This is a genomic window from Rhodopirellula sp. UH5, assembly GCF_056839225.1.
This window is the reverse complement of the sequence record NZ_CM166390.1, coordinates 1,095,760-1,211,102: the sequence shown is the minus strand read 5'-3', so window position 1 is coordinate 1,211,102 and position 115,343 is coordinate 1,095,760. Positions and strand designations below refer to the sequence as shown.

The 115,343-nt window shown below is 56.1% G+C and carries 87 protein-coding genes and 1 pseudogene (1 of these 88 running past the window's edge); 55 read left to right on the top strand and 33 right to left on the bottom strand.

What is annotated here, in order from left to right:
* Both UH5x_RS04400 and UH5x_RS04395 read right to left on the bottom strand, forming a co-directional pair.
* Positions 1-1,664: the 5' portion of an FG-GAP-like repeat-containing protein gene (locus UH5x_RS04400; protein ID WP_482634847.1), read on the bottom strand. The gene continues 1,432 nt to the left of window position 1, outside the view; the window shows 1,664 of its 3,096 coding nt (coding positions 1-1,664); its start codon is at positions 1,662-1,664; its stop codon lies off the left edge, out of view.
* Positions 1,654-4,743 carry a CRTAC1 family protein gene (locus UH5x_RS04395; RefSeq protein ID WP_482634846.1) on the bottom strand — a complete coding sequence of 1,030 codons (3,090 nt, stop codon included), beginning with the start codon at positions 4,741-4,743 and terminating at the stop codon, positions 1,654-1,656. Before UH5x_RS04395 ends, UH5x_RS04400 begins: the two co-directional genes overlap by 11 nt.
* A gap of 421 nt (positions 4,744-5,164) precedes the next feature.
* Here UH5x_RS04395 and UH5x_RS04390 point away from each other — a divergent pair, with 421 nt between their 5' ends.
* From UH5x_RS04390 to UH5x_RS04370, 5 genes are all read left to right on the top strand, one after another.
* Complete coding sequence (locus UH5x_RS04390) at positions 5,165-7,894, top strand: CRTAC1 family protein (RefSeq protein WP_482634845.1); 2,730 nt, start codon at positions 5,165-5,167, stop codon at positions 7,892-7,894.
* Positions 7,895-8,032: 138 nt separating this feature from the next.
* Positions 8,033-8,206, top strand: a complete 174-nt coding sequence (locus UH5x_RS04385) for a hypothetical protein (RefSeq protein WP_236696664.1) — start codon at positions 8,033-8,035, stop codon at positions 8,204-8,206.
* A gap of 218 nt (positions 8,207-8,424) precedes the next feature.
* Entirely contained in the window at positions 8,425-9,621 is a 1,197-nt protein-coding gene (locus tag UH5x_RS04380) for a DUF1559 domain-containing protein (protein ID WP_047816980.1), read from the top strand.
* 449 nt (positions 9,622-10,070) lie between these two features.
* Positions 10,071-11,312, top strand: coding sequence for a DUF1559 domain-containing protein (locus UH5x_RS04375; protein ID WP_047816979.1), 1,242 nt, complete (start codon positions 10,071-10,073; stop codon positions 11,310-11,312).
* 125 nt (positions 11,313-11,437) lie between these two features.
* A complete protein-coding gene (locus tag UH5x_RS04370) occupies positions 11,438-11,635 on the top strand; it encodes a hypothetical protein (RefSeq protein ID WP_047816978.1) in 198 nt (65 codons plus the stop codon).
* Between the two features lie 73 nt (positions 11,636-11,708).
* Here UH5x_RS04370 and UH5x_RS04365 read toward each other — a convergent pair whose 3' ends face one another.
* Both UH5x_RS04365 and UH5x_RS04360 read right to left on the bottom strand, forming a co-directional pair.
* A complete protein-coding gene (locus UH5x_RS04365) occupies positions 11,709-13,181 on the bottom strand; it encodes a sulfatase-like hydrolase/transferase (RefSeq protein ID WP_482634844.1) in 1,473 nt (490 codons plus the stop codon).
* Positions 13,182-13,521: 340 nt separating this feature from the next.
* Positions 13,522-15,843 carry a glycoside hydrolase family 2 protein gene (locus tag UH5x_RS04360; protein ID WP_482634843.1) on the bottom strand — a complete coding sequence of 774 codons (2,322 nt, stop codon included), beginning with the start codon at positions 15,841-15,843 and terminating at the stop codon, positions 13,522-13,524.
* Between the two features lie 557 nt (positions 15,844-16,400).
* Here UH5x_RS04360 and UH5x_RS04355 point away from each other — a divergent pair.
* Positions 16,401-17,402: a DUF1853 family protein gene (locus UH5x_RS04355; RefSeq protein ID WP_482634842.1), complete on the top strand. Its 1,002-nt coding sequence runs from the start codon at positions 16,401-16,403 to the stop codon at positions 17,400-17,402.
* Positions 17,403-17,417: 15 nt separating this feature from the next.
* Here the strand turns inward: UH5x_RS04355 and UH5x_RS04350 are convergent, their stop codons facing one another.
* The 8 genes from UH5x_RS04350 to UH5x_RS04315 form a co-directional block, all read right to left on the bottom strand.
* Entirely contained in the window at positions 17,418-18,533 is a 1,116-nt protein-coding gene (locus UH5x_RS04350; RefSeq protein ID WP_482634841.1) for an alpha/beta hydrolase fold domain-containing protein, read from the bottom strand.
* Positions 18,534-18,664: 131 nt separating this feature from the next.
* Positions 18,665-18,796, bottom strand: coding sequence for a pectate lyase (locus UH5x_RS04345; RefSeq protein ID WP_482636123.1), 132 nt, complete (start codon positions 18,794-18,796; stop codon positions 18,665-18,667).
* A 13-nt stretch (positions 18,797-18,809) separates the two neighbouring features.
* Entirely contained in the window at positions 18,810-19,676 is an 867-nt protein-coding gene (gene pelA / locus UH5x_RS04340; protein WP_482634840.1) for a pectate lyase, read from the bottom strand.
* Positions 19,677-19,733: 57 nt separating this feature from the next.
* Entirely contained in the window at positions 19,734-20,273 is a 540-nt protein-coding gene (locus tag UH5x_RS04335) for a DUF1697 domain-containing protein (RefSeq protein WP_482634839.1), read from the bottom strand.
* Positions 20,274-20,343: 70 nt separating this feature from the next.
* Complete coding sequence (locus UH5x_RS04330) at positions 20,344-22,731, bottom strand: beta-agarase (RefSeq protein ID WP_482634838.1); 2,388 nt, start codon at positions 22,729-22,731, stop codon at positions 20,344-20,346.
* A 191-nt stretch (positions 22,732-22,922) separates the two neighbouring features.
* Positions 22,923-24,323: a 2-oxo acid dehydrogenase subunit E2 gene (locus UH5x_RS04325; RefSeq protein WP_047816972.1), complete on the bottom strand. Its 1,401-nt coding sequence runs from the start codon at positions 24,321-24,323 to the stop codon at positions 22,923-22,925.
* A 133-nt stretch (positions 24,324-24,456) separates the two neighbouring features.
* Positions 24,457-27,189 (bottom strand): pyruvate dehydrogenase (acetyl-transferring), homodimeric type, encoded by a 2,733-nt coding sequence (aceE, locus tag UH5x_RS04320; protein WP_482634837.1) that lies wholly within the window; start codon positions 27,187-27,189, stop codon positions 24,457-24,459.
* A gap of 616 nt (positions 27,190-27,805) precedes the next feature.
* Positions 27,806-28,384 (bottom strand): dCTP deaminase, encoded by a 579-nt coding sequence (locus UH5x_RS04315; RefSeq protein WP_047816969.1) that lies wholly within the window; start codon positions 28,382-28,384, stop codon positions 27,806-27,808.
* A 530-nt stretch (positions 28,385-28,914) separates the two neighbouring features.
* Here UH5x_RS04315 and UH5x_RS04310 point away from each other — a divergent pair.
* From UH5x_RS04310 to UH5x_RS04300, 3 genes are all read left to right on the top strand, one after another.
* Complete coding sequence (locus UH5x_RS04310; RefSeq protein WP_236696662.1) at positions 28,915-29,652, top strand: Bax inhibitor-1/YccA family protein; 738 nt, start codon at positions 28,915-28,917, stop codon at positions 29,650-29,652.
* A gap of 3 nt (positions 29,653-29,655) precedes the next feature.
* Positions 29,656-30,438 carry an LON peptidase substrate-binding domain-containing protein gene (locus tag UH5x_RS04305; RefSeq protein ID WP_482634836.1) on the top strand — a complete coding sequence of 261 codons (783 nt, stop codon included), beginning with the start codon at positions 29,656-29,658 and terminating at the stop codon, positions 30,436-30,438.
* A 573-nt stretch (positions 30,439-31,011) separates the two neighbouring features.
* Positions 31,012-31,392: an MGMT family protein gene (locus tag UH5x_RS04300; RefSeq protein ID WP_482634835.1), complete on the top strand. Its 381-nt coding sequence runs from the start codon at positions 31,012-31,014 to the stop codon at positions 31,390-31,392.
* Between the two features lie 73 nt (positions 31,393-31,465).
* On the opposite strand, the gene UH5x_RS04295 is transcribed toward UH5x_RS04300, so the two are convergent.
* Genes UH5x_RS04295 through UH5x_RS04285 form a run of 3 tightly spaced genes read right to left on the bottom strand, consistent with a single transcriptional unit; the run spans position 31,466 to position 35,171 of the window.
* The gene (locus UH5x_RS04295; RefSeq protein ID WP_482634834.1) at positions 31,466-33,178 is read right to left on the bottom strand and encodes a SidA/IucD/PvdA family monooxygenase; all 1,713 of its coding nucleotides are present in this window, start codon (positions 33,176-33,178) and stop codon (positions 31,466-31,468) included.
* Positions 33,175-34,305 carry a hypothetical protein gene (locus tag UH5x_RS04290; RefSeq protein ID WP_482634833.1) on the bottom strand — a complete coding sequence of 377 codons (1,131 nt, stop codon included), beginning with the start codon at positions 34,303-34,305 and terminating at the stop codon, positions 33,175-33,177. The genes UH5x_RS04295 and UH5x_RS04290 overlap by 4 nt, the downstream gene beginning before the upstream one ends.
* On the bottom strand, positions 34,302-35,171 hold the full coding sequence (locus tag UH5x_RS04285; RefSeq protein WP_482634832.1) for a DUF6999 family protein: 870 nt from the start codon (positions 35,169-35,171) through the stop codon (positions 34,302-34,304). Before UH5x_RS04285 ends, UH5x_RS04290 begins: the two co-directional genes overlap by 4 nt.
* Positions 35,172-35,763: 592 nt before the next feature.
* Between UH5x_RS04285 and UH5x_RS04280 the strand changes: the two genes are divergently transcribed.
* The 3 genes from UH5x_RS04280 to UH5x_RS04270 all read left to right on the top strand — a co-directional run bounded on the left by UH5x_RS04280 (position 35,764) and on the right by UH5x_RS04270 (position 42,652).
* Positions 35,764-39,033 (top strand): PSD1 and planctomycete cytochrome C domain-containing protein, encoded by a 3,270-nt coding sequence (locus UH5x_RS04280; protein ID WP_482634831.1) that lies wholly within the window; start codon positions 35,764-35,766, stop codon positions 39,031-39,033.
* A gap of 60 nt (positions 39,034-39,093) precedes the next feature.
* Complete coding sequence (locus tag UH5x_RS04275) at positions 39,094-40,554, top strand: DUF1501 domain-containing protein (protein ID WP_482634830.1); 1,461 nt, start codon at positions 39,094-39,096, stop codon at positions 40,552-40,554.
* A gap of 574 nt (positions 40,555-41,128) precedes the next feature.
* Entirely contained in the window at positions 41,129-42,652 is a 1,524-nt protein-coding gene (locus UH5x_RS04270; protein ID WP_482634829.1) for a hypothetical protein, read from the top strand.
* A 216-nt stretch (positions 42,653-42,868) separates the two neighbouring features.
* Here the strand turns inward: UH5x_RS04270 and UH5x_RS04265 are convergent, their stop codons facing one another.
* Positions 42,869-43,780 carry a DUF4349 domain-containing protein gene (locus UH5x_RS04265; protein WP_482634828.1) on the bottom strand — a complete coding sequence of 304 codons (912 nt, stop codon included), beginning with the start codon at positions 43,778-43,780 and terminating at the stop codon, positions 42,869-42,871.
* A gap of 329 nt (positions 43,781-44,109) precedes the next feature.
* A complete protein-coding gene (locus tag UH5x_RS04260; RefSeq protein ID WP_482634827.1) occupies positions 44,110-45,441 on the bottom strand; it encodes a hypothetical protein in 1,332 nt (443 codons plus the stop codon).
* 142 nt (positions 45,442-45,583) lie between these two features.
* On the opposite strand from UH5x_RS04260, the gene UH5x_RS04255 reads away from it, so the two are divergent.
* Entirely contained in the window at positions 45,584-46,897 is a 1,314-nt protein-coding gene (locus UH5x_RS04255) for a DUF1570 domain-containing protein (protein WP_482634826.1), read from the top strand.
* 246 nt (positions 46,898-47,143) lie between these two features.
* On the opposite strand, the gene UH5x_RS04250 is transcribed toward UH5x_RS04255, so the two are convergent.
* Together UH5x_RS04250 and UH5x_RS04245 are read right to left on the bottom strand one after the other, a co-directional pair.
* Positions 47,144-48,568 (bottom strand): Gfo/Idh/MocA family protein, encoded by a 1,425-nt coding sequence (locus UH5x_RS04250; RefSeq protein WP_482634825.1) that lies wholly within the window; start codon positions 48,566-48,568, stop codon positions 47,144-47,146.
* Positions 48,569-48,708: 140 nt separating this feature from the next.
* Positions 48,709-50,037 carry a peptidylprolyl isomerase gene (locus tag UH5x_RS04245; protein WP_482634824.1) on the bottom strand — a complete coding sequence of 443 codons (1,329 nt, stop codon included), beginning with the start codon at positions 50,035-50,037 and terminating at the stop codon, positions 48,709-48,711.
* A gap of 1,101 nt (positions 50,038-51,138) precedes the next feature.
* Between UH5x_RS04245 and ispF the strand changes: the two genes are divergently transcribed.
* The gene (gene ispF / locus UH5x_RS04240) at positions 51,139-51,636 is read left to right on the top strand and encodes a 2-C-methyl-D-erythritol 2,4-cyclodiphosphate synthase (protein ID WP_047816957.1); all 498 of its coding nucleotides are present in this window, start codon (positions 51,139-51,141) and stop codon (positions 51,634-51,636) included.
* A 44-nt stretch (positions 51,637-51,680) separates the two neighbouring features.
* Here ispF and fliD read toward each other — a convergent pair whose 3' ends face one another.
* The 3 genes from fliD to UH5x_RS04225 all read right to left on the bottom strand — a co-directional run bounded on the left by fliD (position 51,681) and on the right by UH5x_RS04225 (position 55,630).
* The gene (gene fliD / locus UH5x_RS04235; RefSeq protein WP_047816956.1) at positions 51,681-54,062 is read right to left on the bottom strand and encodes a flagellar filament capping protein FliD; all 2,382 of its coding nucleotides are present in this window, start codon (positions 54,060-54,062) and stop codon (positions 51,681-51,683) included.
* Between the two features lie 519 nt (positions 54,063-54,581).
* Positions 54,582-54,962 carry a hypothetical protein gene (locus tag UH5x_RS04230; protein ID WP_482634823.1) on the bottom strand — a complete coding sequence of 127 codons (381 nt, stop codon included), beginning with the start codon at positions 54,960-54,962 and terminating at the stop codon, positions 54,582-54,584.
* Positions 54,963-55,066: 104 nt separating this feature from the next.
* Positions 55,067-55,630, bottom strand: a complete 564-nt coding sequence (locus UH5x_RS04225; protein WP_482634822.1) for a hypothetical protein — start codon at positions 55,628-55,630, stop codon at positions 55,067-55,069.
* 316 nt (positions 55,631-55,946) lie between these two features.
* Between UH5x_RS04225 and UH5x_RS04220 the strand changes: the two genes are divergently transcribed.
* Together UH5x_RS04220 and UH5x_RS04215 are read left to right on the top strand one after the other, a co-directional pair.
* On the top strand, positions 55,947-58,448 hold the full coding sequence (locus UH5x_RS04220; protein WP_047816955.1) for a DNA gyrase/topoisomerase IV subunit A: 2,502 nt from the start codon (positions 55,947-55,949) through the stop codon (positions 58,446-58,448).
* Between the two features lie 90 nt (positions 58,449-58,538).
* Positions 58,539-60,452: a DNA gyrase/topoisomerase IV subunit B gene (locus UH5x_RS04215; protein ID WP_047816954.1), complete on the top strand. Its 1,914-nt coding sequence runs from the start codon at positions 58,539-58,541 to the stop codon at positions 60,450-60,452.
* 434 nt (positions 60,453-60,886) lie between these two features.
* Here the strand turns inward: UH5x_RS04215 and UH5x_RS04210 are convergent, their stop codons facing one another.
* Positions 60,887-61,450, bottom strand: coding sequence for a shikimate kinase (locus tag UH5x_RS04210; RefSeq protein ID WP_482634821.1), 564 nt, complete (start codon positions 61,448-61,450; stop codon positions 60,887-60,889).
* A gap of 53 nt (positions 61,451-61,503) precedes the next feature.
* On the opposite strand from UH5x_RS04210, the gene UH5x_RS04205 reads away from it, so the two are divergent.
* Together UH5x_RS04205 and UH5x_RS04200 are read left to right on the top strand one after the other, a co-directional pair.
* Positions 61,504-62,793, top strand: a complete 1,290-nt coding sequence (locus UH5x_RS04205; protein ID WP_482634820.1) for a hypothetical protein — start codon at positions 61,504-61,506, stop codon at positions 62,791-62,793.
* Positions 62,794-62,978: 185 nt separating this feature from the next.
* A complete protein-coding gene (locus UH5x_RS04200; RefSeq protein WP_047812869.1) occupies positions 62,979-63,926 on the top strand; it encodes a DNA integrity scanning protein DisA nucleotide-binding domain protein in 948 nt (315 codons plus the stop codon).
* A 221-nt stretch (positions 63,927-64,147) separates the two neighbouring features.
* Here the strand turns inward: UH5x_RS04200 and map are convergent, their stop codons facing one another.
* On the bottom strand, positions 64,148-64,945 hold the full coding sequence (gene map, locus UH5x_RS04195; RefSeq protein WP_047812868.1) for a type I methionyl aminopeptidase: 798 nt from the start codon (positions 64,943-64,945) through the stop codon (positions 64,148-64,150).
* A gap of 322 nt (positions 64,946-65,267) precedes the next feature.
* On the opposite strand from map, the gene UH5x_RS04190 reads away from it, so the two are divergent.
* The 10 genes from UH5x_RS04190 (at position 65,268) to UH5x_RS04145 (ending at position 79,405) form a co-directional block, all read left to right on the top strand.
* Positions 65,268-68,237 carry a secretin N-terminal domain-containing protein gene (locus UH5x_RS04190; RefSeq protein WP_482634819.1) on the top strand — a complete coding sequence of 990 codons (2,970 nt, stop codon included), beginning with the start codon at positions 65,268-65,270 and terminating at the stop codon, positions 68,235-68,237.
* The gene (locus UH5x_RS04185) at positions 68,234-69,925 is read left to right on the top strand and encodes a GspE/PulE family protein (protein ID WP_047812866.1); all 1,692 of its coding nucleotides are present in this window, start codon (positions 68,234-68,236) and stop codon (positions 69,923-69,925) included. The genes UH5x_RS04190 and UH5x_RS04185 overlap by 4 nt, the downstream gene beginning before the upstream one ends.
* 105 nt (positions 69,926-70,030) lie before the next feature.
* Entirely contained in the window at positions 70,031-71,245 is a 1,215-nt protein-coding gene (locus tag UH5x_RS04180) for a type II secretion system F family protein (protein ID WP_482634818.1), read from the top strand.
* Between the two features lie 572 nt (positions 71,246-71,817).
* Complete coding sequence (rbsK, locus tag UH5x_RS04175; protein ID WP_482634817.1) at positions 71,818-72,765, top strand: ribokinase; 948 nt, start codon at positions 71,818-71,820, stop codon at positions 72,763-72,765.
* Entirely contained in the window at positions 72,762-72,941 is a 180-nt protein-coding gene (locus UH5x_RS04170; protein ID WP_482634816.1) for a hypothetical protein, read from the top strand. Before rbsK ends, UH5x_RS04170 begins: the two co-directional genes overlap by 4 nt.
* 1 nt (position 72,942) lies before the next feature.
* The gene (locus UH5x_RS04165) at positions 72,943-73,824 is read left to right on the top strand and encodes an NAD-dependent epimerase/dehydratase family protein (RefSeq protein WP_482634815.1); all 882 of its coding nucleotides are present in this window, start codon (positions 72,943-72,945) and stop codon (positions 73,822-73,824) included.
* A 171-nt stretch (positions 73,825-73,995) separates the two neighbouring features.
* On the top strand, positions 73,996-75,360 hold the full coding sequence (locus UH5x_RS04160; RefSeq protein WP_482634814.1) for a putative sensor domain DACNV-containing protein: 1,365 nt from the start codon (positions 73,996-73,998) through the stop codon (positions 75,358-75,360).
* A gap of 186 nt (positions 75,361-75,546) precedes the next feature.
* Complete coding sequence (locus UH5x_RS04155) at positions 75,547-75,831, top strand: ArsR/SmtB family transcription factor (RefSeq protein ID WP_482636122.1); 285 nt, start codon at positions 75,547-75,549, stop codon at positions 75,829-75,831.
* A 198-nt stretch (positions 75,832-76,029) separates the two neighbouring features.
* A complete protein-coding gene (locus tag UH5x_RS04150) occupies positions 76,030-77,577 on the top strand; it encodes a hypothetical protein (RefSeq protein WP_482634813.1) in 1,548 nt (515 codons plus the stop codon).
* 931 nt (positions 77,578-78,508) lie between these two features.
* Positions 78,509-79,405, top strand: coding sequence for a metallophosphoesterase family protein (locus UH5x_RS04145; protein WP_482634812.1), 897 nt, complete (start codon positions 78,509-78,511; stop codon positions 79,403-79,405).
* 296 nt (positions 79,406-79,701) lie between these two features.
* On the opposite strand, the gene UH5x_RS04140 is transcribed toward UH5x_RS04145, so the two are convergent.
* Positions 79,702-79,902, bottom strand: coding sequence for a hypothetical protein (locus UH5x_RS04140; protein WP_047812858.1), 201 nt, complete (start codon positions 79,900-79,902; stop codon positions 79,702-79,704).
* A 111-nt stretch (positions 79,903-80,013) separates the two neighbouring features.
* On the bottom strand, positions 80,014-81,246 hold the full coding sequence (locus tag UH5x_RS04135) for a DUF1559 domain-containing protein (protein ID WP_047812857.1): 1,233 nt from the start codon (positions 81,244-81,246) through the stop codon (positions 80,014-80,016).
* A 949-nt stretch (positions 81,247-82,195) separates the two neighbouring features.
* On the opposite strand from UH5x_RS04135, the gene UH5x_RS04130 reads away from it, so the two are divergent.
* Entirely contained in the window at positions 82,196-83,059 is an 864-nt protein-coding gene (locus tag UH5x_RS04130; RefSeq protein WP_047812855.1) for an AraC family transcriptional regulator, read from the top strand.
* 186 nt (positions 83,060-83,245) lie between these two features.
* Here UH5x_RS04130 and UH5x_RS04125 read toward each other — a convergent pair whose 3' ends face one another.
* Positions 83,246-84,133 carry an alpha/beta hydrolase gene (locus UH5x_RS04125; RefSeq protein WP_482634811.1) on the bottom strand — a complete coding sequence of 296 codons (888 nt, stop codon included), beginning with the start codon at positions 84,131-84,133 and terminating at the stop codon, positions 83,246-83,248.
* A 435-nt stretch (positions 84,134-84,568) separates the two neighbouring features.
* Here UH5x_RS04125 and UH5x_RS04120 point away from each other — a divergent pair, with 435 nt between their 5' ends.
* Positions 84,569-85,612 carry an ROK family protein gene (locus UH5x_RS04120; protein WP_482634810.1) on the top strand — a complete coding sequence of 348 codons (1,044 nt, stop codon included), beginning with the start codon at positions 84,569-84,571 and terminating at the stop codon, positions 85,610-85,612.
* Between the two features lie 291 nt (positions 85,613-85,903).
* Positions 85,904-87,814, top strand: a complete 1,911-nt coding sequence (nagB, locus tag UH5x_RS04115) for a glucosamine-6-phosphate deaminase (RefSeq protein WP_482634809.1) — start codon at positions 85,904-85,906, stop codon at positions 87,812-87,814.
* Positions 87,815-88,177: 363 nt separating this feature from the next.
* Here nagB and UH5x_RS04110 read toward each other — a convergent pair whose 3' ends face one another.
* The 3 genes from UH5x_RS04110 to UH5x_RS04100 all read right to left on the bottom strand — a co-directional run bounded on the left by UH5x_RS04110 (position 88,178) and on the right by UH5x_RS04100 (position 89,601).
* Positions 88,178-88,420 carry a hypothetical protein gene (locus tag UH5x_RS04110; protein WP_482634808.1) on the bottom strand — a complete coding sequence of 81 codons (243 nt, stop codon included), beginning with the start codon at positions 88,418-88,420 and terminating at the stop codon, positions 88,178-88,180.
* A 306-nt stretch (positions 88,421-88,726) separates the two neighbouring features.
* Positions 88,727-88,954: a hypothetical protein gene (locus UH5x_RS04105; RefSeq protein ID WP_482634807.1), complete on the bottom strand. Its 228-nt coding sequence runs from the start codon at positions 88,952-88,954 to the stop codon at positions 88,727-88,729.
* A 212-nt stretch (positions 88,955-89,166) separates the two neighbouring features.
* Positions 89,167-89,601, bottom strand: coding sequence for a hypothetical protein (locus UH5x_RS04100; RefSeq protein WP_482634806.1), 435 nt, complete (start codon positions 89,599-89,601; stop codon positions 89,167-89,169).
* 471 nt (positions 89,602-90,072) lie between these two features.
* Here UH5x_RS04100 and UH5x_RS04095 point away from each other — a divergent pair, with 471 nt between their 5' ends.
* The 13 genes from UH5x_RS04095 (at position 90,073) to UH5x_RS04035 (ending at position 100,981) form a co-directional block, all read left to right on the top strand.
* Positions 90,073-90,579, top strand: coding sequence for a hypothetical protein (locus tag UH5x_RS04095; protein WP_482634805.1), 507 nt, complete (start codon positions 90,073-90,075; stop codon positions 90,577-90,579).
* Between the two features lie 68 nt (positions 90,580-90,647).
* Positions 90,648-90,974, top strand: coding sequence for a hypothetical protein (locus tag UH5x_RS04090; RefSeq protein ID WP_482634804.1), 327 nt, complete (start codon positions 90,648-90,650; stop codon positions 90,972-90,974).
* Between the two features lie 91 nt (positions 90,975-91,065).
* Positions 91,066-91,593, top strand: coding sequence for a hypothetical protein (locus UH5x_RS04085; protein WP_044257190.1), 528 nt, complete (start codon positions 91,066-91,068; stop codon positions 91,591-91,593).
* Positions 91,594-92,240: 647 nt separating this feature from the next.
* Positions 92,241-93,266, top strand: coding sequence for a DUF1963 domain-containing protein (locus UH5x_RS04080; protein WP_482634803.1), 1,026 nt, complete (start codon positions 92,241-92,243; stop codon positions 93,264-93,266).
* Between the two features lie 519 nt (positions 93,267-93,785).
* Positions 93,786-95,201: a group II intron reverse transcriptase/maturase gene (ltrA, locus tag UH5x_RS04075; protein ID WP_482634802.1), complete on the top strand. Its 1,416-nt coding sequence runs from the start codon at positions 93,786-93,788 to the stop codon at positions 95,199-95,201.
* A gap of 246 nt (positions 95,202-95,447) precedes the next feature.
* Positions 95,448-95,915: a hypothetical protein gene (locus UH5x_RS04070; RefSeq protein WP_482634801.1), complete on the top strand. Its 468-nt coding sequence runs from the start codon at positions 95,448-95,450 to the stop codon at positions 95,913-95,915.
* A gap of 102 nt (positions 95,916-96,017) precedes the next feature.
* Entirely contained in the window at positions 96,018-96,611 is a 594-nt protein-coding gene (locus tag UH5x_RS04065) for a nuclear transport factor 2 family protein (protein ID WP_482634800.1), read from the top strand.
* 478 nt (positions 96,612-97,089) lie between these two features.
* The gene (locus UH5x_RS04060) at positions 97,090-97,713 is read left to right on the top strand and encodes a reverse transcriptase domain-containing protein (protein ID WP_482634799.1); all 624 of its coding nucleotides are present in this window, start codon (positions 97,090-97,092) and stop codon (positions 97,711-97,713) included.
* A gap of 372 nt (positions 97,714-98,085) precedes the next feature.
* Positions 98,086-98,430 carry a hypothetical protein gene (locus UH5x_RS04055; protein WP_482634798.1) on the top strand — a complete coding sequence of 115 codons (345 nt, stop codon included), beginning with the start codon at positions 98,086-98,088 and terminating at the stop codon, positions 98,428-98,430.
* A gap of 109 nt (positions 98,431-98,539) precedes the next feature.
* Entirely contained in the window at positions 98,540-98,971 is a 432-nt protein-coding gene (locus tag UH5x_RS04050) for a hypothetical protein (protein WP_482634797.1), read from the top strand.
* 116 nt (positions 98,972-99,087) lie between these two features.
* Positions 99,088-99,819 (top strand): hypothetical protein, encoded by a 732-nt coding sequence (locus UH5x_RS04045; protein ID WP_482634796.1) that lies wholly within the window; start codon positions 99,088-99,090, stop codon positions 99,817-99,819.
* A gap of 136 nt (positions 99,820-99,955) precedes the next feature.
* Entirely contained in the window at positions 99,956-100,474 is a 519-nt protein-coding gene (locus UH5x_RS04040) for a hypothetical protein (protein ID WP_482634795.1), read from the top strand.
* A 42-nt stretch (positions 100,475-100,516) separates the two neighbouring features.
* Positions 100,517-100,981 (top strand): DUF5958 family protein, encoded by a 465-nt coding sequence (locus UH5x_RS04035; RefSeq protein ID WP_482634794.1) that lies wholly within the window; start codon positions 100,517-100,519, stop codon positions 100,979-100,981.
* Between the two features lie 123 nt (positions 100,982-101,104).
* On the opposite strand, the gene UH5x_RS04030 is transcribed toward UH5x_RS04035, so the two are convergent.
* On the bottom strand, positions 101,105-101,293 hold the full coding sequence (locus UH5x_RS04030) for a hypothetical protein (RefSeq protein ID WP_482634793.1): 189 nt from the start codon (positions 101,291-101,293) through the stop codon (positions 101,105-101,107).
* 20 nt (positions 101,294-101,313) lie between these two features.
* Positions 101,314-101,952 carry a reverse transcriptase domain-containing protein gene (locus UH5x_RS04025; RefSeq protein WP_482634792.1) on the bottom strand — a complete coding sequence of 213 codons (639 nt, stop codon included), beginning with the start codon at positions 101,950-101,952 and terminating at the stop codon, positions 101,314-101,316.
* Positions 101,953-102,540: 588 nt separating this feature from the next.
* On the opposite strand from UH5x_RS04025, the gene UH5x_RS04020 reads away from it, so the two are divergent.
* The 3 genes from UH5x_RS04020 to UH5x_RS04010 all read left to right on the top strand — a co-directional run bounded on the left by UH5x_RS04020 (position 102,541) and on the right by UH5x_RS04010 (position 104,342).
* Entirely contained in the window at positions 102,541-103,008 is a 468-nt protein-coding gene (locus UH5x_RS04020; RefSeq protein ID WP_482634791.1) for a hypothetical protein, read from the top strand.
* A 92-nt stretch (positions 103,009-103,100) separates the two neighbouring features.
* Complete coding sequence (locus tag UH5x_RS04015; RefSeq protein WP_482634790.1) at positions 103,101-103,697, top strand: hypothetical protein; 597 nt, start codon at positions 103,101-103,103, stop codon at positions 103,695-103,697.
* A 147-nt stretch (positions 103,698-103,844) separates the two neighbouring features.
* On the top strand, positions 103,845-104,342 hold the full coding sequence (locus UH5x_RS04010; protein ID WP_482634789.1) for a PIN domain-containing protein: 498 nt from the start codon (positions 103,845-103,847) through the stop codon (positions 104,340-104,342).
* A gap of 2,211 nt (positions 104,343-106,553) precedes the next feature.
* Here the strand turns inward: UH5x_RS04010 and UH5x_RS04005 are convergent.
* Positions 106,554-107,381, bottom strand: a pseudogene (locus tag UH5x_RS04005) (IS91 family transposase); the annotation flags it as partial.
* A gap of 418 nt (positions 107,382-107,799) precedes the next feature.
* Between UH5x_RS04005 and UH5x_RS04000 the strand changes: the two are divergent.
* From UH5x_RS04000 to UH5x_RS03965, 8 genes are all read left to right on the top strand, one after another.
* Positions 107,800-108,264 carry a hypothetical protein gene (locus tag UH5x_RS04000; RefSeq protein ID WP_482634788.1) on the top strand — a complete coding sequence of 155 codons (465 nt, stop codon included), beginning with the start codon at positions 107,800-107,802 and terminating at the stop codon, positions 108,262-108,264.
* Positions 108,265-108,367: 103 nt separating this feature from the next.
* Positions 108,368-108,928, top strand: a complete 561-nt coding sequence (locus UH5x_RS03995) for a DUF6891 domain-containing protein (RefSeq protein WP_482634787.1) — start codon at positions 108,368-108,370, stop codon at positions 108,926-108,928.
* A 446-nt stretch (positions 108,929-109,374) separates the two neighbouring features.
* Positions 109,375-109,617 carry a phage integrase N-terminal SAM-like domain-containing protein gene (locus UH5x_RS03990; RefSeq protein WP_482634786.1) on the top strand — a complete coding sequence of 81 codons (243 nt, stop codon included), beginning with the start codon at positions 109,375-109,377 and terminating at the stop codon, positions 109,615-109,617.
* A gap of 405 nt (positions 109,618-110,022) precedes the next feature.
* The gene (locus UH5x_RS03985; RefSeq protein WP_482634785.1) at positions 110,023-110,325 is read left to right on the top strand and encodes a phage integrase N-terminal SAM-like domain-containing protein; all 303 of its coding nucleotides are present in this window, start codon (positions 110,023-110,025) and stop codon (positions 110,323-110,325) included.
* A 300-nt stretch (positions 110,326-110,625) separates the two neighbouring features.
* Positions 110,626-111,012, top strand: a complete 387-nt coding sequence (locus UH5x_RS03980) for a hypothetical protein (protein WP_482636137.1) — start codon at positions 110,626-110,628, stop codon at positions 111,010-111,012.
* A 762-nt stretch (positions 111,013-111,774) separates the two neighbouring features.
* The gene (locus tag UH5x_RS03975) at positions 111,775-112,206 is read left to right on the top strand and encodes a hypothetical protein (RefSeq protein WP_482634784.1); all 432 of its coding nucleotides are present in this window, start codon (positions 111,775-111,777) and stop codon (positions 112,204-112,206) included.
* Between the two features lie 1,851 nt (positions 112,207-114,057).
* The gene (locus UH5x_RS03970; RefSeq protein ID WP_482634783.1) at positions 114,058-114,384 is read left to right on the top strand and encodes a hypothetical protein; all 327 of its coding nucleotides are present in this window, start codon (positions 114,058-114,060) and stop codon (positions 114,382-114,384) included.
* Between the two features lie 98 nt (positions 114,385-114,482).
* Positions 114,483-115,004, top strand: coding sequence for a hypothetical protein (locus UH5x_RS03965; RefSeq protein ID WP_482634782.1), 522 nt, complete (start codon positions 114,483-114,485; stop codon positions 115,002-115,004).
* The last annotated feature ends 339 nt before the right edge of the window (positions 115,005-115,343 follow it).

Genomic DNA, 115,343 nt, shown 5'->3' with positions numbered 1-115,343 from the left:
AACGTGACGTCTTGAACAGAGTTCGCAGAGAGGTTGCGAAACAGTTGATTGGGGGTGGGGGATTGCGAGTCAAGGGCGTCGACGCCAGCTTGAGAGCAGTAGAGATCAACCCAGCCGTCACGGTCAAAATCCAGGACGCCCAATCCACCGCCTGTTTGTTGATGCAGATAAAACTTTTCGTCGGTCTGATCATCCCCGTTGTCGTACTGGAAACGGAGGTTCAGCAATGGGGCTACGTTGCGAAACCGAATGGGGGCGGGGACGGAGTTGAGTTGGGAGGAACCCTGAGGCTGGGATGAATGATCGCGGTCGAGCGTGGCTGAATCGAGTGCTGCCGGCAGCGGCCATTGGGATAGATTCTCGCGTGACCAGGGAACCGATGGAGCAAGTTGCAGAGCGGGGTTTGAGGCTTCTAGCTCCACCAGTTGCTTGCGTTTCTGGCTCAACGCGGTCTGATCGAGTGGTTGACTTCCCGTCATGGCAACCGCAATGCGTTCCCACGCAAGTGATTCCCACGGGCGTCCGAGTTCCGACAGCAGATCTGCCATTTCGCGATACTCGGCTGGGGTTCCCGACGCCAAACCAAAGATCTTCGCCAGTTCGGCGGTCCGTTCGAGCAGTTCGAATTGCCGCATGGCTTGCCCGGCCTCCTCGTTGAGACCGACTTGCCGCAACGCCCGAGCAACGAGAACAAGAGAGTTGCGGTCCGTTGGGTCGCGTTGAATGGCCTCCCCAAAACAGCGAATTGCCACCTCGTGATCGTTGCGGTGAGAAGCGAGTTTTCCTAAGGCGTGCCAGTACTCCGGTTCTTCCTGAATGTTCGAGGGAAGCGAGTGACGCCACGCTTGGAGTGACTCGAAATCCTGCAGATCCGCTAGCACGCGGCCTTGGAAGGCGGCGATTGCCGTCGATTCCGGGTATTTCTGACGGAGATCACTGAGCAGTTCATTGGACTCGCTCAATTTGGCTTCGTCGTGTTGTCGACGTGCCAGCGACAACGAAGCCAGGCTCAGTTTTGAAAAGTCGGGGGCCGAAAGCGATTCGTCAATGAACGCTTCTCCCCGAGTGATCACTGAGAAAAGGTCACGTTCACTGGCCTTGCCTTTGCGGATCAATGGTTGCAAAACACGACATGCCACGACGCGTTGCCCCGTCTGATTGAGGACTTCGGCCAACCGATGGCGGACGCGATCCTGATCGGTGGTCGTTTCCGTCGCATTCTTCAAGAGGTCGATGGCCGGTTCATAGGCGTTGGCCTGCAAGTACCAATCGACGGCCTTCAGTTTTGCCGCAGAAGATCGCTCGGGGTTGCTGTAGGGGATGGACGCAAGCAAGTCAGCGGCGGCGACCGGACTGCCGGATCTGTGTTGCACCTCGGCCATCAAACGCATGACATCCGTCCGGTCGGGATGGCTCATCAAGATTGGTTCGAGCATTGCTTCGGCACGCTCAACTGAGCCCAGTTTCAGTTCTTGCTTTGCCAATACGATTTGTTCGTCCACGTCCTGTTTGGAAGTGGCTTGGTTGGTTTCGTTGTGCTGCTGTTGCTTGCGCAGCTTTTCGAAATCGGATGGTTCAGCGGAGCACCCAACGATCCACCCCAGCCAAGAGAGCGTGAGCAGCATTGTGCCAACATTCAAACGTTTCGTTGAATCACCGAACATGCTTTTTCGTTGGAATCGGTTTTTCGATTCCCTCCACCAAGAGGTAGTCTTGCCCAGCGTCTAAACCTCGGAACAACTGGCTGAGTCCCGACGGCCAGTGAACCTGGATGTCGCTGGATGTGTTGCCGCTAGGAATTGGCAGGTTCAGCTTGCGTTCCTGGCTGCTCATGTAGCCGTCACCGGCAGTCAGCTGAAGTGTGCGTTGATCGTCGGGGTTTCGAACTTCCACGGTGGTGCCGATTGCATCGCGGTGTCCGGTCGTTGCTTTGAATTCCAAGCCGATGGACTCGCAGGCAGGCATGGACTCATTGATGAGCAAGGCAACGGGTTCGTAGAGGTGTGTGATGAGCGCGTCCGTTCGGCCATCGTTGTTCGCATCCAGAGTGACCAATGCGCGTCCAAGATGCGATTGCTCAAAGTAGGACCCGAGGGAGTCATTGGGAATCTCTTCCCAACGGCCTGACCCCAAACGTGTGAACAGTTGAGGTGGCATTTGATACCCGATGTCGGTGCGTCCGGTGTCGCTGACATGCCCATTGGTGATCAGCAGTTCGGTTGCACCATCCAGGTTGAAGTCGGTCCACGTGGCGCCGAAACCGAGTTGATCCAGCGAGGGTTCGTAGAGTCCCACCGCATGAGTCCGGTCTTCCCAAAGACCAGGGGCGACTTGTTCGTAGTAAGTGTTGTGTTCTTCTGCGAAGTGGGTGAGAAAAAAATCCAGGTCTCCATCACCGTCGGGGTCACCAACTGCCATTCCCATGGACGCCTGGGAATTGGATTGCCCGCTCATCGCCAATCCCCTCACCGTACCAATGTCGGTCAGCCGTGTTGTCTGCTCAGGCGAGCTTCTCTCGTTGGTGTGGGCGGAATGAGAGGAGGACCAGAGATGATTGACGGACATGTCGTTGGCGATGAAAAGATCGAGTCCTGGGAGTTCGTCGAGCTGTCCAGCAATGATTCCCAACCCACGGCCGATGCTGGTCGGTTGCATCCACTGCCGGCTGGCGTTTTGAAAGCCGCCCTTGCCGTCGCCACTCCAGATGTGATCGGGACTGGCTTCGAATTTCAAAGGAGGGCAGCTCGAAAGCTTGCCGTTTGCTTCGCTTCGGCACGGGGTTTCGTAGGGGGCCATCCCACCGCAGTAGTTGACTTCGAACAGGTCTGCATTCCCGTCTCCGTTGACATCGGCGATGACAGCGGAGGTGGTCCACTCGCTGCCCACCAATCCCACGTCATCCGTTGCATCGGAGAAGGTTCCATCTCCGTTGTTGCGATACAGGCGGTTGCGACCGACATTCGCGTCAAACAGATCCGGAAATCCATCGTCGTTGAAATCGCCTGATGTGATGCCTTGAGCGAATCCGGTGTCCAGGTATTTGCTTGGGGCAGTTGCGTTCTGAAAATGCCCCTCCAAATTTCGGAACAGTTGATTGGGCGACGAATTTTTGAGCAGCGGTTTGCCATCGAGATTGGCGAGCGCGACGTCGGGCCAACCATTCAGATCGAAGTCGAGCACGGCGGCGCCGCCTCCCGTGCTTTGATAGATCCAGTGGCCTTCGGATTCTGCTTCGGGGGCCAATGAGACCGTGTGCTTCAACCCCAGTACAGCGGCTTGTTCGAGAAATTGAAGGGGTGCGACATCGATTTGATTGGCGATTTCGCGAACGCGATTGCTGGATGCGTTCCACGACACGGTTGGCAGATCGCTGACCTGGATGGAATCCGCTACCAAGCTGGATTGGGACTGCCAGGGCGTGTCGGCGCGCAGACGAGATCGGATTGCCAGATGCGCTTGTTCGATGCTCGGAACGGGATCCTGTGTGAGGGATTTGGCAAGCTGGGTCCAGGCCTCGGCTTCCCAAATCCGACCTAAATCGACCATGCGATAGGCAACTTTGAGTGCTGCAAGCTGGGACTGGGAGTTTCGTTCCAGAAACGTTTTGACGGCATCGTTCAAGCCAGCGATGTGATCGAATCGTCGTGCGACTTGCTCGGCTTCTGCTTCCCGGCCGAATTGTCGCAAGCTGGCTTGCAGATCTGCCAGGGAGGGCCCGTGATTGGATTGATGCAGGCGTGCTGCTTCGGTGAATGAGCGGACTGCTGAAGCGTTGTCGCCCGTGAACTTCGCCCACATGCCCGCGGCATTCCAGTATTCCGGAAGAGTTTCCAATCCGGGCGGTTTTGTCTGACTCCATTGAAGCAAATTCGAACGGCTTTCGGCAACATCAGGATTCGCCACCGCAAGTGAAACCAACGCTTGACCCTGCAAGGCCCACGCAGGAAGGAAGTCCGGATGCTGCTGGAGGACGGGGGTGAGTTGTTGCGTGACTGCCAGCCAGTCTTGTTTAACGGCATCCAATTTTGCGAGTGCGAAATGCGGTCGGAGGTCCTCGGGGGCGCGGCTCAACAGTTTGTGACAGAACTCTGGGTCGGGTTGGACGCGATCGGGATTGGAAAGCACGACCAGGCTCTCTTCGTCGCTCAGGTTGTGCTGGATCAGCCACTGCAGCGGACCAATCGCCTCGCGATTGAGTCCAAGCACGGTGACCAGTCCGGCCAGGTCATACCGTGGACGTTCCAATTCGGGGTACGTGGAGATCATTTGCTTCAAAACCTCCACTGAGTCATAGGCCAGTCCATTGGCCATCAGATGCTTCGCCAATTTGTTCAGCAAAGCATCGCTGGGAACGGCTGTTTGCTCCACTGCATCACGGTACCACTGAATTGACTGAGCAATGTCGCCGGTCCGAGCAGAGACATCACCCGCCAATTCCATCGCCAGCTCATCGGTGGGATTGGCCAGCAAGTGGTCACGAAGAGCTCGCTCAGCGGATCGGAAATCGCCACGACGCACCGACTGAATCGCTTCCTGGTAGTGAGTGTTGGAGGCCTGGGGCGAGTCAACCGAAGCGGCATGGTTCTCGGCTGGCGGGCTGGGTGCGTCCTTGGGCGATGCATCATCTGAGCCGTTGCATCCCGAGAGCAGGCAGCACAAGAGGCAACTGCCCACGGCGTCGATGACGATCCGGGTTCGGGGCACGGGGGGCTCAGGAATGTCCGAGTGGATAGGGTGTGTCAAAGCAATTGCAGAGTTGTTTCGTAACGGCGTCGAGACCGTTTGGGGATGTCATTGAATCGAAAGAAACAGGCATCGAATGAAAACGTCTCTCTGCATTCAGTCCTGCGTTCGAGCCGCGATACCATCTAAGATAACGGATTGCCCGTTAACGACGCGTCGAGTCGCCCTCTCATTCGCAAAGCCAAAATTGATGACGTCTTCTTTGCTTCGATTCGAATGCTACTCGCTCTGCCGAGAATGGTTCGTTCTTGTTTTGTTCGGCGTGAGCTGTGTGAGCGGGTGTGGTCGATCGGGATCCGAACCAGCGGCTTCGACGGACCAGCCGTCCGGATCCACTCCCAGGGAAGTGGCGAAACGAGCTGCGACAACGGATCGCAACGCCGCTCCGATCGTAAAGGATACGGCGAAAGCGTTCGATGAGTTGCTCCGTTCGTCAAAGTTTTCTGAGGCGGAAACGCTGCTCAAGAGTGCGGTGGAGCGGGATTCGGACGATGTCACGTCCCGCCGCCTGCTAGCACAATTGCTGAGTGCCCAAGGGCGTCGGTATGAGGCAAGCCAGCACGTGCGTCAGCTGATCCGAATGCGGGTGATTGAACATCACGAATTGCTCAGTCTCATTGACCTGAGTGGGCCGTTTTCTTTGGTGCACTATGGTGGGATGCCCGGAATGGGGCCCGAAACGATGTTCGGGTTGGGAGATGCCCGCATTGCCTATTTCTCGCCGCGGGCTGAAGCGGACGTCGTCCTGCCCATGCTAATGAAGGTTCGTCGCAGTCATCCCGACCATTCAACGGTCGTGGCGTTGACCGGTCGCGTGCTGGCTGAAAACGCACGATGGGACGAACTCCAAGAATGGATTTCTGAACTGCCGGACGATGTCAAAGAAGTCAAAACGTCGAGGTCAGTCGCTGACGGTGTGGCAGGGATGGATCGACCGATGACATTGCCGGATGAACCTGAATTCTGGTTGGCGATCGGAATTTGGTTGGCACACGGAAATCAGCACGTGAAGGCCGTGGACGCATGGGCGGAAACGCTTCGTCGCGATCCAACCAACCGCGCTGCGCTCCGATTGATCGTCTCGACGACGGAGAAGCAGTTGCCGGAATCTTCGAAATGGCACAAGCAACTTCCACGACTGCGACAGTGGATGGGCGATCTCGACAAGGTTTTTCGGCTCGCTCGGGACGCCGATGCAGAGCAAGCGGAGTGGATCGCAGAGCGAATGCAAAGCTGGTTTCGTCCTTGGGAGTCAGCGGCATGGACGAGACGGGCCGGGCAAATGACGGGCAAGCTTCCCGGTCTGCTTCCGGAGCTTGAGCAACGTAGGCAAGCCTTGTTGGTTTGGGAGGCAAAAGCATCAGAGTCGCAGATCCAGCAGGCGCGACTTCTACGGACCGTGGGATTTGCCCCGGAACCGTTTCGAATGCCAACGTTGAACGACTCCATTGAGATCGCTGGCGCGACCGAGAGATCCTTGCAAACACCGCTGGTCTTCCACGATGTGGCCGCAGAATTGGGGATCAACACGGCTTTCACAAACGGGTATCCAGCCGATGGGAAGGAGTTCTATTTGCATGAAGCCAACGGCGTTGGACTGGCTGCTTTGGACTACGACTTGGACGGTCGCTGTGACACCTATTTCGCTCGAGCTGGGGGCGATCCGAACAAGATGAATTCACGACCGAATCAACTCTATCGCCAGTTGCCCAACGGGCATTTTCAAGAAGTGACCGACGTCTGCCAGGCCGGCGACCGCGGGTATGGACAAGGGATCTGCGTGGGTGACGTGAACCAGGATGGTTTCCCCGACATTCTTGTGGCGAACATCGGACGAAACAGCGTCTATGTCAATCAAGGTGACGGTACCTTTCGGCTCGATCCCAATCGGATCGTCGGCAACGAAAATCGGTGGACATCCAGTTTGGGGCTCGCTGACTTGAATGGCGATGCGTTGCCCGAATTGGTCGAGATCAACTACATCGACGATCCGTCCGCCTTCCAAGTGAAGTGCTCACCTCCATTCGACAACTGCCAACCACAAAGCTATCGCGTTGCCCAAGACTATGCCTATGAAATGCAACCCGATGGGACCTTGATCCCATGGGAAGCAGTGTGCGATGCGATGGCTGCACGTCCAAAGCTTGGGTTTGGACTGATCATTGGAAACTTTGACAGCCGCTGTGGAAACGATTTTTTTGTTTCCAATGACGGTGACCTCAATCACTTTTGGGTCTCGGAGTGTTCCAGTCCCCCCGCCGATGGAGAAGGCTTGGGGGGGAGAGATGGAAAGAGTGTTCAATCAATTGCCGGGATGATTGAGAATGCCGGGTTGGCAGGTTGTGCGGTGGGCCGCAGTGGTATTGGAGAAGCCTGCATGGGGATCGCCGCTGGGGACTTCAACCGAGACGGTCGGTTGGACCTTCATGTGACCAACTTCCATAAGGAGTCTGTGAATCTGTTTGTGCAGACAGCCGGAGGATTCTTCGCCGATGAATCGCTGGCGTATGGGTTGGACACGCCCTCGCGGTCCACCACAGGCTTTGGAACCCAAGCAGCTGACTTCGACAACGATGGCTGGCTGGACCTGGCTGTTTTGAACGGTCACCTGTTTAACAAAAATTCTCAGGGTGTCCCGTTCAAAATGCTGCCGCAGTTATTTCGCGGCGGGGAGCGTGGGTTTGTATCAGAGCACACCCAGATGAGCGGTTCATATTTCGCAGGTGAACAAATTGGACGCACACTCGCGCTATTGGACTACAACGGCGACGGGCGGATGGACCTCTTGGCAAACCATCTTGATCGACCGGTCGCATTGCTGAGGAATGACACCCCTTCGGAAGACTCCGTTCAGCTCGAATTCATTGGAAAACACGGCGAAAAAGCGGCTGTGGGTGCCATCGTTGGGCTGTCCTACAACACCGAAACCGGCGGTCAGAATATGACTGGTTTTGTCCTTTCCGGAGGGGGTTATATGAGCACCGGTCAGGGTTTGATGCACGTTGGCTTGGGCGAATCAACGGGAACTGTCACTCTGAAGATTGCGTGGCCTTCCGGTTTGAAAGAGACAGTCGTAACGCTGCCGGTCAACCAACGGTATCAAATCTTAGAAGGCTCTGGCGTGATCAACGCCACTCGCTATGATAGATAGTGTCGGTGAGGTTGCCTTACCATTCGATTAGCGATCGCTTCCACTCCCGTTCCTCCTTCTCGGCGGGCGGTTTGTCTTGTCTTTTCGGCGATCGATTTCTCCCCCACTTTTAGGTCTGACGATATGTACCGAAGCGTTGTGTTCTCATTGTTCTTGTCTCTTGGATGCATTGCGTTGGGAGGGTGCGGGCCAAGTGGGGATGCCGAGTACGACCCATCCGAGGTGCCTGCCATGACGGAAGACGAGAAGCAGGCCCAAGAGGACTACGACGCTCAGATGGAGAAGGACTTCAAGGAACAGTACGGCAACTGAAATCTTGATTGAGGGTTGCCTTTCGTGGAGACTTCCTCGGGAGCGTGAATTGGATTCGATCAAATCGAACGATTCTTAAGAGACGTGGATGGACGATAGGTGTTGATAGAAGGGGCATTGTTCCCCTTGGGGCACATTCAAGGTGGCATCAGCGGATCTTCATTGATGGTCACCAACAAAGACTTTCTTTTCTTTTCTATTTTTGGATTTTGAATTTTATGAGAAGCAATCAAACCCGACAGGGTTTCACTCTTGTCGAACTCCTGGTCGTCATTGCGATCATTGGGGTTCTCGTGGGGCTCTTGCTGCCGGCTGTACAAGCTGCACGAGAAGCCGCGCGTCGAATGAGTTGCAGCAACAACTTCAAGCAAATGGGGCTGGGACTGCACAACTACCATGCTGCTTACAACAAGCTGCCAAAGCACAAAAGCGGCACGCACATCGATGGGGGAAACAACTACACCCACAACCGTGGTTATCTTTCCTTCTTGGTTGGCATCTTGCCTTTCGTTGAACAACAGGGCATGTGGGAAACCATTTCCAATCCGTTCAACTTTGATCGGAACGGGAACGCTTTGACCGCTCCCAACACCTACGCCGCGATGGGCGGAACACCCTGGAATGAGGACTACCAACCTTGGTTGACTCAGGTGCCGATGTATCGCTGCCCGAGCGATCCTGTCGTTCCCGCGCCGACACAGGTTGCGTTCACGAACTACGCTGCCTGCACGGGTGACGCATTCTTTGAACAACATCACAATGGTTATCAGGACGGGAACGGTCAGCCCAGCGGTGACGGGACCTGGGGATCCACTGCAGGGAATCGTTGGGCTCGTGGAACATTCCACGGACGAAACTTCACCGGATTCCGTGATGTCCTGGATGGTCTGTCCAACACGATCATGTGTGGAGAGATTGTCGTGGGCAATGGCAACCGTGAAATCTTCAACTCGATTCACCGGGACGGGAACGTCGCCAATCTTCCGCCGAGCCATTGGACGACTGCGGGCGTGATTGATCCGGCACGTCCTCAGTTCTGGTCCGACAGCGCCAACTGGGACAGCAATCCCAACCACCAACGTGGTCGTCGTTGGGCGGACGGGCGTCCAACCTACACCTCGTTCATGACTATCGCGCCACCGAATAGTTTCAACGTCTGTCGTGGCGAAGGCAACTTCGGTATCTACTCCGCTGCCAGTCGCCACCAGGGTGGTGTGCACATCTTGATGGGAGACGGTGCCGTGAAGTTTGTCACCTCGTCGATCGATGCTGGGAACCAGGATCATGTGGCTTACGGCCGTGACAATGGCGACGGTCGTGGTGCCAACGGCGGTGCGGGACGCGAAAGTCCCTATGGCCTCTGGGGTGCTCTGGGCACCAAGGGCATGAAAGAAGTCATCGACACTGAATTCTGAGGCTCGTTCCTCTGATTTGAGATCACGACCGCGTGGTGCTTCAAGCACCACGCGGTTTTTTTATGCGCGTGCAGGTGAAGTCGATCCGATCGCAGACAGAAACGGACGGGTGCATATGTACAGTGGAAAGGGTGGCTGGATTGCTTTTCGGGCTTCAGTTTGTTGCTGATCTACCAAAGGCGGTCCCGTTGGACACGTGTGATTTTGCTGATTGCCCAAACCCGGTGCTTCGCCGAAACACCAAGGGTTGAGAGGGTGGGAGCGGACTACTTCCATAACAGAGGTGCAGATTGGCACTCTGGAGCTTGACACGGGGGCCGCGAGGCGCGAAATTTAAGTAGCGGGGACTCGTAATGAAGTGTCTAAATGGCTTTCTGAGCATTTGGATCGTGCTGCGTGTGTTCCTGTCTGCCTTGTCTTATTCTTTCTCAGATTTGAAGGATTGATCAATGATCAAAACGGAACAGAGGAGTGGTCGCGATGCGTTTACGCTGGTTGAGCTGCTCGTGGTGATTGCCATCATTGGAGTGTTGGTCGGGTTACTTTTGCCGGCCGTTCAAGCAGCTCGTGAAGCTGCGCGGAGAATGAGTTGCGGAAACAACATGAAGCAACTTGGACTTTCAATTCACAACTACCACAGTGCGTTCAACGGCCTGCCACCCAATGGGGGAGGCACCGACAACACTGCCGGAAGTCAGACGACTCAAAATGGCAACGCGGGAAATGGTCGACGAATCAGTTGGTTGATCCCAATCTTGCCCTACGTTGAGCAACAAGCGTTGTGGGAACAGATCAGCAATCCAATGGATTCCGATGGTGACGGCACAGTGAACTATCCCGCGATGGGACCGCGGGCTTGGGATCGCAACTACACGCCTTGGATGACTGACATCGGAACCTTCCGTTGCCCCAGTGACCCAGGGGTTGGTTCGCCCGCCATGGGACGAAGCAATTACGCTTGCAGCTACGGCGATGGATTGCACTACGGGGATGTTGGTCCGCTCAATGCATCGGGTGGTTTCTACTACGAAGACAGTGGCCGTGCGAACCAAGTCAACCAGTCGTTGCGTGGATTTTTCATCTTCCGCAACACGGTCAACGGTATCAAAGGATTGGGCCAAGCCCGCACACGTCCTTTGATGCGTTTCCGTGACGTCACGGACGGGCTCAGCAACACGATCATGTTGGGCGAAATGGCAACCCACGTGAACCCGCGTGCGATCAACACTGATGCGGCAGTTGGTCCAGGTTTTACTCAACTTGGTTCGGACCCAGGCTGGGCTGACACGACGGCTGCCAAAGATCCTGCTCGACCACAATTCTGGTTGGACACCACGGACTCGATCGTTCGTAACCTCAACTCAGGTTATGGCCGCGGTTTTCGTTGGGCAGATGGTGCCACGATCTATTCTGCATTCAACACGATTCTTCCTCCGAACCGTGAGATGGTGATGCCAAACCGTTCGGATTCCGCCTGGGCGATCGCTCCGCCAAGCAGTCAGCACCAGGGCGGCGTTCATGTCGTGCTCGGCGATGGCGCGGTGAAGTTCATCACCGACAGCATTGACGCAGGGAACATCCACGCCGAAGTGATCTGGGCCAACAACAGCCCTGGGGCGGAATCGCCCTATGGCGTTTGGGGTGCACTTGGCACTCGGAACGGCAAGGAGACGATCGAAGGGGCGTTCTGATCCCTTCCTCGTCTGATGGGATGATGCCTTGTCCGCTTGAAAGCTGCCCGCTGGGTAGCTGAACGCCGTCGCGGCACCATCCTTTGATTTCTATTTCAAACCCTTTTTAGAATCGAGCGAACTCAATGAATGATACCTCTTGGATGAAACGGCTGTGCTTGGTTGCCCTCGTTGCTGGCATGCCGCTCACCTTCACCGGATGTGGACCAGGTGGGAACACCGTTGTCGAATCCGAAGATGGTCCGATGACCGAACAAGAACTTCAAGACTACGAAGAGCAGGCTCAGCAACAAACTGAGAACTACGAAGACAACTATCGCTGAGCCAGGGCACTTGAACTCATCGTGAGATGAGTTCAGGTGAGCCTGCTTCAAGACGCATGAAAGGTCGCCCTCCTCAACGGGGGCGGCCTTTCTTCTTTGGCTTTTCGCGGTAGGTGGCGCCGTTGTCGTTGGGGAGCGAACGGTGCCAGGCAACCACCGCGGCGGACATTTCTTGGACCACGTTGGGGTGCGCTGCAGCGACGTCAGTGGTTTCTCCGCGGTCTTCTTCGAGGTTGTAAAGCTCGGCGGAAGAACCGTCGTATTCACACAGCAGTTTCCATTTTCCCTTTCGCATCGCCAGGTCGGGTAGGTCGCTCACGCCGTAGTAGGCATCGCGATCAGGAGGCCTGCGAAAGAACAACGGGGAGGTTCGTGATCCACCGTCACCGGTGATCGCAGACAATACCGACTCACCGTCGAATTGGGCTCCGGCAGGGTGATCGCTGCTCGTCAGGTCCAACAGGGTCGGAACCAAATCGATTGCCGAGAAGACCGACGTGCGGTCCACCTCGCCAGAGCGTTTGACGAGGCCAGGGCCCCAGGCAATCAGTGACGAACGAAGACCACCTTCGTAGAGATGGGTTTTGTAGCCGCGGAAGGGACCTGCCGAACCGGCGTCCTTTTCGGGCCCGTTGTCCGAGCAAATCAATACCAGCGTGTTGTTGCGAAGTTCTTCGTCGTTCCGAATCACGTCGAATAGTTTGCCGAGTTGGCGATTCATTTCTTCCAACACGGAAAGGTACAAACCGCGTTTGCCGTCCGCCCATTGATCCACCGGTGGCCAGAAGGGCGAGTGGACATCGTCGGGCCACAGGTTGATGTAGAACGGCTGCTGCTTGGCTTTCGCACGCTGAATGAAGGGAATCGCAGCGTCGACGAATCCGCCAGTGATTTCCGAACGCTGCATCCAACGGTAACCATCGCCGAGTCGTTCAGCATCGGCCCAGATTCGTCCGGGTTCTTCATCGCCCGGTTTCAGCGTCAGAGGCAGCAGCTTTGGGCCCATGCCTTCAAAGTTCGTGAGCGACTCATCGAAGCCGTACTCGGTGATGTATGGTGCGTCATCGACATTCCGCTGCCCGCCCATGTGCCACTTGCCAAAGTGACCGGTAGCGTACCCGGATTGTTTCAGCGAACGGGCCAGCATCGGAGCCTTGGGATCGAGCCACTGAGCGATTCCGCGTTGTTCGTTGTGGTCGCGATTGCTGAGGTAGGAGCCAATTCGCCAACGTTGTGGGTAGTGGCCGGTTGAGATGGCCGTTCTTGATGGCGAGCAAATCGGCGAGTTCACATAGAATTGTTCGAAACGAACGCCCTCACTCGCCATCTCGTCGATGTGCGGTGTTTGGGCGTCGTGGTTTCCAAAGCATGAGAAGTCTTCCCAGCCCATGTCGTCAATGAACACAAGTAGCACATTGGGACGCTTGTCATCGACGGTTGCTGCCGCGGTGTCCGTTGCGAAGGGATTCAGAAAAAGCAGCAGGCAGGTGGCCAGCGAACGAATCGGAGTTCGTTGTCGCAGAAATTTCAGGTGGGGGCGAATCATCAGGGTGATTTCCTCATTGTGGTGGGAAGGAATTGGGGGGAGTCTGGGATCGAATGATGGCTTGGTTTGAGACGGAAGGGGCGTGATAAGCAGGTCGGCTGGAATGATCGGGCACAACCATGTGAGCCGTTTGGGCGTTCGCCCCGGTTGCGCGTGAAAACCGTGGCCAACGCCAACGGCTCACATACCCGATGACACCTGCGTACCTGCTTAGCGAGAGCCACGGATTGTCGCGTTGCCGATGGAGCGATGCAACAAGTTGATCCTGCAAAAGAAAACGCTCGGACCGAAAACGATCCGAGCGACAAGATACTTTTGATTCACTTCAGTTGTTAGAAGTTCACTCGTTGGAGTTGGCTGAAGCGGTTGGTTCGAGAAGCGGTGCATGAAGTTCGACCAACTCCTCGGCTGGGATTTTGATCACCTCGCGGTCATAGGTCATCAGCCCGTTGATTTCTCCTTCAACATCCGTCGTTTGTGTGTAGACGCCAGCGGCGATGCCTTGTCGTTTGAGCTCTTGGAGCTTCTCAATCGACGTTCTGTAGCGGTCTTTGTATTCCGCTTCGTTTTTTGGGAGCGTGCCGTATCCCCAGTTGCGACGATTGGCGTCCCAAAGGTGTCCTTGGACGGGATAGCCGTGGCCACCGAATTCGCCGATGACCTTGATGAAATCATCGAAGCGTCCATTCTGATTCAATTGGAACGGGAATCCCGGGTGCGGGTATCGGTGTTCATCGACGATGTCGCCCACCGGCCAGAAGTTGCCTCCACTGGCGATGTTGACGAGACGCGAAGGATCTCGTTCGACGGTCCACTGGCCCACGTCCATCGTCAAATGCTGGCCCCAAGCTTCGTTGAAGGGGACCCAGCACACGATCGATGGATGGTTCTCGAGCGAATCAATCATCCACTCCAGTTCACGCATGAACTGGGCGTGTGGTTCGGCAGGCCAAGCGGCGTCAGCCGGATTGGCCGCCAGTCGTGTCCACTTGGGCCATGCTTGCTCGCGAACGCCACCGCTGACCTGGTCCTGCCAAACCATCATCCCCAGGCGGTCGCAGTGATAGTAGTACCGGCGTGGTTCCACCTTGATGTGCTTGCGAATCATGTTGAAGCCAGCGGACCTCAGCCACTCGATGTCAAAAAGCATCGCCTCGTCGGACGGTGGCGTGAGCAATCCGTCCGGCCACCAACCCTGGTCGAGTGGCCCCCAGTGAAAGATGGTTTCGCCATTGAGGGTGAAACGCCAGTTTCCGTCGGCGTCTTGGACTTTCCCGACATCCCGAATTCCTGCGTAGGACTGGATCTGATCCTGGCCGTTGCCACTGCTGTCCAGCAAGTTCGCATGGATTGTGTAAAGGTGCGGAGAATTCGGTGACCACAACTTTGCGCTGGGAATGGTCAGGGTCAGGGGCTCGGATTGGGCCGTCCCGCTGGCAACGACTTGGTCACCGTCTTGGATTTGAATTTCAACGGGGCCGCTGCCGGTCCGCTCGACTGCGATGGAGATCGACCCAGTTTGGGCGTCTGTTTGGATCTTGAGATCTTGGATGTGCTCCGAAGCGACTTCTTCCAACCAAACGGTTTGCCAGATCCCCGAGACTTGGGTGTACCAAATCCCGTGAGCGTTCAAGGTTTGCTTGCCACGCAATTGCCACTCTTCGGTTGCATCTTCCACGCGGACAATCAGCTCATTTGGTCCAGCTTGGACAGCGTCGGTGATATCAAACGTGAACGGCGTGTTGCCTCCCGTGTGAGCGCCGACTGGTTGTCCGTTGACGAACGCTTCACATCGATAGTCGACCGCTTCGAAGTTCAGCAGCGTACGCTTGCCTGCTGCTTGGTTGCATTCAAAGTTCCGTCGATACCACAGTGCTTCTTCTGAATCGAGCAGACGCTGGACGCCACTCAGTTTGGATTCCAGTGGAAACGGGACCAGAATCTCGCCAGCCCATTGAGTTGGCGTTTGCGATTGCTTCGGCGTGATTGCGTAGTCCCAGTTGCCGTTCAGGTTGGTCCAATTGGATCGTTGCAGTTGAGGTCGCGGGTATTCGGTCCACGCGTTGTCTGCCGTCAGTGCAGCTCCCCACTTGGTGATGAGTTCCGAGTGGAACGGTTTCGTGCTCAGTTCTGGTTTGGGAAGTTGGGGGATGTTCTGCGAATCGACCACGTGAACATCGATGAACTGGCCCCCCGCTTTTTGCACGCAATGCACCGCCATCAGGTTCGTTCCGATGCGAAGTGCCGCCGCTTGGGCTGGTTCGAGAGGAAGCGTGTGGTACTGGGTGCTGTAGCCGCTCAACTTGGCAACCAATTCCCCATTCAAGTACACGTCGGTGTCTTCATCGTGGTGGACCAACAACGCTGGATTCGCGGGAACCGATTCCAGCTCAAACGACTTTCGCAACCAAATCGAGTCGGTGTCCCAAACGTGTCCAATTCGTGCAGCGGGGGTTTCATGCGTCCCAAAACCTCCGGCCGCGTCCGACCAGTCAGAATCGTCAAAACCGGGTTGTTGCCAGCCTTCAGCGGGTGCTTTTAGCTGGAACTTCCACGCATCGTTGATCTCTTGCGCGGTGACAGCATGGCAGAAGAGCAAAAGGAACCATCCGCTCAACAGCAGTGAATGCTTCGAAATGGACTTGAAGCCAGCATTTGTCATGGGGGAACTCATCAAATGGGGATGGGGAGATGAACGGTCAATAGTGTGACGGAGAAACTGAGTGGTTGCGAGCGTTCGAAGGGTGCGGGAGCGCAGGTGTGAGACGTTGATTGCCTACTTGTTAACTTGAACGAGCATCAAAGGCGACGTTTACTGGGGTTGTGGGGCCGTTCGCCCCTTGCGATGATGGCTAGGTTAGCATGACAACGGGTCGTAGTAAAGCGTTCGGTGGCGATTGAGGAGAACGGTCGACCCCAGGAACCCACGACCCCAGACGTGGGGCCATTTCAAATGCTCGATGGACAGACTTTCCAAATCGCAAGAATTGACGGCTGATTTGTCCCTGCCCAATGGTCATGTCCGTCACCGCGAGGGAAGCTAAGCAGGTCGGCAGGAATGATCGGGCATCACCATGTGAGCCGTTTGGGCGTTGGCCCCGGTTTTAGGTGGGAGCAACAACGTCTACCCAAACGGTTCAAATACCGAGAGATTCCTGCCGACCTGCTTAGCGATGCCACGTCGCTTTCAACGTATAAGGCTGATGCAAGGTAAATCAAATGTCAGAGAAAGACGCAGCGCCCAAAGACGTGAAAGAGGTGCTTGCGGAGATCAACGCGTTTGAGTCCGCCTTTGGATACAACGCGGACGACATGAAGGATTTGTTCGCACGGTCGCCCGAATCGTTCCGACGATTCGCCGCCGCACGTCCCATGACAATGCACTACGACGATAGGTTGAATCAATACGCCAAAGACTTGCTTTGGGTGGTGAACAGCCCATCCCTCCTTTCGCCAGCAGCGGATGGCTCGTCGCTTGCGCTTAGCCAAATTGATGAGCAGCACCTCTGGGCTTTCATGGAGGAGCAGGTGTCGAACAAGGTCGGGCCGTACTTTGAACGATTGATCTTGTATTGGCTCCAACACATTCGCGGCTTGGAAATCATCGCACACGCATTGCCCATTCGCGACCAAGGCAAGACGCTCGGCGAGATTGATTTTCTTTTCGTTGATGAGCGAGGCAGGCTCACTCACTGGGAAGTCGCGGTGAAATTTTACCTGTACCTGACCGGGCAACCCTGTCGCGGAAGTCACTTTGTGGGACCGAACTCAAGCGACACGTTCGAGCGGAAGACGCAACGGATGCATGAACATCAGTTGTTGTTGAGCGAACGCATTCGAAAGGACATTGAAGTTCGCGAAGCGATCGTGAAAGGTTGCTTGTTCTACCCGCCCGGGGTCGACAGCGTGCCAGAGCAGCCAAGATGGATGTCAGCCAATCACGACCGAGGATTGTGGGTGCATCATCGCGAACTGCAGAAGGTTACGGACCCGGAGTGTGAATTTCGAATACTGAAAAAGCCTCACTGGTTGTCGGTGAATTCAAGCGGTGATGCGTCAGCACCATGGATGGATATCGAGAAGTTTCTCACCGCCGTCGACCAGCAATCCGCGCAGTTTGACCGCCCCATTTTCGCGGCTCGTCGTTGTCTGTCCCGTGTCGCCTCGACGGACCTCATCGAGCGTTTCTTCATTGTTCCCAATCAGTGGCCCGACAACTGAGTCGGGGCAACGTCTTCACTCAGACGGTTGAAGGTGCTTCTTCAAAAACGTCGTGATCAGGTCGCGAATTTCGGGATCTGCAAATTCGCGGCCACCATGCTTTGCGCCTCGAATCAGTTTGAGAGTTGTTTCGACCCCGGCTGATTCGAGAGCTTCATGGATCAGTTGGCTCTGGTTCGCCGGAACGACGGGATCACTCGTTCCGTGAATGATCAGAAAGGGCGGATCCTTGTCGTCGATGTAGGTGATTGGATTGACGCGACGGATTCCTTCGTCGTTCCCAAGGACATCACCTCCGCCGAGCAATTTCGACTCCGGCGAACCATCGCGATCGTGGGACTCAAAGCCCTTTGTGGTGACGAACTTCGAAAAGTCAGTTGGCCCATAAAGGTCGACCACTGCCTGCACACGACTGGATCGTTCAGGCCAACCGCCGGAGCCTTCGAGTTCATCGACGTCGCCGCTGGTTCCGAGCAATGCAACCAAGTGGCCGCCCGCTGAACTGCCACCGACAGCGATGCGATCTGGATCGATGCCGTATTCCTTGGCGTGTTCACGAAGATAGCGAATGGCGCATTTGCAGTCTTCGATTTGTGCCGGAAATGGGGCTTCACCGGTCAGGCGATATTCGATCGTCGCGCCAACAAAGCCCTCCGCCACGATTCTCGCGACTTGGTTGACGCCGCCTTCTTTGGAACCCGCCTGCCATCCACCGCCGTGAATCCAAACGTAAGCCGGCAATGGTTTGCTCGGTTTTGACTCGGGCAAAACGATGTGCATTTTCAGGTCGCGGTCGCCGCCTTTACCGAAGACGACATCGCGTTTGACTTCGACACCGTGCAGGGAGCGAGAAGGTGAGTTTCGAGCGTTTGTGGGCCGTCTCACAGACGCGTTCCCCACGACTTCCTCGATGTCGATTTGACCGTCGCCGTCACGGTCAAGACGCTCGAATAGTTTCGGGGGACCACTGAATTCATCCTTGGTGACTTTCCCGTCGTCGTTTGCATCGTCGTCTTCCAAGCGATCCTTGATGGTCGGGCGTTCACGCTGCGCAAACGCGTCCGAAGTCCAGCAACATGTGGCGGTCAGCGTCAGCGTTAACAGGACTGATAGGCGGAAAGAATGATTCATCTTCAACTCGGCTTCGTTCGGCAGGTGGAGGCAGTCGTAGCGAGCGATTCATGATAGCCCCAGTGCGCGACCGAATCATGTATGCCGGCATTTGATACAGTTCACCGTGATCGAATGGGCATTGCGTCGGGCTACTTCATCCATTTTGCGTGAGCTTTGGCGACCTTTGATCCCCAGTTTCCATACCACGTGTAGCCACTTCTTCTTTCTTCACCAACCAGGTCCAAATCGTGAACGATTGTCCCATCGCGATCGCTGAACATCGGACGGTTGGTTTCAAGTTTCATAAAACCGAGCCCAGATTGGCGGGGCGTCTTGATCCGCGATCAACGATGGCAATCCCTTCCCTTTTCGGTAGCGGTAACCGTTCACCTTAGCCGAGTCGAACCACTTCACGCCGGATTCCACTGCCTGAATCACTCGTGGTGATGGTTCATTCAATTCCATCAGGTAGAGGAGTATTCCTGCACTCTCAGCACCACTGAGCGATGGATGCTCGTAGCTTCTGGCCAGGACCGGGGCGAGCGTTTCGGCATGATGCTGAGCACACCAAACGGTCCGTTCACCGTTAACGATTACCTGGCAATCCAAAATGCACTCGATCCCGCGAGTCAATGCGGTTCGCGTCCGAACCAAGCGTTGCTCGTCCAAGAACTCGTAGGTTGGGATTTCAGCCACCTCTTCAAGGAACTGCATGATGTTGATCATCGTGCCGTCATTGAAGGTGATGTGGCGGTGGTACTTTTTGCTGAGCGGAAAGTATTGTGGCCAACCACCATTGGGATACTGGGCGGCCAAGAGATGATCAAAACCTTTCAAAAAGGCTGACTTGTATTCGTCTTGGCTCGTCGCTTTGAACGCTCTCGCCAAGGCTTGCAGTTCACCAATGGTGGCACCATTGTCGAAGGTGCCGTTCGGCTTGTCATCGCCAGCGGTGAACAGTTTGGACGTCGTGTCAGTGTTCTTTGGCCAGTCGCCATGATCGGTTTGCCAAGACAGAATGCAACGCATCTCGCGTTGTCCTTCGGCACCGCGGAACCATTCGTCGGTTTGCTTGGCGACTGTTTCGGCGTGCGTCGCCGCTGACAGGAGTGAAGCGTTGGCGGTCAGAACCGCCAAGATTACGATTGATATCCGTTGCATGTTGAATCTCTGAAAGTAACCAAAAGTCGTTGTGTCTCCAGCAGCGAACATTATGGACTATTCAGGATTCAGAAGGCCTGCGAGTTTTTCAACGGTTGAGTGGTTGCGAGCAGTCATGCCCACGCCCAGTTTTCGTTCAACGCTGTTGGCCAATTTGGACGTTCCAAACCCGTCGGGAGCGTGGAGATAGAACACGTTTTCAATCAAATCGAAGCGTTCGGTAGCGGTCGCGAGTTCGGCGAGTGTCGCAAGATCTCGATGAACCGGTGGGGTCGAGAGAAAAAAGTAGTGGAGCGTCTTGGGAGCGGCAACAGCATCGGCGAACGGATTGTTCGCGACGGTGGATTGAAATTCATCTTTCGTCAGAAGCATCACTTGAGGCCTGAACCCGAAGTTCTCGTCCACCGCGTCGGCAATTCGTTCGGCAATTGCTTCTTTCGAGCTAGGCTCGCACGAGAACACGACGTTCCCACTATGAATGTAAGTGAGAACCGACTGACATCCGATGGATTCCAAAGTTGATCGCAGGGCAGCCATTGGCAACTTGTTCTTGCCACCAACGTTGATGCCGCGGAAAAGAGCGATCCAGGTTGTCATGGTTTTCCAATATGGAATGGAACGTAGGTGCCGCTGTGACAAAGCACAGTGCAATTGAAACCGCGGGAGCTCATTGACTGCGTTTGCTATCGACGGCCTCACTGATGCTGTCGCGAATCAAGTGGACTGAGGTGATCGTCAGACCGGGTTGGGGTTCGATTTGGATTTGGTTGTTGTTCTGCAGCCAGGTTTTGGGAATTGAAATCTCCAACGGAGCCATTAGTTGGTCAAACTGGTGGGCCCACTCTGGGTGAGACTCAAAAGACTGTCCATTGAAGGTTCCGGCAACGGCTTGTTCCAGTCCGCTGTTGCGATGAACACCGATGATCAGCTTCGCCGAATGGATTTTTGATGCGTCATCAATTTCGATTTGGAACGCACGCGTTTGATCGGCAGTCACGGCGGTGCCGGGAGCGTAAGTAAATTCACGGTGAAGCGTTTTGGTCGGTTGGATCTGTTTGTCAAACCAGAACGTCACAACGGTTGTCTCCTCCGCGTCGACCGGAACCGCCTTCGAATCGGACAACGAGTTTGCGTCTTCGTAGAGGACTTGGCCGTCGTTGTATCGCAGACGTCGTTGCTGAATGGACGATGCGTTCAGTGTGTCGCCTGCGAAATTGGACAGGTCAACGCTGAGTTGACGACTGGTCATGTTGGTCAGTGCGATTTGCAGACGATTGCCTTGATAGACAGCCGTCGCATTCAGACCCACAGTAGCCAGGCCGCTGATTTGGACGGGAAGTCGGCGGCCATCGAAATCACGCCACAGTTCGAAGTAATTCGCGACTGGAGTGGGCTGGAAATCGGACAAGGGACCGCGAGCGGAGGCTCCTTCGGTTGGGATGAAAGCAACGTTTCCGCTGTTGGGATTCCAGTGCATGTTGGTGAACACAAACGGGACTGCCAAATCGATCTGATGAGGGCGGTTCATCAGCTTGTGAACGAATGCACTGTACGATCGCAGACGCAACCAGTAGTCCGCTGCTCCACGCCCAGCTTGCAGCGAGCCACACTCCGTGATCAGGATCGGTTTGACATTGTCGGTCTCTTCCATGTGGGCCTGCAACATGTCGAGCGTTGCTTCGAGACGACCCAGTAGGTAACCCGAGTAGCCTTTGTTACGACGTTCCCAGGCTCCGAGCGAACCCATGTTTTCATAGAAGTGGTGGGAGTAGAAATCCAAGTGGTCTCGAGTCAGATCCATGAACCGGGCTTGGTCACGGTAGAGTCCAAATTGATTGACATGCAATTGCATCCAAGCTGACGTGGGGCCACCCACATTGACCGTCGGAGTTTTCGCGTGCACCGCTTTAGCGACATCGTTGTGGAACTCGGCGAGCAACGCCCAAGAATCATGATCCTTTTGATAGTGGTAGTCCCACTCGGCTTTGATCGTGGATTCATTTTTGACTTCCCACCATTTCGCGGTGCGTCCACCGTCCGCTTTTTGGTCAGCAATGTGTGCGGCCGCAAGATCGGCCGCGTCTCCAAAGTGTTCGATCAAGGGTGTGCCGCGTCCGACGTGTTCGACGGACATGAACTCTGGGTAGTCGTTCAAACACATCGCATAATCAACGTCCTCAAACGCGGGGATCGTTTTGGGGGCGGATGAATCATGACGTTCAAAGAAGCTCAAATCAGCGGCACCTGGTTCAGTTGGGTTTTCTTTGAGCTTCTCACCGCGTCCGTAGCCAACCACCAATCCAGGTTGGAGTTTGAAAATTTGGCGTCCTGGTTTGAAGTTGCGTTCGCTCGCCCAGCGTTCGAAACTCGGATCGCACGTCCCTGGGGCCGCGTAGTAGCGAAAGAACTTTTCGCGTTCCAGGTCGGCGTGACCAGCGATCGAAAGTTCGTGTTGCAGGTCGATTTTGACTTGGACCGGAACCCGCGGTTGGTCGGCTCCCAATGTTCGGTAGGGCAGGTCGTCGAACTGCACTGGCAAATTGCCTTGGGAGTGGAAGGCGATCTGTGTGATGGTGGCGGTTTTGCCATCGGCGCAACGGGTGCGAATGCGGATCGGCGGCATGTCCTCGCTGGGAACGGGCATTGCGGGCAACTTGAATCGGTACAGCTTGGGTTGTTGCGTGCTGCGTTCGACGGTGCCGCCGCCGGAATAGGGAGCGACATCGATCCCACCGAGATGATTCAAGTTTTCACCGCGGAGAATGATGTACTTGAATAGCGATGCGACACGTTGGCTTCCCTCTGGCAATTCAATCGAGACATCACCGCTGAGGTGAATGGTTTCGTTGGAGAGGACCATCTCGAACAGGTTTCGTTGGTCGCCTTCACCGCGATAGGTCGTTTCTTTTCCTTTCGAAAACTCTTCGAACAGAAACGAATGAGTGGCGCGTCGAGCGATACCCTCATCACTGAGCGGACTTTGGTCGGGCGACTGAGCGAACACGCAGGCGGGAAGCAGCGTGCCAAGAATCACAGACAGGAAGATCGTTTTCATCAGCGTGTGGGGATCGATGAGATAGCATGAGGTGTGGGGAACCTCCAATGATTGTCGTGAGGACAGCCCTTGTCCAATGTATGGACTTGGTGCCGTTTGGATGGGCACGGATGATTCGCTGTTTGCGCACAAAAAAGGCCGAGTCGGTGAGACTCGGCCTTGGGGCGTTTTTCGTTTGTAACGTTGCGAACTCAGAGAGCCAAAAGCAAACGGCTTGGGGCCTGCAGGTACCCGATCACATCGTTGAGGAAGCGGGCTGCGGTTCCTCCGTCGACCAAGCGGTGGTCGTACGAAAGACTCAACGGCATCATCAAACGAGGTTGGATCGAATCGTCGGGCATCACAACGGGCAACTTCCGTGAACGGCCAACCAACAGGATGGCAACTTCGGGAACGTTGACGATGGGTGTGCTGTACTGGCCACCAATTGCACCCAGGTTGCTGATCGTGAACGATCCACCACGCAGGTCGTTGACGCCGAACTTGCCGCCGCGAACTTTGCCGGCCATTTCGGCGATGTTGCGAGCAGTGTCAGGAATGCCCATTTGGTCAGCGTTGTGCATCACGGGAACGACCAAGCCGTTGTCGGTATCCACCGCGATGCCGATGTTGACGTAATCCTTGTAGATCACTTGCTGATTCTCGGAATCGATCACCGCGTTGAGCGATGGGTGATGACGAAGAGCGGTTGCCACGGCTTTGACCAAGAATGGCATCGTGGTCAGTTTCAGACCTTGAGCCGCGTAGTCTTCTTTGCTGCTTTGCCGGAGGCGTTCGAGATCGGTGATGTCGGCGTCGTCGAAGTTGGTCACCCGTGGGACGGTGGACCATGACAAGTGCATTTGAGCCGCGATCGTTTTCCGGATCTTGCTCATTCGCTCGACGCGAATGGGGCCGTAGTCATCATTGTCAGGGGTGCCGGGCAAATCGCCCGATGTGACGTTGGCTCGCGGAGCCGACTTGCCTGCGGCAGGAGCCGGCTTGGCGGCGGGTGCGGCAGCCCTTTGGCTGGCCGAGCGAACCACAGCCAAGACGTCGTCCCGGGTGATGCGTCCGCCAGCACCCGTGCCGGTGACGGTGGCCAAGTTGACACCTGTCTCGCGAGCGAAGCGACGAATCGCTGGACCGGCTGGGATCGATCCACCGCCCTCGACTGGTGCATCGGGTTCATCGGCGACCGCGGGAGCCTGAGCGGCTGGGGTTGCGACGGGTTGAGCAACGGGCGGTGCCGCCGGCTTAGGAGCAGGAGGAGCGGCGGGCTCGGGAGCAGGCGCTGCCGCCTGAGGTTCTGGTTTGGGGTCGGGCTTCTTTTCTGGTTGCGCTGGAGCGGCCGGTTCGGGAGCCGATTCTGCTCCCGCAGCGGCTTCGACTTCTAGCAGCACGCCACCGATGGGAACCGTGTCCCCTTCGCTGACCGAAATCTTGGTGACCTTGCCACCCACATCGCTGGGCACGGGAACGGTCGCTTTGTCCGTTTCCATTTCCACGATGTCCTGGCCAGCGGTGATCGTGTCGCCGACGGAAACGAAAATTTCGAGGACATCGCCAGATTCGATGCCGTCGCCGAGTTCAGGGAGTTTGACTTCAGTCATGGGAAAGGTATGTCAGGGGTGTGATTGGAGAATGTTGAGACGCCCGGTCCTGGCGGTCGTGGCCGTTCCTGGTTGGGAATCGAGGCCAGCTGACCGCATCTCGAAACGGACGTTTGCATGTGTCCGGCCAGAGTTACGCGAAGTAAGGATCGATTTTGTCGGGATCGTAATCCAGATCTTTGATCGCTTGCGCAACATCGGCGGCTTGGAACGTTCCAGCTTTGGCCAGGCGACCCAAAGCCGCGATGGTGATGGACTCTGCATCGACTTCGAAGTGGCGACGCAGGGCTTCGCGAGTTTCGCTGCGGCCCATGCCGTCGGTTCCCAGAACGTAGTAGTCGCCTGGGATCCAAGGCGTGAGTTGTTCGCCGAGAGCACGCACGTAATCGCTGGCCGAGATGAACGGGCCTTCGACGCCTTCGAGCGTTTCCTCGAGGTAGCTCTTGCGAGGCGTTTCGGTCGGATGCAAACGATTCCAGCGTTCCGCGGCATGCGCTTCGCGACGCAGCAACGTGTAGCTGGTCACCGACCAAACATCACTGGCGATGTTGTACTTCTCGGCCAAAATCTCTTGGGCCTTCAAAGCACTGTTCAGGATTGCACCGCTGCCGAACAGTTGAACGCGTGCCTTGGCCCCGTCCACTTCACGGCTCTTGAATTTGTACATTCCCTTGATGATGCCTTCTTCGCATCCCTCAGGAATTTCCGGTTGAACGTACGGGTCGTTTTCGGCGGTGATGTAGTACAAGCACTCCTCGCCCTCTTCGTACATTCGCTTCAAGCCTTCGTGAACGATCACGGTGACTTCGTAGGCGAACGCGGGGTCATACGCACGCACGGTTGGGAACGCGATCGCGTTGAGCAGGCTGTGCCCGTCTTGGTGTTGCAGTCCTTCGCCGTTGAGCGTCGTGCGACCGGCGGTACCACCCACGAGGAAGCCCTTGGCTCGCATGTCAGCGGCGGCCCAGATCGAGTCACCGATTCGTTGGAAACCGAACATGCTGTAGTAGATGTAGAACGGAATCATGTTCACACCGTGGCAGCTGTAAGCGGTGCCGGCGGCATTGAAGCTGGACATCGAGCCACATTCGGTGATGCCTTCTTCCAAGATTTGACCGTCTTGAGCTTCCTTGTAGAAAGCGACTTGGTCCGAGTCCATTGGCTCGTAGAGTTGGCCCGCGTGAGCGTAGATGCCGAACTGTTTGAACATGCCTTCCATGCCAAACGTTCGCGATTCATCCGGCACGATGGGGACCACGAATTTGCCAATCGATTTGTCGCGGCACATCGCGACCAACATTTGCACGGCGGCGAATGTGGTGCTGACTTCTTTGTTGTCCGTCCGTTTGGCAACAAACTTTTGGAACACATCCAGGGCTGGGATTTCCAACTTTGGATGCTCGGTCGGACGGCTTGGCACTGGGCCACCGAGAGCTTCCCGGCGTTCCTTGAGATACTTCATCTCTTGGCTGTTGGCCGGCGGTTTGTAGAACGGGGCCTCGCCGACTTTTTCGTCGCTGATTGGAATGCCGAAGCGAGTTCGGAATTCAAGCAGTTCCGCTTCGTTCATCTTCTTTTGGTTGTGAGCCACGTTGCGGCCTTCGCCGGCTTCGCCCAAGCCGTAACCCTTGACGGTCTTTGCCAGGATCACGGTTGGTTTGCCGTTGTTCAACTCGTGAGCTTGCTTGTACGCCGCGTAGACCTTTTCGGGGTCGTGACCGCCGCGACGAATCTTTTCGAGCTTCTCGTCGGACAGGTGTTTGACCAACTCAAGCAGTTCAGGGTATTTGCCGAAGAAGTGCTCGCGAATGTAGCTGCCCGGCATCGAGGTGTACTTCTGGTATTGACCGTCGACGACTTCGTTCATGCGTTTGGCCAGCAGGCCAGTCGTGTCACGAGCCAGCAGTTCGTCCCATTCGCCACCCCAAACGACTTTGATGACGTTCCATCCGGCACCGTGGAAGATCGATTCCAGTTCTTGAATGATCTTGCTGTTACCGCGAACGGGGCCATCGAGACGCTGCAAGTTGCAGTTGATGACGAAGATCAAGTTGTCAAGCTTCTCACGCGAAGCCAACCCGATCGCACCGAGGGTTTCTGGTTCGTCGCATTCGCCGTCACCAAGGAACGCCCAAACCTTTTGGCCCTTGGTGTTCTTGATACCGCGGTCGTTGAGGTATTCGTTGAAACGGGCTTGGTAGATCGCCATGATTGGGCCGAGGCCCATCGAGACGGTCGGGTATTCCCAGAAGCCGGGCATCAACCACGGGTGAGGGTAGCTGGAAAGTCCGCCACCGGGTGCCAGTTCACGACGGAAGTTGTCGAGGTTCTCGTCGGTCAACCGACCTTCGAGGTAGGCACGTGAGTACATGCCGGGCGAGGCGTGACCTTGGAAGTAGATCGAGTCACCGGAGTAACCGTCTTCGCCACGGCCTTGGAAGAAGTGATTGAAGGCGACTTCGTAAAGCGTCGCGGAGCTGGCGAAGGTGCTGATGTGCCCGCCGACGCCACCGGGCCGTTTGTTGGCTCGGACGACCATGGCCATCGCGTTCCAGCGGATGATCGATTTGATGCGGCGTTCAAGTTCACGATTGCCGGGGTAAGCGGGCTGTTCGTGAGGTGGAATTGTGTTGACGTAGGGTGTCGAGGTGTCCGAGGAAAGCGGCACGCCTTCTTCGGCGGCTCGGTCACGCAATTGGTCGATCAGGAATTTGACCCGTTCGGGACCTTTGCTCTGAAGGACATATTCGAGGGATGATATCCACTCTTGGGTCTCGGCGGCGTCGACGTCGACATCCGGCGAGTGTTGCAATTCGCCGAGGTTCTGGGAAATTTCGGCTTGAGCGACGGATTTGGATTCGGACATAGAGAGTAGAGAACTCCGGGCTCGCGGACGTTTGGATCAGATAGGTCGAGTTTTTGAGTCAGACCACGTAGTTTAGCCGTTCTTGCCTGTTTCCAGCAAGGTTAGGGAGGGGCCCAGAAATGTCCGTTTCAGCTTTCCCGAACGGTTGGTGGGATTGGTGGCGTTGAATCCATTGCACCCACCCTTTGGCGGCCTGTTGTTTTCATCCTAACCCGAAGCGTTAGCGAGGGATCGTGTGCCGTTGCAACGAGCCTATGGGGCCCTCGCTCACGCGTCGGGTTGTGAAATCGAACGAATCAACAAGCCGTTGGGGGTGGTCGTGCCGACCCCATCGAACTTCACCGCCGCTCTTCGAACCTGGGAATTCGCGGCATTTTGCAGCGAAAACCGCCTGCCTGGATGATCCGCCAGCGAAATGCGTTGGGCGCTTCGTTGGAACGCCAGTGTCCAAAGCCGTTGGGGAAGACGCTTTCAGGCCGTCGGATCGCACCGACAACTCGCTCCTTGTGGCCGTTTCCGGCGATTTCCACGCCCGATGATTCAGGCAAAGGTTCAGGCGAAAGCACTCAGGCAGCGACATTTGGTCGCGGGAAACAGCCCGATGTTTCGGCGAAATTCACGGAAGGCTCTGAATCGCTTCATCAAACCCCAACTCAAGCTGCGTGTCACGATCGTCAAAGCCAAGTTCGCGGTGCATCAGCGAGGGCTGAATGTCGTGGCTGTTTTGGTATTTCTCGCTGGCTTCTTCGGGGCTGTCGCCGCTGATTTCCCAGTACGTGATTTGGCAAATCTGAATGTTTGGGTAGATCCGGACCGGCTGAACACAGTGCAATTCGAGGGTCCAAGTGCCGCGATAACCCGCGTGCCCGAGGCTGCCGCCAGGATTCAGGAACAACCCCAGGCGTCCAAGGGAGGATCTGCCCTGGACGATGGGCACCAACCCGTGCGTTTCGGTGTGCTCGACCGTTCGGCCCAAATACAACGTGCCGGGTTGCAACGTCAGGCCCTCTTTGGGAATGGGCAGGCGGCGATACCGATTGGGAGAAGCGGCATCCAGCACGACTTCTTCGTAAACCAGCAACTCATCGTGAAGCGTTAGGTTGTAGCTGTTAGGCGACAAGCGGGACGGATCAAACGGATCGATCACGATGTCGTTGCCCAATCGCTGTTGGATGTCTTGACCGGAAAGGATCATCGACTGTGTTTCCTAAGCGGAACGTGGCGAGGTGCGGGACGGGAGGCGCCACTCAAAAAGATCGGCACTCGATGAATCACCGAGAATGTCCCTTGCCCGACAAGCGGGATGGCATTCAGGGGATTTGAAAGGATTGGGGCCGGATGAGCGGTTCGTTGTCTGGGCTGCTCCTGGCAATTTAACCACTTCCGGGTTGCGATTGATCCCCGAGATGTCGCATTGGGGTATATTTCTGGAAAGCCGACGGTTCGAAGCGAGCAACAACCGATTTGCTCCGTAGAACCGGTTCGACCCGCACAACTTGTGAGATCGACGTGAAAGCTGCTCAGCCCCCGTCCTCTCCATCAGAAACGATCGTGAATTTCGAGAGTGGAGTGTTCATCCTGGGGGGCAAGGCTGCAAGCAGCACCTTGGCGTTTGGGAATCCAGTCCGTTTTTGAGTTTCCGATACCGATGGCGTTCCGCGATCGGATTTTTGTCTCCCTCCCTTGATTCAGCCTTTCAACTGAAACGAACGACCTATGAGCAACATGAATCCTTACTCTTCCGGCGTGGATGGTGCCGCCTACGGCAACGCAGCGATCTACGCAGATGAGACCGATCGAATTGCGTTCATTCGCCGCACCTACGCTCACCTTTCAGGAGCGGTTTTCGCTTTCTTGGCGTTGGAAGTCGTGCTGTTCACGATGGTTCCTGCCGCGACCATGGACATGATGGTCCAGCGGATGACGGGCGGGTACGGTTGGCTGTTGGTGCTGGGCGCCTTCATGGCCGTCAGTTGGATGGCTCGTTCTTGGGCCAGCAGCGGACAATCTCGCGGTCTGCAGTACGCCGGCTTGGGACTGTACGTCGTCGCCCAAGCCGTGATCATGCTGCCGCTCATGTACATCGCCATTCGCGTCATGGGGCAACCTCAGATCCCGATTTTGGCAGGGATCATCACCACGCTCACTTTCGCCGGGCTGACCGGGTTTGTGATGCTCACGCGAGTCGACTTGGCATCGTGGGGCACTTATTTGTTCGTGGCCGGATTGGTCGCGATGGGCGTCGTCGTCTGTGGCGTTTTCTTTGGTTTCTCATTGGGGCTGTTCTTCAGCGCCGCGATGGTGGCCTTGGCATGCGGCTACATTCTGTATGACACCTCCAATGTTTTGCACCACTACGACACGCGTCAGTACGTCGCCGCTTCCTTGGCATTGTTTGCTTCGGTCGCGTTGTTGTTCTACTACGTGCTGCGAATCCTGATTGCCTTCTCCAGCAACGACTGATTCATGAGTTTTGATTCGATCACGGGTGTGACCAGTCTGCCGGATGACTTCGACGGGCTGGTCCGGTTGTTTCCGCTTCCGGGAATGGTTTTGTTCCCTCACGCGATGCAGCCTCTGCACGTGTTCGAACCTCGATACGTCGACATGCTGCAAGAAGCCTTGTCGACGGATCACCTGATCACGATGGCGACGCTGACCAATTCTCAGGGCAGCGTGGTGTTGGATGACACGGCGAACCTGAAGTTGCCGTTGAATATGTTGCCTCCGATTTCGCCGACCGTGTGTGTCGGCAAGATCATTTCGCACGCGGAACTCGAAGGCGATCGACACAACATTTTGGTGGTGGGGATCCGCCGCGCCACGGTGCGTCACGAACTGGACACCGGGCGTTCGTTCCGGACCGCCCGTGTCGATCTGATTGACGATTTCTATCTGCCCGCCGGAACACAAAAACGGGCCGATCTGAAGAAGCGGTTGCTCGAGGCCTTCGGAAAGATCATTCCCGTCAGCGAAGGTTCCCAAAAGTCCCTGCATGATTTGATGGCTGGGCAAATGGGGGTCGGGCCGATCACCGACATCATCGCTTACACGTTGCCGTTTGATCCCGATGAAAAGATCAAGCTGCTGGCAATGTCCGATGTGGATCAACGAGCCGAAACGCTGATTCGGATGATCCAGCGGGGCGGTTTGAACCTGCAGTCCGTCAGCGTGGAAGAAGGCAACGTCGACTTGGCAGAGTCGTCTGGATCCCGAAAAGAGTTCCCGCCGCCGTTCAGTGTGAACTGAAGCATTCGCTGCAACGATGCTTCGTGACATGTTCCAGCGAATTTGAACCAGCCTCGTGGTCTGTCACGACTTGTTTTTAAGGTAGTGGACGAGGCCACGAGTCCTTGGATTTGACGCCAGTTCAGGACTCGTGGCCTCGTCCACTACGACCAACCCTAACTCTTAGCTTTAACAGACCACTAGGATTGAAACATGCGTGGGTCTGAATTGGTCAGCGCACGAAAAACCCGTCTGCTGAGACCAAGGTAACCATCTCAGCAAACGGGCTAGGCTCGCGTTCTAGAAAGTGATCGCGAGTGGGGTGGCTGACCCTGGCGTCAGCCCGCCGACTTTCGTCAAGGGTTTCCACCCCGTTGGCTAATACAGCAATAATCCACTTGATCACCTCCTTTGAAAATTTGGTTCGACGCCACTTGCCCAGGTGCCAACCAGAACAGACAAGCGAACGTGCGGAAGTTTTGTCGCGACGCGGAATCGCGACCCAGTGACGACATGATCGTCGGTAGTCAAGACGCATGCAACCAAATTCAGGTTCGCGGCCGCGAAACGAAAATCGAGTGGAATTCTGAGCCCATGACTTCTGAGTCGCCCAAATCGCCGGAATGGACCGAACGAGAACCGGAGTCCGATCCCATGCGAACCGCCTTTGTCGCCGCCATCGAGGCACTGCGACCGGGGGAGGTGGTCAGCTACGGCGATGTCGCCGCGCGAGCAGGCTATCCCCGCCGCCACCGAGCGGTGGGGCAATTGCTCGGAGCATCCTTTGATGCGTTGCCTTGGTGGCGAGTGGTCTACAACGACGGCAGGTTGCCGCCGGTCAACCCTTCCTTGCAAGAACAGCGCTTGTTGGAAGAGGGCGTGATCATGAAACGCTTGCGAGTTCTGGAGTCGCCGCTGGGGCGGTTTGCACCTGCTCTCCAAAGCCAGTTGGTGGATCCGGCCCAAGACCTCTGAGCACATGAACTGAAGTGCGGGGGATTCTGGTGGGCGGTGATTGGGGTGTCCTGGGAAGGGTTGGGGCGGCGTGTCAAACTTTCTTTTGAGCTCTTCTTCGCCACGTCAGCAAACGATACGACCGATCAACCGGCTTGAGCATCAGCAACAGGACGATGAAGAGAGGTGGCATCAACACCTTTGCCTGGCTCAAACGTGATCGAGTGGTGCGATCATCAAGCCCATAGTGCATCGTGGTTGAGGTGGCCAACTGGACCCGGAACCAGGCCCCGAGTGAGCCACACCGTTTGAGGCTGGGGTAGTCGCCCATGAGTCTTGAAAGCCGGTCACAATAAGGAATCATCTCGACGGGATAGATTGCTGCCAGATTGAGTTTGCCAAAACGCATCCGTTGATTGCTCGTGTCTCGATCATGCTGACGTGCAAAATCAATTGGCAGGGAACAATCTCCTGAGAGCAGTTTGACAGCGAACTTCGCTTGCATCTCGCTGATCGTGGGGACGTTGCCGATGATGGGGCGGGCAAACCCAACCAAAAAGAGGTTCCGGAATCTGCGATGGCAACAGCCAAGGTAGAAGTCGCTCAGTTGGATCTCTGAATCCGAGAGGGCTTCCAAGCAGGATTCGTATCCGATCGCGGGGACGACGACATCCGGACAAAGTTTCCGTGTCCTTTCGCGATCGAAATCGAAGTAGGTGTCCAGTGAATCTGCTGCCGGGCCAACGATGCAAATACGATCATCGGCGACCGAGTCGAGAAAGCGGTCGCTCTTATTATGAAACATATTGAACAAGTCATCCTTGGCGGCCCGCGTCAGTCGCATCGCCCAATCGTTCTTCTTCCGCTCGCGATCGCTTTGTGGCTCATCTTGTTGGGATGGCGAGGCCTTGTGGGTCGGGAACCATCGGCGAAATGTATCTGCGTATCGAATGCGTGCCTTCACGAATCGTTCCCCGATCCAATTGCGTAGGTCGGGATGGATTGAGAGCATCAGGCGATTGCGCAAAAAGTCCGAAGGGACGCCGTGGATGGGGTGGTAGCGGGGGCTCACCCGAATGCCCGACTTCAGCGAGAGGAAGACTCGATTGTTCCGCTCGGGGCGAGACAATCGATCGGCGAAATCAACTGCTGATTCTCCACCGCCAATCACGACGACGGTTTGATTCTCGATCTCATCGATCTGTTGGGCATTGTTTAGCAATCGCGGTGTTTCGGAACGGAGGCTGGCTTGGTCGGCCGACTGGGCACGGGACGGCGGAATGGTCCGTGCTCGGGCTGCCAATCCCGTGCAGATGATCACCGCCTGAAAGATCTCGGTTCGTTGGGGGCTGTCTTCGGGTTCGAGGCCGCGGGTTTTCAGTTGCCACTCATTCGACGCTTCGACGTAGCGGATTTGGTCGACCCGCGTTTTGCACCGAATGGACGAATGAAGTGAGAACGCGGTCGCGAAGGATTCCAGGTAGTCGCCGTACTCCCCGTCGCAAAAGAAGTCACGGAAATCGGACACGCCGTCACCTGAGACACTGTCATCGAACAAGGGAAAACACGCAAACTGCGTCGTGTACTTGGTCGAGGTCGAAACAAATCCCGGAGAAGGATTGCCCCAACAACCCGTGATTCGATCTGATTTTTCGAAGCACACGATCTCCCAATCAGGCAATTGATCGCGTGCATTCTTCAGCGTCACCAATCCGCTGCTCCCGCAACCGACGATTGCCAAACGCGGTTTCGGTTTCGGAACGGCAACCTGCGAACCGACCGGAACAGGCGACGCGTGTTCGCTCATGGCATCACCACAGTCAAGCTCACCAGGACGAAATTGAATTGCCCCGATTCGGGAATGAACAACAGCAAACGCTCACCGGCCTGGGGTGTTTCTGAACGCAAGTGGTGATCGAGCATCACGTAGATGCTGGCGGCACCGGTGTTGCCAACGTCCGCGAGGTTGGTCCAGTAGGGCACCGGTGCAGATTGGTCGCTGCAGTGACTGGAAATCACGCGTTCCATTTTGCGTCGGAAGAAGAACGAGGACATGTGCGGCAGAATCATCGCGTATTCATCGAGAGATTCCCCGTGCTGCTGGAGCGATTGCGAAAACGCGCGACCACCGAGTTCAAACATGTGACGCGACAGGATCTTCACATCTTGGGTGAGCAATCCCGTTTCGTTTTCCAACTTCATGCACAGTGGGGCCTCATGCGCGAAGGAAACGCTATGTGTCCAGTTCACCCGCAACGATGGACGCGTGTCTGAAGGTTGGTTCTCAATCAAGAACGCCCCCGCGCCGTCGGACAACATGAACCTCAAAAACACTGCCATGAACCACTGGCTGTTCCGGAGATCGACGTGAGCGTTCCGGTCATCGATCGGCTGGATTTTGGTCGACTTAAGAATTTCAGATGCGTGTTCTGTTCCCAGACAGAGGGCCGCATGATGGTCGCCGGACTTCACGGCTCGCACCGCCCCCACGAAGGCGGCCGAAGACGACGTGCAAATGCCTGAATGGGAACTGATTTCGACAGACCGATTGAGATAGCCTCGATCTGCCAATTGACGATGGACGATGGAACTCAGGCCAGGACCTGACAGCGGGCAGTGGGTTGTGCCGGCGGCAAGGTAGCTGGGTGAGACTTGGAGGGGGCTGGAATCCAAGCAATGCATGGCTGCGAGCGTTCCCAGTTCATAAACATCGTGCGTGGGTGTTTGGTTCGTGTCCTGAGCGTAGTGTCGGCCGACAATCCCGTTCATACGCAGCACCTGCCGCATCACTTCCTCTTCGCCGGGGAGATTCCCAAGAAATTCGGTCAGGCGTTCATTTGTCACCCGTGGGCCGGGCAAGAACGATCCGGTCCGCGTGATGAAACAGGAGGCGACAGGATGATGGCTGCTTCGCGAGGGGGGCGACGAATTCACTGCTGTGTACTCGGCGGTCGGTTGCACAGCATGTCATACACGACTTCGTCAAAGACGATGTGGTAGTACAGGTACTGGCTCGGGTTGGAAAAAAATGCACTGCTGTGGTAGTGCCCGCGGTTGCTGACTTCTTGCATGAAAAAATCCAAATCAACTTGGATTTCTTGGTCACTCGCATAGATCCGCTTCAGACACCACAGCAGAATGGAGTCGGAACTGAACGAATTCAGGGCACTCATGGTGGTCTTCAAGTCACCGAAGACAGTGATCGTCGTCACGATCAACAGGACGATGTTGGTTGCGCCGAGAACCTGCCAAGAGTGTTCTCGGTTTTCGTTCAACGCCTCTTTGCTGAATTGTTCATGGTCGAGTGGTCGCTGGCTGCGGATGTAGTCGAGATTGTCCAGGAAAGCTTGTTTGTCGAAGCGATCCACCAATTCATACGACAACAAATCGTGACCGATGGTCATGTTGTTCTGGACGGCTGTGGGCAGATTCTCAACTGAAAAGTCGCCATCGATTCCGTTCAGCTTCTTGATTTCTGTAGGTGGATCGGCGTTCTGGCGTTGAAGCACATGCCGATAGAGAATCGGCTCGATTTGCACGTGACGCAGGAACAGCTCTGCCGCATCCGTCTTCGCCAAGTGCTTCATTCCCCACGTCATCGTTTTGTCGATCGCGTAGGCCTCAAATCCATACGGCACCCGATGGAAAACGAACTTGAACGGGAACAGGATCGTGCGGATGAAAAAATAGGCGACCAGCAACAGAGGACGAAGAAAGACAAAGTCCCAGTGCGATGTTTCCTTCGCAAACACATCGTTGACGTAACGGTTGATGTACGGGAAACGGTGCATCGTGGGCATGAGCGGTCTCAAGTGGAAGCTAGGTCAGGGCACTTCGTTGGCGTCTGCGAAACGTCGTGAATGACGTTGTCCCGAACCGCGTTGAATCAGCGCAAGATGCGTGCCATCTCCTGTCGGAGCATTGGGATGCGACTGCAGCGTGAGTCTACAATAATTCAGTGTCAGCCTGGTGTTGCTTCGCAAGACAAGATCCGCATCGTCCGCATCTTTGTCTGTCGGCGTGTTACGCCAACAAAACGCATGGCTTGGCCTCCTTTCGTTCTTTGCTGGTGGAGACACGGGGAAGTTGTGACAAGCAGTTCGGCAGGAGTCTTTCAGCATTTGGAATGTTTTGGGTAGCGTCGTTGCTCCCACATACAACCGGGGCGAACGCCCGAACGGCTCACATCGTTGCACCCGATCATTCCTGCCGACCTGCTTGGAGCAAATACGTTGGACGAGTTCTGCTACAATTGGCGGTCCCGCCTAACGACTCCTCGCCCACCAGTTCGCAACTGTTCCAACTCTGATTCTGTTCATTTGACGAATGATTTGAGTTTGGGAATCACCCTGCCGGTAGTCGTCCCTGCAAAGAGTGTCCTGTAGGAATCCCATGCCTAACCTTTTCGGACTGTTCGTTTTGCCTCTCTTCGTTCTTTTGATCGGAAGTGTGGTTCCCGTTCTCTTGCGGGCTGACGAGGTCGACTTTGTTCATGACGTCCGACCGATTTTGCAACAGCATTGCTATTCCTGCCACGGCGAGGAAAAGCAGCGGAGTGGATTGCGACTGGACATCAAATCAGAGGCCTTCAAGGGAGGCGATGGTTGGGGGCCGTTCGTGATCGAAGGCGAACCTGAAGACAGTCCGTTGATCGAGTGGGTGACCAGCGAAGACGAGAGTTCTCGCATGCCACCGGAAGGCGATCCCTTGTCATCGTCAGAAATCGCGACCCTGACCAATTGGGTCGAACAAGGCGCCGACTGGCCCGACGGAGTCGACCTGGCGGTGTTGGAAGATCGCATGGATCATTGGTCGTTCGAACCGGTCGTGATGCCGGACATGCCTCAGGTATCCAAGGCTGATTGGCCACGCGGCCCCCTCGATCGAATGGTGCTGGCCCGATTGGAACAGGAAGGACTGTCGCCTTCGCCGCCAGCAGACCCGGTGGTTTGGTTGCGGCGGGTGACGTTTGACTTGACAGGTTTGCCCCCCACGCCCAACGAGGTGAACGATTTCCTAGGACGCCTCGAGCACGGGGAAGCGGCTTTCAGCGAGGTGGTGGAACGATTGCTGGAATCTCCTCGCTATGGTGAACGCTGGGCTCAACACTGGCTGGATGTGGTTCGTTACGCGGACACGCATGGCTTTGAGGTCAATACCGAACGGCCGAATGCTTGGCCGTACCGTGACTACGTGATTGAATCGATGAACCGGGACACGCCCTACGATCAGTTCATCAAAGAGCAGATCGTGGGGGACGCCTTGGGGCGGGATCGGGCCACCGGATTCTTGGTCACGGCTTCCGTCCTGCTGCCTGGGCAGATCGGTGCCGACGAGCCTTCGAAACGATTGGCTCGGCAGGACTCGCTCGATGAAATCGTCAACAACGTTTCGCAAACGTTTCTTGGCTTGAGCGTCGGTTGTGCGAGGTGTCACGACCACAAGTTCGATCCGATTTCGGCCAAAGACTACTACAGCATGCAGGCGTTCGTGGCGGGGGTCGAATACAAGGATCGTGAGTTGAAGACGCCCGAATCCGAAGCACTCAAGAAGCAGGCAGAGATCTGGGCGAAAAGGGTGACGGAAATTGAAGAGCAGCTCTCTCGGTTCGTTCCCATTGCTCGGCCCAGGCCTGATGATGGCGAACCGATTCGCACCACCAACGCTCGCAAGAACACCGAGACCTTTGAGCCGTTGGAGGCAAAGTTCATTCGGTTCACGATCCACGATTCCAACTTGCATCCCAGTCTTGGCCTGATCGCGCCCTGCATTGATGAGTTCGAGATCTACACCGACGAGGCTGAACCTCGAAACGTTGCCTTGGCTTCCCTGGGCGCTCAAGCAACCGCATCGGGAAGCGTGGAGTCCAGCAATCACAAGTTGATCCATCTCAACGACGGCGTGTACGGCAATCAAAGCAGTTGGATGTCCGACACCAATGGCACGGGGTGGGTGATGTTTGCATTGCCGGAACCGATACGGATTGGGAAAGTGGTCTGGGGTCGCGACCGTCTGGGAAAACTGACGGATCGACTTGCGACGTCCTACACCTTGGAAGCGGGAGTGTCGGAGGAAAAGCTGACAACGCTGGCTCATCTCGAACCGCGTCGCAGATCGGTTCAAGCGACGATGAACACCGATCGCATCACTCCGGTGCGTGCCAATCGCCTGCGTTTCACTGTTTTGGCAACCAACCGACTGGAACCCTGCTTGGACGAGTTGGAAGTCATCAACACAGAAGGCGAAAACATTGCCTTGGCCAGCATGGGGACTTCAGTCAAAACATCCGGTGACAACCTGGTTGCAAACCGTCATGACCCACGTTTCATCAACGACGGCCGACACGGCAACTCGAGTTCGTGGATGTCCAGTGAAGATGGGAAGGGCTGGGTGGAACTGCAGTTCGCTCGCGAGCAGGAGATCGAGCGGGTCGTGTGGGGACGGGATCGTGAGGCGAAATTCGATGACCGCTTGGCGACCGAGTACCTCATCGAGACGGCCCTCGATCAAGATTGGCGGCGGATCGCTGATTCCAGGGATCGTGTTGTCTGGGACGCAGGTACCAAGCCATCCGCTGAGTTCCTGCTGGTCGGATTGACGCCCGATGAGACCCGCGTTGCCAGCGGCCTGCAGAAAGAGAAAGCCCACCTCGAAAAGAAGATTCGCGAAAACCGAAAGGGGCCGTCCGTGTTCGCCGGAACGTTTCGCAAACCCGATGACATTCACTTGCTGAATCGCGGTGATCCGGAGCAACCCAAGGAAGCGGTGGTTCCCGCGGTGCTGAGTTCGCTGGGCGACGTGCAACTTTCTGCTAAGACTCCCGAACAGGAACGCCGGAAAGCGTTGGCTGATTGGATTGCGCGTCCCGACAATCCGCTGACGGCCCGCGTGATGGCGAATCGAATTTGGCAGTGGCACTTTGGCGTCGGCTTCGTCGACACGCCAAACGATTTCGGTCGGAATGGATCGCAGCCCACTCACCCGGAACTGTTGGACTGGCTCGCTTTGGAATTGATTCGAGGTGAATGGTCGATCAAGCACATGCATCGCGTGATCGTGTTGTCGGCAACCTATCGCCAATCGACTCAGCACAACGAGCTGGCGGCCGCGAAAGACGCCGATGTGCGGTGGTTGTGGCGGTACCCGTCGCGACGCCTGGATGGGGAAGCGATCCGGGATTCCATCTTGGCGATCAATGGTCAGCTCGACCTGAAAATGGGCGGACGCGGTTTCAGCCTGTTCAACAAACGTGGTGGCTTGTCGGGGTTTGTTCCCGTGGAATCGTTCCAAGGGGATGGGCTGCGGCGGATGATCTATGCCCACAAAGTGCGACGTGAGCGAGATGCCGTGTTTGGTGCATTTGATTGTCCGGATGGCGGGCAAAGTGCCGCACGAAGGATCGAGTCGACGACCCCCATTCAAGCTCTCAATCTGTTCAACAGTCCCTTCACGATGGAACAGGCCAAAGCATTCGCGGATGTGCTGCAAGAGCAAGCGAAAGACAATGTCAGCCAACAGGTGCAGCGAGCCTACTGGGTAGGGCTCAACCGAAAGCCGTCGGCCGAAGAGTTATCAGACGCGGTTTCCGTTGTTCGCGAATTTGGGTTGGAGACGTTTTGTCGAGCCTTGTTCAACTGCAATGAATTCTTGTTTCTTCCTTGAGTCTCAACACGTCCTTCGCGATTCGTTCATTCTGTCTCCTTCAAAATTGCCCGTTCCACCATGTCCACTCCCCACCTCTCCAACGGCGGTCGCCAATTTCTGAATCGCCGCGGGTTCCTTGGCAATGCTGCGACCGGATTGGGATCCATCGCTTTGTTGGACTTGTTGGCCAAGGATCGATTGTTGGCCAACCAACCGCAGATCGACCCAGCCCGTCCGTTTGCGCTGCGGCCCGGTCATTTTCCGGCCAAAGCCAAGAACGTGCTGGTGATCTTTTGTGCTGGCGGGGTCAGCCAACTCGAAACGTGGGACTACAAACCTGAGCTCATCAAGCTCGATGGACGTCCCTTGGAAGGCGGGCCAGCGGTCACCTTTCAAGGGCCGGCGGGTGACTTAGCGCGTCCGCAATACAAGTTTCGACAACGCGGCCAGACTGGGAAATGGGTCAGCGACATGCTTCCGCACCTGGCGGAATTGACCGATGACATCGCCTTCATTCACTCGCTGACCAGCATCACCAACACCCACGGGCCAGCGGAAAACTTCTTGTCCACCGGCAGCCAGTTGGATGGGTTCCCGAGCCTGGGATCATGGACCAGCTATGCACTGGGGACGGAGAACCAAAACTTGCCCGCCTATGTGGCGATTCCTGACCCACGAGGCGTGCCGCAGAATGGTTCCAACAACTGGGGACCGGGATTCTTGCCGGCTGCATTCCAAGGCACGACGGTCAGTTCGAAATCACCGATTCGGCACCTCCGTGCGCCTGGCATGTCAGACGTCGCGGACGAAGCGAGTCGCTCGTTGCTAAAGCGAATGAACGAACGCCATCTGGAACAACACCCCGGGGACAGCAAATTGGCGGCCCGGATTGCCAGCTATGAACTGGCCGCCCGAATGCAGTTGAGCGTTCCAGAGATCACGGACCTGTCATCGGAACCGGCTCACGTGTTGAAAAGCTACGGAGCGGACGATGATTCCAATCCGACCCGTGCGGCCTATGCCAAAAACTGCATCCTGGCTCGTCGATTGATCGAAAGCGGCGTGCGATTTGTACAGTTGTTCAATGGAGCCTATGCCAGTGGCGGTGCCCTCAACTGGGACGGGCACGGCAAACTGAAGGAGCAATACGACACGCACGCTGAGATTTTGGACCAACCCACCGCGGCGATGATTCAAGACATGAAGGCCCGTGGGCTGCTCGAAGACACATTGATCGTGTGGTGCACCGAGTTCGGACGCATGCCGTTCTTCCAAAAGGGAGCCAAAGGACGCGATCACAACCCCGACGGATTCACTTGTTGGGTGACCGGTGCCGGGGTGAAGCCAGGTGTCAGTCATGGCGTGACAGACGAGCTCGGTCAGAAAGCGGTCGAGGACATCCATCCGCTCTACGATTTGAACGCTACGATCCTGCACCTGTTGGGGCTCGATCATGAACGTCTGACGTTCGAGCACAACGGCATTGAACGACGCTTGACCAACGTCGAAGGTCACCTGATTCGCGAGGTTTTGGCGTAGCTAAAACGCGGGCGTTGGGGTGGGCTGCCGTCTTTGGGGTGTTGTTGCCCCGATAAGCAAGTCGGCAGGAATGATCGGGCATCACCATGTGAGCCGTTTGGGCGTTCGCCTGGACTGCTGAACGTTTGGGCTCGGAGAGTATTGTCGCTTGCGCAAGTTTTCATTCCGGTAGGGATGCAAGATGGTAGCCGTCGGTAAGTTTTATTCCGGGAAAATCGAGATTGAAGGAGACGGAATCGTCAACCTCTACAAATGGGTTGAGTTGCAGTAGTGGCGACTTGAATTTCAACGGGATGCTTGCATGACAGATAGAGACAAGGCCCATTTTGAAAAGGAAGGGCGATTCCTTTCGCAAATGCATGAATGAAGGCAGGGACTTGGTGCAAGCATTGGTGCAACCGAAGAATCGCGGAACATCGAAAGTGTCTCGATGCTGCGGTTGTGTCGAGCGGGCATCAATCACCCAACCAACGCCAGTCCAGCTGACAACACAAGCTTGGGCAACCTGAGTTTGTGTCGCCCGCTGGGCTGGGTGTTGAGAGTTTTTCCCTTTTCACTCCCTTTCGATTGGAAGGTGTATGCTAATCTCAAAAACTCGATTCGAGGTGGTTTGAAAATGCGTGTCTTGGCCCGTGCAGTTTGTTTGTTCCTGTTGTCGGTGACGTTCCATTCCCAGGCATCGTTGCGTGCTGACGATGAAGGGATTGAGATCGGCAACCGTCGCGAATTGTTCGTCGATCACCTGCTGATTGATCAGCTTGAAAACGTTCGTCTGGTGCTCAATCGGCCGCGGGATGAAGGGGTGGCGTTGCGGTTCGACAAACCGTGGGAAGGACCGTTCTGCGGATACTGCACCGTGATTCAAGATGGTGATCTGTACCGACTGTATTATCGCGGCAGCCCGAAAGCCGGTGCCGATGGCAACCCCGGCGAAACCTACTGCTATGCCGAATCCCAAGATGGGATTCGATGGGTCAAACCCGAGCTGAATCTGTATGAGTTCCAGGGCAGCACCAAGAACAACATCGTCCTGGCCGATGCGGCGCCGGTGACCCACAATTTCAGCCCGATGCTTGACACTCGACCCGACGTGCCTGCCCAGGAACGGTTCAAGGCGATCGGCGGGACGATGACCAGCGGTTTGATCGCCATGGTTTCAGCGGATGGCATTCATTGGGAAAAGATGCAGGACGAACCAGTGATCTCCTCTGAGATGGTTCCGTACGACTACATGTTCGATTCGCAGAACGTTGTCTTTTGGTCTGCATCGGAACAACGGTACCTGTGTTACTTTCGTGTCTTCGAAAGCGGGATTCGTCGCATCTGTCGATCGACCAGCGATGACTTTGTGAACTGGTCCGCACCCACCTTGATGGAGTATCGACACCACGGGGGCAAGGCACCGATGGAACATCTCTATACCAACCAAACGCATCCCTATTTCCGTGCCCCACATTTGTACGTCGCCGTGGCGGCTCGTTTCATGCCGGGGCGTCAGGTGCTGTCTGAATCGCAGGCTGAGGCAATCAACGTTGCGCCCCGGTACTTCAAGGACACTTCCGATGCGATCTTGATGACCTCTCGCGGTGGGTCGGTCTATGACCGGACCTTCCTCGAGGGATTCATTCGTCCCGGCATCGGTTCGAAAAACTGGGTTTCGAGGACAAACTACCCGGCGCTCAACATCGTGCCAACAGGATCGGAGGAGATGTCGGTTTACCTCAATCAAGATTATGCCCAACCGACTTCTCACTTGCACCGGTACTCGATGCGGCTCGATGGATTCACTTCGGCTCAGGCACCGTTTCGCGGCGGCGAGTTATTGACGAAACCGCTGACGTTTTCCGGCAACGAACTGTCGATCAACTTCGGGACTTCAGCCGCCGGCGGTGTTCGAGTGGAGATTCAGGATGCTGCCGGACAGCCCGTCCCGGGCTTCACCTTCTCCGAATCGGTGGAACAGATCGGAAATGAAATCGACCGCGTGGTCCGATGGGATCACGGGAGCGACGTGGCGTCGCTTTCCGGAAAACCCATTCGGCTACGGTTTGTGATCAAGGACGCAGACCTGTATTCGTTCCGTTTCAACGATCGCTGACCGACAACACACGTCACTGATTGACTGGACTAGCTGCGACGCAATGGTTGGACCAGCCAAGCAACGGATCGCCGGATGGTGCTCGCCTGTCATCCGGTGCACCATGAAGTGAATGCGAGTGATGGAGTCATCTCTGGGACCGTTAGCTAACTAGCGATCGGTCTCGCATCGTTTTCTCGCGGCAGCGTAAGCAGCAAGCGGTGTCGTTCTTCCCCGCTACTTCGATCGCTTGCGTAGCAATCGTCGGCCCACTGCAACGCTCACCAGAATGAGTCCGCCGAAAACAAGCAACCAAGGCAGGATCGCGATGGCAGCGATGACGATGTGTTCACCGGTCTGCTTCATCGCGTTGATGGATTGTGACCAAGATTTCTGGATTCGTGAACTGAATGTCGGCGCTGCCGGAGGGACGTACTCCTTTTCTTCGCGGCACTGAATCGTGATGGTCGCCAAAGCGGAACGATCCGATAGCACTCGCAGGCGACCTTCCATGCGTTCGATCTCTTCGCGAACACGCGAAAGTTCGCGTTCGATTTCTAAGACATCGGATAGCTTTCCGGTTCGTTCTTCGAGCATCGTGATAATGCGTTCTTCGAGCTTCTTGTTGTTTCGGATTCTCGCCTCGACGTCGACGAATTCTTCGGTGACGTCTTGAGCGTCTTCGGTGCGAGATTCCGCGAATCCCAATCCGGTGACGCCTCGAAGGAAGGCGACGTAGTTCGCAACTGGAATGCGAGCGACCCACTCGCCAGATTGTCGATTGTTGTAGCGGCGATTCGTTTCGCTGTTGGAAATGAATCCTCCATGCTGGTCGACCAGGGCTGGCAGTTTTGATTCAAAGGTCGCGTACTCTTTCACGACCAAAGACAGGTGGGTGTTGTAAACGATTCGTCGATTGGTTTTTGCGTTCTCGCTTGATTGGTCCGCGTCCAATGATTCAGTGTCGGCCTCATCGAAATCCGGGCGGCGATTCGGAGCTTGTGCGAGCGAGAAGGATGCAGGTTGTTCTTGAACGGCTTGCTCACTCATGACGTCGAGCTTGGTCGAGAATTGATTGGACTGCGGCCCGCATCCCGAGATCAACAGCAGGACGACAAGAAAACTGTTGCGAAAGTTTCGTTGGTTCATCAACTTTGGTCCTGCGTCGGTGGAATGTATGTCGCTAGATGATCAATTCGGCTGAATCGGTTGTGGACGATGCGACGAAACGCGAGCCGAAGGATTCGTTGCCTCATCCATTGCGGGAATGGCTGAGGACTCGTTGCCTCGTCCACTACGGGAATGGTGGCGGTGAAGGAGTGTGATGTGTCGTGCCTCACCAGGACTACGATGGGGACTGGCTGAATATTAGGTGCGAGAGCATCGGATACGGAATTGCGGTGGTGGACGAGGCGAAACGTCCCGAGCCGAAGGATTCGTTGCCTCATCCACTACCGCGGTTTGTGTTCACCCGATGTTTACGGTGTTGGGATGTCGTTGAGGATGAAATCGACCGCGTCTTGTGCGACGGAGGTGGGCGACTCGTAGATCAGCTTTGACCCTGGGGGAGGTGATCCTGCGGCACCAAAGTCAAACAGGTAGCCAATCCCAACGCCGGAATCCGTTTGTCGAAAGACTTGGTAACCCAAGTGATCCAATCGCGTGTCGTCTTCGAGCAAAACGTAGGCTTCGTTTTCGAAGATCCATTGTCGATGACTCTCCAGCGATCGACCGGCGGATTGCAGTTCGACGCCGACGCGAATTTCGCGAAGTGGGTCGGCGTCGCGAACGGATTCGATCGCGACTGTCATTTGGTCTTCCGTTTGAGAGGCGGCGGGATCGTTGAGGTCCAAGGTGAATGTTTCGCGTCGGCCGGGGATCATTGCGGTCAGCGTTCCTGACAACCGTTCGATCTTCTCCGCGGGCAAACTTGGAAGCTGCATGGGTAGAAAGAACTCGCTCTGCGCCATTTCACTGTTGGTGGCGATGTCAATCGTTTCACCACTGGTTTGCGGCACCAAGGCTTCCCCCGAGCTCAGCTTTCCATTGACGGCGCTGATCGGCAGCGACAATCCGATGGGCGTTCGGTTGGGTTGCCATTCAATGCTGAGATTGAGGTTCAGCCCGCTCAGTTCTGGTGAACGCAAAACACGTCGGGCTGTCACCACCGTGGGCTCGAGCCGATAGATGCCGACGTAGGCGGCCGATTCCACCCGGGACGGACGGTTGGCCTGGCGTGGGATCAGCATCAAGGTGGTTCGGTCGCCGCCGTAGAAATTGATGTCCAAATCGGCTTGATCGAGGACATGGTCGACGGCGTGCCAGAAATTCAGTGGCGAACGCGGGGCCTGAATCGATTGGCCTGGATCGATGCCTGGCCCAGCGGCTTCGAGATCAAATTCGACTTCGCTGGCGGCCGAGATTGCCTCGAGAGCCTCACCCAGCGTCTTGGCGTTTTGCAGGCGGATCAGTTGTGTTTCAACATGCGTTTCCGCTTTGCGAGTCGCCCATTCCGTGCGCACCCGGTTGAGGCGTTCGCGTGCCTCGATCGACAAGTCATCGAGAATCGCGGGGAGATTGTCGGCGGCTTCCGGTCCGGCATCGATCAACTTTTGCTCCGCTGCACGACGTGTTTGTGCTTCGTCGGCGTCGAGCTCGGCGATCCAGATCGGAACCTCCAGTTCCAGGTCCGTGGTCTCGGTTGCGTCTTGTCCAAACAGCGGCGTCCCGGCAATGGCGGTCACGCAGAGGGCCATCAAGGTCACCGCAATCGTGACAAGCCGAGGATGCGTGACGTGAAAACGGTGCATGTCAAGCTTTCGAGAGAAGTTTTGAACTGAAAAATAGATGGTGAGCGTTAAAACCGTGAGGGTACGAGGAACCTTCCGTCCAAAACCGGTGTCCGCCCGTCCGACGCTTCAATCTTAACCTAGGCTTGAATAGATCGCGTGGGTGTTGGGGGGCATCAACGGTTCGGTTGTGTTCCTGTGTTGCTCCTCGCCGTTGAATTCCATCATGTCGATGACTTTCACCACCATCGCGAAAACATTGAACGTCGTGCCTGCTTGCACGCGGCGTCGACCTGCGTCGTTTGGCAGGACTCGATCTGGACGGAAACGTGGTGTCGGGTTGGCCGCTGCCATCCTGTGCACTGGATTGTTGCACAACGAAGCCGGTGGTGAGCCAGTCACGCCCGCGTCTCCAGAACGCTCTCAGCACCTCGTGTCCTCGAAAACACTGGCTCCCTCGATCCGACCGGGGTTGGTCGAGTTTCGAATTGGGAACAAGTGGCAAAGCGGTCTGCACTTGATTGAGTCGCAAGACGAATCGCTGGTCATTGGCAGAGACGGTTGGCTGCACACGATCAGTCGAACAGAAAAATCAGAATCGATGCGTTCGGTCACGGGGAAGTTCCTGCCGACCACGTCGGTGGAACTTCGCAACCAATTGCGTGCTGAGTTCGGCAGGGAGTTTGAAGTGATTGCCACCCAAAACTTCTTGGTGGTCCAACCCAGAGGTCGCGGAAGTCGTTGGCCGAAGATGTTCGAGCAATGTCATCGCTCGTTTGTGAACTACATGGAACGACGCGGCGTGAAGGTTCGCGAAGGTCGTTTTCCGATGGTGGCAGTGGTTTTGCCCGATGCTCGCGCCATGTACGACGAGATCGCGAGATTGGGAATCGATGTTTCGCGTGTCGCGGGGCTGTACGCCAACAAGTGCAACCGTGTGATGACGCATGACGGTGGTGCATTGAGTTCCATCGCAGCAACCGTTCGCCATGAAGCGGCTCATCAATCAGCCTTCAATTGCGGTGTGCACAGCCGAGTCAACGACACCCCGAGTTGGGTGACGGAAGGCATCGGTCAAATGTTCGAACCGACCGCGATGAGTTCGGGACGAAGCGGGACCCGGTTGGTCGAGCGCGTGAACAAGGATTCTGTCCGGCAACTCCGTGAAACCATCGACATGGATGATCCCGCCGAAGTGGCGCGATGGGTGGACCGGATGATTCGCAGTGATGACCTGTTTCGCAATCCAACCACGATCCACACAGCCTACGCACTGGCTTGGTCGATGATGTTTTATCTGGCCGAACGCGACACCGATGCCTTCGCGGACATTCTGAACTTCACGGCCACACGGCCTCCGTTTGAAACCTATCGGTCCGGACAACGGATGATCGATTTTGAACACGTGGTCGGCAGCGACGTGCGTGATTTCAGCAATCGATTGACCCGATTCGTCGCGGATTTGCCTGCGAAATGACAGGCTGACGCCGTTGGGCGTTCATGGATGGGTGGCCGTTCATGAACGCATGGCGTTTCAGATCCGGCGATGTTCGCTTTTGATGCGATTGGGCTCGCCCGGCGTTTGAGCTAAGCAGGTACGCAGGTGTCATCGGGTATGTGAGCCGCTGGCGTTCGCCACGGTTTTCACGCACAACCGGGGCGAACGCCCAAACGGCTCTCATGGTTGTGCTTGATCACTCCTGCCGACCTGCTTACGACCTGCTTAGAGAACTTTGGTCTGCCCGGGAATCGCGACGGCATAGTTTCCGTCGGGAAGTGGCTGAACCGGGGCGATGTCCTGAAGGGAATTCAACGCGTCAACATCGGCCAAGCATTGGTCGCTTTGAAGGGCCTCGTTCCAACGGACGATTTTGCCTGAGTAACTGGCCATTCGACCCATGATTGCGGTCATGGTGCTGGTCGCCCCGTACTCACCTTCGTTGGGAATGTCTCCATTTCGAAGTGCGGCGAAGAGGTCGTCCTGGGCTTGCTGGCAGCCTTTGTCCTTGGAGTTTTTCTGGGCGCTCTGCCAGACCACTTTGCCGCTCGTGTCGCGAATGATCGCAGCGCTGATGTCACAGGATCCTTGCGTGCCGTGGATGTGTTCGCTGACCGTGTTCCAACATCCACGAACATGGCGGCATTGACTGAGCAGTCGCACGTCCTTCGCGTAGGTGAACTCGATCATGTGATGATCAAATGTTTCACCCAGCGTTTGATCGGATCGTGAATCGCGGCCGCCTTGGCCTTGAGCGGAGACTGGGTGCTGCCCCAGCACCCAATTGATCACATCCAGGTTGTGAACGTGTTGTTCCGCGATGTGGTCGCCGCCAGTCCAATTGAAGTGTTGCCACTGGCGAAGTTGATATTCCAGTTCCGAAGCGTTGTTTGGACGAGGGCGCAACTTGGACCCGGCACCATTCCAGTAGGCGCGGGCAAAGATTGGATCACCGATCGCGCCTTCTTGAAGTCGTTGGACACATTCGCGGTAGCGTGATTCATGGTGGCGTTGCAAACCAACCGCAACAGCCAAGCCCTTTTGCTTCGCGACTTCGTTGGCCGCCAGGACACGGCGGACTCCCGGCGCGTCGGTCGCAACCGGTTTCTCCATGAAGACATGTTTGCCGGCTTCAATCGCCTTCTCGAAATGCAGCGGTCGGAATCCGGGAGGCGTGGTGAGGAAGACGATGTCCGCATCGCTTTGGAGCACCTGTTTCCAGCCGTTCAGGCCGACAAACCGAGCCCCGTCCACATCGACTCGTTTCCCGCCTGGGCCGCTGTTGCCGTGTTTGCTCTTGATGGCACGGTAGGCTGATTGCAAATTGTTCTCGAACGCGTCCGCCATGGCGACCAAGCGGGTTGCGCCGTCGGTGTTCAGGGCTTGGATCACCGCGTTGGTGCCGCGACTGCCACAGCCGATCAAGCCAATCTTCAGCGTGTCGTCGCCGTAGACATGAGCCCCCTGAGCGACGCTGAGGTTGGTCCCCAGCACACTGCCGCCGGCCAGCATGATGCCGCCGCTTTGGATGAATTTGCGACGATTGGCGCGTTGGTCCAACACGGCCGATCGCTTGGAACCGGAAAGCGGATCGCCAGCTGGATCGTTCGGCGATTCGTTTTCGGGCGGCACGGAGGAGCGTGAAGGCATGAAATGTTCGCGAAGGGGATTTCGACAAGGCGGGGACAGAGACGCGAGGCCGCCACTGCTGCAGCGTGCAGTTTAACCCAGTCGAAACCAAGGGGCCAACAATGCCGCCGCGGTGAACGGCAATTCGATCAAATGTTGGCCTATTCCTTCGGCTTTTTCAGTTTGATCAGGCCGGCTGCTTCCGCTTTTTCCAATTCTGCCTGCATATCGACGTAGTTGGGTTCAGGCAGATCTGGCCCCTTGCGAACGACTTCAGCAGAGATGATCGCATCGGGCGGCAACTGGATTTTCTTCTCGTCACTCTTCGATGGATCGCGGCGGCGCATCGCGCTGACGCGGTCCATGCCTTCGATGACCCTTCCGAAGACGGTCTGGTGACTGGAGGCCACGGCGACGGGCAAGAAGAAAATGGCGATTTGTGAGCTGGCGGAGTTTTCGATGAAGCGGCCTTCGCCCATGGGGATCTTGGCCATCACCACCGAACCCCGGAGAACATGATGCGAGTTCTCGTTGGTGTGCTCATCGATCAAGAATTGGCCGCTGTTGCCGCGTCCGTCTCCGGCCGGGTCACCTGACATCGCCAGCATGTTGGCAACGACTTGGGTGAAGTCCAGGCCATCGTAGAACCCGTCTTCCACCAGCTTCATGAAGTGGGCCACCGTCGAGGGAGCTTCTTCGGGATACAGCTCGATCAGGACATCACCGCGAGTGGTGGTCAGGCGAACTTGTGGAAGCGAATCCCGATCGATCTTCTCCAACCGTTCTTGTTCTTCTTTGTACTGCTTTTCCAATGCATCGAGGAAGTGCTTGTTGGCCAGGTCAACCTGTTCCAGTTCGTCCTGTTCAAGTGATTCGTAGACCTTGCGAGCGGTCTCGAAGTTGCCGTTGGCGATTCCCGCCCGCGCAGCGGTCAGAAACAAGTAGCGATAGTTCTGGCCGATATCAATCAATCTCGCCGCCGCTTCGAAGGTGGCGAGATCGTAGATGTCGTTGTCGAAATGGTGCTGGACCATTGTGACCATGTAGCTGGCCGCTTCAGGACTGGGCAGCAATCGAAAAACCTTGACCGAGTTTTCCATCTGCTCCTGCATCAGGTCCCATGTCTTGTGTTGCTGAGCCCGAAATGCTTTCGAGGCTTCCCGGCTGCGATCGATGTCGTTGTTGTATCGAATGTGAATCTTGCGAAGTTCCAGCATTGATGCCAGCAACTCATGGTGAGTGGAACGAAATTTCGCATAGATCTCCTCGGCCTCTTTGCGAACATCGTCGGGCATCTCCGCCAAGGTCTTGGCGATCATCTCGGGATCGTCTTTGACTCGGCCACCGTCAACGCCCTGCTGCGTCTGGGCGGCGTCGTCGTGAGAGTGATCATGGGCATCCTCGTCCGAGCTGGCTCCGGATTCCTGCGCCGTGGCTGGATCAACCCAGCCCGTCAGAGCGGGAACGCCCAGTCCAGCCGTCAAGAACATGGCGATCAAAATCGGGGCCGTTGCTAGCCTGCGTGACCGTCGAGAAGATTGGTTCGAGAAAGCGAGCATGCGAAAGACCGAGGAAGGGAAAACGTACGATGGGACGCGAAAGCACACCAAATCGAGCGTGATCGCGAAAGGGTGGGACCGTCCATTGAAAGGGCCCGTCGATTCGCAGGGGCTGGCCCCGGCAAGAAACATTCGTTCAGGAGGTTCCTTGTTCGCGACGTACGCACGAACTCGGGCGATGGTTTGTTCGCCAACTAGGATTCGGGTGACGGCCCCTGGGGATTTCATCCCGTGGAGGACCGAGTCGTCTCAACTGCATTGAAAGGCCCTCGAGATTCCTAGGGGGCGTGTGTGGACGAAATTCGGCTTCATCCGCAGGTCGATTGGACTGCGGCAAATGATTCCGGTCGGTTCGCTGCACGCGGGTGACAGAGTGAATGCTCAGGATTGAGCAGGCAGGTTTCCTCCTTCGTTGCAAGTCAAAATACGAACCCGGCGCGCCACAGGCTGTTGATTCAATCAGCCGGAACGCGATCGCGTCCGGTTCGTTTTCGGTAACCGTGGGCTACCGCTGGGCTGCGAAATGCTTGGTGTTGTGGAGCGTATCGGTTTGCGCAAGTTCTGTTCCACGACTCCGCCCCAAGGGGGCAGACCTATGACAGCCCAGGGCAACGCCCTGGGTTACGGCGGGACCAAAATTGCAAAGCCCCAACGGGGCGGCCCTAGCGTTTTTGGGGGATTCTCTGTTAGGGCCGCCCCGTTGGGGCGTGGGACAGAACCAAAATTATCGCCGTATTGTTCGTGATAACCCTCAAGTTTTGACAGCCCAGGCTAGCGCCAATCGGCGACTTGCCAACCACGTCGATATTCCACCCAACCTCGATCATCTCCCGGTAACCAAGTGCCGTACGTGTTTGGCCGCTTTCCCGGTGCCTCAGAAGGATTTGTTTTGCGTTGGCGGCTTGTCGAATCAGGTGATACCGTTGAATTTATGGTCCGCTGCTGGACGCTGGCCCACTTTGGCTGAGCCCGGCGCTCGGTTGCTTTGACCCTTGTTGCCCGTTCGTTTCCGGTACTCCGACGGATTGTTTCATGACCAGTTCTCCATCCCTCGCCTTTCGAATCGGACTGGGGTACGACTCACATCGGCTGGGGGAAAGCGGTCCACTGCGTGTCGGTGGTGTTGAAATTCCCGGGGATTTTCATGCCATCGGTCACAGCGACGCCGATGTTTTGCTGCACGCCGTCACCGATGCGTTGATGGGAGCCATCGCCGGACCTGATATCGGCCGGTTGTTCCCGGATGATGCCGAAGTCAACCGGGACCGAGACAGCCGCGACTTTGTCGTCGAAGCGCTCCGGCGAGTGCAGGCGGCGGGGTACCAAATCAACAACCTCGACGCGGTCATCCTAGCGCAGAAGCCCAAGATGGCACCGCACATTGACTCGATGCGGGAAACGCTAGCGGAGATGTTGCAAACCAGCGTCGAGCAGGTTGGTTTGAAGGCCAAGACCGGGGAAGGAGTCGACGCAGTCGGACGCAGCGAAGCGATTGCGGCAAGAGTCGTGGTGATGCTCCACCGCCGTTGAACGGCAGGCTGCCGGGCATTCCGTTGGCGATCACTCGGAGCTGATCACTCGGAGCCAACCGGGCCGATGTACTCGATGCTGCTGATGGAAGAGGTGTTGGCCTGGATCTTGGCGATGGCTTCTTCCATCGCGTAGTACTGGCTCAGCAATCGTTCTCGTTGAGCGTCCAACAGAGTGTTCATGGAATCCACCCGGTCATCGTTGCGTTCGATGTGATCCGACAAAGTCTGTGTTTTGCGAATCAACATGCCGTTGTCCACGCCGGCGTAGGTGTCGGCGAGGTTCTTCAACTGGCCCACCATGCCGATGTTCTCATCCTCGTCGTTGGTTTTGTTGAAGAACTCTTCCACGGCATCCGTGTCGGTTTCCAAGGCGGCCTTCAATTTGGTTTCGTCGACTTGCAGTTGGCCGTTCTCATCGATCCGCACGCCGATTTGACTGAACGAGCGAATGGAGTCGCCGCTGCTCGACGGCAACGTTCCGGTCAGCAATCGCGAATACCCATTTTGGATCCGCAAGGTTTCGGAGGATCCGAATAGCAGTCCCACTTCGTTGGCTTCCGCATCGAAGAACGTCACTTCTTCGATGTTGTCGATCAGTTTGTTGTATTGATCTGCAAATCGTGTGATGGCGGACACGATTGTGTCGTGATCGTCGTCCACGTTGACGCTGATGGGATCGTCTGACAATTCCTTGACGGTCAGATTCAGCCCACTGATTTCGTCTTCAAACACACCGTCGGTCGATGTCAAGAAACGTTCGGTTCCGCCGTCGGTCGAGATCGACAGCAGAGCGTCTTGGCCTTTCGAGGCGGTCCGTAGATTCAGGTCGATCCCTTCCAGGTTGACGGAGATCCGTCCTGCGTCGCCGCCCTGCTTGCTTCGGATTTGCAACCCGTACGAACCGTCGGAGTTCGACACGATCGATGCGTCCGCGTAGCGATCCGACAAATTGATTTTCTCAACGATTGATTCGAGCGTGTCGTCTTCGGTGATCTCGATCGAAATGGACTCGCTGCCGGCGATGCTTTCGCCCGGGGCAGCGGTGCCCGCCAATCCCAAACCGGCGGCGACGGTTCCGGTGCCGGTGTCTTCAATCTTGAGTGTGGATGCACCGCCAGCGGTGTCCGTGATCACGACGCCGTCACCGCTTTCGTTGATCGCGGCTTCGACACCAATCTCCAAGGAATTGATTCGATCGATCAGGTCGCCGATCGTTTCAATCTCGTCAACGGCCAAGTTGATCCCGCCAGTGGATCCGTTGCTGTCTCGGATGGTGAAGCTGCCGGAGCCGACGCCTGCCCCAGCGTTCAATTCGGACAGTTTGGTGTCGACCGTCACCGATTGAAAGTTGAGGTCTTCGCCAACCACGATGTCATCGGTGGTTGAGGCGGCGATGCCGAGATTGGTAGCGGTATCATCCGCCGCACTGATCTCGAACGTGCCGGCTCCGCCAGAGACGTCACGCAGGCGGAGTCCGTTGCCGGCGTCGTTGATTCGAGCGATGACGTCCAGTCCACTGCCATTGATTGCATCAATGACTTCGTTGAGCGAGGTTGCCCCGGACAGGTCGACGCTGGCCGTGCTGCCGTCGCCGGTTTGAATGTCCAGAGTCGTCAGGGTGCCCAGCCCGTTGCCACCGCCCAATTGCGACAGGCTGGCTCCGTTGAGTGATTCCACCCCGTCGGGCATCGGAATGTCGTGGCCGTCGACGGTGCTGGCGGCCACATCAATTCCGTGCAGGCCGAGGTCAGCGGCGGTTTCCGCGGTTCCGAGTTGTTCGACTTTCAGATTGCTGAGCGTTTGGCCCGTCTGATCGATCAGTTGAATCTTTCCGCCAGATGTCGTGGCTTGGATGTCAACGTCAGCGTCGTTGATCGCTTGCAGCACATCGTCGACGGTGCGAGCTTGGGAAAGGTCGACCTCCGCGGACGTTCCACTGCGGTCGGTCAGGCGGATTGAACCGCCCTCGACGCCCAAGCCATTGTTGAGCTGGGACAGGCTGACCTTGGTGTCAACAAACCCGCTAGGTTTGATCGTGAGCGAACCCGACAGGCTCAACCCCTCATCGAACGAGCTGAAACTCTGCGCGGAAGCGACACTGTGGGTGGCGGCAGTCCGGAGCGTGCGAATCAGGTGGTTGCCGTTGGTGACTTCGTCGCGAGTCGACACGGACAACGCATCGTCATTGGACGAAGTCGCGTTCTTGCTGCTGAACAACGCCGACGAGCCGAGCGCATCGCCAGACAGTTGGACACCAATCACGGACGCTGTCAGCGAGGCGATTTGTTGTTGTTGACCAAGCAGCTCTTCTGTTTTCGCAAGCAGGCGGTCGCGAGGTTGTCCACTGATGGCCATCAATTGATCGACCGTCCCGACGATGTCGGTTCCGGTGACCAATCCGATCGATGATTGCAAGCGAGCCATGACGAACCAAAGAAAATTTGAATGAGTGAGACGAAAAACGCATGCGTCTCAATCCAGCAACCTTCTCATCGGCAAAGTCGGCCTGTTTGGTCCACTTTTCGATGCCTGGTCTGTGTATCAATTGGGAACATGGTGGCAAAAGTGGGGGTGGGTGCATGATCCCAGTCCCCGCCTTTGGCGGCCAACACCGTTCAGGACGCAATCGCTGGATTGTGACTCTGAAGCCTAGGACGCTCTCACGATCGTGGCGGCGAGCTCAGTGAACAACCGTCCGGTTGGGATGGGATTCCAGGCGGCGTGCGTGAACTATGGCGGTTGTTCTGATTGAGACGGCGCCTGCATGCTGTGGAAGCGTCCCGGGCGGGAACTTCTCAGCGCGCGAAAAACGAGACGGTGCCTCCGCCAAATCAGCCCCGGACGAGCTGATTCAGCGGGAACACCGTCCCGTCATGTGTTGCATTGATTCAGCGGAAGTATTCGTCCGCTGCTTCAAAATGGCTTGTTCGATCTGCGTTCAACTCACCAAGGGGCGCGAACGTAGTTCAAACCGAATTGATCGGTGTGGCTGGGCCAGTTCGGTGTCGCCTGAAAGCGACCCGGTGCCGCTGCACCTGGCGTGCTGGCATTGCGACCGTACTGGTGATAAATCGGGTGGTTCGTATTTTGGCTGACGCCCCACGAATACGTTTGTCGCAGGTGAGCGGTCGGGGGGACGACCATCGCGGTCGGTTGCCCGTACGGGGCGTAGTAGTAATTGCTGTGCCAAGCACGCGTTTGTGCAAAGTTGTGGTTCCAAACCTGGGTCACCGCGTACGGGTCAGCCGCTTGGGCTTGTTCGGATGAACCGGCCAAGCCGCTGAAAGCAGCCAAGGCGGCGAGACAAAGGACGATGCGTTTCATAGCTCGGGGTCCTCGAGGACGGTGGTTTTGGCAACAACATTCCGCTGCAAAGAACGGACGGGGGGAGTCAGTTTCGCGAAAGGTTCGCGTTGCCAGAGGCTGGATCAGCGAGGCAGACGCAACGTGTTCCAGTAGAAATTGCTGGCGGCTTGGCGAACCGGCGGGCTGTAGTAAATCGCTCGCGTGCGGTTCATACCACGACCATTGTCATAATAGTTGTGGTAGCGGTCTTTGTGCCAATAAAGCATTTCGTTGGGGTACAAAGGCTGGTACGTCAGGTAGGTGCTCCCGACATTGGGAGGAACCGGCACAGGCGACACGAACATCTGCGCGTTCGCGGCGTTGGCAGGGCCCTGGGTGTAGTAGTTGTAGAACAGGTCGGGCTGTCCGTACTCGCGTCCTTGAACGCCGGCTTCACCTCCGGACGCTCCGCCGCAATCGCCGTTGGCGCATCCACCTGTGGCGGGGCCGGAGTCACTGGTTCCGACCACCGTGTCGCTGACGACGCGTGAGCTGACGATGTGCTCGCCCTGTGCCATCGCGGCGGGAGCAAACAGCGTGACGCTGGCTGTTCCGATGGCGATTGCAGCCAGGGTGCGTGAGCGGCGGGTGATTTGCGTGGCAATGGTTTGGACCGTCGCCACGGTTGCTTTCCAATTTCGCTTCATCTTGCGTTCCTCCTCGAACGACGACGGACCAGTTGTCTGGGATTTGGTTTCGACGCGAATTGGAAACAAAAACAGCCGATACTGATGCGGCATGATGATCGTGAAAGGCGGGGGATTTCGCCCAGCAGGCACGGTTCGCCCAACTCGGACCAGCTTTTTCAATCGCAATCGACGACCGACGCGATCCAAACGCGGCAATCCGCGGTTTCGCTAACAACCCCGTGGTCGCTATAACCCCCAAACTCGCATCCTCATCCGCGATCCTGCATTTCATCCCCTCACACCAAACGTCCCCAACGATTTAGGTTGATTCCGCGTGGCGAAACGTCGCAAACCCTCCGATTCTGCATCCAGTCGCTCCAGTTCGGCCAAGAACAGTCGCTCCAAACGAGGCAAAGTGGACCCGTTTGACGAGTCGCTGCTGGCTGCCATCGAAAACATCCCACTTCGATTCGCGGCTCAAGATCGCTACCTGAACTACTCGCTGTCGGTCATCACCAGCCGTGCGCTGCCGGATGTCCGCGATGGCCTCAAACCGGTCCAGCGGCGGATTCTGTACACGATGTCGCAGCAGCGACTCGATTCGTCGGCCAAGCACCGAAAGTGTGCCAAGGTCGTCGGCGACGTGATGGGGAACTACCACCCCCACGGTGACAGTTCGATTTACGAGGCGCTCGTTCGGATGAGCCAATCGTTCTCGTTGCGGATGCCCATGATCGACGGCAGCGGCAACTTTGGCAGCATCGATGGCGACAACGCGGCGGCCATGCGGTACACCGAATGCCGCATGACACCGATCGCCTCGGAGGTTCTGGCGGATCTTTCCAGCCGCACCGTGGCGTTCAAGCCGAACTACGACGGCACGCGAGAAGAACCGGTTGTGTTGCCGTCTCGCGTCCCCAGCTTGCTGGTCAACGGGGCGACCGGAATTGCGGTCGGGATGGCGACCAACATTCCGCCGCACAACTTGAAAGAGGTTTGCAACGCGCTGCTCAAGTTGCTGGCCAATCCGGACATCAAGGATTACCAACTGGTCGCCGGTGATGCGATTCAAGGACCGGATTTTCCCACCGGCGGGCACATCACCAACACCAAAGAGGAACTGCGTGAGATCTACGCCACCGGCACGGGCACGATCAAGTTGCGTGGGGTTGCCGAAGTCGCCGAGAAGTCCCGAACCGGCGACACCCTTCGGATCACCGAGATTCCATTTGGTGTCAACAAAGCCGCGATGGTCGAACGCATCGCGGAACTGGTCTACAGCAGCAAACTGCCACTGGTTCAGGAAGTCCGCGACCTCTCAACAGAAGACATCCGAGTCGATCTGCTGCTGAAGAAGAACGCCGATGCAGACAAAGTGCTGGCGTATCTTTACAAGCACACACCCCTGCAAACCAACTTCAACGTCAACCTGACGTGTCTGACGCCCACCGAGAACCCCGAAGTCGGTGCTCCCAAACGACTCGGTTTGAAAGAGATTCTGTGGTACTTCTTGCATTTCCGTTTGGACGTGCTGACCGCGCGACTCACCAACGAATTGCGAGCCCTCGAGAAAAGGATTCACATCCTCGAAGGTTTCGCATTGATCTTCGATGCGTTGGACGAAATCATCAAGATCATCCGCAGCAGCGAAGGCAAAGCCGACGCCGCCGAAAAGATCATGAAGCGATTCCCGGTCAAGGAAATTGCAGCGGGCAAGTCACGTCGAAATGTGCAAGCCTCCAATGGCTTGGACGCGGAACAAACCGATGCGATTCTGGAATTGAAGCTGTATCGTTTGGCACGCTTGGAAATCAACGTGGTGCTGGACGAACTGAAGAAGAAACGCAAACGCGTCGATGAAATCAACAAGCTGTTGGCCGACGACCGAGACGATTACACCTCCTCGGGACGTTGGGCGATCATCAAGGGCGAGTTGCAATCGCTGATCACTGAATATGGCAACACGCCCGACGGACGACGCCGTAGCGCTCTCATAGTGCCGACCGAAGAAGTGGAGTACACCGAAGAGGATTTCATCGTCGCCGAAGATTGCCACGTCATGGTCACCGTCGACGGATGGGTCAAACGGCAAAAGCAAATCGCGGATCCCTCGAAGAGTCGCCTCCGACAAGGAGACGCGGTGCTGGCTTGTGTCTCGGGCAACACCCGCACGACGATCGCCTGCTTCAGCAGTTTGGGCGTTTGCTACACCGCTCGCATGATCGACATCCCCGCCTCCACCGGCTTCGGCGAACCGATTCAAAAGTTGTTCAAGTTCAAAGACGGCGAGCACATCATTGCAGCGTTGTCGATGGACCCCAGGATTCTTGGCGACATCAGCGAAGATCCCAAGGGGAATTACTACCCCGCGATTCATGGGTTGGCCGCGACCACGGACGGGTATGCCCTGCGGTTTGGTTTGCAGCCCTTCGCGGAACCTTCGACCCGCGCCGGACGCAAGTTCGCACGAGTGAAACCAGGGGCCAGCGTCGTGGATGTGGTGCCGATCACCGGGACGGAAACGGTGTTGGCTGTTTCAGCGGACGCCAGAGCCATGGTTTGCCCAGCCGATGAGATCAATTACTTGTCCGGCGCCGGCAAAGGTGTGCTGCTATTGAAACTCGCCGCCAGCGACAAATTGCTTGGATTCAAACCCTCCACCGGGGACCGGGATCTGCTCAACGTGGTGACCAACCGTGGCGCTAAAAAGACGATTTCGACGGTCAAGTACCGCACAACGTCGCGGGGTGGTCGCGGAATCGAACTGCAGAAGAACGGCAAAATTGCCGAAATCGTTCGCGATCCGATCGAACCACCACCCGTCTTCGAAGACTGACGCTGCGGCACACTGCCATTCCGATCGCCTTGGCAACCCGCCGAGGCTGATACCTTCACCCACCCCTTCGACTTTCAACGCCTCATCTGCATGTCCGTTGCACCGAAAGAATACAACGCCAAAAACATCACCGCGCTGGAAGGCCTCGAGCCTGTGCGCAAGCGTCCCGGCATGTACATCGGTGGAGTGGGATCCACTGGTTTGCATCACCTGATCTGGGAGATCGTCGACAACTCGGTGGACGAGGCCATGAACGGCCACGCATCCGAAATCACTGTCACACTTCACAAAGACGGGCAAACCGTTTCGGTCAGCGACAATGGTCGCGGCATCCCGGTCGACAAGCACCCCAAGACGAAAAAGTCGGCCCTGGAAATGGTGCTCACCGTGCTGCACGCGGGCGGGAAATTCGAAGGCGACAACTACAAAACATCCGGTGGTCTGCACGGGGTCGGGGCTTCGGTCGTCAACGCGCTCAGCAAAGAACTGATTGCGGTTGTCAAACGCAACGGGGCTCAGTACCGGATGACGTTCTGCCGCGGTCAGGCCACCTCGAAGTTGCAGAAACTTCGCGGCACCATTCGTGGAACGGGAACGACGATCACGTTCACCCCAGATCCGACGATTTTCCCACGAACGACATTCAACGGGGACACGATCAAGCAGCGATTGGAAACGGCCAGTTTTTTGCATCGTGGTGTGAAGGTCACGTACATCGACGAAGTTGCGAAGACTCGCCAGACGTTTCTGCACGAAAACGGCATCGTGGATTACCTCGGGAAGGTCATCAAGGAACGCGAGGCTCGGACGATTCACGAAACACCGTTCACCTACCGTGTCGATGCCGATGACCGGGTGGAAGTCACCTTGCAGTGGACCGAGTCGACCGACGAACACGTTCGCAGTTACGTCAACGGGATCCCAACGGGCAGCGGCGGCACCCACGAAAATGGCTTTCGAGGCGGGGTGGTCAAAGCCGTTCGCAATCATGTCGACACGCACAGCCTGACGCCTCGCGGGGTCAAGATCACACACGAGGACATTCGCGAAGGTTTGATTGCGATCGTCTCGATCTTTGTGGCGGAACCTCAGTTCCAAGGCCAAACGAAAGACCGGTTGAACAACCCGGAAGCCCACGGGATCGTCGAATCCGGTGTGCGGAGTGCGATGGAGCAATGGCTCAACAACAACCCGTCGGTTGCCGATGCCGTCATCGCTCGGATCGTCGCCGCGGCCCGTGCCCGCGCCGCGTCACGGGCCGCCAGTGAAGCGGTTTCGCGAAAAGGTGGCTCCAAGCGAACGATGCTGCCCGGCAAATTGTCGGACTGTGTCTCGGGTGGCAAAGGAAAATCGGAACTGTTCATCGTCGAAGGTGACTCCGCAGGCGGCAGTGCCAAGCAAGGCCGTGACCGAAATTGCCAAGCCATCCTGCCGCTGCGTGGGAAGGTGCTGAACACCGAGTCGGCCACCCTGAAAAAGATCCTCGACAACAAAGAAATCCAAGACATGATCGCGTCGCTGGGGTGCGGCATCGGCCCCTCACTGAACCTCGCAAATTTGCGTTACGATCGAATCATTTTGTTGGCTGATGCGGACAGCGATGGTCACCACATCACGACGCTGTTGCTGACCTTCTTTTACCGGCACATGCCCGCGTTGATCGCTGACGGTCGCCTGTTCATTGCGGTTCCCCCGCTGTACCGAATCGACATCGGCAAAGAAACGTTTTGGGCGGCTGACGAAGACGATCGCGAACGCATTTTGGCCAAACACCAGGGACGGGCGAATCCGGAGATCACGCGTTTCAAAGGTTTGGGCGAGATGATGCCGAAGGTGCTTTGGAACACGACCCTGGATCCAACCAAGCGAACGTTGTTGAAAGTCGAGATCGACGACCATCTGGAAACCGACCGCACGATCAGCGACTTGATGGGCCGCGACGCATCGGCACGCTTTCGGTTCATCATGGACCGCGCCGAAGACGCCAGCGAAATCGACGTGTAAGGACGTTCGCCACGGCCAGTTGCCTGGCATGGATTCGACGGTCTTTGAACGGCCGTCGTACGGGGTGCGTTGTCGGATGGGCTTCCGAGCCTTTTTGTACCCCACATCTTCTGGGAGCCGTTTGCGTTGTAAATACAGGCGTTTTGAAGCCAAACATCCCTTGCCCAAGAACCATTAAGCAGGTACGCAGGTGTCATCGGGTATGTGAGCCGTTGGCGTTAGCCACGGTTTTCACGCACAACCGGGGCTAACGCCCAAACAGCTCACATGATTGTGCTTGATCATTCCTGCCGACCTGCTTCGTGATCGATCAGCGGAGATGAGTGTTCCCTTGGCCGCTCTGGCGGAACACTAATCCACTCTGATCGGACACTAATCTTTGGTGTTTCGAGATGTGGGGTATAAAAAGGCTTCCGAGCCCCTCCGGTCGAAGTCTAGCTGGGTTTGACTTCTCCGATGCTGGGCGGGCAAGCCTTCAAAACTTCGCTGACAATGTCGTCCATCGTTTGATGACTGGTGTTGATTCGTAGGTCCGCCGATTCACGGTAGAGTGGTTCGCGGTGGGTCATCACCGTTTTGACTTCATCGAAGACCGATTGATCCGTCAGCGAGGGACGTCGATCGGCCGTGGTTTCATCGCCAGCCAATCGAGCCATCAGAATTTCAGGTTCAGCGTCCAGCCAAACGCACCAGCCCGAATTGGCGATCAGGTTCCGGTTGGCCTGGCGAAGGATTGTGCCACCACCGAGAGCGATCACATGCGTTGGCCGCTGGGCGACTTCCACCAACGCGGCTTCTTCGCGGTCGCGAAAACCGGACTCGGTTTCAGCGGCGAAGATTTCCGCGATCGATTTCCCTGCCGTCGATTCGATCACATCATCCAAGTCGACGACCGGCAAAGACAACCGCTGCGCTAAAAGTTTCGCAAGCGTACTTTTGCCGCACCCGCGGTAGCCGGTCAAATAGAGATGCTGAGGTTTCACTGCGTCGATGTTCATGACGCGAAACGCTACCAGCCCACGGTTCGATTGAGAAGTCCGAAGGGAATGAGATGAATTGGATTGCAAAGACAACGTTGACCGTGGTGCTGATCATCGGGCTGGCGGTCCAAGCGACGGGGCAAAGCGATGTCGTCCGCCAAACGGACGAGGCAGCAGCCGTTCCTGCTCGGACACAATCGGCGGTGAATCCGGAAGACGTTCCGCAGGCACTCGAGGGTGAGTTCGACACGCGAGACATCGCTGCGGCGACGGCCTGGGCCGACCAACTGCACCTGGCGGATTGGTTGGGGCCGCTTGCTCCACTGGCCTTGTCTCCGTTTTTCGGTGTCGCTTGTCTCTCGGGTTTGGCTTTGTGGGGACCGGACTGGATCACGGACAACGCGTTGTTGGGGTCAGCGGGGCCGCTCCGTAGTGTCCCGCTGTTCTGCGTTTTCGCGGTTCTTGCAGTGGTGACCAGCGTCCCGCGATTGTCCAAGGTCAGCAAACCGTTTGCACAGGCGATGGATCAGCTGGAAGCGTATTCGGTGATTGTGATTTTGTTGGCGATCAAGATCACGGCGTCCATGACCGCCGATTCGGTTGGCACCGACGAAACGCAGCTGGCAATGGAAACGTTGCCGGTCTACACGGCGGGGATCTTCAGCTTCACCGCCAACACGCTGATTTTGATTGCCATGACGGTCAACATGTTGGTCATCAACAGCGTCAAATTCTTCTTTGAATTCCTGGTCTGGCTGACGCCCTTTCCGACTGTCGACGCCATCTTTGAGGTTTGCAACAAGTCACTCTGTGCCGGACTGATGGCGGTGTACGCGCTCAGTCCGACCCTGGCAACGGTGTTCAATTTTGCGATCCTCTTGGTCGCCGCGTTGATCTTCCGCTGGGCCGGCCGGCGGGTGAAGTTCTATCGGACGATGTTGTTGGATCCTGTTTTGGCTCGGATTTGGCCGGGATTCGCGACCCCCGACCCACGTGGCGTGATCGTGTTTTCACAAGACTCGATTGGGCCCTATCCCGCGAAAAGTTGTTTGCGTTTGCGTCGCGATGACGAAGGTTGGTTGTTGACGCCGGCCACCCCCTGGTCGCCCTTGTCGTGGGGGTTGGGCCGGGACGGGCACGTTCTTCGGTGCGAAGCCTCACCTCGGCTGATTCGCGGTTGGTTGACGCACTCGATCCATGCGGATTCGGGAGACGATGCGGTCGTGTTGTTAAAGGTCAGTCGTCGGCATGACGCGCATCTGACGATTGTGCTGGAGCAATGTGGTTTGAGGGAACACGTGGAAGACCAGGCGGCTTCGAACGAGTCCAAACGGCGTGACTCCGCGGTGGAGTTCGCTTGAGGCCGTGGAGCATCGCCCAGCATCGATGGATGACCTCGGCTTGAAAAATGTCGTGAAAGTCAGCCTAAATCGTGGCTCAACGGGGCTCGGTCCTCTTTGGGCGATGACCTCGGTGGACTAAAGTGGGGACGCATTGTAAGTCCCCCTTGGTCAACCGCATTGAATTCGGAGCTGCTTGAGAATCGATGGCCACGCAACGTTTGACCAAGCAGAATGCCGCGATGATTTCGGCCGCCGTGGCGCTCCGAGCGGATCGAAATGCTGACGCCCTGCTGTTGTTGCTGGATGGCAGCACCGATTGGAAACGAATTTCGGAGCTGACCGAAGCAAGCAAAAACATGGTGATCGTCGCGGTCGATACCATCGGGGACTTGGACGGTGCCGCCGAAGCGGGCTTGAAACCGCTGGCGTTGAACAAGGAAAAGGCTCCGCTGCTGGAACGCTTGCAAGAGGCATTGTTGGAAGCCGCTGCCGACGAGTTGATCCGGACCAACGGAGAAGTCGTTGCGGTCTACAGTGGATTTCAACAGGGCCGGCTGGACTCGATCAGCCACCTGCAACTGGATGAGCGGATGCGTCGGTTCACCGTTCGCGATCTGCAGACGCTCGAAAGCAGCGTCCCTTTGAAGACCATCAAAGCGGTCGTCGACTTGGCATCGCAAATTGGCCGAGAAGGTCGCGAGGGCAAGGCCGTTGGAACCATGTTCGTGGTCGGCGACAGCCGCCGAGTGCTGGAACACGCCAGCGACAGCGGAGCCGATCCATTTCGCGGATACAACAAAAAACACCGCAACATCTTGGACCCCAAGGTGCAGGAAGATGCGAAAGAGATCGCCCAGCTGGACGGCGCGTTTGTGGTCACCGCGGACGGCATCATCGAACGCAGCCGCCAAATGTTGGAGGTCTCTCACGAAGACCTGAAAATGACCAAGGGGCTCGGGTCCCGGCACTGGGCCGCTGCCGCGATCACGCGAAAAACGAAGGCGGTCTCGGTCGTCGTCAGCCAATCCACCGGCACGGTGAGGCTGTATCAGAACGGGTTCTTGATCCTGCAGATTGTGCCCATGGACAAGGCGATCAAGTGGCAAGAATTCGCGTTCGAGCCACCGCAACAATCAGCGGACGAAAACTAGAACACCGCTCGCACTCGGTTCCCAGCTTCGATTCGCTGTGTCGACACTCCCGTGACCAACATCACAACTCGAAGCGTGACAGGCTGTTGATTGAGTCAGCCGGAACGCGATCGCGTCCGGTTCGTCTTCGGTAACCGTGGGCTACCGCCCGTCGGCTGATCGCTCAATCTGCGAAACGCACTCAACCAATAGCCTGGTGAGCGAGGGACAACCTCGAATGCTCAGAACTGGTGCCCTTTGCGGGGACCGTCTTGCGTTTGCGTCAGGATCTCGGGGCCTTCTTCGGTCATCAGGATCGAATGTTCGAACTGAGCCGAGGGGCGTCCGTCTCTCGTTCGGACTGTCCAGCCGTCTGCTTTGTCACACTGGGTGTAACGTGAACCGGCGTTGATCATGGGCTCGATCGTGAAGCACATGCCGGGGAACAAGCGATCGATTCGGCTTTGGCGGTTCGGGAAGTGAGGAATCGAAGGGTCGAGGTGAAATTGTTTGCCCAACCCGTGACCCACGTATTCGCGAACGACCGTGAATCCACGTCCTTCGGATTCGGGAACGACGGCTTCGCCGATGGTTGCCACCCGGCAACCGGGGGTCAGAGCATCGATGGCCAAGTGCATGCAATCAAACGCACACTGGGTCACCGCCCGCTTCTCATCGCTGACTTCGCCCAACAAAAACGTCTCGCTTTGGTCACCGTGCCAGCCGTCCACGACGGTGGTGATGTCGACGTTGATGATGTCGCCCTCGCACAGCTCGTAATCATCGGGAATCCCGTGGCAGATCACTTCGTTGACGCTGGTGCAACAGCTTTTCGGGTACTTCTGATACCCCAGGGTTGCTGCTCGGTACCCGTGCCCGTAGGTCCAGTCGTGGACCATTTGGTCAATTTTGCCCGTTGTGATGCCGGGTTTGACATGCGGCCGGATGAAGTCCATCAGGGCGGCATTGGCTTGGCCTGCGGCCCGCATCATGTCGCGCTGAATGTCAGTGAGGATCAGTTTTCGTTGCTTGGTCAGCATGCTTCTAAGTGGTGCTGGATCGGTTGATGGTGGGCCGTCAGAGGCGAGTTGCCAGCATAGCAGGTTTAGAGAGGCGGCAAACCCAATCTGACATCAGATGCCAGCCGGTGGGGGGACCTGAGGCGGAATGATTGGCACAATCCGGCGATTTGCTTGAGCAGGAGCGCTCCCCGTCGGAACTTTTGTGGCCGGGAGGGGTTAGTTCATGACGGAACGGGACCATTTACTCGTGCCGTTGCTTTTCGGGCAACTATCCTGACACCCGAGTCCAGGCAAACGATTTCCGCTTCGTCCAGCTCGATCCTAAATCTTATCTATCGAAATGAATCGAATTGTTCCCAACGCGACGCAAGCCGCGAACGCTTTGTCTTCCCGAAGTTCCGATTCCAGTGGACGGAACCCTTCGCCGATCGACATCGCCCTTAGTCAAGCCGGTCGCAAGCGATCTCACTGGAAGCAGCTCGCAATCCGAGGGGTGGCTGTGGCCGGGATCTTGGTGCTGGCATCCGGTTCGGCCGTAGCACAGGACGCCAGCGTTGACGTCCCCGCTGGCCCGATCACATCGGCTCCGGCAACCACGGTTCCCAGCGCCGACAAGGAACTGAGCTTCAATTTCTCGGGGGCACCGTGGTCGGATGTGCTTCGCTGGTTCTCCGAACAAGCTGATTTGTCCTTGCAAATGGACGGGTCGCCCGCTGGGACGGTCAACTTCAGTGACCCCACTCAAACCTATTCCGTCGGGGAAGGTCTGGACCTGATCAATCGTCTGCTGCTGGACCGAGGATGGGCCGTGGTTCGCCGAGGACGCATGCTGCTGCTCGTTGACCTCGAAGCAGAAAACGCAGAGAAGCTGATCAGCGAAATGGCCGAATTGGTCACTCCCGATACATTCGATCAACGCGGCAACAGCGACATCGTTCGCTGTGTCTTCCCTCTCGGCGGATTGTCGCCCGAGGAAGCTCGTGAAGAGCTGGCGCAGATCATTGGTCCATGGGGACGAATCAACGTTCTCGCCGGAGCACGCCAAGTCGTCGTGACCGAGACCGTTGGGAAGCTAAGAACCATTGAGTCCGTGTTGTCCGCGGCGGAGGAAGCTCAGTCCAGCGTGGTTGAAATCACGCTCCAACACCGCGCCGCAGAAGAAATTCTCGAAGTCGCTCGTCCGTTGGTTGGTTTGGAACCCGGCGTGAACCTCGGTGATGACCTTCGCATTTCGGTGTCGCTGTACGGCGACCGAGTCTTTGCGACTGGCTCACCCGCCAAGTTGTCGCTGCTGAAAAGCATCTTCACCAAAGCCGACAAGGCGATGCCGGGCAGCGAAGACGCGGAAGAGGTCGAAATCATCAAACCAGTGTTGAAGACCCACGCGGTCGCTTCGGCCAACATGCAAACCGCGTTTGATGTGCTGCAAACCATGTTGGCTGGGACGCCCGAGACTCGCATCGCATTGGATACCAAACGCGGTGTGATTGTCGCTTCCGCTCGTCCGGAAACTCAGGCTCTGATCGCCGAAACAATCGCGGAACTGGAAGGTGATGGCGACAACTTCGCCATCATCAATCTGCGTCGGTTGGAACCAGCCAACGCATTGCTGACAATCAATAAATTCTTCGGCGTCACCGAGGCTGGCGGGCAAGGTCCCACCGTCGACGGCGATCCGGAAACAGGACGGCTCTGGGTTCGTGGAACGACAGCCCAAATCGAAACTGTGAAACGGCTGATTGATGAACTGGAAAACGATCCACTGGCAGGCGGCTTGGGTGAAAACGTTCGCGTTCTGCCAATGACGGGATCGTCGGCCAATCAAACGTTGCGGCAACTGGAAAGTTTGTGGCCAATGACCGGGCGTGAGAATCGCTTGCGAGTGATCGTGCCGACCTCTTCGGAGGACGAACAGCTGCAAGAAGGGGGCCGAGACACACAACCCATCGGCCAACCGAGGCAACGTGTTCTGGATCAAGAGGCGTCCTGGAATCGCCGGGATTCCCGTGCGGATGACCAATACTTGGTTCGTGCATTTGACGATTTCGACGTCAACGCATCGTCCGGTGCAGATCCTTCTGAGCTGGATTCCGAAGCAGCGGTCGCTGGTCCCACCTTGTTGCAAGACGAGTTCGCGAATCCAAACGCCGGTGCTGAGATTGTTGTGCAAATGACTCCCGCGGGTTTGGTCATTGCATCCAAAGACAGCGAAGCTCTCGATGCCTTTGAACAGTTGCTCAGTTCCATCAGCACATCGTCAGGAATGGCGAGCGATCTGCCGACCATCTTCCGTTTAAAATACATCAAAGCCGAAGTGGCTTCGGAATTGGTTGCCAGCGTGCTCGGCGGCTCAGAATCCTCCTCCGGATCTCTCACCGAGTCGGTGATGGGTGGTCTCGGCGGTGGGATGCTCGGCGGTTTGCTGGGAATGGGCGGCGGTGGAGGCGAAGAGGTCTCCAGCAGTCGTTCGATTTTGACCAGTCGCGGCAGCGTCAACATTGTCGCCGATGGGCACCTGAATTCGCTGATCGTCCAGGCCAGTCCGGCGGACTTGGAATTCATCCGCTTGGTCATTCGAGAAATTGATCAAGAAGAAAGTCCGGAGTTGGTTCGCACGGTGCCACAACCCAGGTTGATTCCTGTGATCTATCAAGAAGCATCGGATGTCGCGACGCTTGTGAAGGCCGTGTTCGCTGAGAAAATGTTTCAAGAGCAAAGCGCCGGAGGTGGCGGTGGCCGTCAATCTTCACCGGAAGACATCATCAACGCACTGCGTGGCGGTGGGCGCGGAGGACGAGGAGGCGGCGGTGGCGGAACAGCCGAGAAAGCCAAGAGCGAACCGACAAAAATCATTGTCGCCGTGGACGAACGCAGCAACTCTTTGGTCGTGACGGCCACACCGCAAGATTTCCAACAGGTTCAGGAACTCGTTGAGATCTTGGATCAACAAGGGATGGAACAAGAAGAACAAACGGTGGTGATGCCAATCGCAGGTGGTGTCCGCGCAGAAGTGTTACAACAAGCGTTGGAGTCCATGCTGGGTGTGAAAGCCACCACAGCAACCTCAACCTCAGGAAGTTCCAGCAGTGGAGCTTCGAGTTCTGCACCGACTGGCTCGTCAGCCGAAGATGTTCAGCGGCGAATTGAGTTCTTCCGATCGCGATTTGGCGGCGGAGGAGGAGCTGCTGGAGGCACCGGGGGACGCGGAGGTGATGCAGGCCGCGGTGGAACGGGACGCGGAGGCGGAGGAGGAGGTGACACAGGTCGCGGTGGTCGCGGCGGACAAACAGGCGGAGGAAGAGGAAGATGATCATGCATGCTGGCGAGATTCTGCAACGACGCGGACTGCTGACGTCCCAGCAATTGGAGCAAAGCCGCAACGGCGACCCTCAGTCGGTCGTCGACAATGCGGTCACATTGGGATACGTCTCGGCGCGAGATGCCTTGTCGGCGATTGCTGATGAGGTTGGGCTGGAATTTCGCGACCTGCGAACATCGGAAATCGATCTGTCTGCCCTCGAGGGCTTTCCACAGAAACTGATCTATCGACATTCCATGTTCCCAATTGGTTGGGAAGACGGGGCGTTGCTGGTTGCGACCGCCGACCCGTTTGACCTGTACCCGCTGGATGAAGCCTGCGCGACGACTGGCAAAACGGTGGTTCCCGTTGTTGCCGAGCGTGCCGAAATCAGCCGTTTGGTGAAGAAACACCTCGGTGTCGGTAGTGAAACGGTGGAAGGCTTGGTCGCAGCCGCCGGCGATGATGAAATCGAATTGCTCGAAGGCATCGAAACAGATGGCAGTGAACTCTCCGAAATGGCTCAAGAAGCCTCGGTTGTTCGGCTGGTCAACGAGATTCTGATTGAAGCCGTTGATTCGCGTGCCAGTGACATTCACATCGAATCGCAGTCGGATGGGCTGGTGATTCGGTACCGGATCGACGGGATCTTGCACCCTCAACCTGTGCCACCTGAAATCAACCGTTTCCAAGCCGCGATGATCAGCCGCTTGAAGATCATGGCCCGGTTGAACATCGCGGAGAAGCGACTGCCACAAGACGGCCGGATCAAACTCCGTGTGCACGGCCGTGAGGTTGACATTCGTCTCAGCGTGATCCCCATGATCCACGGCGAAGGCCTGGTCATGCGTGTCCTCGACAAATCGTCGATGGTGTTTGATCTGCAGGGACTGGGGATGTCCAAGGAAATCTACGATCGGTTCAGCCAGCTGATCAAATTGCCACACGGCATCGTGTTGGTCACCGGACCGACCGGGAGTGGTAAAACGACGACGCTGTACAGCAGTTTGTTGGAGATCCGCAGCCCCGAAAACAAAATCATCACGACGGAAGATCCCGTTGAGTATCAGCTCGATGGCATCAACCAGATCCAGGTTCACTCCAAGATCGGATTGACCTTCGCTGCTTCGCTTCGAAGCATTCTGCGTCACGACCCGGACATCGTGCTGGTCGGCGAAATTCGCGACTTGGAAACGGCAGAGAATGCCACCCAGGCATCGCTGACAGGTCACATGGTGTTCAGCACCTTGCACACCAACGATGCCGCTGGTGCGTTCACGCGGATGGTCGACATGGGCGTGGAACCGTTCTTGGTCGCAGGGACGGTGGAGGCCGTGATGGCTCAGCGACTGCTTCGACGTTTGTGCCAGCACTGCAAGGAGTCATTCATTCCCGAACAAGACGATTTGCCCAAGGATTTTCCTTGGGATGAGATCGCAGGCAAAGAGATCTTTCGCAGCGTCGGTTGTCGGGAGTGCCGCAATGTTGGTTACTCCGGTCGTTTGGGCATCTACGAACTGCTCGTCAGCAGCGAGCAAATTCGCGAGATGGCTCAGAACCGTGCCAGCAGCTGGGACATCCGTCGACAAGCTGTCAAGGAAGGCATGCGAACGCTTCGGATGGATGCCTGGGACAAAGTCGTCGCCGGCGTGACCAGCGTTGACGAAGTCCTTCGTGTTACCAAGGGCGAGGCTCTCTAGCCCGTGACTTGCTGACCGTCATCCAGGTTGTCTGGGCTTCTCGCCCGACACCAAAACGCGCATCGCCTTCCATCACGCCCACCTGCTTCCCGCCGCTCTGTCACTATGCCAACGTTTCAATACACCGCCCGAGACATGACTGGAAAGAGCGTCCAAGGAACGCTCGAGGCCGGGTCGCAGCGTGAAGCGACGTCGCAACTGACTGGACGTGATTTGTTCCCAACCAAAATCACGGAACAAACCTCCGGTTCCGCGTTTGCGATCTTTGGAACCAAACGCAAGAAGGTCAAAGGTCAAATCATGGCCACCTTCTACGGCCAAATGGCGTCGTTGCTGCGAAGTGGCGTGCCAATGATTCGGTCGCTCACGATTCTTGGTGAACAATCCAGCACGCCGGTCCTCGGGGAAGTCTTGGCCGAAATTCGAGGTCGGGTCGAGGACGGCGAACCCATCGGTGACACCATGGCTCGCTATCCCGGCGTGTTCAGCGACATGGCCGTCAACATGGTGCGTGCCGGGACCGAAGGTGGTTTTCTAGAAGACGCCTTGGACCGCGTTGGCGTCTTCACCGAACTGCAAGAAGACCTCAAGGGACGCACGGTCAGCGCGATGGCGTACCCTGTGTTCTTGTTCACGATCGGAAGTGTTGTGATCTCGGCCTTGCTGGTTTTCTTCGTGCCCAAGTTCGACATGCTGTTTGATCGATTGCGGCAAAAGGGCGAGATGCCTGCCATGACAGAGGCCTTGCTGGGCTTCAGCAACTTCCTCCAGGGATACGGATGGATCCTGATTGTGTTGGCAGTGGGATTGATCATCTTTATTCGCCAGCAACTGCAGACCGATCGCGGGCAAGACTTGTTTGACAAGATCAAACTGAAGGTCCCCGTCCTGGGTGACATTCTCATGAATCTTTCCGTCGCTCGCTTCTGCCGGGTGTTGGGAACCTTGCTGGCCAACGGCGTGCCGATTCTGAAATCGTTGGATATCAGTCGGACCGCAACCGGCAATCGCTTGCTCAGTCGATCGATCGCGGACGCCAGTGAAAACATTCGCAGCGGTGAAAGCCTCGCGAAACCACTCCGCCAGTCGGGATACTTTCCGATTTCGGTGGTGGAGATGATCAGCGTGGGTGAAGAGAGCAACTCGTTGGACCGAGTGCTGCCTGAAATCGCAGACTCGCTGGAAAAGCGAACGTTCCGTCGTCTGGACTTGTTCGTGCGATTGCTCGAGCCGATCATGTTGCTGGTGATGGCAATTCTGGTTCTCGGTGTCGTGATGGCATTGCTCGTACCTGTCCTCAAGAGCAGCACCAGCCTCTAAGCAGGTCCGCAGGTGTTATCGGGTATGTGAGCCGTTGGCGTTAGCCACGGTTTTCACGCACAACTGGGGCTAACGCCCAAACGGCTCACATGGTTGTGCTTGATCATTCCTGCCGACCTGCTTGAGTGGCTGGGCAGCGGCCTGGCATGAAACTTCATGATCGATCCCGACCGCGGAGACGATCGCTGGGCTCTCGGCGGCGATGTTGTCCGGCGTGACTCGCAAGTTTCCTCGTGGGAAACGAGCAGGGGTTGGGGAGCGCACCCATGGAATGTGCAGCTCAACGGCTCTTTCAAAGTGTGTCTGGCGGTTCGAGTGGGAAGTTGTTCGCGAAAGACGCGTTGTCCACCCTGCCGATCGATCGTCTTCCCTTGTCGCATCTGGGCATGCTTTTTTTGTCGAAGGAGAACGAAATCTTGCCGCGAGCTCGGTAACATGGTGCGTCCGCATCGATCTCTTGAACAACGGCTTGTTTCTGGTAAACGTTTCCCGATTAAGAGATCCAGTGGAGAATTGATATGCGAAACTTTCCGCTGTTGCCGTCAACCGTCTGATACCTCGATGCCGCTTGCATGAACATTCACACGAGCTCCCGCCCCAAGATCACTGTCGTTGGTTCGGCCAACGTCGACCTCACGTTTCGCACGCCGCGGCTTCCTATTCCTGGCGAGACCTTTGCCGGGCATTCGTTGCATCAAGGGATGGGCGGCAAAGGGGCGAACCAAGCGGTTGTCGCGGCTCGACTGGGCGCCGAAGTTGCCTTTGTCGCACGTGTCGGAAACGATGGCTTTGCGACTCAGGCCATCGACGCCTACCAAGCAGACGGAATCAACACGACGTTCATTCGACACTCCGATGACCAGCCGACGGGCACCGCTGCGATTCTGGTGGATGATGAAGCAGAGAACTGCATCATCGTTGTCGCCGGAGCAAATGCGGAACTGACCGCGGACGATGTCCGATCGGCCAAGGCAATCATCACCGAATCCGATGTGGTGATCTGCCAGTTGGAGACTCCCGTTGAAGCGGCCCTGGAGGCATTCAAGTTGGCTCGTGCAGCCAACGTTCTGACGATGCTCACTCCGGCGCCCGCGGAATTGGTCACGGACGAGTTGCTTTCGCTTTGCGACGTCTGTGTTCCCAACAAAACGGAAATCGCTGCGATCACCGGATGCGGTGTGGAGACCGAAGCGGACTGCGTCACCGCCGCTGAGAAATTGAGACAACGTGGCGTCCGACAGGTTGCGTTGACGATGGGCGAGGAAGGCGTTTTGGTGCTCGACGAAACGGGGATGTCTCTCATCCCTGCGACTCAAGTCAAAGCGGTCGACACGACTGGTGCGGGCGACGCGTTCACCGGAGCATTGGCGGTCTCTCTCGCCGAAGGGATGTCGTTGGCCAGTGCTGCCAGCCGCGCTGGGATCGTTGCGGCCATTTCGGTCACACGCGTCGGCACGCAGACGTCCTTTCCATCGCTCGAAGAGATCAAACGGTGGAATCAAGCGGAGCAAACTGGATGAACAACCTCTTCAGCCTGTTCACGATTCGGATGCATGCATCTTCCATTGTGATCGCCGATGACGGGGCAGCATCGAAGACGCCGATGGTGGGGGTGACCGGCATCGACGGCGACTCACGGGACTTCAGCAGCAAGGCCGGTTCCCACCGACCATCGACTTTCAACAGCGAGAAATAGAGTGCGAATCCTATTCACAGGTGGTTCAGGCAAAGCGGGGCGTCACGTTGTGACTCACCTTGCTGATCAAGGTCACACGGTGATGAATCTGGACCTCGTGCCCGCAAACATCGATGGCGTTTGGGACATGACGGTCGATCTCACGGATGCTGGACAAGTCTTTTCGGCGATGTCTGGGATCGTTGGTTTCGATGACTTGGACGCGGGCGACTCTGCACCGAAATTTGATGCTGTGGTTCACTTTGCAGCGGTGCCTCGCATTCAGTTACGGCCCGATCCGGAGTGTTTCCGTGTCAACACAGCGTCGACCTACAACGTCTTGGAGGCCGCGGTGAAGCTCGGCATTCCCAAGATCCTGATGGCTTCGTCGGAGACCACCTATGGGGTTTGCTTTGCTCATGGGGAAGTCAAACCGGAATACATCCCTGTGGATGAACAGCATCCCACGGTCCCGCACGACGCTTACGCGATGTCAAAGGTCTGCAACGAGGTCTGCGGCCGTAGCTTTCAAGCTCGATCGGGCACCGACATCTACGCCCTACGAATCAACAACGTGATCGAGCCTCACGAGTACGCGAGCCTGGTCCCGCAATGGAGCGGCGATCCGGCGTGCCGGCGTCGCAACCTCTTCGCTTACATCGACACTCGTGATCTGAGTCACTTCGTGGACTGTGCGCTCTCCACCGATGGACTCGGCTACCAAGTGTTCAACGTTGCCAACGAAGATTCGTCGGTTGGAATGTCGAGCTCCGATGTGATCAGGCAGTTTTATCCCGGCGTCCCCCAACGACGTGAGTTGGGCGAATTCGAGACGTTCTATTCCATCGACAAGGCAAAGCAATGGCTCGGGTTCTCGCCTCCGTCGCGATGGAGAGACGCGTGACAATCGACGATGCAAAGGGATGTGTTCTTTACGCCCCACTTCGCGATGTTTTGGTTCCGCCAATTGGAACGCGATCCCGGAGGGCTTGGAGAAAATGTCGTTGGTACCGTTGCTGACGCAGGCCAACCAGATCGGAATGGTCGCTCGCATTCTCCGCGTGGAGACGGTGGAATGGTTGCCGTTTTGGACATTCTCAATGTTGGCGCGCACGCGCATGGATGCCATTCAGATGAAAATGCCTTGTCGGGGACTGCGAACAGCATGGATCAGTTTTCTTCTTACCCCGCTGAAATGGCATCGGTGCTCTCAAAGCAATGGGAATCGCGAGGTTTCCCCTCGGATTTGCTCCCGCCGAACGCGTCCTTGGTTTCACTCCTGGACGTTTGCTACCAGGCCAGCTTGTTGCGGGAAGAGGACTCGCCCGTTCGTTGTCGGGTGATCTACGCCAGTCGCACGCATTTGCAGTCCGTCACGACGGAACAACCGCGACCGCACGTCTTGTCGTTTTCTGAGCCTGCGACGCTCAGCCCGCATAATTTGAGGAAACTCTACGCGGCAGCGGACTTCTATCGCGCCGCCTTGGCAGTCACGACCGATGATGACGGAAACCTGGTGATCTGGGGGTTGGTGGTCACTGGGACGGAATGGGTCAATCGCGTCGAAGGCAGCCGGTTCGATGGTGTTTCCTTGCCGCCCAACTTGGTCGTTCATGCGATTCGACCGGGGCACCTGGTGGCCTCGTCAGGTTACCTGCGTGTTCTGGAAACCAACCAGGGCCAATTGTTGATTGACGGGTTTGATCCCTTTCGGTCGACCTGGATCTCAAGCCGGTTTGCGAACGTCCGAGAAGAACTCCTACGCCCCGTTCCTGACGAGCAAGTGAGTGAGGCAGGCGAAACCAGAGTCTGCGAATCATTCGTGCGTGACCTCGCTCAAAGTGTGGTGCGGCGGGTGCTTCGGCTGGTTCGCAACCGTCGCCATGGTGGGTTGATGGTCGTGTTGCCAAACGGGGCGCACGACGATGGAACCTGTGAAAAATGGTTGCGGTTCCGTGTGCAATTTCAGTCCGATGATTCGACCCTGCTCTATCGCGAGATGATGCAGCGTTTGATGGCTCGGGCATTGGCGGTCGCCACGACGCGGCAGTTGGCCGTTTTGACCTGGAGTGACTACCAGCAATTTCGCGACGCAGAGTTGCGACGCTTCGATGATCAGTTGATCGACTTCAGCCATTTTCTCGCGGACATGATGACGGTCGATGGTGCCTTGATTCTGGATCACAGCTTTCGATTGATTGGCTTTGGTGGCGAGATTTTAGGCGACACACCGGTCCAAAACATTCACCGTGCCACCGACATTGAGGGCCACCAAACCGTGGTGGAACCAGCCGATTCGGCGGGGACTCGGCATCGGTCTGCCTACCGATTGATCAACGGATTGAACCGTGCGATCGCGGTCGTGGTCTCGCAGGATGGCGACGTCCGTTTTGTGGCTCATCACAACGGGCAGCTGACTTACTGGCCGTATCTTCCGTGACGCAAACCTCGGGCTCGCGAACTGAGCCGGACTCGCGTTTCGATCCTCTTGGGGACTCAAAACGAGCGTCTGAAACCGTTGACCAAGCGTCGGCAGGGAGTTATCGTCAATCGCTCATCGACGATGGACTTCCCTGAGGATTCTGATTTGGCAAAGACGACCAAGAAGTGCTGCGATACCGCGCCCGTGAAATTGAAAGACGATCCCACGGCAGAGGACTTTGCCAAACTCGCCTGGGCGATTGCGCATCCGGCGCGTGTGCAAATCGTGCGTTTCTTGATCGGTCGCGAAGCCTGCATGTGTGGTGAGATCGTCAATCAGTTGCCGTTGGCTCAATCCACCGTGTCTCAGCACCTCAAGATCTTGAAGGAAGCGGGATTGATCCAAGGGGAAGTGGACGGGCCCAAGGTCTGTTACTGCATCAACGAAGAACGGCTGCGGCAGCTCAAGACGTTCGTGGTCGCTTTGTAAGGAATTGGTCGGGACAGGATTGCTTCGTAGCGGTTGCCGGGGCGTCCCAGCGGGCGTTTCGCACAATGAACCCGACACCAAGTTTCAGCTCATTGGGAAGCCGCCGAGATGGTCTCATGCGTTCAAATTCGAGTGCCGTGGGGCATTGGGGCGTTTCGATTTCTTCGCTTGATTCGCTTGGCGTGCTGGTGGTCGCTCGTGATTGCCCCATCCGTCATCCACTCTGCCGAACCAGACGACTACTTCGCGATTCGTATCGTTGACGCAGCCACGGGGAGAGGCATTCCGTTGGTCGAGTTGCGAACGACCGATCAAAATCGTCACTTCACGGACAGCAACGGGTATGTCGCGTTCTTGGAACCCGGGCTGATGGACCAACTGGTTTGGTTCGACGTCGGAAGTTGGGGATACGAGAGTCCCGCGGGACCCTTCGGGACAACGGGAATTGCCTGGAATACCACACCGGGCACGGAAGCGTTGTTGGAACTGCCTCGCAAAAACTTGGCCGAGCGGTTGTATCGACAAACCGGAGTCGGCATCTACCGAGACACCGTCTTGCTGGGCAAAACACCGCCATGGCAGGTGCCTCTGGTCAATGCCCAGGTGACAGGTTGTGATTCGGTGCAAACCGTGATCTATCGGGACCGAATGCGATGGTTCTGGCAAGACACGAACCAGGTCAAGTTTCCACTGGGGAGTTTCAGCATGACCGGCGCAACCTCGCCGTTGCCCCACGAGCTGAACGCAGACATCGGTGTTCCGCTGGAATACTTTGTCCGTGAACCAAACGGATTCGCGAAAGAGATGGCTCGGGTGGAACAGGATGCCAAGCATCCCATTTGGGTGGACGGTTTGATGGTCGTGCGTGACGAACAACAACAGGAGCGTTCGGTGGCCCGCTACGTCGCGGCCCGCCATGACTTTTCGGTGGCCCAGATGGGATTGATGATCTACGACGATTCCGAGGAGGTCTTCCTGGAACACAGCCGCCTTCCGTTGCCAACCGAATCGCGTTTGTTTCCCAGGGACCATCCGGTTCGTGTCAGCGTGGACGGCACGGACCATTTCTATTTCGGAACGCCACCGACCGTTCGAGTTCCTGCGGACATGGAATCCATTTTGTCACCGAGTCGCTACCAAGGTTTGAGTTGCTTGGCTGAAGACGGAACCATCCGGCGTGATGAAGCTGGTGGCATTCGCTTCACTTGGCAACAAGGGCAGCAACCGATCACCTCGGACCAGATCGAAGGTCTGATTCGCGAAGGCCAACTGCTCCCCGAGGAGGCACCGTTTGCCCTGCGGGAGGTTCATACGAACAAACCCGTTCGTGTGGGCAATGGTTCCGTGGCTTGGAATCCATTTTTGAAGCAGTGGACGCTATTGTTCTGTGAACAGGGCGGTGACAGTTTCCTGGGTGAGGTTTGGTTTGCCGTCGCCAACGCACCCGAAGGTCCCTGGGTTGTTTGTCAAAAAATCGCGACGCACGCTCGTCCGGGGCAGAACATGGATTTCTACAATCCCATGCAACATCCTGAACTGATGCGTGAAGACGGCCGTGTCATCTACTTTGAAGGCACGTTCGTGAACACTTTTTCAGGGACAACGGTTGCCGTGCCACGGTACAACTACAACCAATTGATGTATCGACTGGACGTGAGCGATGAACGATTGCAACTCCCGCGTCCGCCAAGCGGTCTGAGCAATGCGAGGCCATCGAACATCACAACGCCGGTGGGCGTCCGTTGATCGGGTCGTCAGGATGCAAGGCACTTTGCTCGCGGAAGCACCTGCGGGTGAATTGCTTGGGTTGATGAGCCGCCTTCCCAACGCCACGGTTCCCACACCCAACCAAGGCCAAGCAGGTCGGCAGAAATGATCGGCATCACCATGTGAGCCGTTTGGGCCTTCGCCCCGGTTGTACGTGGGAGCAGCAACGCCAACCAAAACAATTCCAATGCCGACTCTTTCTCGTTATCAGGCTCTGCCTGGGAACGCAATGCACTGCAGGCTCGGGACGTCGATTTTATCACTGACGTTCTTCGAGGTGTCCTTGGCCCAGGACCTGAACCGTCGTGGACGAGGCGACGAGTCCTCCCCCACGCAAGGGACTCGTTTCCTCGTCCACTACCAATCGTCCACTACCAAATGCTGCCCTTCATCAATCGACATCCCCCGCCTGCTGAGACAGAATTGGGAGGCGGAGCCTCCAAGACAGTGTGTTCCCAGGCAGAGCCTGGGTACAAGGAATTTTGAACCCAAAACAGCCGTCATCCATTCAACCGATGTCGAGGGTTCGGAACGCGGGCGTTCAGCGTGATTTCCGGGGGAGGGGAAAACACGCCACTTCCCAGACCAGGCCTCTTCCCTCGCGATCGTCGGAACGGCGTCGCTCCCCAAAACTTCGTTTCGAGGGAGCTGCAGCATGCAAGAACCCACTCAAAAGCGGCGTCGATATTCTGCACGTTCTCATCGGCGGGGGCTGCATGAGGACTGCTCAACCGTTCATTCATTGGTTCTTCATGCAATCTTCGAGATTCGTCGCGATTCCGGTTTTGATTGGCTTCGGGGGCCGGGCTTCCCTTTCCCGCATCCTCCCAGTCGCTAGATTGAAAGCGACGACGCGCAAAATGAACGTCGCCTGCGCACCTGCTCTTGCTCGTACAACTTTGGAAACAACATGCTCAATCCGCACGACATTGGCCGAAGAACTTTCCTCCGAGATGGCTCGTTGGTCCTGGCGGCGACCGCCATCACACCGTCTCTGTTGATCAAGAACCAATCATTCGCGGATGACTCAGCCAAGGCAGTGCGTGTGGGGATGGTCACCGATTTGCACTACGCGGACAAGTCTCCCGCCGGCTCACGTCATTACCGCGAATCGATTGGCAAACTGGAAACCGCCAGCGAACAATTTGCGCGCGACCAACCTGATTTTCTGGTCGAGTTGGGAGACTTCATCGACGCAGCGGATTCTGTCGAGGTCGAGCAACGGTACCTCAAAACCATCAACAAAGAATTCGCTGCGATTACCGACGACCGACACTATGTGCTTGGCAATCATTGCGTCGACACGTTGACCAAAGAAGAGTTCTTGGCCGGAGTCGAAAAGGAAGACTCGTACTATTCGTTCGACCGCCAGGGCATTCACTTCATCGTCTTGGATTCGTGCTTCCGAAGTGATGGGGAGTCTTACGGACGCCGGAATTTCCAATGGACCGATGCGAATGTCTCGGCGGAAGAGTTGGAGTGGTTGCGTGGCGATTTAAAGTCCAACCAAAAGCCGACGGTTGTCTTTGCCCATCAACGTCTCGATGTCAGCAACTATCATGGCGTCAAGAACAACGCGGAGGTTCGAAAGGCGTTCGAAGAATCAGGCAACGTGCTGGCTGTTTTTCAAGGGCACAGCCACCAGAATGACTTGAAGGACATTGGTGGGATTCACTACTGCACCTTGGCTGCCATGGTCGAAGGATCCGGACCAGAAAGCAACGGCTACTCTCTCATGGACATTCATCCGGACGGCACCATCCAGATCAAAGGTTTCGTGCGTCAAGCTAGCTATCAGTGGACATAGTGCGACCCGCCTCTGGGATCTGAGGCGTCAAGACGTGCGTCCAACCGGGCAAACGCTGGACTGCGAAGCGTTTGCCTTTGGCGCTCGAATAGCGGATGCAATTCTTCTTCCGGCTTCTGTCTTTCTCCATCCCGGTAGGGAAGTCAGATGGTAGCCCGGGGGGGTGCTGCGTAGCAGCACCCCCCCGGAAACACCGTGCGTCACAACACCAAACATTCAGCAGACCAGGCGAACGCCAAACGGCTCACATGGTTCTGACGGTTCCATCCTGCCGACCTGCTTGACAGGCGTTTCGATTAGCGTTTGGATTTCATCTCTTTGGCCATGGCTTTGTCGGCCTCGACCATTTGTTGCTGCGATTCTTGCAACATCCGGTTGTATTCATCGAATTCGCTGTCGCTGATGTCGCCGGCAAGGTTGGTGGGTTGGCTTTCAGTGCACCCGACGGACAAGACGAGCAAGGCACAGCACGCGAACAAGGTAAATCGTTTTTTCATGGTTCGATCAGAGAAGGTGTGCTTTCAGAACAATGAGTTCTGAGTGATTGGTTGGAGAAATGGTGCGGCCGAATCGATAGAGAACCGGCCGCACCTGTGAGTCATTTGAAATCAGAATGCCTCTTCGATGACTTCCTTTGCGGCACGCGTTCCCAAGGCACCCCAGACTCCGTAAGGGCTTTTTGCACCAGGGGTACGATAAGCGTTGACGCTCAGGTGATTCTGGTTGCCCGCGTCGATCGAGTCGGTCATGAATTTCACAGCTCCGTCCCCCATCAACACGTGGACTCCACCTTGGTGACGACTCGACGCGGAGTACCAACCGGAATTGCCTGCATTCTGCTCGTTGCAGATGGGGCTGTTCGGCGGTTGTGCGGTGAAGAATCCGCTGAAGTTGGGCAAGTGTTCCGCCCAACGGAATCCGCGTCCGTTGACACCACCAACCGTGTTCTGCGACGCATCCCAGAATTGAGGGCGAGTGGGATCGACCAAGTTGTTGCAATCGCTCGGTGGGTACTGGCGAACGAATGACCAACCTCGACTCAGTGGTGATGTGCGAACGTCTTTGTCACCCAAGTCCGTCGCAATCTCACCTGCAGCAACCGTGTTCGACAGACCGTCCAACACGTCACGGAAACGACGGCTTTTGTGGACAGTGAAGAATCCTCGGCCGGCACCTTGGATTTCAGTGGCCAGAGTCGTGTTGATGTTGCCATAGCCAATCGGTGCGCTGTTGTTCCAGTCGCCTTGATGGGCACGCTCTGCCGAGTCACCCAAGTTGGCGGCGTAGTTCGTCCGGCCAAGCGAAGGCAGCCCAACACCTGGATCGCTCGGGCAACGGAACGTTGGCATTTGAGTGACCCATGGCGTGTAGAGAATCTCGTCCGGCGTTGGTCCCATGGAACTGAAAGGGCCGCCGTTGCGAGTTGCGCCGCCGCTGACACCGCCATTTCCGCTGGCTGCCGGTGGAATGGCGCCACGCGAATCCTCGTTCAGCGGGTTGGAAATCATTTCCCATAAACCCTGTTGTTCGATGAAGGGGGTCAACCCGACCAACCAACTCAGACGCCCGTTATTCGACACCTCTGATGGACGCCAAATGTTGGCGGAGTACGGGTCGTTGGTGCCGCCGCCATGAATCGGCAACTGGTTGTAGGCACTGTGGTAGTTGTGGATCGCGAGGCCGATTTGTTTGAAATTGTTGCTGCAACTCATTCTGCGAGCAGCTTCACGAGCGGCTTGTACCGCAGGCAACAACAATCCAACCAAAACACCAATGATCGCAATCACGACCAGCAGCTCGACGAGCGTGAAGCCCGAGCGTTGCGGGGGGGACTTGAGCATGACAAAGAACTCCAAACGAGAATTTAGTTGGATTGAGAAACCAATCCAGAAGCGGGAAGAGACGTGAAGCAAAGCAATCGCAATCCTTCCCGTCGTTGGATCCGCTGGGATGGCGGAATCACGCTTACGGGGCCGTGAGGGCGACTACTGACCTTCAACGGAAGCCATTCTTCCTCTCTCGGGCGGTGCGAACATAGCCAAAATGCCTCAGCATGCCGTTTATTAAACAAGTGCACAGGTGGCGATTTTGAAAAACGTCGTTCCGGGAACTCTGTAGACTCTATTGATTAAGGCGTTTTTCGCTGGCGCAATCATTCAGGTGATTCGGTGGTGTGACGATTCTTAACCACATCCGGTGGCGACAGCCTGCACGACCTCCGCTCGCCGGGATCAACGGGGACTGTGCCACTGCGAGGGAATGATCAGCGAGCACTCCGTTGCTCAGGCGGCCTGCCAGTCAGCTTTGACTCGTGCCCCATCAATCGGTGAGAAGTCTCTGAGTTTCAAACCGACGGGCTCGATCACGAAACGTTGGGTGAGAAGCACCCCAAGACAGCCAGTTCGCTCCTTCGCCGACTTTTTTTGCGGGGAAACGCATCTTTTTCCCAGAATCTTCGTCAGGTTGGGGGACGTTTCAGACATTGCCACTGCAGGCTTGTGGTGGTGGCCGAACCGCCTGCCCATCCGACCGGTGCGTTTTTGCGTGGCAACGTATTGAATGGGTGTATAGTATGTTGGCCAAATAGCAGGACTTAAACAGCGTGGCCTCATCGCCAAATTCGTCGATTCCAATGAAACCGTGTTGCACGAGGGGTTTGGGGGATGAGATGAGGCACGAAGACGATCGGCAGACGCCTCTGGACCTCATTTCCTAAACAAATTGGTTGACAGGAAATTTGGGGTTTCGGGAACCAACGACCATTCGGTCTCGAATACCCTTGGATACGCGATGGAACAATTTCAAGAGCCAGAGTTTGTCTCGAAGCAGACGGTCGAGGCTTCGCATTTTTATCTGGACCTTGATCCGGACCGCTCCAGTCGGTTCACGGTCGTCTGTGGCGGGATGGAGCGGACGTCGCTGGACTACGTGATCGAACGGAGCAACTTTCCTTTCTGGGGACTTGAATTCGTTGAACAAGGCGAAGGCAAGCTGCAGCTCGAAAATGAATGGTTTGACCTCAAACGGGGAACCGTCTTTGCCTATGGCCCCGGGGTCCGCCACCGAATCGAAAACCGTTCCAAGAGCGGCATGCGCAAGTACTACTTGGACATGTACGGGACGGATGCGAGAAGCCTGCTGCTGGAGGCCAACTTGCTGCGTGGGCGTCCTCTTCAAGTCCGAAATGTGAAGGAATTGACGGACCTGTTCTCCATCATTTCCACGGAAGGAAAGGACGACCAGTTTCGATCGCGCGACATCGTGTCGTTGATGACGCGAGCCATGATCATCAAAATCGCGCAACGCAAATCCACGGTCATCAGCGACTCTCCCAAGGCATTCGAGGTCTACGAAGACATCCGCCAATACATGGAGGATAACTTTCACGACTTGACATCCATTGGGCAGGTCGCCGAGCAGTGTGGCTACACCACGGTTTATGTTTCGCGATTGTTCAAACGGTTTGCCTCGCGTGGCGCGTATCAGTACCTGCTGCGATTGCGAATGAACTACGCCGCCGAATTGCTCTTCACCCAAGGAATGAAGGTTCGCGATGTTGCCGAGAAGCTTCAATTCGCCGACGCGTTCCAGTTCTCGCGCGCGTTCAAACGCGTCTACGGTGTGCCACCCAGCCAAATGAAACGATCCAGCTGAACATGGATTCGGCGCAAACAAACCCATCGGTCCCCGCACAATGGAATCCCGAAGCGTCAGCAAGGAACCAGCCATCCCGATTCCTCGTTCACCCGTTTTGAAGCTGCGAATTTGCAGTCGGTTTTGTTGGCCAACAGCGAACATCACCCCACTTCAACGTCGCCCCTGACGGACTGACGGCTTGCCTCAGTCCGTTGCAGCCGGACTCTCGGACAGCAACTTCCGATCGATCAGCCATTCCAACATGCGTTCTGGCCAACGTCCTGCCGCCGTCTGACTGTTGGCTCGAAACCCGAAACCGTGTCCCGCTTCGCTGTACACATGCATCTCGCAAGGTACTTCTGCTTCCTTGTACTTCAAGTAGACCTTGGCCATCCCGTACGCGATGTCTTCTCGATCGTGGTACCCAAAGGCAATGAAGGCCGGAGGCATGCCTGGCGAAACGGTGAAGGTGCTGGACTTTCCCGGATAGATCAAACCTTGGAAATCGGGCCGGCTGCTCACTCGCTCAATGGGGTCCTCGGATTGGAGGTCACCTGGCTGTGGATTCATCGCAGAGTAAGCCGCCAGTTCACCGCCTGCCGAAAACCCGAGGATGCCAATGCGATCGGGCGTCACGTTCCAAGCCTCGGCATGGGAACGAATCATGCGAATGGCTCGCCGAGTGTCATCCATCGCATGCCCATCGAGGGTGTACTCCGAATCGGGTTCCCGACACAGTCGATAACGCATCACAAACGCAGCCACGCCATGGTCGGCCAGCCACTGTGCCAGCGAATCGCCCTCGTGTCCCAGGCAGAGTTTGCTGTGGCCTCCACCAGGTGCAATCAGGATCGCCGTTCCGGTGGCCTTCTCTTTCGCTGGCAAGTAGGGCGTGATCGACGGATGATGCACGTTGGACACATTTGTCCCGGTCAAGACTTCGGGTTCGTGCATGCGTGCTTCCGAACCCGGTGCGCCGTCTTCCCAAAGCGGGATCCTTTGCGGCGAATCCTCAGCAATGCCTATCGAGGGGATTGCAACACAAAGTGAAAGCAGCAACGCACGGAAGGTAAACGAAAGCAATCGACGCATCAAAATTTCCAACGAATGGCGGGGCGATGGGTAGGCAGAAGGGCAGGAACCATCAGACATCACCATGTGAGCCGTCTGGGCCTCAGTCACGGTTGAATGTGGTCCTGCCGACCTGCTTAGGCAGGGGGGATGCCAAGTGTAGTCGATGCAAATCGAATGAGGTCGGCCGCAGTTCCAACTAGAATGGAACCGACCAGCCGAACCCTGAAGCCAAGCATCGAGTTGAGAAAGCAGAGCCATGTGCCTTCCCAACGCCGAAACCCACCACGCTGTTGATTCAATGCATCTCGCAGATGGCGTGATCAGCCGCAGGGCGATCGCCCATGGTTCCCAGAGACGACCTCAACCCAATCACGTTCCAGCTGACAAAATCACCAGGCCCAAAATCCAGCCCCAATCCAACCATCCCCATTTGAACCATCCTCCCCGACGCACATGAATTTCTCCTCCACCGAACAGTCGTCTCAGAACAGTGAGCAAGCCAAGCAGGCTTCGTGGGTTCTCGGGATCGATCTGGGCGGCACCACGATCAAGTTTGGCCTGTTTCGCGGTCCCCAGCTGATTTGGCGCAACCACATCCGCACAGACGACTATGAATCGCCTGAGTCTGCCTTCGAATCTTGCCGTGACAGTGTGCAGCGAACGCTGGAGGAGTCGTCGCAGTCGCTCGATGACCTGCAAGCGATCGGTTTGGCAATGGCGGGGGTGCTGGACCCCAAGGCAGAAGAACTCGCCGAGACCGCCAACCTCCATCGTTGGCATCAATTGAACTTTCGCCAACAGCTCTCCAGCGTCTTTCAAAAGCCGGTCTTCCTGCTGAACGATGCCGATGCCGCCGCGCTGGCTGAGTCGGCACACGGCCTGTGCCGTGCGGATTCGCTGGTGCTGATGACGCTTGGCACCGGCGTTGGTGGAGGAGTCATCTTGGAAGGGCGTCCCGTCCGCGGTGCCAACGGTTGTGGCGGCGAGATCGGCCATGCCACGATCGATTTCAGCGACGGCGCCAGACGATGTGGATGCGGCTTTCCCGGCCACCTGGAAGCTTACGCGGGGGCGGGCGGCGTCATCCAAACCGCAATCGAAACTTTGGCTCGGTCGAGCGATCCAAGCGCACTGCGAAAGTTGGATCCAATCACTCCGCTGTCGATCGCCAACGCGGCGGCTGACGGCGATGCCATTGCGATGGATGTCATTCACCAAACCGGAGTCTTGATTGGACGAGCGATTGCCATGCTCGCTCACGTGGTCGACCCCGATGTCGTTTTGCTCGGCGGCGCAATGACCTTCGGTGGCCCCGGTACCGACACCGGGAAACGGTTCTTGCAATCCATCCGTGAGGAATGCTATCCGCGAACACTCGTCCAGATCAGTTCCCATCTGAAGATTGAATTTGCAACGCTGGGCAATGATGCTGGGATCGTTGGTGCCGCACACTACGCTCGCCTCGCCAACGAAGCCCGGCAAGCTTTGAATACATAGCAGCAGGGCGCAAGCGGACGAATCAAGCCGTTGTTTTCGCAGGGCTCGACAACGCCTAGAATTCATGGCGTTGAACAGCGATAAGATAAGCAGGGCGGCAGGAATGATCGAGCAGAACCATGTGAGCCGTTTGGGCGTTCGCCCCGGTTGTACGTGGAAGCAACCACGCTTGCCAAGACATTACAAACGCCGAAAGACTCCTGCCGACCTGCTTAGCCCCTCCCAAACTTCGTTCGCCGCACCTGCTTTCAGTGCTGTGGCGTGCCTGAGAAAATGAACTAGAGAAACATCATGTCTGGAACGGACGCCATCCAACTTGTCCCGCAATCGTCCAAGCAAAAGATTGCTTACCGAGTCTATCCCGAGTCCACCGACGCGAGCGCCGCGATCGCTCGAGAAATAGCCAACCTCATCCGTGCGCGAGCCGCGGATTCGCGAGTGGCCGTCCTGGGGCTCGTCGCGGGATCATCCCCGGTCAACGTGTACGCGGAACTTGTTCGGTTGCATCGTGACGAACAGCTTTCGTTTGCCAACGTCGTCACTTTCAACTTGGACGAATACTACCCCATGGCTCCGGATTGTTTGCAGAGTCATGCGAGGTTCATGCACGAACATCTGTTCGATCACGTTGATATTCGACCCGAGAACATTCATCTTCCGGATGGAACGCAGCCCGTCGAAAGCATCTCGGACAATTGCCGCGACTACGAGCGACAGATGGCGGACGCGGGTGGAGTGGACATCCAATTGCTCGGGATCGGGCGAACCGGACACATCGGGTTCAATGAACCCGGGTCGGGTACCGAATCCCGAACGCGAATGATCACGTTGGACGGGATGACACGGATTGATTCGGCCAGTCATTTCTTTGGGGTGGAAAACGTCCCGCGACGAGCGATCACGATGGGTGTCGGCACCATCCTCCAGGCTCGGAAGATTTTCTTGCTTGCTTTCGGCGAAGGCAAATCATCGATCATCGCGCGAACCATCGAAGGTGAGCTCGCGCCCACGGTCCCCGCCACCTCTTTGCAAGAACATCCCGACGCCGAGTTGATTCTGGATCACGCCGCGGCCGCCAAGCTGGCCGTGATCCAATCACCCTGGTTGGTCGAGCACGTGACCTGGGACGACACCATGGTTCGTCGCGCCGTCATTGACCTGTCGCAGAAACTGCAAAAGCCAGTGTTGATGCTGGTGGATGGTGACTACAACGAAAACGGTCTTCAAGACCTGTTGGCGGAATACGGTTCGGCCTATGAAATCAACTTGCGAGTCTTTCGCCATCTTCAAAGCACGATCACGGGTTGGCCCGCCGGGAAACCCAACCAGCCCGATGTTGTGTTCCCCAAACGCATCGTGCTGTTTTCACCGCACCCCGATGACGACGTCATCTCGATGGGAGGCACCCTGACACGGCTGGCCGACCAAGGCCATGAGGTGCACGTGGCCTATCAAACGTCCGGCAACATTGCCGTGTTTGATGGCGATGCCATCCGCTTTGCCAAATTCGCTCGCGAATTTTGCAAGGAGTTCGAACTTTTGACGCCTCCCGTTGTGGAACTGACGAAACGCATGATCGAGTTCCTCGGCGAGAAAGACGCGGGCGAAGTGGACATCCCCGAAATGCAACGCCTCAAAGGTTTGATCCGCCGCGGCGAAGCGGAAGAGGGCGCCATCGTGTGCGGTGTCCCCGCCGAGCGTCTTCACTTCTTAGAGCTGCCGTTCTATGAGACTGGTGTCGTCCGCAAGAAACCCATCAGTGACGAAGACGTTCAGATCACGGTCCAGCTTCTGCGAGAGGTCAAACCGCATCAGATTTATGCGGCGGGTGACCTCAGCGACCCGCACGGCACTCATCGAACTTGCCTCGACATTCTCTTGGCGGCGGTGGAACGATGCCGAGACGATGACTGGATGAAAGAATGTGTGGTGTGGTTGTATCGCGGAGCCTGGCAAGAATGGGCGCCGCATGAGATTGAGATGGCGGTTCCGCTGAGTCCACAAGAAGTCGACCGCAAACGAACCGCCATCTTCAAGCACGAATCACAAAAAGACCGGGCGCTCTTTCCAGGAGCCGACGCCCGCGAATTTTGGCAGCGAGCCGAAGCCCGCAACGCCTCCACCGCGCGAACCTACGACCAACTCGGGCTGGCACAATACCAAGCCATCGAAGGCTTCGTGCAATACAAACCCCGTCCGTAGCCCCGCTCCGCCCCCAAAACGAACTCTCGCAACAAGTCAAACACTGGAAAGAGAGTAGAACATTTGTCCCCAAATGTTTGCGTGCCCAGCCCCTGTCGTCGAGCAACATCACGCGAACGATTTCAAATGGACTGACTCGCAACGAGCCATCGCAAACGCGATCTGCCCGGCGGAACAATAAAAGCCAAATGGCCTACTGGTCTGTCAGGACTTGTTTTGAGGGTAGTGGACGAGGCCACGAGTCCTGAACCGGCGTCAAATCTAAGGACTCGTGGCCTCGTCCACTACGATCAACCCTCACTTTTAACTTTGACGGACCACTACTCTGTCTCCGTCCAACCACCTGCAGCCAACTGCCCCCCCTCAGTCGCCCCACTCCAACTCCATCCAACCCCTGTAGCCGACTGAGGCCCTCAGTCGGCCCAAACGCAACTCCTCAGCTTCCCCGTCCTGCATCAACCGATCCAACGGACTGACCACCTTCGCCTCGTGCGGATTTCGCACGTGCGTGTAGATCTCCGTCGTCTTCACATCGTTGTGCCCCAGCAACTGCTTCGATCTTCGCCAACGTTGCTTCTGCTCAGCACTCGCAGGCTTCGAATACATCCCCATCCAAACTCAGCTCCCGCACGTCAACCGTGCCATCCAATTCGCGGCCTCCAACCTGCCACCTCAGCAAGTCGCTCACCCGTCGTTTCCCAAGCCAAGTGGCTTAGGCTTCCAGCCTGAGAATCCTCCCTCCCAACCCGCTGCACAAGCGACGCGTGAACAACAAGTCACAATGTTAGCGGTGTGGCGCAAGCCGCCCGGTGAGGAACCGGAGGGCTCGCGCCCTTCCGCTACGTCACTCGTTGTTCACGTGGTTCTAAGCAAGGCCTCACAGCATCTCCTCCTCCTGCCTCCTCCTGCCGATCAAACATAAAACTCTTCCAAAACGCTCAAACGCAACGCCTGGGCTGATAAAAATGAGAGCAACCAGGCGGTTTGGGCGGTTTCCGACGAATGGTATTGAGACGGCGTTTGTCGCGATTGAAAAATTGAAAGTGCAAATTGCCAATTGTAAAATGCCGGAATGCGTGGATGAAATCGCATCAATTTGCATTTTCCAATTGTCAATTTAACTTTTTCAATGAGTTGCATTCGGTTCGCGCACTGACCACCCTGCCAAGAATTCGGACCACCACCGCCCCTCCGTCCCAACCCGCCGCATCAACTCCCCCGCACTGCCCGCATCAACGCTGAAAGCGTTTCATCTCACCCGCCAGCCCCGAAACAGTTGCACCAGCCAGCTTGATCCCCGAAGATGACGGGGGAGCCCCCAGCAACACCCAAGCATTGGAACCGGATACCGGTCACCAAAGCGGACGAAGTCCATTTTCACGGCGCACCGATGGAACGCATCGCCACCCAACCTCACGCCCCGCATTGGGGTACTTCCGGGACAGCGCAAAGGGCAGATACACCTTGTCATATCCCTCCTCCAAATCTTGCTGGTGTCGTTGAGTCGCCCAAGCAATTTGACGCTTCAAATCTGGAATCACTTGTTTCGGCAAGAACGTCATCCGGTCTTTTTGCCCCTTGCCGTTGCGAACGAGCAAGCAGCCTTCATCAAACCAGACATCCTTGATCCTCAGTCGACGACATTCTTTATGCCGATTCGGGTCCGATCGCTTCAAAACCAAGTCGCGATAGCACTCCAGTGACCGCACCGCTTGCCATCGCTGCCACGCCGGCGCCCCGGCCTCCAGTAAAGAACGCAAAAATCGCAGGACCATCTCACGATTCACGGGCAGTTCGTTCGTCAGCCCTTTGGGATGCGTGAGTGCGTACCGCCGAAGCCATTTCGGAAACCGTATTCGCTCACTTTTGCTGACATCGTCCGCCGACGCCACGTCCACCTCAAAGCCCGCTAAGCAGGTACGCAGGTGTCATCGGGTATGTGAGCCGCTGGCGTTAGCCACGGTTTTCACGCACAACCGGGGCGAACGCCCAAACGGCTCACATGGTTGTGCTTGATCACTCCTGCCGACCTGCTTAGTGTCATCAGAACGACTTCCAGGAGTGGCAACATTGCCGCAGCAACACGCAGCAGGTAAGATTTTGAGCACGGGAGTGAGTTGAGTGATATTGGTCAAACACCCCAACTCACTTACCCCGTATCATGCAATTTCCCGAATACGACCCTACTGAGTAGGGTTGAATCTATTGTTCGCCGACTAAGAATTTTTCGATCGGAGATTGGATCGGTGCGACGACCGTTGGCCATCCTTGACTTGCTGCTCTTCACTCTCATTGTTGGCGTTCATCTTGCGCACCTTCCTCTTGCCGTTGACCACGCGAATTCTCCTCTGACCCTCCTCATTCCGCTCGTTCCCACACTCACTGCGGTATGGATTCAACTGCGATTTCGCCTCAAAACACTGCAGGCTACGCTCACGCATTACACCGTCTGTGTTGTTTGGGCTTTTCTGTATGGCTACGGATACTGCCTCACGCTGAACGCACGGCAAGCATCCACGCCCACTCACGGTCGCATGTTTGAACCATTTTCTTGGGCCTTCGGCGACATGCGAGAAATGGCTGTTCTTGCACTCCTGACTTCCGCAATCTACGCTGCGGTTTCCTTTTTGATTTTGCGCGGGGCAGACCGGGCGATTACCCCAATGCTCGAAACCCAAATCGCGGCGAACCATCCGATGCAACCGAGCGGCGAAATCGGGCGTTTAGAAGTGGATGATCAACCGTCGCCGCCGGCTGATCGGTAACGTTCCCCGACTGAGATTGCACGCCGATCTATGTGAATCCCACCGCCAGCCACGCAAATCGAACCGACATGAACGCTACTCGACCATCTATAGCGGAATGCAAATACTCTGTCCGGCAAACCAACTGGACTGAAAACCAAGTTGAACTTGTGATGGCCGGCAATGAGCTGATGGAGAATTGCGAGAGCGACCCGACAATCACTGTGGATGACGGACTCGCATGCCTTGACCACGGTGGCGTTGTCGCGACGATGGGGGCGAGGATTCTCTACGTGTTGACTGGACGTGATGACCTTGGCTGGCATGGTGCTGGCTATAATGGTCTACCGTTCCACGTCGATAAACAGAATTGGCTTGACTACCTGGCGGCCCAAACACCGAGCGGGGAACCATGAAATGCACGGGAGGACGGGTGGTCCGTTTTCTCGTCTGCTTGCAAGTAGTTCTCCCGTCCCCCGTGATTTCTACCGTTATGCAGGAGAATCCATGAATACATTTTCGACGTCCGCTGTCACAACAAAGCCAACCGAGGATGTGCTTCAAGCGGCACTCGTGACATTGACCAACAACGGATTCGCCATTGTAAAACGCGACGGCAAGTCGGTTGACCTGACTGGCCCCGGTCTAAACAGTACAAGACAAAATCCGTTGCTCGGTGCTTCGAGAATTCACCTCGAACTTCATGGGCACGAACTGTCTCTTGACGCAGAACTCGGTGGCGTCGAAACGATGCGAAGATTCTTGATGCGATTCCCATTCATGCTCGGACTTGGACTTGGATTGTTGTTCGGTGTTGTTGGCGGCATTACGTTTGGTGGACAATTCGGTGTTGGCTTCGGTGTACCTTGGGCTCAAGGATTGACCTGGATGCTCCTTGCAATCGGCGGTTCAATGCTTCCCGTTACTCCTTGGCTTTTCCTTTCACCCATGATGTCCAAGATGATACGGACACGAACTCAAAATGCACTGACGACACTCGTAACAAACGCCGTCCAACTACCCAGAACTGCATAACAATGCCATGCACACCGAGCACGCGATCGGCCGTTTTTTACATGGTGGCTTTACTCGCGCGTGCCGGGTGATGGCTAGCGTTACCCGACTGAAATCCTTCATAGTGAACTGTGCCAATCCGTGACTTTGCCAGCGCTAATTTCGCTATCCATATGCTGTCTGTGGGCACTCACTTACCTGCTACTTTGTTTTTACACGAAGCATCGAATTTTGTTTGTTGCGATTACTGTGATTGGTCTCGTAGTAACTTGGTTCGTCTGCATGGGGACATTAATTCTGTATTTCGATTTAACCATTGCGTGGGCTACGACGGAAGCGGAGGTTGACGGTGTAGTTGGCGGTGACGGTGCAAAGCTAGTATTTGCAGGCCTATTCTTCGGACCTGCGGCTAGCGTGCTGCTTGCGTTCGTGGGAACTGTGGTACACTTCCTACAACGTTTCGGCGTTTTGTTCCGCGTCCAATCAGAAGCTGAGATGCCCTCGCCGATACCGACACACTCGAAACAATTAGACAATCCTTATTGCCCGCCGAGTACTCCGATTCGTGGCGGGTAACCATCGCATGCACCGGAGTCGCGGGTCGGGCGTTTTTTCAATGGATCATCTCTCGCCGCGACCGCGGTGATGCGTAGCGTTCTGTTGCAGGTATGAATCGATACATCGTTGTTTCTCTGATGATTGCACTCGCCGGTTGTACGCCGGGCGATTCAACGTCGCACAATGAACCATTGTCGCAAACCTTCATGAAAGCCACCACATTGCATCCGAAGGTCGACTTTGATCATTGGGCAAAGATCTTCCCAATCGAGACGTTCGAGAAAACAAGCGGTCCACGAAAATTCGACACAACTAAGACTGGCGATCCACTCGACTTATGGAAGCCACATGTTGAAATCATCACCAGCCCTGCTCATTTGTGCAGCATTGAGCTGGTTCGCAAACAACATCTGCAATCGCAAGACCTGGGACCGTCGGTCCCGGTGGATATTTTCCTTTGGAGCATCGCTCCGCCGGAGAAACCATATTTGACAAAACTTGGTGGCGTACCACACCGTGAATCAACCAAGTCTTGGCCAACTGACGATGGAAAACCGTATACGTTTATCGCACAATTTTGCTTCGCGGATTCGCGTGAGATTGTTTCGCAAAAGATTCCTGACGACGTGATGTTGATCTACTTCAAAGACGCAGACAGCTTGTACGATCAAGATTCAGTTCACGTTGAATGGAGTTCGATGGAATTAGACTCGCCACTGTCTGCAGAGCAATGTCCAGTTCCATCGTTTACCGTTCCACAACTATCAGGCCATGTATACCGAACGAACGAATACCCTGATAGTTGGGAAGTCTTTGAACAGGCTGGCCACTACCAGTGCTACCTGTTTCCCACCACACAATCTACGAAGATCGGACGCGAGACGTTCTTCACCCAAAATGACCCTCGTGGACCGGATGACGAGTTGATCTGCGCCCTCAATTCTGTTCACCCCACTACGTATCCACCCGGCGCGAAATGGCCATTCATCGGCTTAGAGACTCTTCCAGACGATTGGAACAAGCCAGACGATCACTATGAATGGGGTAAATACCGAATGATGTTTGCCGATGTTGGCTGCATGTACTTCTTAATCGATATGGATGGCAACGTGACTTGGACTTGGGACAGCTACTAGCTCCAAGCAACAGAACCAAGCAATGCACGTGCGGACTGGCAAGGTCTGATTGACTAGCGGGTGGGAATCCCGCCTGGGTAAGCGTTAGCCGCGCGCCCAGTATCGAGTGTTGCAGGCTTCGTATAGGCACCATGAGCTGAAGTCGAAGTTTGAAGCGTACACAGAGAGGTAGTGAGGATGAAGCGCTCGTAGGTGGCCCTGCGACGTTGAATGGATTTTAGCCCCGAAATTTGGTAACTGTTGGATCCTGCCCAAGGTTTGTGCATCCCTGAAGGCAACATCGCTTGCAGCGTCACTTGGCGAGCTGCAAGCGGAGACCCGGGGTCGGCGGCCCATTCGCATTACACATCAAGCCAATCAGGCAACCAGTGAGACCCTGAAGTTCTTGACCGAACCCAAGCCTTCCAACTTGGCCGATCGAGTATGTCCTAGAAGTGGAATAAGCGACGAAGACAAATGACATTCAGGGAGTCGGATGACCGAATAGTACCGCAGAAGCTTGAAGTCCAATCAGGCGGAATGAAGCCGGGTAATGCTGGCGAAGGGAAGGCGGTCAGGCCAACACGCGTCCAAGACGCCGAGTCGCCCACACTCAGTGGCGGGAGTACGGTTCTGGATCGTCTTGAACGCATCACCGAAAGAGCGAAGGCGCATCCCGAAGAGGTTTTCAATAACCTCTTTTCGCTGCTCAATTACGAGCTGCTGTGGTATGCGTTTCGCCGACTGAAGCGAGGGAAAGTGCCGGGGGTCGATGGCGTGGCGGTGGAAGATTACGAGGAGGATCTGGAGGGCAACCTTCTTGGCCTGCTCGATCGACTTCATCGTGGCAGCTATCGCCCGAATCCAAGCTTGCGAAAGAACATCCCGAAAGGGAATGGGAAAACGCGACCTCTGGGGATCGCTTGCGTGGAAGACAAGCTCGTTCAGCGAGCGATGGTGATGGTCCTCGAGCGGATCTACGAAGTCGACTTTTACGACTTCTCGTATGGATTCCGTCCGCAGCGATCATGCCACCAAGCGTTGTCGGCACTCGGTCAAAGCATCGCGACCGAGAAAGTGAACTGGATCAGTGACGCGGACATCGAAGGCTTCTTCGACAACGTGTGTCACGAGAGCCTCTTGGAACTGTTGCAAGTTCGCATCGGCGACCCCAAGCTGCTCGCTCTGATCACGCGGTTTCTCAAAGCAGGTGTGATGATCGAAGGCAAACTGGAAGCAACCGACGAGGGCGTTCCACAAGGTTCGAGCCTCTCTCCGCTGCTTGCGAATGTGTACCTGCATCACGTGTTGGACGTTTGGTTCGAACGGGAAGTGAAGCCACGACTGCAAGGACAAGCGACTCTGATTCGGTATGCGGATGACTTCATCTGCTGTTTTGAACTGGAATCGGATGCGCGGAGATACCAAGCGGTCCTGCCGAAACGACTTGCCCGGTATTCGCTGTCAGTCGCCCAGGAGAAGACGAAGTTGCTCCGATTCGGTCGTTTTGCCCAGCGTGATTCCAAACGCTGGGGCGAAGGGCCTCCGGGAACTTTTGACTTCCTGGGATTCACTCATTACTGCGGGCGCAGCCGCGCTGGAAAGTTCAAGCTGAAACGGAAGACGTCGGGGAAGAAGTATCGGCAGAAGGTCGTGGAACTGCGTCGCTGGTTCAAGAGTCAGTTGGACGTTCCGATCGGCGAGATGTGGCAGACTCTTAACGCGAAGCTTCGCGGTCACTACCAGTACTACGGTATCAATGACAATTGGCCGATGCTGATGGCGTACCGCAACAAGGCCCGCGTGCTGGTCAAGCGTCACCTCAGTCGTCGGAGCCAAAGCAGCTACGTGAACTGGACGCACCTGGCCCGTCTGTGCGAGCGACATCCCTTGTCGAATCCGCGGCAGCTCACGGACCTGATCGCGATGTCGCGTGCGTCGATGAGTGCTGTGTGAGAGGTGTTGGTTGGGAGCCGGATGCTAGAAAGTGGCACGTCCGGATCTGAGAGGGGCCGAGGGTCAATGCGGCATGGTTAGAATATTGTGACACCACCACAGGAAACCGGTGGCAAACAGGGAACACAAACCCTAACCTAAACCAAAGAGACCTCGGTCTACTCGCGAGTCGCGAAGTCGGGTGTTTCGACAATGGACAATCTCTCGTCGCGACCGGGTGATTGCAGCCGTTCGTCGACCTAAATCATGATCGCATCACCACTCTATTCGACTTGGTTGATTTCGCTTTCACTGTTCGTCTCGCTCGAAGATGCGCACCAATTTCACCTCGTTGAAGCATCACGCGAACTCAACGTCGGCATGCACATTGACGACGTCGTCAATAAACTTGGAACGCCGAGTGTCGGATACCAAGCTAATAGTTTGGGGACGTTATTTTTGATGCGAATGCAACCGAAGCAAATCGGGTATGGAACAACATTCGACCTGAATAACTGCTACCTATTCGGTCCCCCATACCCATTTCCGTATCCAATACGCTTGCGACTTCTTGCCTACTCGGACAATGATCTTATTTTTGGCCTAAATCATGACAGCAGTGTCGTCGAGATTCGGCGTCCCAAGCTGGATCGTCCATCTGACTCCGCATTTGCGTTGGTGGACGCCGTATACTTTGTAAATGATGTTTACCGTTTGTTCGTACCGGGACAATAGACGACGAACCAAGGGTTGGACGCGGAGGACTCGAAAACGCGTTTCGGCAGTCGTTGCCTTTCCGCTCGTCCCCGGTCAACCCCGCCGTTCTGCCAAAGAGATATGAAGATCGCACTGCTGATACTCTGCATATCGATGTCGACGGTTTCTGCTGCACAAACGCCGGAAGCCGCCGCTAAAGACTATTTCGACGCGCTGGCAAAATCAGACAAAAAAGCCTTGGTTGACGTGGTACACGAACCAAGTGCAACGCAGATTGGGAAATCCATCATTGCGGTATCGCCGATGTTTCGCCGCAGCGGTGACACCGGTTTCTTCGAGATGATCTTTGACCGCGTGCCTAGTGCCGCGGAGATCGAAGCGATGTCACCCGTGCAAGCATTTGCCGAATACATGTGCGAACCCACACCACCGGAAGAAGACTCCCCTACTACGCGAACCATTCTCGGGTCGGTCGCCGAGGGTGACTCGCTCGCCCATGTTGTCTATCGTGTAAACGGCATGCCCAATCTTTCCGAGAAGTCACGTGATGTGCTAACTTGCGTGAAGCAAAATGAGAGCTGGCGGGTAGTCGTGTCTCCTCGCGTCTGGGACGCCTACATGAATTTCATGCTTCAGCCAGCGATGGCGAGGCTTTCCGGCAAGAAGGCAGAACAATCCGATGCACGTGCGGACTCGCAAGGTCTGATTGACTAGCGGGTGGGAATCCCGCCTGGGTAAGCGTTAGCCGTGCGCCCAGTATCGAGTGTTGCAGGCTTCGTATAGGCACCATGAGCTGAAGTCGAAGTTTGAAGCGTACACAGAAAGGTAGTGAGGATGAAGCGATCGTAGGTGGCCCTGCGACGCTGAATGGATGTTAGCCCCGAAATTTTGTACCTGTTGGCCCGTCAACAATGAGCTCAGGGCCCAAGGTTTGTGCATCCCTGAAGGCAACATCGCTTGCAGCGTCACTTGGCGAGCTGCAAGCGGAGACCCGGGGTCGGCGGCCCATTCGCATTACACATCAAGCCAATCAGGCAACCAGTGAGACCCTGAAGTTCTTGACCGAACCCAAGCCTTCCAACTTGGCCGATCGAGTATGTCCTAGAAGTGGAATAAGCGACGAAGACAAATGACATTCAGGGAGTCGGATGACCGAATAGTACCGCAGAAGCTTGAAGTCCAATCAGGTGGAATGAAGCCACGACTGCAAGGACAAGCGACTCTGATTCGGTATGCGGATGACTTCATCTGCTGTTTTGAATTGGAATCGGATGCGCGGAGATACCAAGCGGTCCTGCCGAAACGACTTGCACGGTATTCGTTGTCAGTCGCCCAGGAGAAGACGAAGTTGCTCCGATTTGGTCGTTTTGCCCAGCGTGATTCCAAACGCTGGGGCGAAGGGCCTCCGGGAACTTTTGACTTCCTGGGATTCACTCATGACTGCGGGCGCAGCCGCGCTGGAAAGTTCAAGCTGAAACGGAAGACGTCGGGGAAGAAGTATCGGCAGAAGGTCGTGGAACTGCGTCGCTGGTTCAAGAGTCAGTTGGACGTTCCGATCGGCGAGATGTGGCAGACCCTTAACGCGAAGCTTCGCGGTCACTACCAGTACTACGGTATCAATGACAATTGGCCGATGCTGATGGCGTACCGCAACAAGGCCCGCGTGCTGGTCAAGCGTCACCTCAGTCGTCGGAGCCAAAGCAGCTACGTGAACTGGACGCACCTGGCCCGTCTGTGCGAGCGACATCCCTTGCCGAACCCGCGGAAGCTCACGGACCTGATCGCGATGTCGCGTGCGTCGATGAGTGCTGTGTGAGAGGTGTTGGTTGGGAGCCGGATGCTAGAAAGTGGCACGTCCGGATCTGAGAGGGGCCGAGGGTCAATGCGGCATGGTTAGAATATTGTGACACCACCACAGGAAACCGGTGGCAAACAGGGAACACAAACCCTAACCTAAACCAAAGAGACCTCGGTCTACTCGCCACGAAGCGGCGGTGGATAGCTTTTTCAAATGGTCACGGAGCACCCGCCGCTCGGTGATCCGTAACGTTCCCCGTATCAAAATTGATCTACTGCGTTCACTCCATTGACCAACCCGTACTCACCGCCAACGACTGAAGCCGAACACAAGTCCGAGCATTCCGCAGTTCGCAAACGAGTCTCTCGTCCCGCGACTGCACTGATCATCATGTCATCGATCCATGCGGTAATCGTAACGATCCAACTGACGTCAGCCGTTTTCGTTTACTTCCAGCGACTCGGTTCGGGGATCCCGATTACCTTAACGGCCATCGCTGCAACGCAGCTTGTTGGTTTGATCGTGATTTCGATCGGCGCTGCCAAGCTCGGATTCCTCGAGTCGTACCGAATGGCACGTATTGGTGCGATTCTGGCCTGCATACCGTTCGTAACACCGTTCATCTGGTTGGGGATTCCATTCGGTATCTGGGCACTGCGACTGCTTGCGGACTCGGAAGTTCGCGGGGCGTTTCCTGATCGACTTGCACTCGATGGAGGAATCGGGGAACAATGACATGCACGGGAGCACGGCTTGCGGCGTTTTTCGCAATGGTCAGTTCACTCTCCGTGCCCCGTGATGTCCGACGTTATCCTTCTGAAGTTCGCGTTCGAATGAACACGCAATGAACATTGAAACATACGACGTTGACTACGTCCCCAATCCGAACACAAAAACCAAATCCGGCTCTACGTCTTTTCAGGCGTTCTGGAAGGTCCGTGCCTCCGTCCTTGCCGCATCGCAAGTGTACGGCACCACTTGTCCCGAAGACCACGGCAAAACGAAGCCATCGTTCTGGATCGTCGAGGACCAATACAACCACGACCTTTATCAAATCATGCAGGTTTACGATCCCGAGAAGTTTACCGAAGACTACATCCACGACATTGCCGCATCACTCTCCAAGCACAAGGGTTGGGCGGTTGCAATCGGAGATTTTGACAACTCCAAATTCCTAATCTTTTCTGATCGCATTTTGGTGCGTGCGGAAAATTTTGGTGACTGCACCACGCTCGCTGATCTAGTGCGCAAGGCAAGGGCGACGATTAACCTATAGCTCCTGACAACGGATAACCAAGCGATGAACCCGGAGTGGCCGACAGCGGGTTTTCAAATGGGAGATCAACCGCGGCCACCCGGTTATCGCAATCGTTATTTGACTGACGTACTCCAATGCATGCAGCAAACGACAACCTCTACGCGACGTTCGCCCACTGTCGAATCGGCGACGACTTCACAGGCTGTGATTGCTGCGTCGGCCCCGAACACTCGGAAGAACTCGCTGCACCACCGCTCCGAGAGTTGACCTACGAGGATCTCAAACGCTACTCGCGTAAAGCCATGTCAACGTGGGGTAACGTTCGGCACTTCAAGCATTTTCTTCCACGCCTCCTGGAACTATCGATCGAGCATCGTGACGACTTTCTCGATCTCGCTGTGGTGTTTGGCAAACTCAAATACGCACAATTCGACTCGTGGCCCCAACGCGAACGAGACTCCGTAAACCGGTTCTTCGACGAATACTGGGAATACCAACTCGACGACCTCATCGTTGGTGCATTCGAGGACTCTATTGATACTGTCCTTTGCTCATTAGCGAGCGCTCTTTCGTCTGTACAGCGGTTTCTCGATGCTTGGATCGCAAAGCGTACTGACAACGCCAAACGGCATCTCGGTGCCTTCATTCTGAACAATGATGACACCCTTCTAAAAAAGGGACACCTATCGAACGCCTTCTGGGACGCGACGGGACAACCGCACACCGAAGTGGTAAACTGGTTGCAGTCGGATGCTGTTTACCGATTCTTTGACGGACCCGACGATCCAGTACTTGTTGACGATTTCGCGTATGCATGGCCGCAACTGATGGCGATCCGCTCTGCTTTGACTGCGGCCCAAGCGTGACACAAACTAACAAATAACAATGCCGTGAACCGGAGTCGCGTGTTGCGTTTTTTGGCAATGGCTAACTTTTCCGACGCGACCCGGTTACGGCCAGCGTTCGTCGATCGGATGTTTTCCTTCCGCTGGATTAGACCACGTGGCAAACAATCCCTACCAGCCAACGCTCGTGAGCGTTTCGCCCCGCCGTCGGTCCTACTCTGTGGTGTGGTTTGCGGTTGCCACGAGCTTCGGTCTAAACGCATACCTTGCGATGGACATCGGCATGCGTTTCGCGGTATCGGAGTTTCTTTCCGATCCGGTTGGTTGGGCAGGACCAACTTGCGTTTTTGCGATTGCCTCAATTCCCCTTGCCCTGCTTTGCAGATTAACAATTTGGCGAAACAGTTCAGTTGACCCTGTCATCGTTTTTCCAGTTCTGGGCGGGCTCACCTTCGGTTTCTTGGCGTTACAGATCGACCGTTGGCTTGACAGCGGCCTCGCCTCGCTCGGTCAAAATCCGACCGGCTTGGTTCGCACGATACAATTTGTGGCTTCGATCGTACTTACCGGCATCCTTTCCATTGTTGCTCAATACGTTACCGCCACCCTTTGGAAGCGTTCTTTGCAACGCACGAGATACGACGAACCATCGGATGCACATGAGTCGCCGAGTTGAGTTCATTGAAGTGGTGCGTCGTTCGCGGCGACCACGTGATCCGTGCCGTTCTCGCACGAAGTAATTCAATCGCCGATTGCCATCGTGGACTCACTTTATCTCAATCGGGTCGCACAAAACGTCATCCCATTGGATGACGCTATTCGTGCGTTCGTCGAACTCGATTCAACATCTCGGGCAGAGGCAATGTCGTGTCTCTACTTGATGGCGCATCAATCACACCCGTCGCCTGATGAGGTCTCATTGGCCATCACACAGAGTGGCCTGAAGCCAACGTACACGCCTTGCAGAATGCTCTCGGCAGGTCCAATTGGTCCTCAGCTCTCACGAATCGCCAAGTTGCCGGACTACGAACTGGACAAAGCATTCTTGTTATTGATCGCTGTATTCCAGATCGCTGACGCTCGACGGCGCAACAACTGCGGTGACGAATGCCAACATTGGTGGCATCAAGACTTGTCCTGCGACTCGGTTGTGGATGAGCATCGAGGCGGTCACAATGGATAGCGACTCCGACTGCTTCGACGTTGCGTTCATGATGCCGACCGTATGAAGCGAGAACCATGGCGATCGGGATAGGGGCCCGGTTGCCCGGGACCCCTCCCACACCACCTAGCATGCGGGACCGCACTAGGCGATTCGTCGCAAGGATGCAAACGATTGCCAACGCTCTTCTAGATTCAACAAGCCCTCAGCGGTCAGGTACTCGATCGACAAAGCCCGCTGGACACCCGACGTCATGGAAAGACGCCCCGTTCTGTCAAACTGGCTCGGGCCCTTGCCGCTCATCGCAAAACCGCGAGCGACACGGTGGGACACGCCCAAGGAAGTCAGTTTCTTCAGTCGAGTCTTCGACTTCTTCCACTGCTTCCAGTAACAAGCTCGGACTCGTCGCCACTGGTTTTCCGAATCGCTCGGTGCGGGCACTTGTCCAAGTTGACGAACGTTGTCTTGACTTGGTCCAATGCGAAGTACCCCATCCAACCCAACGCATAAGAACGAAACTCGCGCAGACGCGATTTCATCGACACACCTCGGCTCTTTCGAAAGATTTCCGAGGCACGCCGTTTGAACGCATCGAGCCTCTTTGGGCTCACCCGAATCTGTCCGCCAAAGCCACGGAATTCGTAGCCCACGTACTCCAGCCCATCCGTTTGACGGATCGAACTCTTGTCGTGATTGACGGTCAACTTCAGGAGGTCTCGCAAGAAGCGTTCGACGCTCGCGTACACACGTTGTGCGGCAACTTCTGTCTTCGTGAAGATCACGAAGTCATCGGCATACCTCACAAATGGAAGCCCCCGCTTCTCCAGTTCCTTGTCCAGATCATCCAAGTAGATGTTGGAAAGCAACGGTGAATGTGGACCACCTTGCATCGCCCCTTCTTCGCTGGGGTGGCATAAACCATCGACCATCACTCCGGCTCGCAGGTAGCGTCCGATCAACTTCAGCAATCGCTTGTCGTGACGTGTTGCCACGCTTCGCCCCGCGTTCGAGCAAGCTCTACTGGCAGGCACAGGATGAAGTCCTCCCCGAATAAGGGACGTCGCGAGGCAACCGATGCCCCGAGACACGCGATCTGTCCCCGCCCAAGTGTTTGATCTACCTCCGCTCAGAACTCCATCAAGGCATCCGCCGGGCTTCCGGTTCGGCTTCTCGGTCAGCAGCCCACTGTGATCCAAGGGATCGCTCCGCGACGGGTCCGGAGTCGTCGGCCTCGTATCAAGTTTCTGTTCGTCACCTGGCGGGTCTTGGCGAGAAGATGTCCAGCGACGATTCTTTGCTGGCTTACCGATCATCTTCGCAGGCTTCCTCCCCACGGTTTGTCACCTCCCCGCAGTTGCCTTCGGGTTGCTTGGGGAGTGGGCTCGTACTGTCTTTCTTCAGAGCTACATTTGGTAGACTGACTCCTCGAAAGAAACCGGAACGAAGTACAGGGGACTTGCCCCCCACAAGATCACGCCCATGTCGGGCGTACTGCACGGGAGCGGCGGTGGTCGGCGTTTCCGTTTGCTTGCAAGACTTCACCCGCCGCCCGCTGAACCGAACCGTTACCCGACTGAAATATGACTCCAGCACTGAACGCATTCCTTGAGCGTTTTTCAGAACTCGGAGGTGACGCTAACGGCTGGCTGCAAACCAAGTCGCGGTATCCAACCCTAACCCTTCCCGCCAAACACAAGGATGTTGGACCGCTTTGCATCGACGACAACGGCGACGAACTGACGCTCGAAGTTGGCAACAAACACCACACGCACTTCTCTGGCTACAACTATGACGGCGATTCGGACGATTCGCGGCTTCTTGCTGCGGCTCACGATGCTGCCCGTTTTGCAATCGACATGATTGCCGATCGCGTGTGCATTACAACTGACTATCTCGATGATCGGTGCATTGGCTCCTCACACTTTTACCTTGACGCCGAAAATGTGACGGTGGATACTGTCCGTGATTCACTGACTGGCGTTCGCGGTGGCAATATACGTTCGGATCGCTTCCTATGGTCTTCCCCGCTGCAGGTAAACGGCGGGTGACCATGCCGTGCACCGGAGCGGCGTCAGCGAATTCCTGATGGTTTGTTTTACTCTCGCCGACCGGCGACAGCGACCGTTCGCCGACTGATTAAATGTTTGCACCGCTCGTCCTGCCCTTCCAAATTACCGTAGCTACCTTCGCGATTCTTTGGTGCTTGGGTGCGATGTCACTTCGGTCCCCAAAGCGAATTGCTTGGCTGACTCTTGCCGGTATGCTCCTCTTCATCCCATCCTGCGTCGGAGTGATGGCAGTTGTCGACTTGCAACGTTACGGTCGATTCGATTACGCAAACGCGTCTCAGGTTCCCAGGGATGGGTACATTGAGATACCAACAGATGCTACGGACATTACTCTTTATCGAAATGGCGCGGGTCACTGGTCGAAGTTCACCATCGACACTCCGTCGTTACGATCTTGGGTCGACGAGCGTCGTTCATTGCGTCCAGACTTGAATCAACACCATGACGATGATGAATGGCTGCCAAAATTAGGCGGTCCTCAGTGGCAGCAGCAGCACATGATCGAATTGAGCCAGCAAGTTTTCAGCGACCGTTTTCCAGATACCGGCTGGATCTACGACCCATCAATGCTGGAAGTGTACGTCAGGCGTTCTGACCGAGGTGGCGGCTACACCCTCTGGCATGTACCATCCAGTGGTGACACGTATATCAGCGCCCGATACTGGTAATGCGGCGAACCATTCCGACGCACGGGTAGCGGCGAAGTCGCGTTTTGTGTCAATTAAACATTCCTCGTCGCCGCCCCGTGATCGGCGACGTTCGCCGATTGAAGTGTTGCTAGCGCCAGTGCGTGTTGCATACGCTACGATCTTGGCATGGACACAGTTTACATTGAAACCTCAATCGTCAGCCACGCGTCGGCACGCCCAAGCCCAAACATCCCGATCGCCGCGCTGCAACATCAGGCCCGCGAGTGGTGGAGTGTCGAACGTCCGAAATTCAATCTCGTCACTTCGCAGCTTACAATTGTTGAAGCATCTGACGGCGATCCATCAGCGGCCTCCGATCGACTTAAAATGCTCGATGGCTTGCCATTGGTTCCCCTCAGCCCAGATGTCGATGCATTGGCTAAGTTGATACTTGCCAAGCACATGATGCCGCAAAAGGCGGCGGCCGATGCGGTGCACGTTGCCGCAGCCGCGATCGCCGGTGTAAACTATCTACTGACGCAAAACTGCAAGCACATTGCGAACGCTCACGAACTTCCTCGTGTCTATCGCTTGTTGGAAGAACAGGGTTACGACCAACTGCTGATTTGTACGCCGACTGAATTTTTAGGGGGAGAGAACGATGACCAAGAATCCAATACTTGACGAACTGCATGCAACACGGGAACGACTGCTAATTGAATCCGGTGGCACAATCTCTGGTCTACTAGATCGTCTTCGCGCCGAACAAGCGGCTTCGGACCGCCCAAACTACGAAGCGGCGAACCATGCGATTCAACGGAGCGACGGTGGTGACGTTTCTGCCAATGGAGAATCAGCTCCCGCCGCCCGCTGATCGGTACCGTTCGTCGTATGTGAGATGGAAGCGTGGATTTTGATAACGCACTTGACTCCGATTCAATTCGGTCCCACGTCCACGCAGCGACTTTCTTGGCTGCTGAAGGGAAATCTGGATCACCCTATCTAGCCAAGCTTTTTGCGCGATGCCGTTCTGTCGATCCAAATTCCGATCTACTGTCTGACGACCAGCGCCGATTGGTCTCTCGCGGCGCGACGTCGCTGGCAACCGTTGTAAACGCCGCTGGATACGAAGCCGCTGACCCTGTGCACGAAAGCATTTTCCGATGGATCGTGTCGCTTACGACTTCCCGCCACGTTGAGATCGCTGGAACGTCAATACATGCGATTGCGGCCTTTGGTGTGCCACCCGAAGAGACGCGTACGACGCTCGAACAGCTGGTCCGTTCCCCACGACGCCCGGACGACTACGAATTGATCACTTGTCGTGGCACAGCGTTTCGTTGTTTGGCCGAGATCGATCGGCAATACGTAAAACCATACTTGGGCACGCCTGCATGCCGTGACTACGTTACATTGCTCAAACACTGGCTGGAGACTGCTCCTGATCGTTTTGGGCATACTGAAGAGCTAAACTGGTTGACCGGACAATAACGACGAACCAAGCGATGGACACGGAGCTGCGGAGTCGTGTTTTTCGAAATGGATGATCAATCGCCGCCGCTCGCACATCGCTACCGTTATTGCGAAGAATTGGTTGATTGCTCGACGACAATCGAGTGGCATCGAACATCCATGTTTTGCTTGCGTTGCTTTGGTGGGGCGCAAATCGTCGGCAGGAAAATGCTGGTTGGACCTCGGACTTGAGCATCGGCTCCCGGGTTGGTTTTCCAAAGTCACTCGGTTGATTTTGCCTTTGATTGGCAATCACCGGTGACCCAACTTCGCAGATGCATCGGCGCTCGATCATTCCATCGCAGGTCGCTTGCTCGACATGTTTGGCTTTTGCATCGCTTCCCACTTTGTTGTTTCGCCATCCGGCCTGTCGTACAATTTCACTTGCTCTGACCGGGCCCGGCCATTCCGCCCCGCACGCAATAACCAATGCATGCTGCGGAGTGGCGGTGGAGACCTACAACAAGTGGAAATCTACTTTCCGCCACCACGCAGATGCTTCCCGTTATCCGACTGAGGCTGATTTGTTTGACGAATTTAGTCCTTACTCGCCGCCGAAAATCACGCACCTTGATTTCACGCGAAAGGGGGTGACTCGCCTTCCAGCAGACACGGTCGCACACGCTCGCAGGGTTGTTGCTGGATTTGGCATTTTTCAGTTCTTCTGGCCGATCTTGCTTGCTCCGTTTCTCGACTCCCTGAATGTTGACGTTTTTGCATTTCTGATTGGCTTCTCGGGACTTTCAATTTCCTCTACTTCATTCAAGCGATTCCCCTGGACTGCATTGCTCTGCCTCCTTTACCCAGCTTTGCTGGTCCCAGCTTTACTGCACTACGACCTAACCGACTTCCGTATGTGGATGCCTTTTCGACACTCTCCTGTCCTGGTTCTTCGAGTGGCTTCGGCTGCTTGGGCAATGTACGCTATTGTATGCATTCTGCGATGTCACTTCTTTCACTGGAGTTCGGTTGATCGCGAATAACCAATAAGGATTTGACTTCGCGTGGATGCGACGGTTGAGTCACTTTCTCTTTCAGCTCTCTTCGTTCGTCGCGGTGCAAAACGCGTCGCCTAGCCGAAGCTCAAGTCCTCTGTTCAAGATGCCCGGTATTGAATGGCGAGGCGTTGATTGAGTCTCTCTTGGGAATTGCTTCCCGGCTGCGTTCTCTAACGAAGAGGCAGGGTGGTCTTGAAGCAGGTGAATTCCTGATCGGCCGTTTGCCCTGGGCCAGTTTCGCTGGCGACGAGTTGGATGGAAGCGGATTGACGCTTATTGCCCGATGAGTTTTGAGCGTGAAATTGCCGTCGCGACATACCTTCCCACTTCGCCCTCCTGAAAGCGTTCGGATTCGTTCGGTCATTTCACTTCGCTGGTTCATGCGTTACCCACTGTCGTAGTAAGTCAGCCCGTGCTCGGGGCGGATGCCCTGCGAAGACAAGGAGGTGTAGCTGACCTCGATCACTCGCATGACACCGCCACACAGGCGGCATTTCATCGGCACGGTCAACGGTTCCGCTTGCGGCGCGTAGCCGCTGCCCAACCAGAACGTCCAGCCAAGGGCGAGCCAGACCAACCACTTCACCTCCTCGACCTTCACCTTGCTGTTCCCGCTCATCCAACCGTAGTGGCGGATCTTCATGAAGTTCGTCGGCAGAACGTGCTGCAAGAAGTCACCCACGAAGTCGTCGCCGGCAACGGTCTTGTTCTGCATCACGTTCCCTTTGCGACGAATTTTGTACGTCACCGTTTCCGAATTGACATCCGTGATGCGACTGTCGTTGATCGCGACTCGGTGAACGTACGGTGCCAAGTATTTCAGCGTTGGAACGCCGTGCCCAACCGGCTGGATGTCGACGACGAAGTCTTTCGTCCAAGCCTCGCGATCGACTTGGGCATAAAGACCTGCGGCACGAAGCTCATCGGCGAGCTTTGCCTTGTAGGTGCTGATCAACGTGCCGTGGTGGAACAAGAAGTTCTTTGGCGTACTCTGCCATGACAAGGCATTGCCATGCTCATCCAGTTTCACTCCGCCGCCAGGAACGACATAGTGAACGTGCGGATGATAGGTCGCTGGATCACGCCCCCAGGTATGAAGCACCCCAAAGAATCCAAGTTGGCACCCTTTCAGGCTCTCGGTTGCCGCGCCCACATCGCGAACGCTCTGGCTGCTGGCGCCGAAAAAGCATCGGTAGCCGTCACGCTGAGAGCGTGCACGACCACTTGAAATCTGTCGTCTGGAAGCAATGGCCTGATCACTTACGAGCCTTCGCAACAAACGAATGCGGCGACTACTTCGCGTTCGACACTGCGCAATCACCATTTAAGATATACTACGTGGGCCCCGAGGACTCCGTACCCGAGGCAATCGCCGGCTGCGAGGATGAAGGGTATGTTCTCGACTCGTTTGACGCTTGGAATGACCGAAAAATTGCTGCTTGGAGAGCGGAAATGTGTGATTTAGGCGAACCAGACGATGCACGTGTGTCGCCGAGTTGAGTTTATTGAAGTGGTGGGTCGTTCGCGGCGACCACGTGATCGTTAACGTTTTGCTATCGAATTAAATGTACGACTTCGGATCCTGGGAAGACCATTGTCACTTTCATGACCAGCGTGATTACGTTGGCTTGGTGGCCTACTGCAAGGACGAAGTCAAGCGTTCCCCCGGCGATCTATACGCTGCCGAGCGTCTGCTACAGGCATTCGTGCTTAATGGCGACTTCAACGACGCAATTGATTTTGGAACGACGTTAGAACGCGATTGCCCGGGCCGAGGGATGTTCTCACATCACATTCTCGACGCACTGTTTGCAATTGGAAAAACTGAAGCTGATTTCGATTGGGCCGAACCGCCAAATATCATACGGCTGGATCAGCGTGTCTCGGATGGCTGTTACGAATTCCTTCGACCCAAGCGGAAGCCTCGAACGCTCGATGATTTCCACACCGAGTTATGGCTGCACGATTACGTAGCATTCTCGGATGAAGAACTGCTACTCTATTTGCAACGGGATGATCGCTTCGTCGTGAACGGTGACTCACCCTTGAATGCTGAGATCACCGTCGTGCGCAAACGCAAGAAAGCAGAACAATGACATGCATAGGAGCACGGTTTGCAGCTTTCTTCGCAGTGGATCGTCCACTCTCCGCGTCCCGTGATGCCTAACGTCATGCCGCCAAGCAGAACTGCACGCGAAAATGCTTGAACCTGAAACGATATCTGAGATTTCATCCATGGTCCGGTCTGGGTTCTATTCCCGAGACCGACTGCTGGAAATATTTACCGAGGAAATGTACGCACCCGATGAACTCGACCCTGCAGAGGTGTCTGCTGAGTTGGATGCACAGTTCACTCAATACGAAGAGGAAAAACAGTCCTACCCGCCAACGACTGATTGCGATCGCCTCGACGCTGCGTTCAAAGTGATGAACGAACGTGGGGTCGTCGCCATCCAGAATGCTGGCTACACGCAAAGCGACGGATTCGAAGACGTTGGTAAGTCTTACAACCAGCATCCAAACAAGGAGTCTGTTTTGGACTATTGTTTCTATCACGGCCAGGACCTGGAACGTGCGGTAAACGGCGTGGGATTGTACTTCGCGTTCGGCCCAGTCGACCCCGCAGATGAACAAACTGTCGGCATCGAGGTGGGAAATATCGTTCGCGACTCACTTGAGAGCAATGGCTTGGCGGTCGAGTGGGATGGGACATTTGAAAACCGCCTCAGGGTTCCCAAGCTGAATTGGCAGAAACGTTGACCGGTATCTTTACACGTAACAATGCCGCCCACCGGAGGACGGCACGGGGCGTTTACAAATGGACGATCAAGCCGCCGTCCCCGGTGACGTCATCCGTCGAAACTAATCGCTTCTCTCTGGTGCACTGCCTGGAGATGCATCCTGGTCTTGAGTGTCAGGCATCCTGCGTGAGGAAGTGTTGGCGTCCCTGCTAACTCCGTTCCTCCAATTGTTCGACCGCTTACTCTGTTCTGTCGGGCATGCAGTCTGCCACGCGATCGCGCGTGCGTCCCATCTCAGCTTGGATGGCAATGCGTGGACCCGGTGACAACTCAACGGACCCCTCGCCGAGAGCGGGCGGTTAAAACGGTTGTGGGACTGCGCCTTTGGATTTCGCAAGCACGCTGGTGATCCCCTGCTCGCATTCCCATGCGAGCGTTCTCAGCTACCAACCGGAGTCCCAGCCAATGACGCCCTACAAGAAACACAACTGCCCGGTCACCAAGCGGCTTGCCGAAGACATGTTGATTCGCAACATGGCCCCCCGAACCATCGATGCTTCCACCGATCACGCCAGAAGGTTTGCAGGCTTCATTCAAAAACCGCTCGACGAGGCAACCGTCGAAGACGGTAGAAACTTCCAGCTTTACCTGATCCACGAGAAGAAGATCGGCTATAGCTCATTCAACCAAGCCGCCAGAGCTTGCTAAGCAGGTCGGCAGGAATGATCGGGTAGAACCATGAGAGCCGTTTGGGCGTTAGCCCCGGTTGTGCGTGAAAACCGTGGCTAACGCCAGCGGCTCATATACCCGATGACACCTGCCTACCTGCTTAATCGCTTCTCTCTGGTGCACTGTCTGCACATAAAACCTGGTCTTAAGTGACACGCATCCTGCGTGAGGAAGTGTTGGCGTCCCTGCTAACTCCGTTGCTCCAATTGTTCGACCGCTTACTCTGTTCTGTCGGGCATGCAGTCTGCCACGCGATCGCGCGTGCGTCCCATCTCAGCCTGGATGGCAATGCGTGGACCCGGTGACAACTCAACGGACCCCTCGCCGAGAGCGGGCGGTTAAAACGGTTGTGGGACTGCGCTTTTGGATTTCGCAAGCACGCTGGTGACTCCCGTCTCGCATTCCCATGCGAGCGTTCTCAGCTACCAACCGGAGTCCCAGCCAATGACGCCCTACAAGAAACACAACTGCCCGGTCACCAAGCGGCTTGCCGAAGACATGTTGATTCGCAACATGGCCACCCGAACCATCGACGCTTCCACCGATCACGCCAGAAGGTTTGCAGGCTTCATTCAAAAACCGCTCGACGAGGCAACCGTCGAAGACGTTAGAACCTTCCAGCTTTACCTGATCCAAGAGAAGAAGGTCGCCTATAGCTCATTCAACCAAGCCGCCAGAGCTTGCTAAGCAGGTCGGTAGGAATGATCGGGTAGAACCATGTGAGCCGTTTGGGCGTTAGCCCCGGTTGTGCGTGAAAACCGTGGCTAACGCCAGCGGCTCACATACCCGATGACACCTGCGTACCTGCTTAGTGGTCCGTCAAGGTTAAAAGTTAGGGTTGATCGTAGTGGACGAGGCCACGAGTCCTTGGATTTGACGCCAGTTCAGGACTCGTGGCCTCGTCCACTACCCTAAAAACAAGTCCTGACAGACCACTGGGAATAGCGGCTCGCTACGGTTTCTGTACAAGCACACCATCCAGATCCCTTGGCCTGTCACGATGGTTCACTCGGTCGCGATGTGTCACCCGCCGACGAAGAAGGAGGTGAAGTCGATCAACCCGACTTGCTGTGTGAGCACTGCGGCAGTGACCGGTTGGAACTGGTCGCTCAGACGGAGAAGCCATCTTGGAAGGAGCTGATGTGGCGAGAGAGCGACAGTTGCCCGTGGTGGTATGCCGACCGGCAACGCGAATCGCATCGGAAGTTCAGGACGGAGTCCCATGGCAAGGATTTTTACGATTGGTACCTGCAAACTCAGGTGGAAAGTGCAAAGGAACGCGAACAAGATCGCCCACCGGCGATTCAGCTGTCGCTACCCGGCCTTGCCGCTTCCCGAGCATGCCAAGAATCGTATCTGGTAGACTCTTTCTAGCGAACCAGACGTTCTGATACGCTTCCCCGACCAACCCAGTGCGGCGACAAAGTTCAACGCACGATCGATGCATGCACCTCCTGTGCCTCCATCGATCGCAATTCGTTATCCGATTGATGAATGAAATTCAGACTTCGTTCCCTTCTGATCGCTGTACTTGGCGTTGCAGCCTGTTTCGCTTTTTACCGACCTATCGCTGACCGCCTGCTTTCACCGCGATTGGACGGTTACTACATTACCAGCACGACTGAACCCGCTTCTTATCCATGCACGAGAGGAGTGTTCGTAGTAACTGATCCACGACTGCAGCGTCACCGAATTGTCGCGTTAAATCGAATGACGACTCAGCAGGAAACGCCGTATCGCGAGTCGCCGGACTGGTTCGTGTCCAAGCTTCATGCCGATGGCCGTGGGGTCGAGTGCTTTGTGAATGATCGACGGATATATGCTACTGACAGCGTTCAGATATTTTACTCGATTGACAATCAGCCCCCCCGCCTTCTGATTGTTCCATGGAACGAGTACCCGAAGCACGCCGTCATTTCGCCGGATACAATCTGGCGACTCTACATTGATTCCATAAGCGGATAACAATTGCGATCGGGATAGGGTCCCGGTTGCCCGGGACTTTCCCCCAATGAGTGAAGTGAAGCACAGCCTTTGAAACCGTACACTTCGCCAACGCACGCTGAATCGGATTCTGCCTCAATCGATCATTGCTCACTTGGTCCGTCGCTGCTCCACTCGATCCAAACCGTCTGGATGGCAACAGGAATCTCTCTTCTGACGCTGGCCATTGTTGCGTCGTTGATGATGGACGAATCCATGCTGCGATTGCTTGCTTCCGATGATTCGTATGTCGCATCGTTTGCTGCGTCGGTTCCAGTCGCCGTATTCTTTGCGATTGGATGCATCGCTGGATGGTGGTTTCAGTCATCGCGAGTAGCGTTCGTCGCGACAGCGGTACCCGTTGTTTGCTTTGCTTCACTTCTCTGGGTATCTGACTCCATACATGATTTCGGCGAGGGTGACGAAATCGTCGGCCACCTTGGACTTGGGATATTTCTTGGTGGTACATTTGGCATCATTGCTTTCATGATCCGCAACTCAATCGCTAGAATTGCCTTCTCCGTTGCCCCTCATTCCCTGTTCGCAATCGGTTACGCTGCAGCTTTGAACGCCATGTCATCGTGACAGAGAAGAAGACGGCACCATGGGCTGCATTGGAGGCCGCGAATTGACGTTTTTGCAGAGAGTCATTATCGCGGTGCCGATAAATCTTCCGCTGTCCGAGAGGAATTCGAAGATGGACTATGTCGCTGAATCAAAGCGGATGTTCTGCGATGGTGATTACCAATGGAAGAACGCCCTCGCATTTGACTTGCATCAACGCGATCCTCGACTCGCAGCCCTGTGGGCAATTTGTTGTGCAGAACGCCTCCTCGCATTCCGATTCCCCAAAAGACTATCCGATTTCCAGGATGACTTGGTTCACGCGAGACTTCGTTTGGATTCGTTCCCTACGACAAACGACCCTGAGAAAGTCGAATACGAGATCTGGCATCGTCCCAATCGGGATGCACCACAGACCGCCGTGTCAAAGCTTTTCACGGCTATTCGTGAGTCTCATCAAAGACGCAACTGCGTGTGGGCTTCTGGGGCGGTGATCGCAAATCTTACTGACGACGAGTGGGGAACAATTTCCGGCGGTTGCACGTCGACGGTGCTGTACAACCTTGTTCTTCAAGCGTACTTCGACGTCATTGTCGAATTCGAGTCTGAATGACCAATCCATTTCCGACACCGACCACGGTTCTGATTCGCCCCCAGTTGCTAGCTTCCAGTGCAGATTCTACCACGCGTCGAATGATTCGAATTGCGTGAAATGCAGGCGCAGTCGCTCGCAGCCTGATGATGTAGTCAGCGGGAACGCGATCGTGTCTGGTTCGTCTGAGGTAATCATGGGCTTGCGCCCGTCGGCTGATCATTCGATCAGCGAAATGTTCTCGATCAAGAGTCAGCTAGTTGTGTCGGTGCTTTCCTATCGCCCGCTGAACACGATCGTCAAGACAGTGCAGTGTGGCAGTCGCTGATTGTGCCAGAGCATCCCCGCTGACCTGTTCTATGATGCAGGCAAAGCAGGTCGGTAGGAGTGTTTCGGCATTTGGACTGTTTCGGCAAGTGCTGTTGCTCCCACGTCCAACCGGGGCTAACGCCCAAACGGCTCACATGATGATGCCCGATTATTCCTGTCGACCTGCTTCAGACGAAACCCACTCGTGAAAATGAATGCATGCTTGACTCCACAGAACTCAAGACGCCGCTCGCGTTTGTCGTGATCCTGACGCTCCTGGGCTGGTTTTGCGACGGGGGATTTGTTGGGCACATTCAATCCTGGGGACTACCACGCAATGTTTCCGGACGTTCCGCCACAACGATTGGATGAAGTGGCGGTTGGCATTCGCTTGCGTGGTGGCATTCTTCTGGTCTTCTCGTCGCTTCGCAAGAAGGATCGCGATCGTTGCCGCCTTGTTCCCGATTTACGGTGCCTCGATTGGGCCGGCGGACGCGGTGGCTCGATACACGAGCCTTTCGATGCCCAATCAACCGTCCTGGCCGCTTCTTCTTCATCGACGATGCTATCCGATTCATTCTTTGTTTGACCACACAACGATCGTCGGTCGGCAAATCATCGCTTACAACCACCGCTGGTCTGACTCTGTCGTTGCCCATTAAAACTGTGACCGCCGTTCGTGCTTGCTTGCCGTGTGTCCCGGGAAGCAGGTCGGCAGGAGTGTTTCGGCATTTGAACTGTTTGGGCAAGCGTTGTTGCGTTCACGTCCAAGCGTGGCGCATGGTGATGCCCAGTCGATCCTGCCGGCCGGCTTGAGCAACAGCGAAGAAGGGGATCGGTTTGGAATTGTGGGACAAGCATCGAACTCGTGTTCCGCCGAAACACTGGTTGGAATGCTGTGCCGCCTGATTTCCGCTCCGTCCTCTGTTGACGGATCGACATCAACTCCCTCTGCGTTGTCAGCATTCGAAATGAAAAAACATTTTCCGAACGATCTTTTGAGCCGTATTCGGATATTCGAGGAAATTGGAAAGTTCGTTGACAAGCGTCGTGCAGCAAGCTGGTTCTTCGGATTGACGCTTCCGTACGCCTTGCTTGTCAGTTTTCTAATCGCCTGGCGAGACACGTACCAACCCAACCCCGGGATCATCGAATCCGCATTGAGATTTCTGTTTATCGGTGTTGGGTTTGTCGCGATTCAAGGTGTTTTCTATTGTGTGGTGATTCAACCAGGCATTTCCGCCTACTTGGCATCCAGAAGTTTTGACCAAGCCAAGCCAAACGATCTGGAAGAATAGACACGGCGCTTCGGAGTTGCACTCGGAAGTCGCATGATTCCATGTTGCTCCATAGCCGAAGTTGTTCCTCGTTGCTGAAAGGAAGTCGGTTCCATCGAATGCTTCAACCTCGTGACATTGTCGTCGTATTTGAAGATGACCCGGAATCGGGAGGAACCCTCGGGCACTACGGAACTGTCGTTCGCATTTCCGCCAACGCGTTCACGTCTCCCCATGAGCGAATCGTCCGTGTGCTGGTGCAGGGACGACAGATCGATGTTCTGGAACGCGACGTTCTGGCGACAGGACGCGTCGATGAATCGAATCCGTGGGTTACCACGGCATGTTCTGTTGTGTTCGAGCCTCCTGACAATCGCGGAGAAACACGTGGTTCGTATCGATCACGAGCGGGGCAATTTCGGTTCGTGTTTCGCGTTTCGAATCGCCCCATTTCAACTTATCGCTTGCGATTGTCGCCGCTCAAGGAAGGGACGCGACATGGGGACTTGGAGTACGACGCGGCGGCTCGATCGACATTGGACCATGCGTTTGTACTTCGCGCGATTGGCGAAATCACAGGCGAGTTGGCGGTGGATGAACAACACGCGGTCAAAGGAACGGTTGGCATTGGGCTCGGTTGAGACGAGGCGTCGCGATCGAGGGTTGCGAGATGGAACAGTTGAGGACAACGGTTCTACTCTGACTTCTCTCATCCAATTCCTTTCAAAGCATAGCTTCCGGTGGAGGCCGAGCGACGCCGTTCAGGCGGACGCGTTGGAGGGAGCGGGCAGGGAATGCGGCGCGCACTGCCCTCCCCCGGAAAGCTCGCTGAACGCTCGCATTCCGACCCCTCCCAACTTCGTCGGGCGGGGTTCTCAAGACGCTGCTGGCTCAGCATCTAACGACTGCCCCACCTCCTACGCGGGCGGGGGCCGCAAGACGTCACGAACACAGCACACAAGAACTGCACGCCCCACTGC

Excerpts from the sequence above, each read along its gene's own strand:
- UH5x_RS03995 (WP_482634787.1), top strand. The coding sequence starts at position 108,368 with ATGCTTGAACCTGAAACGATATCTGAGATTTCATCCATGGTCCGGTCT.
- map (WP_047812868.1), bottom strand. The coding sequence starts at position 64,945 with ATGCTGACCAAGCAACGAAAACTGATCCTCACTGACATTCAGCGCGAC.
- UH5x_RS04045 (WP_482634796.1), top strand. The coding sequence starts at position 99,088 with ATGCATGCAGCAAACGACAACCTCTACGCGACGTTCGCCCACTGTCGA.
- UH5x_RS04125 (WP_482634811.1), bottom strand. The coding sequence starts at position 84,133 with ATGCGTCGATTGCTTTCGTTTACCTTCCGTGCGTTGCTGCTTTCACTT.
- UH5x_RS04180 (WP_482634818.1), top strand. The coding sequence starts at position 70,031 with ATGCCAACGTTTCAATACACCGCCCGAGACATGACTGGAAAGAGCGTC.
- nagB (WP_482634809.1), top strand. The coding sequence starts at position 85,904 with ATGTCTGGAACGGACGCCATCCAACTTGTCCCGCAATCGTCCAAGCAA.
- UH5x_RS04065 (WP_482634800.1), top strand. The coding sequence starts at position 96,018 with ATGAAGATCGCACTGCTGATACTCTGCATATCGATGTCGACGGTTTCT.
- pelA (WP_482634840.1), bottom strand. The coding sequence starts at position 19,676 with ATGCAACGGATATCAATCGTAATCTTGGCGGTTCTGACCGCCAACGCT.
- UH5x_RS04010 (WP_482634789.1), top strand. The coding sequence starts at position 103,845 with ATGGACACAGTTTACATTGAAACCTCAATCGTCAGCCACGCGTCGGCA.
- UH5x_RS04330 (WP_482634838.1), bottom strand. The coding sequence starts at position 22,731 with ATGAAAACGATCTTCCTGTCTGTGATTCTTGGCACGCTGCTTCCCGCC.
- UH5x_RS04295 (WP_482634834.1), bottom strand. The coding sequence starts at position 33,178 with ATGAGCGAACACGCGTCGCCTGTTCCGGTCGGTTCGCAGGTTGCCGTT.
- UH5x_RS04185 (WP_047812866.1), top strand. The coding sequence starts at position 68,234 with ATGATCATGCATGCTGGCGAGATTCTGCAACGACGCGGACTGCTGACG.
- UH5x_RS03975 (WP_482634784.1), top strand. The coding sequence starts at position 111,775 with ATGGCAACAGGAATCTCTCTTCTGACGCTGGCCATTGTTGCGTCGTTG.
- UH5x_RS04345 (WP_482636123.1), bottom strand. The coding sequence starts at position 18,796 with ATGTTCAGCGATCGCGATGGGACAATCGTTCACGATTTGGACCTGGTT.
- UH5x_RS04350 (WP_482634841.1), bottom strand. The coding sequence starts at position 18,533 with ATGAATCATTCTTTCCGCCTATCAGTCCTGTTAACGCTGACGCTGACC.
- UH5x_RS04200 (WP_047812869.1), top strand. The coding sequence starts at position 62,979 with ATGGCCACGCAACGTTTGACCAAGCAGAATGCCGCGATGATTTCGGCC.
- UH5x_RS04285 (WP_482634832.1), bottom strand. The coding sequence starts at position 35,171 with ATGCCCACGATGCACCGTTTCCCGTACATCAACCGTTACGTCAACGAT.
- ltrA (WP_482634802.1), top strand. The coding sequence starts at position 93,786 with ATGAAGCCGGGTAATGCTGGCGAAGGGAAGGCGGTCAGGCCAACACGC.
- UH5x_RS04225 (WP_482634822.1), bottom strand. The coding sequence starts at position 55,630 with ATGAAGCGAAATTGGAAAGCAACCGTGGCGACGGTCCAAACCATTGCC.
- UH5x_RS04120 (WP_482634810.1), top strand. The coding sequence starts at position 84,569 with ATGAATTTCTCCTCCACCGAACAGTCGTCTCAGAACAGTGAGCAAGCC.
- UH5x_RS04140 (WP_047812858.1), bottom strand. The coding sequence starts at position 79,902 with ATGAAAAAACGATTTACCTTGTTCGCGTGCTGTGCCTTGCTCGTCTTG.
- UH5x_RS04245 (WP_482634824.1), bottom strand. The coding sequence starts at position 50,037 with ATGTTCTTGACGGCTGGACTGGGCGTTCCCGCTCTGACGGGCTGGGTT.
- UH5x_RS03965 (WP_482634782.1), top strand. The coding sequence starts at position 114,483 with ATGCTTCAACCTCGTGACATTGTCGTCGTATTTGAAGATGACCCGGAA.
- UH5x_RS04135 (WP_047812857.1), bottom strand. The coding sequence starts at position 81,246 with ATGCTCAAGTCCCCCCCGCAACGCTCGGGCTTCACGCTCGTCGAGCTG.
- UH5x_RS04015 (WP_482634790.1), top strand. The coding sequence starts at position 103,101 with ATGTTTGCACCGCTCGTCCTGCCCTTCCAAATTACCGTAGCTACCTTC.
- UH5x_RS04160 (WP_482634814.1), top strand. The coding sequence starts at position 73,996 with ATGGTTGCCGTTTTGGACATTCTCAATGTTGGCGCGCACGCGCATGGA.
- rbsK (WP_482634817.1), top strand. The coding sequence starts at position 71,818 with ATGAACATTCACACGAGCTCCCGCCCCAAGATCACTGTCGTTGGTTCG.
- UH5x_RS04355 (WP_482634842.1), top strand. The coding sequence starts at position 16,401 with ATGTCAGAGAAAGACGCAGCGCCCAAAGACGTGAAAGAGGTGCTTGCG.
- UH5x_RS04090 (WP_482634804.1), top strand. The coding sequence starts at position 90,648 with ATGAACGCTACTCGACCATCTATAGCGGAATGCAAATACTCTGTCCGG.
- fliD (WP_047816956.1), bottom strand. The coding sequence starts at position 54,062 with ATGGCTCGCTTGCAATCATCGATCGGATTGGTCACCGGAACCGACATC.
- aceE (WP_482634837.1), bottom strand. The coding sequence starts at position 27,189 with ATGTCCGAATCCAAATCCGTCGCTCAAGCCGAAATTTCCCAGAACCTC.
- UH5x_RS04260 (WP_482634827.1), bottom strand. The coding sequence starts at position 45,441 with ATGCACCGTTTTCACGTCACGCATCCTCGGCTTGTCACGATTGCGGTG.
- UH5x_RS04205 (WP_482634820.1), top strand. The coding sequence starts at position 61,504 with ATGAATTGGATTGCAAAGACAACGTTGACCGTGGTGCTGATCATCGGG.
- UH5x_RS04250 (WP_482634825.1), bottom strand. The coding sequence starts at position 48,568 with ATGCCTTCACGCTCCTCCGTGCCGCCCGAAAACGAATCGCCGAACGAT.
- UH5x_RS04310 (WP_236696662.1), top strand. The coding sequence starts at position 28,915 with ATGAATCCTTACTCTTCCGGCGTGGATGGTGCCGCCTACGGCAACGCA.
- UH5x_RS04145 (WP_482634812.1), top strand. The coding sequence starts at position 78,509 with ATGCTCAATCCGCACGACATTGGCCGAAGAACTTTCCTCCGAGATGGC.
- UH5x_RS04315 (WP_047816969.1), bottom strand. The coding sequence starts at position 28,384 with ATGATCCTTTCCGGTCAAGACATCCAACAGCGATTGGGCAACGACATC.
- UH5x_RS04370 (WP_047816978.1), top strand. The coding sequence starts at position 11,438 with ATGAATGATACCTCTTGGATGAAACGGCTGTGCTTGGTTGCCCTCGTT.
- UH5x_RS04230 (WP_482634823.1), bottom strand. The coding sequence starts at position 54,962 with ATGAAACGCATCGTCCTTTGTCTCGCCGCCTTGGCTGCTTTCAGCGGC.
- UH5x_RS04280 (WP_482634831.1), top strand. The coding sequence starts at position 35,764 with ATGCCTAACCTTTTCGGACTGTTCGTTTTGCCTCTCTTCGTTCTTTTG.
- UH5x_RS04375 (WP_047816979.1), top strand. The coding sequence starts at position 10,071 with ATGATCAAAACGGAACAGAGGAGTGGTCGCGATGCGTTTACGCTGGTT.
- UH5x_RS03970 (WP_482634783.1), top strand. The coding sequence starts at position 114,058 with ATGAAAAAACATTTTCCGAACGATCTTTTGAGCCGTATTCGGATATTC.
- UH5x_RS04300 (WP_482634835.1), top strand. The coding sequence starts at position 31,012 with ATGACTTCTGAGTCGCCCAAATCGCCGGAATGGACCGAACGAGAACCG.
- UH5x_RS04130 (WP_047812855.1), top strand. The coding sequence starts at position 82,196 with ATGGAACAATTTCAAGAGCCAGAGTTTGTCTCGAAGCAGACGGTCGAG.
- UH5x_RS04055 (WP_482634798.1), top strand. The coding sequence starts at position 98,086 with ATGTCATCGATCCATGCGGTAATCGTAACGATCCAACTGACGTCAGCC.
- UH5x_RS04305 (WP_482634836.1), top strand. The coding sequence starts at position 29,656 with ATGAGTTTTGATTCGATCACGGGTGTGACCAGTCTGCCGGATGACTTC.
- UH5x_RS04210 (WP_482634821.1), bottom strand. The coding sequence starts at position 61,450 with ATGAACATCGACGCAGTGAAACCTCAGCATCTCTATTTGACCGGCTAC.
- UH5x_RS04110 (WP_482634808.1), bottom strand. The coding sequence starts at position 88,420 with ATGTATTCGAAGCCTGCGAGTGCTGAGCAGAAGCAACGTTGGCGAAGA.
- UH5x_RS04080 (WP_482634803.1), top strand. The coding sequence starts at position 92,241 with ATGAATCGATACATCGTTGTTTCTCTGATGATTGCACTCGCCGGTTGT.
- UH5x_RS04215 (WP_047816954.1), top strand. The coding sequence starts at position 58,539 with ATGTCCGTTGCACCGAAAGAATACAACGCCAAAAACATCACCGCGCTG.
- UH5x_RS04105 (WP_482634807.1), bottom strand. The coding sequence starts at position 88,954 with ATGCAACTCATTGAAAAAGTTAAATTGACAATTGGAAAATGCAAATTG.
- UH5x_RS04365 (WP_482634844.1), bottom strand. The coding sequence starts at position 13,181 with ATGATTCGCCCCCACCTGAAATTTCTGCGACAACGAACTCCGATTCGT.
- UH5x_RS04335 (WP_482634839.1), bottom strand. The coding sequence starts at position 20,273 with ATGACAACCTGGATCGCTCTTTTCCGCGGCATCAACGTTGGTGGCAAG.
- UH5x_RS04190 (WP_482634819.1), top strand. The coding sequence starts at position 65,268 with ATGAATCGAATTGTTCCCAACGCGACGCAAGCCGCGAACGCTTTGTCT.
- UH5x_RS04265 (WP_482634828.1), bottom strand. The coding sequence starts at position 43,780 with ATGAACCAACGAAACTTTCGCAACAGTTTTCTTGTCGTCCTGCTGTTG.
- UH5x_RS04060 (WP_482634799.1), top strand. The coding sequence starts at position 97,090 with ATGAAGCCACGACTGCAAGGACAAGCGACTCTGATTCGGTATGCGGAT.
- UH5x_RS04070 (WP_482634801.1), top strand. The coding sequence starts at position 95,448 with ATGATCGCATCACCACTCTATTCGACTTGGTTGATTTCGCTTTCACTG.
- UH5x_RS04275 (WP_482634830.1), top strand. The coding sequence starts at position 39,094 with ATGTCCACTCCCCACCTCTCCAACGGCGGTCGCCAATTTCTGAATCGC.
- UH5x_RS04050 (WP_482634797.1), top strand. The coding sequence starts at position 98,540 with ATGAACATTGAAACATACGACGTTGACTACGTCCCCAATCCGAACACA.
- UH5x_RS04360 (WP_482634843.1), bottom strand. The coding sequence starts at position 15,843 with ATGACAAATGCTGGCTTCAAGTCCATTTCGAAGCATTCACTGCTGTTG.
- UH5x_RS04020 (WP_482634791.1), top strand. The coding sequence starts at position 102,541 with ATGACTCCAGCACTGAACGCATTCCTTGAGCGTTTTTCAGAACTCGGA.
- UH5x_RS03990 (WP_482634786.1), top strand. The coding sequence starts at position 109,375 with ATGACGCCCTACAAGAAACACAACTGCCCGGTCACCAAGCGGCTTGCC.
- UH5x_RS04085 (WP_044257190.1), top strand. The coding sequence starts at position 91,066 with ATGAATACATTTTCGACGTCCGCTGTCACAACAAAGCCAACCGAGGAT.
- UH5x_RS04170 (WP_482634816.1), top strand. The coding sequence starts at position 72,762 with ATGAACAACCTCTTCAGCCTGTTCACGATTCGGATGCATGCATCTTCC.
- ispF (WP_047816957.1), top strand. The coding sequence starts at position 51,139 with ATGACCAGTTCTCCATCCCTCGCCTTTCGAATCGGACTGGGGTACGAC.
- UH5x_RS04380 (WP_047816980.1), top strand. The coding sequence starts at position 8,425 with ATGAGAAGCAATCAAACCCGACAGGGTTTCACTCTTGTCGAACTCCTG.
- UH5x_RS04325 (WP_047816972.1), bottom strand. The coding sequence starts at position 24,323 with ATGACTGAAGTCAAACTCCCTGAACTCGGCGACGGCATCGAATCTGGC.